A 115,343-nucleotide genomic window follows, 5' to 3' on the forward strand; every position below is an offset into this window, starting at 1 on the left:
GAATGACTCCATAATTAAGGGGCTGAACCGCAAAACTTCATTCAATAAATATAACTATACACTTGAAGCATTATTAGAGACGCACATTCATTTAGAGCAACTTTTTATCGGTTTTAACCAACTTTAGCATTGTTTGCTTTAGTGCTTTGGAATCCCGAGCCCAGAGAATGGTGTTTCTAGGTGATTTTATTGAGGAGTGAGTGTGTATTTGTTTTAAATATACCCTGAACTTTTCCTTCAGTTTATTTTGACAAAAACCCCCGCAGCGCTTACCATTCAATATAGAAAGAAAGGAGAGGGTAGCCTTGAATTGGCTCGGATCATTGCAGCAATTGGGCAGAGCCATAATGCTTCCTACCATGGTACTGCCGGCGGCAGCCATTTTGCTTAGTTTGGGCAGCTTACCTTGGTCTGCATGGGGACTTTCTTCGGTATCCGAAGTGGCTACATACGCTGGGCAGGGAATCTTTTATTTTATGCCTTATTTATTCGCTGTGGGTGTAGCATGGGGATTATCCAATCAAGCTGGAACGGCGGGTCTTGCCGCATTGGCTGGAATGTTCACTTACGACCGGATTGTTACCCATATGGGAGACGGGCTTGTACAACCTGCAACACTTATCGGAATTTTGCTGGGTATAGTTGCCGGTATCGCTCAAAACCGGTTCAAAAATATCAAGCTTCCAGAGGCGATACAGTTCTTTGGAGGGTCGCGTTTTGTTTTGCTGTTCATGGGATTGTTTTCGGCTGGCTTTGCATGGGTGATGTTAGGGATCTCTCCACTGCTGCAAAGAGGAGTGGATGATCTTTTTCAAGGAATTTTGCAGACAGGCGGATTTGGCGTTTTTATTTATGGAGTGCTATATAGAGTACTAACAGCCTTCGGTCTTCACCATATTCTCAACAATGTGTTTTGGTTTCAGTTTGGAAACTTTACAACTCCTGATGGTAGCACTGTCGTTCAGGGGGATTTGCCACGTTTTTTTGCAGGCGATCCTACGGCGGGCATTTTTATGGCGGGTTTGTTTCCGATAATGATGTTCGCACTGCCAGCCATTGCTTTTGCAATTATTCAGGAAGCGCGCGAGGACTTGAAGCCTAAAATTAAAAAGACTTTCATGCGAGCGGCTTTGGTTTGTTTTCTGACCGGGGTTTCAGAGCAGATTGAATTCGCGTTTTTGTTTGCTTCTCCGTATTTATTCGCGATACATACTGTAATGTCTGGTCTTGCTATGGTACTGACCTATATGCTGGGAATTCATCACGGGTTCTCTTATTCGGCAGGAGCGATTGACTTCTTTTTGAATATGCATCTGTCGCAGAGGGCTTGGCTTTTGATTCCGATCGGTATTGGTTATGGAATTGTATATTATAATTTATTCCGCTGGGCGATTCGCCGTTTTCAGATCCCGACACCAGGGCGTGAAGAAGGTTCCGAACTTGGTGATTGGGCAGGCAATATCCCATATCAGGCACCACTGATCTTGGAGGCGCTTGGTGGCAAGGAGAATATCGTACAAGTACAATCCTGTATCACTCGTTTGAGGCTAACCGTCCATAATGATCGATATATAGATACGGGGGCGCTAAAAGGTCTTGGCTCTGCTGGGATTATCAAGCTCGGTGGCGGGAATGTTCAGGTAGTATTTGGTACGTATTCAGAGCTTATCCGCGAGGAGATTAATAAGCTAATGCTTCGTGATTTGCCGCAGGTGTTGTTCAGTTCTCCGATGCAGGGTAGAATGATGCCCATTGAGGAAGTACCGGATCACATCTTTGCAGCGAAGCTAGTGGGTGATGGAGTTGCATTTTTGCCGGAAAAAGGGGAGCTTACATCACCTGTATTCGGGAAAGTTATGCACGTCTACCCTACAATGCATGCCGTTGGTATTGCTACACCGGAAGGGCTGGAGGTACTTATGCATATAGGGATCGACACTTCGCAGCTTAAAGGGCCATTTGAGGCGGTTGTAAAAGAAGGCGACAGTGTGGAACCAGGTCAATTGCTTGTTAAATTCGACCTCGCTTATTTGCGTGAGCATGCAGCTTCACTGGCTACACCAATGGTGATTACGAATCCTGATCGAGTAAAATCATGGAGCTATGCTCCATTTAAAAATGTTAAAAAGGGGCAATCTTCAGTAATGTCCGTAGTCTTACATGAAAGTAACGTTGGAGGGATAGAAGGATGATACAAGGCATAGGCGCAGCAGCAGGTGTAGCTATCGGGAAGGCCTTTGTCTTACCGAACTGGGAGTGGAGCTTACCAGACACACAAGTGAACCCAGTGGATCTAGCTAAGGAGTTTGAGCGTTTATACGAAGGTATCCGTACCTCTAAGGACGAGATTGAATTCATCAAAAAAGAATTCAGAGAAGTAGTCGGTCCAGAGGAATCCAGCATTTTTGATGCTCATCTGGCGATTTTGGATGATCCGGTGTTTATGAGTGAAATCCGGGGGATTATTGAACGCCAGTATAAGGCGGCGGAAGTAGCTGTTAAGGAAGCGATTGATCATTTTGTAGCGATGTTTGATCTGCTGGATGATGAATACATGAAGGAGCGGGCGGTTGATATCAAGGATGTCGGTAACCGTCTGTTAAAGCATCTTTTAGGTGCTCCTGAAGTCACGCTGCCATCGGATACACAGCCATATATTCTCGTCGCGAAGGAGTTGTCTCCTTCCCAGTTAGCTCACTTGAACCCAACTTATGTTCTAGGTATTGTTACTATGATGGGCGGTAAAACCTCACATTCCTCCATTATGGCTCGTGCGCTGGGCATTCCGCTCGTAGCAGGCTTGGAGAATAATTTGTCTAACCCAATTCAGACCGGAGACATGCTCGTGATAGACGGAGACACCGGATCAGTGCAAATTCATCCTGATGAGGTAACGATCAATGAATATGTTACACTTCGGAATAAGCAGCATAAAAAGAAAGAACAACTGGAATTGCTTGCTACAGTCGATGCCGTCACTAAAGATGGCGTTAACCTGCGATTGGCCGGTAATATCAGCTCCGTCAAAGAACTTAATTTAGCGCTCAAGTATGGAGCCGAGGGTGTAGGTCTATTCCGTACAGAGTTTCTTTATATGGATCGCAGCTCTTTTCCAACGGAGGATGAACAATTCGAAGTGTATAAACAGGTTGTCGAGAAGGTAGGCAGCAATATGGTTGTGATCCGTTCGCTGGATATAGGCGGGGACAAGCATCTGGATTACTTCCAGCTGCCAGAAGAGCAGAATCCGTTCCTTGGCTATCGTGCCATTCGAATCAGCTTGAATCGACAAGATATGTTCAAAACTCAGCTAACCGCCATTTTGCGGGCGAGTGCGTATGGGAATGTAAAGCTAATGTTCCCTATGATATCTTCCGTAGAAGAAGTACAAGCGGCAAAAGCTGTATTGGAAGAAGTGAAGGCTGAACTGGAGCTTCGGGGCATACCTTTTAATCGGAATATTCCAGTAGGTATTATGATTGAAGTTCCAGCTGCGGTTATGATTGCGGATTTACTGGCTGAGGAAGTAGATTTTTTCAGTATTGGTACGAACGATTTGGTGCAATATGTACTAGCCGTAGACCGTATGAATGAACAAATTGCGCATATGTATCATCCATATCATCCAGCGGTTCTGCGAATGATCCGTATGACTGTAGAAGCAGCGCGTAATGCAAAAATAGATATAAGTGTATGTGGTGAAATGGCAGCAGATGAACGTTCTTTGCCACTTTGGCTGGAGCTAGGGATTAGTGATCTTAGCATGTCGCCGCAGGCACTGCTTAAGGTTAAACACCGTACTCTGAATACACTGGCTATAGACGCTACAAGGGTTGCCAAAGCTTGCTTCCATCATCGTACAAGCTCGGAGACGGAAGAAATCCTAAGTGCTTATGCTCAAAAAAGCGGTATTACACTTGGAACGAGCGTGGAAACAAAGGAGAAAGCTTCTTCATAGGTTATCAAGCGCTACATCATCAAGTCCACACTCAAGGTTCGGCATTCTTGCCGGGCCTTTTTCTTTTGTACTAGATTGTTATAAAAAAACAAAACCGTTTGCGCTTCGGCGCAGTCTATACATAGAGCATGTTGTACAGGAATGATTTATGCGTGAAAGCAAGGGGGGAGGACAAAACAAGCATGGAACACATTATTAAAGACGAAATGGAAATAGTTGCTACGGAAGAAGATACATTCTACGAGCTGGTAGCTGAACAGAAAAAAAAGCTATACAGCATTGCTTACAGCTATTTGCGAAACGAAGCGGATTCTTTAGAAGTTTTGCAGGAGGCAACCTGCCGCGCATGGATTAAACGTAAAAGCTTAAAGGACTCCGAGAAGTTTGCTCCTTGGTTAACTCGTATTCTGATCAATTGCTGTAATGATGAGTTGAAGCGCAGAAATAGGAACGCTGTCACAGAAGTTGCTCGAAGTGATGTAGGGGTTATGGAGATGAAGAGTGACCGCAGGTTGGATATGGAACAAGCGCTGGATGGGGTTAAGCCGAAGTATCGGCAGGTGCTTATACTCAAATATTACAAGGATATGACTCTTTCAGAAATAGCAGAGGTACTCGATAAACCGGAGGGTACCGTGAAGACTTGGCTGAATAAGGGATTGAAACAGTTACGTGAAAGAATGAAACGGAAGGGGGAGCTATTTTATGGCTGAGTCTGAAGAACAGCTGCTGAACGATTATTTTCAGAAAATCAATATTGAGGCTGAGGAAATCCCGGAAGTTAAACTGGACATGGCGATCCGTAAGGGGATGTTACAAGGTAACCGTAAAAGGTGGTCTTTTAGAAAAAGATACGCTGTTGTTGCGTTGGCGGTCTTAACTATTGCCTTATTGATTATTGTCCCATGGGTACATCAGATGGCCAATCCTGTTCGTGCGCAGTTACCACCAAAAAGCTGGGGGAAGCTTGAGGTATTTAGACCCATTATCGCTAATAATCTGACTATAACATCAGCACTTGATGCGGGAATAATGAAGGAAGTAAATATTTCTTCAGCTGAGGTGGACGGAATAAAGTGGACGGTTAACGGAATTATGGCCGATCGAAGAGGAATTGCGGTTCTGTATACAATTGAAAACAATACAGATCGGAAAATGCAACTGTTTGGACTATCCTTGAAAAAGACTCCTGAAAGTAATATTTATCGCACAGGATACAGCGGGTTTAGCACTATTAACGCACAAGAGGTTGGATCTCCTGGGACAACTCGTATGTACGAGCAAATCGTATGGGATGAATATCAGGATGAGTTGGAAGACCCGTTGAATATTTCTCTAAGGTTGCTTCCCGCACCTGATGATCCAGCTTTATCAAGCGGTGAGCTTAAATCTTTAAACATTCAGATTCCAATGGATACCAACAAGGTTTATATTCAAGGAAAAAGAGTTGATCTAAAGGATAATCTGTCCATCGCCGGACAGCAAATTAACATGGAGAATATCTATATTGGACCTACGGGTATTTATATGCGGGAAAGATATGACCAAAAGAATACAATGAGGATATTTAATATGCTTTCACCTAAACTTGTCATCGGAAAAGGAGAGCAACAAGAGGAGTTAATGTGGGTAAGTGGATCGAATATTTATCATAATGATAATATGAGACCTGATGATCCGATTAAGTTTGAAATTGAAGGGATTTCTGCTCTAGATCTATCTAAGCTGGAGCTTGTGATTAATACCGAAACACAGCAGATTCTGAAGGTACCCGATAACAATCTGACGATTTCCAAACGAATGGAGAACGAAGAGCAGGGAATTTTGGTGTTAGATTACTTTATTCCTAAAGAAGAGGAGGACTCGCTTAATGATAGAGGTTTTGGATTGAGCGATTATTTTGAAGATAGCTCTGGAAGCGGGCATATGATGGAAACTATCAAAAATGATTACTCAGGGTATAGAGAGTTTAATGAAAGTAGTAAGGGAACTACAATAACCTATTTCTTCAATGTAGGTAAGGAGAAGTTACCCCAACCGTTGACTTTCTGGTTTAATTCTTATCCAAACGTAATCAAGGAGAAAGCGTCCATACGAATGAAGTAAGTAACTCGGATGTCGAGCGAATTAAATCTAAAGCCCTGTTCTTCACGTTTAGTGAGAAACAGGGCTTGTTTAATTGTTAGAGTATAAATCTTCCGTATTTTATTCCCCAGCTAACGCATCGCAAAAAGCTTTACCATAAGGCGGCAGATCTGGCGGGCGGCGAGCAGAAATAATATGTCCATCCGTAACCACAGCTTCATCCTTCCATATCGCTCCGGCATTCTCCATGTCATCACGGATGCCAGGTGTAGAGGTGACGGTTACACCTTCGAGAATTTTAGCAGAAATTAATACCCAACCTGCGTGGCAGATTTGCCCAATAGGTTTCTTAGCTGCATTGAAATCCTGCACAAGCTTTAGTACGGCACTGTATCTGCGGATTTTATCAGGGGCCCAGCCGCCAGGAACTAAAATCCCGTCATAATCTGCGGCATTAAGATCGTCCCAGGAGTACTCTGCTTTTGCAGGCACACCATATTTGCCGATATATGTTTTATCTTTTTCCAAACCTGCCAAGTGAACCTCAGCGCCTTCTTCTCTTACTCGGTACACGGGATACCAGAGCTCCAAATCTTCAAATTCATCGTCTACGAGTGCTATGACCTTTTTTCCAGCTAGTCTCATTTTGTAAAGCTCCTTTCGCATCACATGATCCTTCATATTCTATCAAATTTAAAATACGAAGTCATCTGGAGTGTTGTAAATTATAGATGAATTGCCAATTTAATCATTATATGCAATTAAGGAGGGTTTTAATCGAGAGAGGTCGAATATAGAAATTGAAAAGTCATACTTTGTACTTAATTCATTTCTTGCAAGAGGTGTAGAAGATGTATACAGATAACTTAATGGAGAAGTTGTGCAGCTGTGGTGGCCTCATGAACTTACATATGCATTCATTGATTTTTAATACGAAGGTGAAGATTACAAATGTCCCTGTCTATACTTGTCCGAAATGTACTAGTTATGAGCCCTTGTCGTTAATTAAAGCAGATCTAGGAAAGCTAGTGAAAGAACTGAATGCGGATTTGCCAAGACAAGATTTTTCGTTTACTCAAAGAAATGAATTAGCTAGTGTCCTAAAAGAATCTTTGACAGAGGTTATTGTCGGCGGATTTCAAGAATTAGAGTTGGCTATCCGAGAGACAATTCAGGCTAGAGTGGATATGTTACTTGATCTATACCGACTAGCTGAGGGGCTCGAAGACCAGAATTGGATGGAAGAAACTAGTCGAAGGCTGTCTCAATTAACGTTGCAAACGACTAAAAACGCAAATTATTAAAACATTCTGTGAAAATAATGAAAAACTTTCACGGAATGTTGGATTTTTCACTCACTTTTTGTTACGATAGATAGAAGTTACATTATTGTGCTCGTGAATAGGGAGACCTACACTAGTCAAAAATTGTAATTAGGGGTTACGTCTTCATCCTTGAAAGAAATTTTGAAAGGAAAATGAAGCGTTATCATTGCACAATTGTACAAAGTGTCGTATCATATTTTTAATTAGTCGAACGATAAAATTTATCGCAATGGAGAGAGTAATTTGACGGTAACCATTTACGATGTAGCTCGAGAAGCAGGCGTATCTATGGCTACGGTATCACGGGTTGTGAACAATAACCCTAACGTGAAACCGCAGACCCGGAAGAAAGTTTTTGAAGCGATTGAGCGTTTGGGATATCGTCCCAATGCCGTGGCGAGAGGACTTGCCAGTAAGAAAACGACAACCGTTGGGGTTGTCATCCCTGATATTTCAAACTCGATTTTTGCAGAAATTGCACGCGGGATTGAAGATATCGCGAATATGTATCATTACAATATTATATTGTGTAACGCGGATAAGCGTAAAGAAAAGGAAATCCGTGTCATCAATACCCTTTTGGAGAAACAGGTCGATGGTCTGCTCTTCATGGGTGGTACGGTAACTGATGAACATATTCAAGCTTTCCAGACTTCTGCAGTTCCGATTGTCCTATGTGCTACACGGGATGAGAAGGGGACTTATCCTTCCGTTGACATCGATCATGAAACCGCTGCTTTTGATGCAGTGAATACATTGATCCGTCACGGTCACCGTGAAATCGCAATGATCAGTGGTACACTGCAGGATCCTGCGAATGGATATGCGCGTTTCCATGGTTATAAGAAAGCCCTTGAACAGGCTGGAATCGAATACCAAGAGGATTTAGTTCGTATCGGTAACTACCGCTATGAATCTGGTGTCGAAGCCATGAAGTATTTCCTTGGACTCAAGAAGAAGCCAACCGCTATTTTTGCCGCAACCGACGAGATGGCTATTGGTGCAATTCACAGTATTCAAGATGAAGGTCTGAAAGTACCGGATGACTTCTCCATTATTAGTGTGGACAACATCCGTATGGCTTCGATGGTTCGTCCATTGTTGACGACAGTAGCCCAGCCTATGTATGACCTAGGTGCGGTAGCAATGAGACTTTTGACGAAACTCATGAAGAAAGAGACGGTTGAGAATCCGCGGGTTATCCTGCCTCATGAAACGATTCTCCGCCTGTCTGTTAATCATCTGAATAAGTAATTTAAGAACTAAACAGTATTTCCGTAAAAAGCTCCTTTTGGAGCTTTTTATGTTTTTTACAGAGTAAATCAGCGGAGGAGGCGTTATCTTTGCCTGAAATAATCGGATTAATTGGTGCGATGGATGAAGAGATTAAGCTATTACTAGAAAGGATGGAAAATCAGGAGACGAAGGTCAAGGCAGGCATTCATTATTACATAGGAAATATATTTGGAAAGTCTATAGTGCTGTGTAAATCTGGGGTAGGTAAAGTGAATGCGGCAGTTACGACACAAATTCTAATTGATTCTTTTGGTGTGACTCATGTGTTGTTTACTGGGGTTGCTGGTGCTGTGCACCCTGAGTTGAATATTGGAGATATTGTTATATCATCTACTTGTGTTCAGCATGATATGGATGCTACAGCACTTGGCTTTTCAAAAGGTGAAATCCCTTATCAGGATCATTCTGTCTTTCAGGCAGACTCTTCATTGGTACGCCTTGCTGAGAGGGCGTGTAACGAGCTAGGCCAAAAGTACTTGATCGGCAAAGTACTTTCAGGTGATCAATTCATTTCTAATGCGGAGATTGTAGCCAAATTAAGAGAGGAATTGGACGGAGCGTGCGTGGAGATGGAAGGGGCGGCGGTTGCACAAGTGTGTGTGATGAACGCCACTCCCTTTGTTATAATTCGTTCGATGTCTGATAAGTCTGACGGGTCAGCAAATGTGAGTTTTAAGGAGTTCACGGTGGAAGCCTCGGGGCGCTCACATTCTATATTAGAATATATGCTGCAGCATCTTTAATACTCGTTTAGTACATGAAGCGCTGTCTAAAGCGTACTCTGTCGAAAGTCTCCTGTGAGGACATAGGTACCTCTTGTCCAATACGAACCATTAGGCAGTTTGCTGGATGTGAACAGATTTCGGGATCATCTGTAGCATACCAAACCATATTTACAGTTTTCATTAGCCGCTCCATCATTTGACGATAAGCCCACACATCAAGTCCACTTCCTTTTAAATCCCAGTGCCAATAATACTCTGTTGTAAAGACGATACAATTCTCTAATTGCTCTTGCTCAAAAGCAGTGGAAATCAGCAGCCGGCCTAGTCCGGCTCCCCTATAATCATTACTCACCTCAATAGCTCCAAGCTCAATTAGATCCATCATTCCACCCTGTGACCAAAGCTCCATTTCATCCGGATAATGAAAGGTTACATAGCCTATTATAGTGCCATCCTCTACAGCTGTAATTATTCGTCCTTCTGGCAGGCTGGCAATCTCTATGAGAGCTTCATGCTGTTCAATCGGCTTGCGGAAGGCATCAAGATCATGATGCATGTGGAGGGCTTTGAGGTCCTCTGGAGATCGGGGGCCACTTATTGTTAGTGTCCTGCCTTTATATGAAAGCGTATGGGAAACAGGGATTTTACGATGTTCCATAGCCGTGCTCCTTCCGGATGATAAAATATGGAATGTAAACGTTTGCTATGTTATACTAATTCAGACATAAAAAATTCACATTCAGTGCATTGACATCATTATCTAAGAAAAGAGTCTTACCCTTAAAGCTTAAATCAAACGAGTGAGGGAGGCAAGAGTGATGGGTCAAGTCCATAGCGAAATTTTGCCTGGCCGTGTGCAGAGCTCCAATATGTCTGATTACACCCAGGCAGTAGCCAATTTTAAGTGGGAGGATGTTGAACGTAACTTCTCATGGTATGACACTGGAAAGGTTAATATGGCACATGAAGCAGTGGATCGCCACGTTCAAGAAGGACGGGGAGCGGCAACGGCCCTGCTCTACAGTGATGCGGTGCGGGATGAATCCTATACATTTGCCGATCTGCTGGAACGGTCGAATCGGTTCGGAAATGTATTGCGTAAATATGGTATCGGTAAGGGAGATCGGGTATTTATTTTTATGCCTCGTCAACCGGAACTATATTTTAGTTTACTAGGCATTCTGAAGATTGGGGCAATAGCGGGCCCTCTGTTCGAAGCCTTTATGGAGACAGCAGTTAAGGACCGGCTGGAAGATAGTGGTGCGGTTGCTTTGGTTACTACACCGGAGCTACTTCATCGTGTGAAGCGAGATGAGCTTCCGAATTTGCGTCATGTTTTTCTAGTAGGCGGCACCACTGATATCGAGCAAGGTAACTTAGGTTTTACTGAGGAGATGGATAACGCATCTTCTGAGCTCGAATTGGAATGGCTTGACCTGGACGATGGCCTTATCATGCATTATACATCTGGTTCTACAGGAAAACCTAAAGGCGTTTATCATGTGCAAAGAGCAATGATTCAACATTATTATACAGGTAGAGTGGTGCTGGATCTACGTCCGGATGATATTTACTGGTGTACAGCTGATCCGGGCTGGGTGACAGGAACATCTTACGGAATATTTTCACCCTGGTTAAATGGGGTAACGAATGTCGTGAGAGGGGGACGTTTTAGTCCTCAGGATTGGTATAAGACGATTGAACGAAATAAGGTTAGTGTTTGGTACAGTGCACCTACAGCATTTCGTATGTTGATGGGTGCAGGCGAGAGTTCCATTCAGGGAATTGATTTGAGCAGCCTGCGCCATGTCCTGTCTGTTGGTGAGCCATTAAATCCTGAAGTGGTGCGGTGGGGAGATAAATTCTACAATCAGCGCATTCATGATACTTGGTGGATGACCGAGACAGGAGCGCAACTGATCTGCAATTATCCTGGAATGGATATTAAACCAGGCTCTATGGGCCGTCCGTTGCCAGGCATTGAAGCAGCAATTTTAGATGATCGAGGCAATATTCTCCCACCATTTTCAATGGGGAATCTTGCAATACGGACGCCTTGGCCATCCATGATGAATTCGATCTGGAACAATAAGGCGAAGTATGAGGAGTATTTCCGCATTCCTGGTTGGTACATTTCTGGTGATTCTGCTTATATGGATGATGATGGATATTTCTGGTTTCAAGGACGGATTGACGACGTTATCAACTCTTCTGGTGAGCGTATAGGACCTTTTGAAGTGGAGAGTAAATTGGTAGAGCATCCAGCTGTGGCGGAAGCGGGTGTAATTGGTAAACCAGACCTGGTGCGTGGGGAAATTATTAAGGCTTTCATTTCACTGAGAGAAGGCTATACTCCTACAGCTGCTCTCAAAGAGGAGATCGCGGCATTTGTTAAAGCCGGACTATCAGCGCATGCTGCACCGAGAGAGATCGAATTTAAGGATAAACTTCCTAAGACACGATCAGGTAAAATCATGCGGCGCGTATTAAAGGCTTGGGAGCTTCATCTCCCAACTGGTGATCTATCAACGATAGAAGATTAGAATGGATCATAAAAAAACACCGTTCCCTTATGAATTAAAGGGAACGGTGTTTTGCTGTGTGAAGTTATTCTCTTGACTACCGGTTAATGGTTTCCAGTCGTATTGCCGGCTTTGCCACTATTACTGTTTCCGTTACTGCTACCTTCGCCAGATGGTGTTGAAGTAGGCGTAGGAAGAATGGTTCCTGGAATCTCAATATCCTCTCCTGGTGTACTCTCAGAGTCTGTAGGAGGCGTTGTCTCCGGTTGTTGATCCGGAGTTGGTGTTGCTTCCGGAGTCGGTGTAGTGCCTCCAGCAACGCTGCCAGAAGCTGTCTCATTACCTGCGACATCAACAGCACTGACATAGAATGTTGCATTGGCACTTGCAGGCGTTCCTGGCGAGAATACCTTGCTCTCGTCAGCCATAATTACAGCTTGCTTCTGGAATGACCCGCCGTTTAAAGAACGGTATAAGCGGTATCCGACGACATCTGGAGAGCCGCTTGGAGAGAAGCTGATCACAGCTTTTCCAGTGCTGTAAGAGACACTGACATTTCCAGGGGCAGTAGGAGCAGAGCCATCGTCCACACGTGGATCGACTTCAGTAGGGAAATCTGTTTTGGCATCCGCTGGCATATAATACTCCAGCGATTTATGCTCCTTCATTTTAGGGAAAGCTGCCAAGAGCTCCTTAACTAATTCCTGGATCGGTTTATCGCGTTTAACTACGATTTTTTCTTTTAGGAAATCCTCCGGTGTACCTTCGAGCGGGATATAATTGACGCCATTGTAAGTAATATATTTGGCTTTGGATATCCCGTCGTCGCTCTCTTTAGGTACATATTTCACATTGAAAAGATCCGTTGTGAATTTGTCAGTTAGGGCCGTTGGCAGTTTACCGCTGTATGCGGAAACTGTCTTTTTGATAATTCCCTCAGGTTGTGCGAATTTGTCTGTAACGAACAAGTCTGGCTGCTTATCAATAACAGCATTCAGGACTTTAGCCCATAAGGTCTGTGCTTGTCGTTTCTGTGTATCTCCTGTAAGGGTATTAATTTGTTCCTTATAACCAACCCACATGCCAAGTGTGACATCAGGGGTGTAGCCCATGAACCAGACATCTCCGTAGTTCTGAGTGGAGCCAGTCTTACCTACAATCGGAACGTCTTTAAAGTGTTTATAATCTCTTCTTACTGTACTTGCAGTACCTTCTGTAATTACTGTACGCAGCATATCGGTCATTAGATAAGCAGTCTGCTCAGAGAATACTTGTTCAGGATTAACCTTGTGCTGATAAACGATCTTGCCTTCCGAATCCACAATCTTCTCAATCATATAAGCATCATTAAATGCTCCCTGATTGCCAATGGCGGAATAGGCATTGGTTAATTCTTCAACGGATGTACCGTATCGAAGACCACCTATAACCCCAGTCTGCGCTCTGTAATCATCTTCAGTGAGTGTAGTGATCCCTAGCTTTTTAGTAAAGGCCCAAGCATCCTCTATTCCGACCTTTTCGTTAAATAGTTTAAGTGCCGGTAGGTTGAGGGATTTATTAAGTGCATAGCGAGCCGTAACTAAACCCTGATAGCGATTGTTTGCATTTTTAGGAATATGGAAGCCTTTCCCGCCATCCTTCAAAATGATTGGAGCATCATCTAAGATCCCGGCAGGTTGAATCAGTCCTGCATCTAAGGCAGGTAAGTATGCTGAAATCGGCTTCATTGTTGAGCCAGGTTGCCGGACCATTTGGGTTGCATAGTTCATTTGCTCGATATTAAAATCGCGGCCCTCAATCATACCGAGAATGGCTCCGGTCTTGTTGTCGATCAATATACCAGCCGTCTGTTCAATACCTTTTGTTTTGCTGTCCTTGGTGAAATTACTGCTATCTTCGGAAATACTGTGCATTGCACTGTATACTTTCTTATCAATCGTGGTATAGACTCGGTAACCGCCAGTCATTAACTGTTGTCTTGCTTCCTCAAGAAGTATGGCATTATCACTAGAGCTAGTGGTATCGGTTGTACTGTTTTTCTCTTCATTTAGTGACAAAATAATCTCAGCTGCTTTACGCTCCGTCTCCATCATCAGGTATGGATATGTAGCATAGGCTTTCTTAGTGTGAGGAGCGAGAGAGCTTTTAATATCGAATTTGAGTGCTTCATCATATTGGGAGGTTGTGATCTTGTTCTCCTCCAGCATACGACGAAGTACAAGCTGTTGACGATCCATAGCTCTGTTGAACGCCTTTGCGTTAAATTCTCCAACGCCATTGAATGCTGAATAAGCGGAAGGGAGCTGTGGAAGGCCGGCCAAATACGCCGCTTGGGCAATATTCAGCTTGTCTAGATCATCCAGACCGAATATACCTTTGGATGCAGCTTTAATCCCAAATACGTTATAGCCATTCGAGCCATTACCGAACGGAACCTTGTTCAGATAAGCCGTTAAAATCTCTTGCTTGGTCAAGAAGCGCTCTAGTCTAAGTGAAAGTAGAATTTCTTTTGCTTTGCGATCTTCTGTTCGATCCAGATTGAGAAATACACGTCTTGCGAGCTGTTGAGTAAGAGTACTGCCTCCGGTCTGAACAGATTCATTTAATATCTTTTGTTTGACGGCACGTAAGGTGCCTTTGAAATCCACGCCATTATGCTCATTGAAATTATTGTCCTCTATAGCGAGAACTGCATCAATAATAATCTGGGGGATATCGTTGTATTGAATGAGCCTTCGATCTTCTTCTGTACGAAGCTGGCCGATCGGTGCGCCATCACGGAAGTATGCGAATCCGGTAATTGCATTTTGTCCGACTTGCTGTTGAATCATTTCCTCGGAGCGAACAGGTTCATCTTTCACCATGGAAGTGACATATCCTGCTGCTGCACCACCGACGAACAGAATGCCTATTATGCCAAGAATAAACATCCACTTAACTACAGAGCCGAACCTGCTAAGCCCAGATCTGCGGGGTGAAGGCTTCTTTACGTTTTTTTTCTTGTTCTCTTGAACCATCGACGATAATTCCTCCTTTTAACGGAATTATTATAGCACAAATTGGCGATTTTGAATGCAGTCTGAGTGTTCATTACCTATTAGAATAACAAAAAGCCTCCGGATAAATCCGGAGGCTTTGGCCATACTCGCTATAAGCGAGATATTAACGGTTGTAGAACTCGACGATTTGTTTCTCATCGATATCCTGGGAAAGCTCGGAACGTTCTGGCAAACGAATGTATTTACCTTCGAAAGATCCTTCAGCATATTCCAGGTAAGCTGGAAGGTGGGAACGGTTAGCAAGAGCTTCTTTGATGGAAGCCATGCTTTGGCTTCTTTCGCGAAGACCGATAACGTCGCCCAAGCTTACACGGTAAGAAGCGATGTCGACTTTTTTGCCGTTAACAGTTACGTGTCCGTGGGATACCAACTGACGTGCACCTGCACGGGAGTTAGCAAATCCAAGACGGTAAACTAGGTTGTCCAAGCGGCTTTCAAGCAAGAACATGAAGTTTTCGCCTGCAAGACCTGGAAGCTTTTGTGCTTTAGTGAAGAGAGTTTTAAATTGCTTCTCTCCCAAACCATACATGTGACGCAGTTTTTGTTTTTCCAAAAGCTGCATTCCGTAGTTACTTACTTTTCTGCGTTGGTTAGCTCCGTGTTGTCCTGGTGGAAAAGGGCGTTTCAAGTCTTTTCCTGTACCGCTTAGGGAAATGCCCAGACGGCGGCTGAGTTTGAATTTAGGTCCGGTGTAACGTGCCATGTTATAGTAGACTCCTTTATAATTGAAATTTCAGGGTAGGGCCTATTTGCGCCGCATTTCGTATCCGTGATTAGCATTAATGGCTTCCACACTGCCAGGGAAGTTCAGCCGCTGCCCTGGCAGTAACGAAATGCGTGAGGGTGACACAACGTTACGCCCAAGTAAGACTTGTTACAGTCTTGTTCAACAATAAATATTATATGAATACAGTATACAAAGTCAAGCGCTTATTAAAAGAGTTTTTGTCAATCTTTGTCGATAGTTCTTTGGTCCTAAAAAAAAGTCCCGGAAATGATGAAAATATAATGCAATGCACAAAGAAAGGGAGTAAAATATAGTTAATTAGTTGTTACTAGTGAAGATAGTTTTCTTAATCAAGATGCAAAGGGGATCTTCGTTATGTCAGAGCAGAAAGCATACGTCCATAAAGACAGCCGTATGCTGTTACAGGACAACATACACGCTAGTAGAGATTCCGAAGATCCCACCGCCTGGCTTAGGGAAACGGAAATAGTAACGCATGACTTCCCTTATCTAGCAAATCTGATTGCAGACAGTTTCAATGAATGGTTTGGTGGGCTCGATGTCCTCCCATTCTCCAGATCTTGGGAATGGTGTGTACTGAATTTTGAAGGTAAATATTTAAATAATAATTTGGGTCAACAAGAACTATGGAGGCAGCACTGGGAACAGGCAGCGGCTTCCAGCTTGATTTCAGGATCAATCTCTGCCATTCCGTTAACCGTAGAAGGTAAGGATCTGAGTTTTTTTACTATACCGCTATTCACTCGCGTCGATAATGAAATTTTTGCATTTTTGGGCTGTTCTATGCCAACGCAACAATATGAAATGGGTGGAAGAGATACTGCAGAAGCTATGTCGCTGCATTACCGCACCTGTTTTTATCATAAGTTTGAACATATATTTGTAGCTGATCTTGCAAGTACCCATATTCATGCAGAACGTGAAAGCAATCGTCGTTCATTGTTATTTCAGATTGTCCAGCGGATGCATGACAATATTGATGTTGATGCTGTACTTTCGGAAGTCATTGATAGCATCTCTGCGATGTACCCTGGAGCCAGACTCGACCTGTATATGTCACAAGATCATCGCAGCACTAATCCGCAGGTCAAACCCTTACCTTTCCACATGTCCAGTGATGATGTCTGTGCCAGGGCGTTCAAGGATGGACGTGTTGCACTGAACACTAGTGATGAAGATCACCGAAATGTAGAAATAGGGCTTCCGTTAGGTGGTAAGCAGGGGGTTTATGGGGTATTCCATATGGTGATGGATAATCCAATCTTCCCTGACGTTGATTTAAGGTTTCTTACAATGGTAGCCGATACGGCTGGAACTGCTTTTGAGAATGCCAAGCTTTATGAGCGCTCCAATCAGCTGATCCGTGAGCTTCGCATGAGTAACGAACTTACCCAGCGTTTGAATCAAAGCTTGCGATTAGGCGATATTTTTCAATTTGCGTTTGAAGAGCTACTTGAAATGTTTGGTGCAGATTACTGTTGCATCTTACATATGAATGAGGAAAAGGGTGGCCTAGAAGTTATTGCCTGCAACCATCCCTCATTGCAGAATGAAGTATTAGAAGTAGGGGCAGGTTTAGGTGGAAAGGTATATTCCACAGGTGAATCACTGATTATGTCTGACTACATAGATAATCCTAAGACAACTTCCCGACTAATGAATGCTACCGGTTCACAGTCGCTGATTGCTACACCTCTTAGTGTGGGGGGAGAAGTGCGAGGTGCGATTATGCTGGCACATCGAGATTCACATTATTTTTCCTATGACAACTACAGGCTGTTGCAGGCGATGGCGGGACATATAGGACTAGCAGTAGGTAACGCCAGGCTACATGCTGAAGTCAGACGTCTTGCGAACAGAGATAGCCTAACAGGTCTCTATGCTCGTCATTATTTGGACGAAGAGATAAAAGAAAGACAGTCTACGGACTTCTGCGGCTGTTTAATTGTTGTGGATATTGATCAGTTCAAAATCGTGAATGATACCTATGGTCATCAAAAAGGCGATAAGATTCTAAAAGAGGTTAGTGAAATTGTGAAATCTTCCATCCGTCAAGGGGACATTGCCGCGAGATGGGGTGGGGAGGAGCTCTCCGTTTATTTACCGTTGATGGGAATGCAGCAGGCGGGTTATGTAGCTGAGCGTATACGTAAACGCGTTATGGAAGAAACTGAACCTAGTGTAACGGTATCCTGCGGAATAGCGGAATGGAGCTGGATGGACGATCGAGTAAGTGTTGAGTCATTATTTTATCGAGCGGATATGGCGCTGTATAAAGCTAAGAATAACGGTCGGAACCAAGTTGTTTTTGATACCAAAGAAAATGATAGCAATATTAAGAACTCGTGAGGTAAGTCTCAGGGGTTCTTTTTTATATGCGCATTTATTATGGCTCTAATTGCGGTATAAGGCTTGCAGGAAGGGAGAACCCTATACGCGTGGGTTGTACTTAAGTAAAATACTCCGAGAAAGGCCTGAGGTCCGTGAGAAAGCTATTATTACTTAAGGGAGGACTCCTCCCTATAGTTCTGACACTGTATTGCCTGTTATGTAGCGGCTGTAGCGTCATAAGAGACAAACCTGCGAAGGAAGATTTAAGTTTGGCGTTGGCAGGGATGGCTGGAAGTGATGAGGTTGTTTTTGAAGGGGCGAATATGCTGACACGAGGGGGAACAACGGTTCCTGAATCCTTATTGTTCTACGGAGGCACAGTGCAGGATCATAAAAAAGTAAAGCTGTACACCCTTCTTCCAGATAAATCCACGATCCAAAAAACAGCTGCTGGTGGCGTTAAAGACTTAAAGAGTAACGCATATGCTATGAAACCTTATTACAGTCAGTTAGAGAAAAAAGAGGGCAGATGGGAACTTCAGACCACTGAAAATTCCTCGGAGGAGGGAAATCCATTACCTGCGCTAAATCCGTTAAAGCAACTTGAGGAACTTGAGTCCATGGAGAAGAGTGTAACCGAAGAGGCAGGAGCTGGCAGAGGGACAAGTGTGCTGCGAATCGAATTGACGCCTTCAGAAGCTAGGAAGCAGCTGTCTGCTGAATTGGAGAAAGAAATGCAGAACCTTCGTCCTAAAGTTCCTGAATCCGCAGAGAACAACGCAGAGGCTGATCAGGCAGTGACGGAAGCTTTGGAGAAGCTGTGGCAGAAGAAAAATAATGAGCTACAGCAAAAGCTGAAACAGGCTAATGTAGAAACGGTCTACCACCTAACGGTTGATAAGAAGCATAATCTTCCCAGAAGGCTTACCTTGAATCGAAAAGTAAGCTATTCCGGTGAAATGATGAATAAATCTGAAAATGAAACTTATGTATCTAAAGTGGATTTCACAGGTTACCGTTAATCTTTACATTGTTTAGCAGGTCTTGCGCTCCATAAAGGGCGTGCTACAATAGAACAGCATGCTTATTTTTCAGACAGAGGAAGGAAGAGTACACAATGAAAGATCCCAGAATTCAAAAGCTGGCGGCAAATCTTGTAGGTTATTCCGTAGATGTTCAGCCAGGTGAGAACGTGCTTGTAGAAATGATTGGCAATGAAAGGGATTTAATCAAAGCTGTTGTTGAGGAAATCGGTAAAGCTGGCGGTCATGCTTTTGTACAGTTGACAGATCGTACCGTCCTACGCAGCATGCTTAAATATGCAACACGTGAGAGTCTTCAGACATGGGCTGACATTGACTTGAACCGGATGAAGCAAATGGATTGCTATATCGGCATCCGTGCAGGTGAGAATGTAAATGACCTGTCCGATGTTCCAGAAGAAAATATGAAATTGTATAATTCTTTGTATTCCCATCCAGTGCATAGTGAACAACGCGTGAAGCATACAAAGTGGGTAGTATTACGTTATCCCAATGCGAGTATGGCTCAGCTTGCAAATATTAGTACAGAAGCATTTGAGGACTTTTATTTCGAAGTGTGTAATTTGGATTACGCCAAAATGGACAAGGCTCAGGATGCATTGGCTGATCTCATGCGCAGAACAGATAAGGTACATATTTCAGGTCCTGGAACAGATCTTAAGTTCTCCATCAAAGGAATCGGTGCAGAGAAATGCTCTGGACAAAAGAATATTCCGGATGGCGAGGTTTACAGCGCTCCTGTTCGTGATTCTGTAAATGGAATGATCAGTTATAATGCACCGTCCGTTTATAACGGAGTAACTTTTGAAAATATCAAATTCAAATTCGAGAATGGTAAAATTGTTGAAGCAACAAGCAATGACTCCGCTCGCTTGAATGAAATCCTGAATTCAGATGACGGCGCACGTCACATTGGAGAATTTGCCATAGGCTTTAACCCTTATATTTTGCACCCAATGAATGACATTCTGTTTGATGAGAAAATTGCAGGCAGCCTGCACTTTACACCAGGACAAGCATATGATGTTACAGATAACGGAAACCGGTCCTCCATTCACTGGGATCTTGTATTAATCCAACGTCCAGACTATGGCGGCGGGGAGATTTATTTTGACGATGTATTAATCCGTAAAGATGGAATCTTCGTGTTACCAGAACTGGAAGGTCTGAATCCTGAAAACTTGAAATAAGCTGTAAAAGTAAGAAAACACCTTGCACAAGTAAGCGGATTCAAGGTATCATAAGAAATGGTTACAAATGACTTATGTTTCATAATCAAGTTGCGGAGGGATTTCTATGTCCAGTAACAATGCGGCAATCGTTGATATTGCTCAAACGGCAGGCCAGTTCAACTCTTCAATCGTTCTTCAAGCGGACAACAAGTACATTGATGTTAAGAGTATCCTTGGTTTGTTCACGACTTTGGTATCAAGCCAAAGCTACGAGCTTCATGTTCACGGAACAGATGCAGAAGAAGCTAAGAAGGCAATGAGTGAAGTTTTTGCTAAACACGGTTTGAACTTTACAGTTGTAGCTGAGTAATAGTTGTATGTAAAGACGTCCTACCGATTTACGGTGGGGCGTTTTTTCTAGAAATAGATGAGGAACTAATGCTATCCCTTATAAACAACATAGCTGCTTCTTTCAAATAAATGGTTAGTATAAACAGAATTGTTGTATTGATATCCGATTTCGACTAATATTAAGTAAAATAGTAAAAGCAGCTTAACTTTTGGACATGGGGGGGAAGAGGCATGACTTCGTCGGAATTACAGGAACAGTTTAATCTTAAAGCGATCAATCTTCTACAAGAAGATGCCGATAAAATTCAGCAACTTATTGAAGTGCAGATGGAAAATCTGGCAACACGCTACTGCCCTCTCTATGAGGAAGTGCTCGATACCCAAATGTACGGTTTCTCAAGAGAGGTCGATTTTGCGGTTAGAGCAGGTTTGGTGCCAGAGATTACCGGTAAAATGGTGCTGAGTAAGCTGGAGCGGAATTTAGCAGTACTCTATGAGGCATTGAATAACAAAGCAAAAGAAGAATAAGTTTTGATTTATAGTATTCATAGAAACGCACATGAGGACAGATCGTCACTCATGTGCGTTTTTTTTTGAGAATTATAGAATGAATGGGGAGTTATTTAAACTAGATAAAAGGAGACTCCGAGAATTAGATAAACCGTTAATAGCAAGAGACCCTCATACCAGTTGGTCGAACCATCCTGAGTGATTGATTTGGCAATAAAGACGGCCACGCCAATGGCGACAATTTCGATCGTTGTAAACACAATGTCCATAGTGTCTCCCATAAAATAACTGGCGAAGATAAGTACAGGCGCTACAAATAGTGCAATTTGAAGACTACTCCCGACGGCGATTTCTACTGCTGCACCGATTTTATTCTTCATAGCCAGCATAATGGCTGCACTATGTTCTGCGGCATTACCGATGATTGCCACGAGGAAGGCGCCTACAAACAGTTCACTAAATCCAAAGCGCTCAGTTAGTGTCTCAAGCGTCCCTACCAGCCACTCACTCACAAAGGCTACCATTACGGTAGCAAGAAGCAGATAAAGGATGGATCGGTTTCTGGACCACTTAGGCGCATGCTCATGAGCCATTTCTTCCTTACCGTCTTCTGTAACGTCCTCTAGATGTTTCTTGTGCGTAATCATAGAGAAGATTAACCAGGCCATGTAGGAGGCGATGAGCAGCCCGGCAACGATTAAACTGAGCACGTCTGTATCTTTTTCAGTAATGGAATGGGTATTGAAGAACATAGCCGGTACAAATAAAGCGATCACCGCTACGATCATAAGGGAACCGTTCATACCAGCGAGGGTTACGTTAAAGTTCTGCACTTTGAACTTCATCCCACCAGCGAAAATACTTAAACCTAGGACAAGCAGCAGATTGCCAATAATGGAACCGGTAAGACTGGCTTTCACCATGTCGAACAGTCCTTCCTTCACTAGGAAAAAGGCAATGATTAGTTCTGCGGCATTACCGAAGGTAGCGTTTAGGAAGCCGCCTAACCGCTGTCCAGCATAATGTGCTACACTTTCTGTGGCGCGGCCCAGAAATCCAGCCACGAACACAACGGCTACTGCAGAGAGAACGAACTGAAGCGTGTGGTCCCAATCTGCATAATGGCCTATGGCACTAAGGATAAAGGTGATTGCCAGCAAAGCTGGTGAAATCCATTTTTTCAATGTAAAGTACACTCCAATCTATGTATTCAGGATCAATTCATAATCAATATACCCAAATTATTCCTAAGTGTAAACGAGAAAGCGAGAAACTGATTTGCTTTTTAGCCTGTTTAGGAATTACAATAATTGATAATGAGTTTAGGGGGGATATGGCATGGCAGAACAACTTCAATTGGAAATGGGAAATATTCGAATTTCAAATGACGTCGTCTCGAAAATTGCCGGATTGGCTGCCTTGGAGACTCCAGGAATTGCAGCCATGTCAGGTGGCCTATCAGAAGGCTGGGCGAAGCGTCTAAGTGGTAAGAACGTTCAAAAGGGCGTTACCGTTGAAGTGGGGCAGCTAGAAGCAGCTGTGGATCTGCGTATTATAGTTCTCTATGAAACACCGATACATGAAGTGTGCCGGATGCTTCAGCAGAACGTACGCGAGGCTGTGGAGAGCATGACGGGACTTCATATTGTTGAGGTGAATGTCAAAGTTGAAGGCGTAGCCTTTAAGAACGATGAAATTGCTTAATGCTAAAGAGCTTGTACATAAAAAAGCAGTCCAAGAAATTTAACTTGGACTGCTTTTTTATATATGCCGTCATATCCGGATTTATGAATCTTACCGGGAACGAACTTGTCTAACTGTAGTTACAGATTTCGTGACTTCCTCTTTAGCCGGAAGATTGGTTTCTCTTGAAATGCTCAGCATTATTCCCATGGACAGCATACTCACAAGAAGTGAAGAGCCGCCATAGCTGATAAATGGCAAAGTTACACCGGTAAGCGGAATGGTCTTCGTTACACCACCAATATTGACAAAGGCTTGAATAGCAATAAGCCCCATAATACCAATGCCAACAAGCGTGCCAAAGGGATCCTTACACCTTAGTGCGATTAGAATACCTCGCCAGATAAAATACAGGTATATCATCAGAAATAATGCCGTTCCTATAAATCCAAATTCCTCACCAATCACAGGAAAAATAAAGTCCGTATACGGGTATTTAAGATAATCCAGCTTTTGAATGCTTTTGCCAAAGCCAGAGCCACTGACTCCACCTTGTCCGAGAGCGGTCAAAGACTGAATAATATTATACCCTTCACCTTCAGGATCCTGATAGGGGTCTATGAAAGCTTGAATTCGACCTTTTTTATAGTCTTGATTAGCGACTACTTTTTCGGAGGCAGGGGCAAGAGAATCAATCGCCGCTTTAGCCCCCATAACTATTCCTACACCTAACACCAAGAGAGCGATAGAACCTAGGATATGCTTCATACTGGCACCGCCTGCATAAATGACAAGTCCGCTGGTAGCCACGAGAATAAGGCAAGACCCCAAATCTGGCTGCATCATAATAAGCCCGGCAACTATACCTACGATAACCATTACAGGGATATATCCAGTACGGAAATCTCTAAACCTTTCACCTTTTTTGGTAATCAGTGCGGAGAGATACAGGATAATCGATATTTTGGCGAGCTCGGTAGGTTGGATTCCTAGCTTTCCGATACTTAACCAGCTTTTGGCGCCATTGATTCTTTCGGAGAAGGCTACAAATAGCAGAAGGATCACGGTGATGATAAAGATAGGTACATACCACTTCTTGAATTTACTGTAGTGAATGTTCATGGCTGTAAACATAACAACGATTCCAAGTACGATCCAGATCATTTGGCGTTTCATGAAATATAGAGGGTCATTACTGAACTTCGAGCTTGCTAAAGTCAAACTGGAGCTAGCACTGAAGACCATGACTAGACCGAAACCCACAAGTAGTAGTGTTAAGATAAGTAGTTGGAAATCGGGTGTTCCTCTTTTGGGCAGGCTGACATTTTGTTTCGTCTTTCCCTTTCTGTTACTCAAGCCTCCAACAGCTGCTTTAATTCGAGAATCCGAGTAGCAGCAGTGTCCAATACTGGTTTAGGTACCGGGGAGTCATAATCGAGGCCATGGGGGAATGTTGCTTTCCCTAAGTATACGGCTTCAATTGCAAGTACGGCATCAGCTTTCTCCAGCTTCCCCTCGACAGCGCGAGTGTTGATGCGTAGAAAGTATTCGCCGCCATCCTGTGGGTCTTCAATTTTGCAGTCGTAAGTGGCACGATAGTATTCCCATTGCCAGCGAATGAAGCCAGCCTTTGTCGCACTCTCGTCCAGATAGAGAAGATCACTCTTCAATCCTACGAGGCCCGTGTTCTCAAAAATCATAGCACGCACATCCCCCTTATGAAGTATAATGATGAATTCATGATCCGTTTGCTGATGTTCTACCTCATGATAGTATGTTTCTAAACGTTGTGCAAGAGTAGCCACCTCCTAACGATACCCAGTTTTTTGCGTTTCTGCTACAATAAAATAATTATAGCCGTGTACGGCTGGAACAAAGTGTCCAGGACTGCTGTCGCATGCTGTTGATGCGGGTTTATGAAGAAGGGGATGGAGAACGTATGAAGAGCTTAGCGGTTGATTCTCTCATGCCGGAGATCGTGGAATGGAGACGCCATTTACACCGTCATCCGGAGTTGTCTTTTCATGAAAAGGAAACGTCAGCATTTATAGCAGACAAGTTAGCAGAATTCGGCATTGAAGTTAGGAGAAGCACGTCTGGGTATGGTGTAACAGGTATATTGCGGGGACGTCAGCCGGGGAAAACGGTAGTCCTTCGCGCGGATATGGATGCACTACCTATTAAAGAGGAGAATAAGAATGACTACGTTTCGCAAAATGAAGGGGTTATGCATGCCTGTGGGCATGATGGACACACTTCAATACTGCTGGGTGTAGCCTCATACTATAGCAGCCGCCTTGAAGAGTTAGAAGGGGAGCTGCGTTTTCTTTTTCAGCCAGCGGAGGAGGTATGCCCGGGTGGTGCACAGGGGTTGATTGCCGAGGGTATGCTGGAAGGCGCGGATGCGGTGTATGGTTTGCATTTGTGGACTCCGCTTCCAATGGGGACTGTGGGCAGTGCGCCAGGACCTCTTATGGCATCTGCTGATGAATTTTTCATTGATATTATCGGCCGGGGCGGACATGGTGGTATGCCGAATCGTACGGTAGACAGTATTGTGGCCGGGGCGGCGCTTGTGACTCAGCTTCAGAGCATCGTAAGCCGCTCTGTGAACCCGCTGGAGCCCGCTGTTCTTAGTGTAGGAACCATTCAAGGGGGATTCGCCCAGAATGTCATTGCTGAGCATTGTCGCATTACTGGAACCGTACGGGCGTTCGACGAGGAGACCCGTTATCTGATCCGCAGCAGAATCGAAGAAATGACAGTTTCAATAGCTGGCGCATACGGTGCAGAAGCTAAGATAGACTATGTTATGGGATATCCGCCACTCGTAAATCACGAGGGGGAATACCAGCGTTTTTCCGAGGTGGCACCAGGAGCACTAGGAGAAGCTGTTCAAGTGATTCGGATGGAAAAGCTGATGCCAGCTGAGGATTTTGCCTACTATGTAAAAGAAATTCCTGGCTGTTTTATGTTCGTAGGGGCTGGGAATCCGGATAAAAATGCAGCTTACCCGCATCATCATAGCAAATTTGATTTTGACGAGGATGCTATGTTGCATGGGATGAAATTATTGATCGCTATGGCGAATTCCTGTTTGCAAGAGAAGACAATCGTATAATTTCGTTTCATAGAGGAGAACCTATTCCATAACATGGAGATTATGTTTAGGAGGGTTCGTTCTTGAAGACAGTGAAAGAGGTTATGACGAAGGAGCCTGTAACAGTCACACTAATGGATAATGTATATGAAGTCGCTGTTAAAATGAGAGATCATGACACTGGATTTATACCGGTCATTGATAATGAAGACGATAAGACATTACTCGGTGTAATTACAGATCGTGATCTAGTAATTAGAGGTTACGCGGCTAAACACCCTGGATCAACAGCTGTGGAAAAGGTAATGAGTAGAGAAATTCAGTCCGTCTCTGAGAATACATCTGTAGATGAGGCTGCAGAACGGATGTCGAGCTGGCAAATTCGCAGATTGGCTGTGACTAGTGGCCAGAAGCTGATGGGTGTAGTATCCATCGGTGATTTGGCTGTGCGCAACATTTTTGCGGACGAGGCTGGCGAAGCACTTCATGATATTTCGCAGCAGCATTTACATTAAATAGTTTAATAGGGAAGCTCATGACCGTTATGCGGGGATGAGCTTTTTCCTGTTCATATATCAGAAAATATAGATTTCGCACAATACATTATCCTTATATTTCTCGCATAAACGCTTTCCGTCCTTTTGGGGCGTCGAATGCGCTTTTGCTTGTATGAATGTAAGCAGATTACATAGCGCAAGCTTGAATAAAACGAATGATTGGGGAGGGAACGTTATGAATGAAACAGGGGCTTGCATTGTGCGAAGGGATCGGACGATTTTACTGGAATGTGCACATCCTGGTTTTGAGAAGGCAAGAAAAGAACTAGGGACCTTTGCAGAGCTCGTAAAGAGTCCCCCGGCTTATCACACCTATAGAATCACTCCATTATCATTATGGAATGCAGCAGCGCTTAATTATACAGCTGAAACGATTATTTCAAGTCTGCATCAACTCGCGCGCTGGGGTGTTCCTGCCGGGCTGGAGGATGAGATCGCAGCTCTTCTCTCTAGGTATGGGATGCTTACCCTTCACGGTCAGGAGACTACGAATGAGATCATTACGCTTAAGGCTGAGACAGCTGAAATTCTGAATGGATTAGTTAATGAATCAGGTCTAAAGGCGTTAGGTTTGCAGAGAATAAATTCACTAGAAAGCTCATGCCGTGCGGAGAACAGAGGGCTTTTAAAGCAAGAACTGATAAGACTAGGCTATCCTGTACTGGATTATGCTGGTTATCATGTCGGACAAGCTCTAAGTTTGGCCTGGAAGGATTCTAAAGATCACGTAAAGGATGGAGCAAAAGGTGAAGCTTTTGGACTGCGTGAATATCAGCAGGAGGCTGTTCAGATGTTTCAAGGCATTGAAGGGCAGGGGGGCAGCGGGGTAGTTGTGTTGCCTTGTGGAGCAGGTAAGACGGTAGTGGGATTGGCCGTTCTTGAAAGTCTACAATGCGAAACACTGATCTTAACTTCAAATACAACTTCGGTAAGACAATGGGTAGACGAGCTGCTTGAGCGAACCGATTTGGATGATGAGTCTATTGGTGAATACTCCGGTGAAAAAAGAGAAGTGCGGCCTGTTACTATAGCTACCTATCAGATATTAACGCACCGTCAATCCAAAGGCGGTCCTTTTCTCCATATGAAGCTGTTCAATGAACGCAACTGGGGTTTGATTATTTATGACGAAGTTCATCTGCTTCCAGCTCCAGTCTTCCGGGCTACAGCAGATATTCAGGCAACTAGAAGACTAGGTCTCACTGCAACTCTGGTTAGAGAAGACGGGAAGGAAGGGGACGTATTCTCATTGATCGGGCCCAAGCGTTATGACATGCCTTGGAAGGAGCTGGAGCAGCAGGGCTGGATTGCAGAGGTAGAATGTGTCGAGATGATCGTACCGATGAGCTCTGAGCTGAGACAGAAGTATTTGTATGCTGAAGCGAAAGAGAAATTTCGTATGGCCTCATGCAATCCTGCAAAAGCTGAGGTTATAGTCGAGCTTCTAAAAGCTCATCAGGGATCATCGGTTCTGGTTATTGGACAGTATCTCGACCAATTAATTGAACTGGCAGAGAAGATCGGTGCACCTTTGATTACGGGTAAAACGAAGCAGCGGGAAAGAGATGAGTTGTATGCAGCTTTTAACGAGGGAATAATACAGGTGCTTGTTGTCTCTAAAGTAGCGAATTTTGCGGTGAATTTGCCAGACGCGACGATTGCTATTGAGGTTTCAGGAGCTTTTGGATCCAGGCAGGAGGAGGCCCAGCGTTTGGGACGAATCTTGCGTCCGAAGGCGGGTGAGAACAAGGCGTACTTCTATTCGCTGGTATCTGAAGATAGCCGGGAGCAGGATTTCGCTATGCGCCGCCGGATGTTTTTGACAGAACAGGGGTATGAATATGTCGTTAAAATGGTGCCGAACGGAAAGGGGCTAACGATCCATTGAACCAGCTATCAGCGGAAGCCGTAGAGGTCTTAAAGCGATTATGTGCTGCTCACGCGTCCCAGCCGTTTGACGAGGGAAAAGAAGAGCGTTTGCGTCCTGCGTCGCTCTGCCGGGCAGAGCAAAAGCTTGCAATGAATGAACTGCGGCGCGCCGGACTGTTAACTGCGAGGCATAAAATATTGGGGGAGAAGCTGTATCAGATTCCTGTTGAACAACTATCAGCTCTAGAGCAAGAATTCTTCCCATACCAACCTAAGTTTATTGAGGGTTATTCAGTGAATCTATCCATGGAGGCGGGTGCTGGACTGGCAGTAGATCTGTTTCGGGCTTTGCTGTTCACCGCTCGTGAAGGCTTACCTTTAACCGCTAAGGGAATTATTCATAAAAAGAATTTAAATCGTTTAGCGTCTCAGCTTTCTTTTCAGGAAAAGCATTTAGCGGGGCTCTCTATGGGCGCTCCATCGAATGAAATGGATGCTCTGTCAGCGGCTCTTGTAGTAGATATTATGTTGTGTCTTGGGCTTATTACCAGACTGAAAACCGGCTATAGACTTGACAAGGATATGCTGAGACGTTGGTTGCAACTTCCTGAGACAAGAATGACTGACATCCTGTATGGGATTGGTATTCATCGTTTTGGAAGCATTGGGCCTGCCGATCAGCATTTTCGCTATTTAATATCCAGCAATGCTTTTATATCAGAGAAATGGACAGCGTTGCCTGAGCTTCTGGACTGGATGGCAGAAATGAATTTAACTGGAACAGTTACCCGAAAAGAGCTGGAACAATCAAGCTTGAACTGGCTTCGTTGTCTAACAGGCTTTGGATGGTGTGAACTGGGGAGCACGCCTGAGGGTATCCAGTGTTTTCGCTGGACTGCTTCAAAACCGAAGCTGTTGTACAGTAGCGAGTCCTTCCCTGATTCTGTGTCAGAGCATTCGAATGACCAGTTTATTGTGCAGCCCGATTTTGAAGTCCTGATTCCACCTGATGTTCTCTATACTGTGCGCTGGGTTTTAGCTGAATGCGCTGAACTTCTGCAAACAGATACGATGTGGAGCTTCCGGCTGACTCGTGAGATGCTAGTGCATGCATCAGAACGAGGGATGCCTCCAGAAGAAGCGATAGCTTGGATTAAAGAACATGCACTGGGTGGTCTGCCATCTGTGGTGGAGCTGTCTTTAGCGCAATGGGGAAAGAGCATTGGCCGAACATCACTCTCTGAAGTGATTCTGTTGACTTGCCAGACGGAGGAGGACGGAGCGGCTATTGCCGCCCATCCGCGACTGCAAGGTAGCCTTAAACGTATTGGACCGCTTCATTTCCTTGTAGCTCCGGAATCTGTGGAGCAGATGCGTAAGGAGCTGTTCTTAGCAGGATTGGCCCCTTCCAGGATGATTGGAGAACGTGAGGAAGAGGTGGACACTGATTGGTCTTCATTTCATCAAGCAACCGAAACCGAGCCAGAGCTGTATTCACTTCCAGTACTAAATGTTGAACTTAGGCTACTCGACAGAGGGAATCCCTTTTTAAACCTACCTGTAATTTCTCCTGAGCAGGAGGAAGATATCTTATTAGGTGGAGAAAATGTGCCACAGATCTGGAGCAAGGAATGGCGCCATTATCATAGCTCAACCGCTCAGAAAGTAATGGAGCAAGGGCTGAAATGGGGAATTAAGGTGCGGTTTTCCTTAAAGGACCAAATGTTAGATTTCATTCCCTCCAGAATAAAAGGTAATCCTTGGAAAGTGGAAGGGTACCTGCTGTATAACGATGGTGAAACGGTTGAGGAAATAGAGCTGACTCCTGAAGATTGGAAGGAAATGAAGTTAGTAATTCCCAAAAGACGAAGAAATTCCTCTTCTGCTGAAGCGAGTGATTATGGTATGATAGAAAAGTCTACTGAATTCGGTAGAACATTAACGTAGAAAAGAGCTGAGTTCATGAGCGTAGCGGAATTAAATACGGTCGATATGACTGAAGTGCTGACATACGCCTATGAATTAGGCGATATGATTAATCAATCCGCTGAAGTGTCGGATTACTTATACTGGAAAGGACGGGTTGATTCGAACCCGGAAATTCAGGCCATGGTCAAACAACTTCAAGCCAAGAAGGAGCTGTTTGAAGAAACACAGCGATTCGGACATTTTCATCCGAATTATCATTCAGCGAAGGATGAGGTTTCGGCAGTAGAAGCGGAATTGGAGAAGTTTGAAGAGGTTGCTCGTTTTAAGCTGGCAGAGATGACTCTTGATGACATTCTGCATTCTATGTCGGAAGCGATTGCTTTTTCAGTATCGGATAGCATTAAAGTACCAAGCAATGATCCTTCCCCTAAAGGTGGATGCGGTAGCGGGGGAAAATGCTCCTGCGGATAAGCTTCCCTTAGGATTTAGAGAGAGAAAGGCGGTTTAGCTTATGTTTGCGGAACGGACAGGATACATCATTTGGGTAAGTGACGTTAAAGCGGCACGTAACCTTGAAAAATACGGAACATTACATTATGTTTCTCGGAAAATGCATTATGCAGTGATGTATGTAAATGCAGAACGTGCCGAGGAAGTTATGAAGAATGTCCGCAGACTCTCCTACGTTCGTAAGATCGAAAGATCCTATCGTAACGAAATTAAGACAGAGTATACTAGTAATGGGCCGGACAAGTCCCGTAATTACGGTATGTAATTCTTGGAGATGAACAGGTGCTTAAGTAGCACCTGTTTTTTTATGCTCTGATCTGGAGCGAACACGGTTTCTACCGTGGTATGGAACTTGTACAACTTTCAGCAATGAGGTAAGATGACAACATTAAGTACATACAAAGACCCTTATGGTGGAGTGTGATGATGATGCGCAACAAAGGGACGGATTGGCCCAGCTCTTACGAGCCCTTCCACATCATGCTGAACGACTACAGGGTCGCTGACATCGTTATAACAAATCATGCGAAGAGTCGTTATTTGGACCGGATCAGTAAAGGTGTAAGCAATGACGAAGAGGTCGCCGCATGGATGTGGCAATGCCTGATGCAGAATCGGCTCAAGCCCTTTTCAGACAGTGATTTTAACGCGTATTTAATTGACGATGACTCTGTAGTAATCGCTGAGTTCACGGAATTGATAGGTGAAAAAGATATTTCAGGTCAGCCATTATATTCTATGATCATCGTTTCGTTTCTTGGGAGAATCTCTGCGACACCTCAGTTGAGAGATTTAAAAACTTACTTTTCGCTGCTGCGCAATTCCCGCCGCACTAAGCTAACGAAGAAGAAGCGTAAACGCAAATAGTGTATAAAGAACAGACAGGAGGCATGCGGCGTTGGCTGCATGTCCTTTTTGAAAATAAGCTTTTATAAGCTTCATATCGTACTGAATCCTTAAGATTCTTTTATAGATAGCGCAAGGAGTTGCAGAGCATGAACTTTCATCAATTACATATTTTTTATACTGTCTTAGAGCGAGGGAGCTTCTCGGCAGCGGCACAGACATTACATATGACTCAACCGGCAGTGACCATGCAAGTACAGGCGCTGGAGGATTATTTTGGAACCAAACTCTTCAATCGTTCTACCAAAAAAATCGTGCTCTCCGAAGCTGGTCATACGTTAATGCCATACGCGCTGCGCAGTATTCAATTGATGCGTGAGACAGATCAAGCGATGTCGGCGTTTACGCATATGTTGGAAGGGCGCTTGCAGCTTGGGGCAAGCCTTACCATTGGGGAGTATATGCTCCCACGGCTCTTAGGTCCTTTTGGAAAGCAATATCCGAACATTTCAATCATGATGAAAGTTATGAATACCTCGCAGATTATGGAGGAAATCCTAAAACATCAGTTGAATTTTGGTTTAATTGAAGCGTCGGTAACACATCCTGATATGGTGATTGAGCCGGTGATGGGGGATGAATTGAAGTTGATTGTGCCCCATGATCATCCGCTTGCAGAGCAGCAAGAGGTCACTTTGGAGGATGTGCTTCAGCATCCCTTCGTCCTGCGTGAGCAGGGCTCGGGAACGCGGCGTGTGATGGAAGAACAGCTGTTCTCGAAGGGGCTTGATCCGGGATCAATGAAAATAGTGATGGAGCTTGGTAGTACGGGGGCTGTGAAGTCGGCAGTGGAGGCGGGTCTTGGGGTTACTATTATCTCGACTTCTTCTGTTAAACATGAGGTTGCGCTTGGACTACTGAAAATCGTGAATATCTCGGATGCCTCATTTAAAAGACAATTCTACGCCATTCATCTAAAATCGACACTGCTGCCAATTTCTGCGGTGACGTTCTTGACTTTTCTGCGCGAGCATTCGAATGATAACTAAAGTTATATGACCAGAGGCAGGAAACTTAGAAACTAGCGGTAGAGGTGATAGGAATGGAGAATGAAACTAGAGTGGATGAACTGAAGGGCGACAGAATGGAGAATATTGACGCCTCACGATGTGATCTTCACACGCATACTCAAGCCTCTGATGGCATGCAGCCACCGGAGGAAAATGTACGTCTCGCTAAAGAGAAGGGACTAATCGCAGTTGCCATTACGGATCATGATACTGTGGCTGGTGTGAAGGAAGCTCTCGAAGCAGGAGAGAAGTACGGAATCACTGTTGTACCGGGTGTAGAGATCAGCACTCGTGCTGGAGGAAAAGATATTCACGTCCTTGGATACTACATAGATCCAGCAAATGAGTTGTTTCTTTCCCGTTTGGAAGGGCTAAGAGAAACCCGGGCACTAAGGAATGAGGCGATCATCTCTAAATTACGTGGACTTGGGATTGAAATTACGCTTGAGGCAGTTGTCGCTGGGATTGGACGGGAACTGAAGCCTGATGAGAGTATTGGTCGACCACATATTGCTGATGAGCTTGTTCGTCTTGGAGCAGCTACGGATATGAGAGATGCGTTCAATAAGTATTTAGCCGAAGGTGCAGCAGCTTACGTGTCGCCTCCACGAATTACGCCCGAGGAAGCCTGTGATTGGATTATAGAGGCGGGTGGGTCTCCAGTATTGGCACATCCAGGCTTATACGGTGAGGATCAGCTGGTACGAGAAATTGTGGAGCGGGGGACTTTTAAAGGGATTGAGGTCTATCATTCGGATCACGAACCCGCTGATTCAGAGCGTTACCTAACAATGGCTGAACAGTATGACCTGATTATAACTGGTGGTTCGGATTTTCACGGTGCCCGCCAAGGGGTTGTTTTTCACGGAGATATCGGTAGTGTTACGGTATCTGTTGAAGTGTTGGAGCAGTTGAAGAAGGTTGCTGGCATGTTACGTTAAAACTAAGTTCATTCAGTTGCACATAATACACTGAAAAAAGAAAACCGGTTGTCATCCATACCAGGACGACAACCGGTTCTTTTTTTTGTTTAGCTTCTCAAAGTATTGGGAAGTCGCTTAATTCGATCCTCATCCGGTGTGACAAACAACGTCTTCTGATGATCATAGATCACAAATCCGGGTTTGGAGCCACTTGGTTTACGGACATGGCGGATCAGCGTGCAGTCTACAGGTACACTGCTTGACTGCTTCGCCTGGCTGAAATAAGCCGCAATCTGGGCTGCTTCTTCCAGGGTGGCATCCCCAAACTCTTCACTTCGGATGACCACATGAGAGCCAGGGATATCCTTGGTATGCAGCCAAGTGTCATTGGGTGAAGCCAGTCGGTTGGTGACGTATTCGTTCTGTAAATTGTTTTTTCCGACATAAATGTCGATGCCTTCAGACGAGGTGAAGACTTGCAATGTGGGTCTGGTTGCTTTTTTCTTCTTCTTTCCTTTTTTGCTTCTGTCGCGTAAATATCCTTGACTTACAAGCTCGTCGCGGATCTCCTCAATATCATTCAATGAGGCATGAGCAAGCTGCTGAAGTAAACTTTCCATGTAGGTGATTTCCTCATGGGTCTTAATCAACTGCTCATTAATGACTAGAAGGCTGTTCTTATATTTGTTGTACTTTTTAAAATAACGTTGTGCGTTATCCGATGGGCTTAATAAAGGATCGAGTGGAATGACCAGTTCAGCCTGATTTTCGTCATAATAATTGACCAATGAGGCTTCTTTATCTCCTTTGGACACGACATGTAATGACGCGAACAGCAGCTCACCCCAAATGCGATAGCGATCTGCGTCCTGCGCTTCGCCTAGATCCTTCTGCAGATTGGCAAGCTTCTTAACATTTTTACTTCTTTCGTTGCTCAGGAATCGGATTAAATCACTGACCCGTTGTTTCACCGTATCACGTTCGGCTTTATCCCCGTAATAGTCCTCCATGCACTCACTGATCGAGTTGTATGTCTTCGCATTTTCACCCAATAGAGTTAAAGGAATCGCGGAGAATATCATTTTTCCTTTCGCATTCGCACCTGAAACTGGAGAGAATTCGCAACGATGTACGGGTCCCATAACAGATTGGAAGCTGTCCCATAATTTTGTTGGAAATTCTGCTGTAGATCCCTGTGTACCGCCTGCCGCCAGGTCATTTCTGAGGCGCAGAGCAATCTCTCCGGCAACAAGTGGGCTCATTCCGCTGAAGGCGTGCACCATCCAGCCTACAGGGTCAGCCGATGGGGAGGGACCGCCTGAGCCGTCTGGTTTTTGCTCAACTTCTTCTTTTGTAATCAGATTAGCCAGTTCGCCTTCTATGATTTCTTCCGGTTCGCTCTCCTTCGCATCATCTTCCAGTAAAGCGGCTTCTTCAGCAGCCGAGATTAAATTGAGAAATTGCTCTTTGTCAATTTCCAGAGGGTTCAGCTTATGCTGCTGGGGAGGCTCTGTGTAAGCGACGCCGGGCATTACAATCCGGTAGCTGCTGATCGATGGAGTAACATGATGAATGCCGTCTATGATCGTACTAGTGCTAAGATCTGTAAGGATGATATTACTGTGACGTCCCATGAGCTCTATGATGATCTTTTTGGCGGAGACGTCTCCGAGCTCATCTCTAGTCTTAACGTTTATGTGAATAATTCGTTCCATGCCTACCTGAGTGATACTCTCGATAGCCCCACCTTCACAATGCTTACGCATGAGCATGCAGAACATAGGGGCTTCTGATGGGTTTATGCTGCTTCTTTCTGTAAGATGCAGACGCGGATATGTCGGATTAGCAGAGAGCAATAGCTTGCCACCGCCGCCTGCACCCCGCAGGTTGAAGATAAGATCGTGATTATTCGGTTGATATATTTTGCCTATGCGCGCACCGATGAATGATTGCAGTTCGTGCACGATAGCTCGGGTAACAATGCCGTCTAATGCCATGATAAAGTTCTCCTGTCGACGTGAAATGAATTTCTGGAAATATAAGAAAGTATAAGTTTCATACATTACTTTATCCCTTATATTTCTCGCTTAAACCCTTACCGTCCTTATAAGAACGACGAGGTCGTTAAAGCTTACCTCTCTATGATGCCATACTTTGGGACATTCGTGCAAAAGGGGAATTGGTTAAGCGGTGATATTATTGGACGACCTTGAATACACTTGGTCATGAACAGGTGGAAAAGCTGTGCGCCGCCGGAAGTCAAGAAACGACCGGGAGGGAAAGAAAAGTCATGGAACAAAACAGTTGGCACCGGCTCGGTGCAGAAGAGCTGCAGAAAATGTTCAATGTCCATCCGAGGACGGGCCTCAGTGGAGAGGATGCCGCGGAGCGACGGAAGCAAAATGGGTTTAACGAGCTGTCCGAAGGAAAGACGGTATCCCCGTTTACCCTGCTGTTGAACCAGTTTAAGGATTTCATGGTGCTTGTGCTCATGGGTGCGACGCTCGTGTCCGGCTTGCTTGGCGAATATTTGGATGCCATCACGATCATCGCAATTATCCTTCTCAACGGAGCCCTTGGGTTTGTCCAGGAGTTTCGCGCCGAACGTTCGCTAAGAGCTTTAAAACAGCTCTCCGCACCTTCTGCCAAAGTGCTGCGCGGGGGGAATAGCGAGGTAATTCCAGCCAAGATGTTAGTCCCTGGTGATATTGTCTTGCTGGAGAGCGGTGATCGAATTCCTGCGGACATACGATGGCTGGATTGCAGTTCTTTATATGTGGAGGAATCCGCGCTTACTGGGGAATCATTGCCTGTCTCGAAGCATTCGGATATGATCCACGCAGAAGAGATTCCGCTTGGCGATCAAAAGAATCTCGGGTTCATGGGCACAATGGTAACCAGGGGGACTGGTAAAGCTATCGTGGTTCGAACGGGCATGAACACAGAGATGGGTAAGATTGCAGATCTGATCCAAAATACGGAATCTCAGGAGACCCCGCTTCAGCATCGGCTCGAACAGTTAGGGAAAATTTTGATCTATGTATCACTAGGTTTAACGATTGTGGTTGTAGCCGCCGGTATTTTACATGGACAGCCTGCCACAGCTATGTTCTTGGCTGGGGTAAGCTTGGCAGTCGCTGCGATTCCCGAAGGGCTTCCAGCCATTGTAACTATTGCACTTGCACTGGGCGTTCAAAGGATGATAAAACGTAAGGCCATCGTTCGTAAATTGCCTTCGGTCGAAACCTTGGGCTGTGCATCCGTAATCTGTTCGGACAAGACGGGAACATTGACTCAGAACAAAATGACGGTGACCCGATTGTGGACGGGTGGACGTGGGCTTGATGTAACAGGTGAAGGTTATGCTCCGAACGGACAGGTTCTGGAGAAAGGGAAGCCTGTAGATCTCAAAAATGATCAAAGTTTACGACGGATGCTACAGGTTGGTGCTTTGTGCAGTAATGCGGAGATTATCGAGACCTTTCCTGCTGAAGTAAGGGGTAAGCGTAAAGGAAAGGATAAGGATATTGTCGTTGATAAGTCATCTGACAGCTCGTCCATCTGGGAACTCAAGGGAGATCCAACCGAAGGAGCGCTTGTGGCACTTTCAGGGAAGATGGGTTTAACCGCACAGACGTTAGCCGTCACTTACTCCCGGGAGAAGGAATTTCCTTTTGATTCCGAGCGGAAGTTAATGTCAGTGATTATTGGTCATCCCGGAGGACGAATGGTATGTACGAAAGGCGCGCCTGATGTACTGCTTAATCGCTGTTCTTATATGCTCTGGGAGGGCGGTGTGGTGCCTTTAACGCCAACTTTACGGCAGAAGGTGCTTGAAGCGAATGAGCAAATGGCCTCGGGCGCGCTTCGTGTACTAGGTATGGCTTATCGTGATATGCGCCCAAGTGAACATGTAAATAGTGAAAAAGATGCAGAAAGCCAACTCGTCTTTATCGGATTGGCTGGAATGATTGATCCACCGCGGCGTGAAGTTCGTGATGCCATTAGCATCACACGCCGAGCAGGGATTAAGACTGTAATGATTACCGGGGACCACGGAACAACTGCAGAGGCCATTGCGCATCAATTAGGAATTTTACAACGTGGGGGCACGGTACTGACAGGGGCTCAACTGACTCGGATGGATGATGATGAGCTGGATAAAGTATCGGATAATGTGTTTGTATTCGCCCGCGTATCTCCTGAGCATAAGCTTCGTATCGTGAAGTCTTTGCAGCGCCGGGGTCATGTTGTGGCTATGACCGGAGACGGTGTCAATGATGCGCCAGCGATTAAAGCAGCAGATATAGGTATTTCTATGGGGATCACCGGTACAGATGTGACCAAGGAAGCATCTTCACTTGTTCTAGGGGATGATAACTTTTCAACCATTGTTGCCGCTATTGAAGAAGGTAGAAACATCTATGAGAACATTCGTAAGTTCATTCGTTACCTGCTCGCATCGAATGTAGGAGAGATCTTGACCATGTTCTTTGCGATGATGCTCGGTCTGCCTCTGCCGTTAGTGCCTATTCAAATTTTATGGGTCAATCTGGTGACAGACGGACTTCCAGCGATGGCGCTTGGTGTTGACCAGCCCGAGAAGGATTTGATGGAGCATAAACCGCGTGGTGCGAAGGAAAATATTTTTGCCCGCCGTTTAGGCTGGAAGATCATAAGCCGTGGTTTTTTAATCGGTTTATGTACGTTAGGTGCATTTTGGCTAACCTTACGGGTGGCACCAGAGAATCCAGCGCAGCTGATTCGAGCACAGTCCGTAGCTTTTGCGACACTCGTTATGGCTCAGTTGATTCACGTCTTTGATTGCCGCAGTTCCCGTTCGGTGTTCCATCGAAATCCGTTCCAGAATAAGTACCTGGTTCTTGCAGTATTGTCATCCGTAATTCTGATGCTGGCTGTGATGTACGTACCCTTTCTCCAGCCTGTCTTCAAAACGGTGCCGCTTAATTTCCGCGAATGGTGTCTAGTATTTGTGACAGCGGGGATCCCGACCTTCTTGATGGGTGCCGGAAGTGTTTGGGGTGGTAAACGTAACAAAGGACGTAGCGGCAGTAATTCGATGATAAAAAGTACAAAAATTTCAGCATAAAGTCAATACTAATGCTCCATTCCTAAAGGTATACTTGTTGCAGTTAACAGCTCGTATACGTGCGCTGGGCTATATTACACAGATCATTTAGCCTAAGCGAATGCTAACATAACATAACCTTTAGGAGTGGACGTTTAATGGAATTCACAAAAATGCACGGCCTTGGTAATGACTTCATCGTAGTTTTTGGTGAGCAAGAGCTTCCGAGCAATGCAGCGGAACTTGCTATAACACTATGCAATCGGTTCTTCGGAATTGGTGCGGACGGACTTGTCTACATCCTGCCGTCTGAACGTGGCGATTTTATGATGCGCATTATGAACTCTGATGGTTCGGAAGCGGAGCAGTGCGGAAACGCCATTCGATGTGTCTCCAAATATGTCTACGAGCATGGCTTGGTGAACTCCGAGCAGATTGTTATAGAAACGATTGGTGCCGGAGAACAAAAGGTTACCTTGAATGTGAAAGACGGTGTAGTTGAAACAGTAACGGTGGATATGGGTGAACCTGTATTGTCCGGACTTCAAATTCCGGTAGCGATTGATGCAGAACCAGTGCTCTCAGAGCCGATTGAATCAGACGGAACCGTATTTAAGTTTACTGCAGTGTCTATGGGTAATCCTCATTGCGTTATATATGTCGAGGATGCCGTAGCCTTTGATCTTGCGACATGGGGGCCGAAACTAGAAGTGCATCCATTGTTTCCAAGAAAGGTTAACGTTGAGTTCGCGACGGTTCTGAATCGAGGCCGAGTAGATATGCGGGTATGGGAACGTGGAGCTGGACCAACCTTAGCCTGTGGGACTGGAGCCTGCGCAACTCTAGTGTCTTCTGTGCTGAACGGTCTGACAGACCGAGCGGCTTGGATTAGTCTAAAGGGTGGTGATCTCTACATTGAATGGAATGAAGAGGATAACCATGTGTATATGACGGGACCGGCTGAAGTTGTATTCACAGGCAGTGTGGCTCTTTAAAGATTTCTATTTTCGAATCATATCATTGGAATAAACGGCAGTCTAAGAGATCGTTCTTGGATTGCCGTTTTTTGTTTTGTATAAATGAAAACACTGGAGCTGGAACTGGAATTGGAATAATGGAAGACATAACCGAGAATAATACTTCCAAGCTTGAGAACAAAAGGGAGGGATCTTGTTGAACATCAAAGGATTAAATAGAAGATATAAATCCGGTAAAAGCAAACAAGATTCTCCGCCATCGCTGGGTAGATTATCGATCATTCTCACACAAACGTTAGAACAAATAATAAACGAGCTAGGAGATAGTCCCGATCTAAAAATACGCCATTTAAAAGTGGGGGAAGATTCTTCTGTATCGGTAGCGGCTCTTTACCTCAGTGGTCTAGTGCAGACAGACGCTGTTGATGAATTCATCGTGGGTTCATTAGTCGGGGTAACGAGCGAAATGATAAATGAAAAAGTCCCTGCGTCTGGAAGTTTAATAGAGTTTATTTTGAATCGCACTTTGGAAATTGGTGATGCGGTGATACAAGAGGACTGGAAAGAGGTTCTGCTTGCAATTCTTTCGGGAGAAACAGTGATTTTAATTGACGGGTATGCCAGTGCCATTGTGTGTGGTACCCAAGGTGGCGAAACACGTTCAGTCACTGAACCGTCCTCTCAGCTTGTTGTCCGTGGCCCGAAAGACAGTTTTGTAGAATCCCTAGCCACGAATATTTCCTTAATCCGGCGGAGATTAAAGACCCCTAATTTAAGACTGGAGTATATGAAAATTGGTGAGGTATCTCATACATATGTGGGTATGCTGTTCATTAAAGGCATCGTTGATGAAAAGCTGGTCAATGAGGTTAGAGAACGGCTGAATGAAATCCAAATCGATGCGATCTTGGAATCTGGGTATATTGAAGAATTGATACAGGATAAAACCTTTACTCCATTTCCGACCATTAATAACAGTGAGCGCCCAGATGTCGCTGCTTCTAATCTGTTAGAGGGTAGAGTAGTGCTGGTTATAGACGGAACCCCTTTTATTTTGATTTTGCCGGCGGTATTCACACAATTCTTTCAGTCTTCATCGGATTATGCTGAAAGGTTTGATATTTCTATATTAATGCTGTTCATCCGGTATATCAGCTTTATTATTCTAATTCTTGGACCTTCCATTTATATAGCACTGACCACGTTCCACTATGAGATGATCCCGACAACCTTACTGATTAATTTATTGTCGCAGCGGGAGAATGTCCCCTTTCCTGCCTTCGTGGAGGCAATAGTGATGGAAGGTGCGTTCGAAATCATTAGAGAGGCTGGGGTGCGGATGCCTCGCGCAGTGGGGCAAACCGTTTCTGTTGTAGGTGCTCTGATTCTAGGTCAGGCTGTCGTAGAGGCCGGAATTATCACACCGGTTATGGTTATTGTGGTAGCGCTGACCGGTATCGCAAGTTTTGCTATACCTTCGTATAACATGGCGATTGCGGGCAGGCTTATTCGTTTTGCTTTTTTAATATTTGCCGGGATGTTTGGATTTTATGGAATTACACTGGGTCTTATTATACTCGTTGCGCATATGAACAGCTTGCGTTCATTTGGTATTCCTTATTTGTCACCTATAGTGCCTTTATCTGTGAAGCGGCAAAAAGATACCTTTTTAAGATTACCTATGTGGACACACAGTGTGGATCAATCATCAACTCAAGGTAAGCGCAGAAATTCGCCGGAAGGTGAGAAGTTAAACGCAAGTCATCCAGAGAATCTTGCTCCAGTCATCGAAGATAAGGCTGATGATACAGGGAGGCAAAAGAAAGGAGCTCTTGATGAAGGATAAACAATCAGTGTATATAAGAATCGGGTTAACCTTAGTGATGTTCCTTATGCTTACTGGCTGCTGGGACAGCGTTGAACTAAACAGAAGAGCGATTGTTTCGGGTGTGGCGATTGATAGGGGGGCAACGGAAGCAGATAAATATGTCTTATCGTTCCAAATTATTGTTGCAGACGAAATTTCAGGTGAGAACGCTAGGGGGACTTCTCCTGTTGCTATATATAAAGGGACTGGTCGCACTATGTTTGAAGCCTTAGCTGATGCTTCGCGGCAAACCGCGCGATTTTTGTCATTAGGGCATATTCGAGTAATAGTGATTTCAGAGAAATTTGCCCGGGAGGGGATTAAGGATATTATGGATGTGCTGGAAAGAGAAAGTGAGACTCGTCTGACGAGCCTTCTCTTTATTTCCAAGGGGCAACCGGCAAGTGACAGTATGACAACTATGACCGTGTTCGGAAGGATCCCAGCTAACGATCTGGTGGAAAAGCTGGAAACTACCTCTAAACAGTTTGGATACAATTATCGAATGGAGGTGGATGATGTAGTCCGTGGGATTCAGATGCCAAGCGGGGGACCGATGATTAATGGCGTTGAAGTCATAGGAGATGTCGAGCAGAGAGACTCGAACGATAATTTAAAAGCGATAAAACCGAAAGCTACTTTGAGGGTGACAGGAATCGCAGTTTTTAAAGAGGACAAGCTGGTGGGTTGGCTTCAAGGAGAAGAAGCGATCGGCACCTCGCTTTTAAAAAATAAAATTACACAAATGCCTGCATTCGTATCTATCGGAGAGAATAAGTATTTGTCTTTTAATATTTATCTTTCTCAGGCTCGTATCGTTGTTGATGCTAAGGATACTGAAAATCCAGTCTTTACGATAAAAATTACACAGCAAGCAGGGTTAAAAGAATCGCCCAATCCTTTGGAGTTGACGAAGCCTGATGTGGTAAATAATCTTACGGAGCTTCTGGAAAAAAACATTCGTGATCAAGTATGGAAAGCAATAGCCAAGTCCCGAGCATTAAAGAGTGACTATATAGGTTTCGGGGAAATAGTAGAACGTGAAAATCCGCAAGGATGGAAAAAAGTCAAAGATCATTGGGAGAAGATATTTGCTACATGCGAGATTAAAGTGGAAGAGGATGTTGTGATCAGACATACCGACATGCGTAGCGATTCTTTTCAGATCAATAAGTAATAATGAAGCTAAAAGGAGGGGCGTATATGCATAGTGGCAGTATAAAAATTGGTTTGCTCCAATTCTTCACCTTAACATTATTGTTCGAAATGGGGACAGCGTTAGTGGTGAATCTGGGAATGGAAGCGGGGAAAGATGCATGGATTTCAATATTGATTGGAAATGTAATAGGTCTTGTAGTTTTTGCTGGATATGCCTATTTATATAGAAAGTTCCCGAAGCTGCCGCTAACTGCGTATACCCGAAAACTAGTTGGAAAATATTTAGGTTCGGTGATCTCGGTGCTTTACATTATTCTGTTTATCAATTTGGCGGGTCGTGATTTAAGGGACGGAAGCTCTATGCTGGTAATGGCTACTATGCATCATACGCCGTTATTTATCGTCTCTTCCCTGATGATATTATCCAGTGCATATGTGCTTCATAAAGGTGTAGAAGTCCTCTCCAGAACCTCTTTGGTTTTTGCAGCTCTGGTGATTTTGATCGGTATCTTTTGCTCGATGATGCTGATGTTTTCAGGGTCTATTCATTTACAACAGCTGCAGCCCGTTTTTGAGAATGGTGTTAAGCCTGTATTAACTTCTGTAGTCAAACAGAGTTATATGTTTCCATTTGGTGAAATGATCTGTTTTACTATGCTTATGCCTTATTTGAACCATACGAAAAAAGGACCTTGGGTGATTGCCGCGGCAATTTTCGTTTCTGGGTTACTTCTCAGCCTTACTATGGTTTTGAATATATCGGTACTGGGGTCAGATATTATTAAACGTTCACCACTGCCGCTGATGCCGACGATCAGCAAAATCTCCATATCAGATTTCATCCAACGCGTTGACATTCTAGTTGTCATGGTATTAATTATAGGTGTGTTTTTCAAAATGTCTGTTTTTTTCGCGGCAGCGCTTATAGGCATATCGGAGTTATTTAAGATTCCTTATCGGAGAATGATCTATCCGACAGCTTTAATTATTTTGTTTAGTTCTATGCTGAATGCTCGCAGTTTTATTGAACATCTTAATGAGGGGGGGAGATTATTATACACGGTTTATCCTTTGTTCATGGTGTTGATACCGGTTATACTTGTGATTATTGCCGCTATAAAAAGTCACTTTTCAGCTTCACGACCGGGTTGACTTCCTCGAATCCAAGAAATGATGTCAGGAACAAGCAGACAGAGTAATAAGAAGACGGCTGTTGTCTTTTCAGATGCAGTATACAGTAAGTAATTTAGAATATATCCAATGTTCCCAAAGCCATAACCGAACATCCAGTCCGCCAAATAAAGATAAAGCAAAGAGAGCGTGGTCAGAAATACTAAGATCAGATATTTTTGCAGTAACACTTTCCTGTTTTTTTTCTTCATCTGATTCATCCCTTCTTTTTTACGTAAATAACAGATTTATTATTAGTATGTAGTATTTAATCCGTGACCATGCAATGCGCATAAATGTTGTTCTTTTCTTTTATAGTGAAAGCTTATCATCCCTACCGATTTATGATACATTAGTATGAAACTATTGTGTCAGGGGAGGATCTTGCAGTGAAGCCGGATTTACGTTCCGCATGGGGAAACAACGTATTGGTCGGAGACGGAGCGATGGGTACCTATTTATATCAGAAAGGCTTCCCTGTCGGCATTTCCTACGAAGAATTAAATTTGACTTCTCCAGGGGTTATTGAAGATGTCCATCGCAGCTATATCGATGCAGGGGCAGTGCTTCTAGAAAGTAACACGTTCTCTGCGAATTTTGACAGGCTGTCCAAATATGGTTTGGAGTCCAAGGTTAAAGAAATTAATCGCGCCGGCGTAAGCATCGCTCGTAAAGCTGCTGGAGATACTGGATATGTAGTAGGTGCTGTAGGCTCTATTCGCGCCGGTAAGCGTGCAAATCTCTCATCCACAGAGTTGAAGAAGTATTTTACACAGCAGATTACAGCATTGTTAGAAGAAGAAGTAGACGGCATTATGCTAGAAACCTTCTACGATGTCGAGGAATTGCATCTCGCACTAAGAACAGTACGTAAACATAGCACTCTCCCAGTCATCTGCCAATTTGCTGTGGATGAATCGGCACGGACATTAGATGGACTGACGTTGCCAGACGCTTTTCGCATTTTAGAAGCTGACGGAGCGGATGTCATCGGATTTAACTGTAATACGGGTCCAAATGGAATTAAGAGAGCGCTAAAAGCTGTGCAGGGTAATCTGGTTTTACCTACCTCGGTCTATCCGAATGCGGGTGTTGCGGACTATGTAGACGGAGAATACCGGTATGGGGCTTCACCTGAATATTTTGGACAGATGGCAGTGACTTTTGCAGACATGGGTTGCAGAATTATCGGAGGCTGCTGTGGTACTACTCCGGAGCATATTGCTGAAATTTCCTCTGCATTGAAAGGTTATGTACCTCAGCCACTTCCAGAACCGACACTTCCGACTGTGGAGCGTGTATCTTTGCAGGAGCATTTTGGCGAAGATGAGGGAAGAAATGGTCGTGAGCCGAATCTGGTTGATCTAGTAAAGGAACGTCATACGGTTATCGTTGAGCTTGATCCACCTCGTGATTTGGATATTGCTAAGTTCATGAAGGGTGCAGAAGCGTTGAGAAGAGCAGGCGCGGATGCGCTTACGCTCGCCGATAACTCTCTAGCTGTTACACGGATGAGCAATATGGCCTTGGGCCATTTGGTGTACGCAAAAACGGGACTTCGTCCGCTGGTACATATTGCTTGTCGGGACCGAAATTTGATCGGTACGCAATCGCATTTGATGGGTTTTGATGCGCTTGGGATTGATCATGTACTGGCGGTGACTGGAGACCCAGCAAAATTCGGGGATCTTCCTGGCTCAAGCTCGGTTTACGATTTAACCTCTTTTGAGATTATTCGGATGATTAAGCAGTTGAATGATGGCATCTCCTTCTCTGGTAAACCTTTGAAGCAGAAAGCAAACTTTGTAATTGGTGCTGCCTTTAACCCGAATGTCAAACATTTAGATAAGGCAGTACAGCGGCTAGAGAAGAAAATTGCCTCTGGTGCAGATTATATTATGACTCAGCCTGTCTATGATCAGGAACTGATCGTGAAGATCGCTGAAGCCACAGCACATCTGGAAATCCCCGTGTTTATTGGTGTGATGCCACTGGCTAGTGGACGTAATGCAGAGTTCCTTCATAATGAGGTTCCAGGCATCCAGCTTACGGATGAAGTTCGGAACCGCATGAAGGGACTTGAAGGGGAAGCAGGAAGAGCTGAAGGGGTTGCCATCGCTAAGGAGCTGCTAGATGTTGCTACAGCCCATTTCAATGGGATCTATTTGATGACACCGTTCATGTTCTATGATATGAGCGCACAGCTGATGGAGTATGTATGGGAGAAATCAGGACGTAAATTGTCCCCCTTGTTTCGCTAGTAATAATCAATTACAATAGTGTAATGGATGTGATTCCGTTGTCATTTAGCATGACCGGATACGGTCAATCGTCCCTGCAATTCGGCGGCTACAAGATTATGTTCGAAGTGAAATCGGTGAATCACCGGTACTGCGAAGTTGTACTGCGGATGCCCCGGGATTGGACGGGTTATGAGGATGTGCTGAGAAGAAAGGTTCAGCAGCACGTCAAACGGGGAAGGATAGATGTTACCATCAATAGAGAGCACGATGAGTCGTCTTCCGGACCGGTTCTGAATCGCTCTGCTGTCATGTCTTATCTTAAGGCGGCAGATCAGCTTAAGAACGAGTATGGTTTGTCCGGTGAGTTGACTCTACGTGATATACTTTCTATACCCGGTATTATGGAAAGCAAAGATGAGGCTGCGGGTGCCGTGTCCGCGGCCTTAGAAGACTACTCTGAAATGTTGGAGACGGGACTTGAGCAGAGTTTGCAGTCTCTGCTGGAGATGCGCGCCCGTGAAGGCAGTTTTCTAGCCGCAGATCTTGAACAGCGCCTCAATCATCTCGAGACCATGCATGCTGAAATGGTTGAACTTGCACCTGTTGTAATCATTGAATATCGTGACAAGCTTCGTCATCGATTAAATGAGTTAAATGATGGGACGTTCGCTTTTGATGAGCATAAATTCGGGATGGAAATCGCTATTTTTGCTGATCGCTGTAATATTGATGAAGAATTGACCCGGTTGTATAGTCATTTCGAACAATGCAGAACCCTCCTGAAGGGGAAAGGACCGGTAGGTCGCAAGCTGGATTTTCTCATTCAGGAGATGAACCGGGAGACGAATACAATCGGATCGAAATGTAATCATCTAACTCTCGTGGGTCTTGTGCTAGACATGAAAGCGGAGCTGGAGAAGATTCGTGAACAAGCGGCAAACATAGAGTAACCGGGAACAGGTAATAGCATAGAACTTTATGGGGGGAACTACCGGAACATGGCAATCAAACTTATTAACATTGGCTTTGGGAATATTGTGTCCGCCAACCGCATTATTTCCATCGTCAGTCCGGAATCTGCACCAATCAAACGTATTATCCAGGAGGCTCGAGATCGGCATATGCTGATCGACGCCACCTATGGCCGACGGACTCGTGCCGTAATCATTACAGATAGTGATCATGTCATTCTGTCGGCTGTACAGCCGGAGACTGTGGCACATCGCTTATCCAGTAAAGATGACGACAACGACGAATAACAACTAAATGGAGTGTATTATGTCAAAAGGATTGCTCATCATATTATCCGGACCTTCCGGCGTGGGTAAAGGTACTGTATGTACTGCACTACGACCGAAGATGCCCGGGCTTGTCTACTCAGTTTCTGCTACTACCCGCAGTCCGCGTGCGGGTGAAGAAGACGGTGTGAATTATTTTTTCAAAAGTAAAGAGCAGTTTGCGGCAATGATAGAAGCTGACCAACTGCTTGAATATGCGGAGTACGTAGGTAATTTTTACGGTACTCCACGTGATTTTGTAGAGAGAACTCTCAATAGCGGCAAAGATATTATTCTCGAAATTGAGGTTCAGGGAGCTCTCAAAGTCAAAGAAAAATTCCCTGAAGGTATTTTTGTGTTCCTTCTTCCACCTTCTATGGATGAGTTGAAGGATCGCATACGCGGACGGGGTACGGAACATCCAGATGTAATCGATCACCGCATGACTGTAGCGGAGGATGAGATTAATCTAATGCAGCATTACGACTATGCTGTTGTGAATGATGAGATTGATCTGGCCTGTAAGAGAATAGAAAGCATTATTATCGCCGAACATTGTAAAGTTAGGTAATGTATGCTGAAGGCCAAATTGTATTACCAGTAAACTATGAAGAGGTGTCCCTGTGCTATATCCATCCATTGATGAAATGATGACCAAGGTTGACAGTAAGTATTCACTCGTTGTAGCGGCAGCACGTCGTGCTAGACAATTGCGTGAAGGTGGCAAGACAGATATGAAGAACCCTAAATCGCATAAATTTGTCGGTGTTGCTCTTGAAGAAATTTACGAAGATCGCATTACTCTTACCCGCGGTGAAGAGTAGTCTCAAGCCTATTTAAATAAGACCCTTTGTAGAAACGGATACCGCCTATTTGTAATTAGGCGATGCCGTTTCTTCTTGGGTTATGGAGCATTTATGGGTCTTTAATGAATGATGATAGCCCAAGACCGGGCTGTTTCTGACAACCGGAAGGTTGTTATTTTTTTCTCAAAATATAAAATATAAGTAGTAAAGAAATAGATCATTCGTTGTAAGAGTAGGGAACAGGGGGGAGATCATGTTGAAGAGCTTGAAGGGGAAGACTATTTTACTTGGGATTACAGGAGGAATTGCTGCTTACAAAGCAGCGGCCCTGACCAGTAAGCTTGTCCAAAAAGGAGCTGAAGTTCATGTCATTATGACAGCTTCGGCAAAGCAGTTCATTACAGAATTAACTCTACAGTCACTGTCGAAGCAACGAGTATACAGCGATACATTCCAGGAACGGGATCCATCCTCTATCTCACATATTGATTTGGCTGATTCAGCCGATCTTGTAATAGTAGCACCTGCAACTGCGAATATTATTGCTAAAATGGCGCATGGCATTGCGGATGATATGTTATCCACTACGTTACTCGCTACTACTGCACCTATAATGGTGGCACCGGCTATGAATGTCCATATGTATCAGCATCCCGCTGTACTAAGCAATTTGGATACCCTTGCTAAACGAGGAATTCAGTTTATTGAGCCAGGGGAAGGTTTGCTGGCATGTGGTTACGTGGGTAAAGGTCGTTTAGAAGAGCCGGAGACGATTGTAAGTCATGTTGAGGAGTTTTTTTCGCTGCAAGAAAGTGTGAAGTCTAAACCGCTTAAGGGTAAAAAGATCGTCATCACAGCAGGAGGTACAGTAGAACGGATTGATCCGGTACGCTATATCTCCAATGATTCCTCCGGTAAAATGGGTTTTGCTTTGGCGCGTGCTGCACGTGCTATGGGGGCTGAGGTTACTTTAATTGCTGCTCGAACAGATGAAGAACCTCCTCAAGACCCGGATCTTTCCGTTATTCGTGTTCAATCCGCACAAGAGATGTATGATGCGGTTACTGCGCTGTGGGACAACTGCGACATTATGATCAAGGCGGCGGCTGTATCAGATTATCGACCTAAGCATAGTGAAACTTCCAAAATTAAAAAAAATGGAGATACGCTAACTCTTGAGCTTATAAAAACAACGGATATCTTGGAAACGTTAGGTAAGAGTAAGGATAAGCAGTTCTTGATCGGCTTTGCTGCGGAGACAGGAAATACAGAATTTTATGCAAAGGACAAGCTGGTCCGTAAAAACTGCGATCTCATTGTTGCGAACAATGTAGCGGCTGCAGGAGCCGGATTCGGATCGGATACGAATATTGTATCGATATACGATGTAGATGGATTGGTGCTCGAATTGCCACAATTGTCCAAAGATGAGGTTGCTCGTCGTTTGCTGACACTCGTGGCAGAGCGAATTACTGGAGCTTCATTATAATGGATATTGCCAAGGTCATTGTGGATGTGCCTGTACGCAGCACTGACCGGCCATTTGATTATAGTATTCCTGAATCACTAAAGTTATGGATTGAAGTGGGCAGCCGGGTAGCGGTCCCGTTCGGACACCGCACAGTGCAAGGTTTTGTCGTTTCACTGGAGTCAGGAGAAACACTAGTGAATCCGGGTCTTAAGCCTATTCAAGAAGTGCTGGATTTGCTTCCGCCTTTATCTCCTGAATTAGTTGAGCTAGCAGACTGGATGAGTAAAAGATATGCATGCAGACGAATATCAGCCCTGCAGGCGATGCTGCCTACCGCTCTAAAGGGGAAGGCAGAACGACTGATCTCGCTGGGAGATGTGGAGGAAGAGACAGCCTTTCCGGATGATGAATTATTCCCTATGTTTGCCGATACAGGGAATGAGGAACGACTAATTACTGAATTTATTGGACGTAATGGCGAAGTATCCATGAAGCAGCTTACCCGTGCATTTCCAGAGGCTGCGGAGACGGTGAAGTTCATGCTAAGGCGTGGAGTGCTTGTAGAGAGCCAATCGATCAAAGATAAGATGGGCAAGAAGAAACTGAAAGCGGTAGATCTTGCAATAGGAATTACGGCTGCTCGTGAAGCGTTGAACAAATTCCCGAAAAAATCGGCGCGACAGAAGGAAGTACTAAGCTTTCTGATCGAAAGGGAAGCCACACTCCCCATGGCGCTTAAGGAAGTCTTATCAGCGCTTCAAGTCACGGCAAGTACCGTGAAGGGGTTAGAGGAAAAAGGCTTTATCGAAATCAGTGAAATTGAAGTCTATCGCGACCCTTATCAAGGACGTGATTTTAAGCCTACTACGCCTCTGCCACTTACAGCAGAGCAAGAGGTTGTATACAATCGTATTTCACGAACGCTAGAAGAACAGATGCATGAAGTATTTCTGTTACATGGCGTTACAGGGAGCGGTAAAACTGAGATCTATTTGCAATGCATCAAACGTTGTATGGATCAGGGGAGACAGGCCGTCGTTCTCGTCCCGGAAATCGCATTAACACCACAGATGGTGGAGCGTTTTAAAGGGCGGTTCGGGAGTGGTGTGGCGGTAATGCATAGCCGATTATCTGTCGGTGAGCGTTATGATGAGTGGCGGAAAATCCGTGAAGGAAAAGCTACGGTTGCCGTTGGCGCCCGGTCGGCGGTGTTTGCACCGTTCTCTAATCTAGGTTTGATTATTATGGATGAGGAGCATGAGACCTCCTATAAGCAGGAAGAAAATCCGAAATATCATGCTCGTGACGCTGCGATTCGCAGAGCCGAACAGTGTGGGGCAGCCGTGATTTTAGGCTCCGCCACGCCTTCGTTAGAAAGCTATCATGCTGCTAGAGCGCAGAGTGATATTCATTTTTCACCAGTACTTCTTGAGATGCCTACGCGCGCGCTTGGCAACGAGCTGCCCAAGGTAAATGTTGTGGATATGCGGGAAGAGCTCAAAGAAGGGAACCGCTCCATGTTCAGTCGGAAGCTTCATTCTGCATTGGCTGAAAGGCTGGAACGTGGAGAACAGACAGTGTTATTGCTTAACCGTAGAGGTTTCTCAACGTTTGTCATGTGCCGGAGTTGTGGTTATGTAGCAGGCTGCCCAGAGTGTGATATTTCGTTGACGTACCACAGCCGTAGTGACAATTTGCGTTGTCATTATTGTGGTCATGCAGAGCCAGCACCGAAACTTTGTCCAGAGTGTGGAAGTGAGCATATCCGCTTCTTCGGAACGGGGACGCAGCGAGTGGAAGAAGAGCTTGGTAAGTTGTTCCCGGGAATACGGGTGATTCGTATGGATGTGGATACTACGACTGAAAAGGGTTCGCATGAGAAGCTGCTGAATCAATTCAGAGACAAAAAAGCGGATGTTCTGCTGGGTACTCAGATGGTAGCGAAGGGGTTGGATTTTCCTGACGTAACTCTAGTAGGTGTAATTACAGCAGACTCCGCGTTGAACTTGCCCGATTTTCGAGCAGCGGAGAAGACATTCCAATTGCTTACACAAGTTGCGGGAAGAGCGGGTCGGCATCAGCTTCCGGGTGAGGTAGTTGTTCAGTCTTATACACCGGAGCATTATTCTATTATTCATGCTAGCGGGCATGACTATCTCTCTTTTGTAAGGGAAGAGTTGAAGCATCGCAGAGGGCTACATTATCCGCCTTATTGCAGACTAATACTCGTTACATTATCTCATGAGCAGTTACCGCTACTCCTCCGGATGGCAGAGAATTACGCTATGAATCTGCAGGGGAAGGCTAGAAATCTAAGATGGTATGGGAGTCTAGATAAGCTAACTACGGATGTACTAGATCTGTTAGGTCCTGTAGCTTCTCCAATCCCTCGCTTAAAGGGTAGATATAGATTCCAATGTATGATAAAATGGCGCGGCGCCATCGATGTGATAGGGCTTGTTCGGCAAGTGGCTGAGGAGTTGGAGGATTCTGTACGGGATACAGGGCTCCAGATCAGCATTGATGTTGATCCGCAAATGTTGATGTAAATCGTTATCATGTTACAATGTAAAAAAAGAGCTAGATCAATAAACTCTAAATATAGAGATGTACAGAACGGGAAGGTGTTTGTAATGGCGATTCGTATGATCGTTAAGGAACCGGATGAAGTGTTGCACAAAATAGCAAAAGAAGTAACTGTAGTTACACCTAATGTGAAGAAATTGTTAGATGATATGGCTGATACGATGTATGACGCTGAAGGTGTAGGGCTGGCGGCTCCGCAAGTTGGTATTTTGAAGCGCCTAATTGTGGTGGATGCAGATGAAGAGCACGGGCTGATCAAAATGATTAATCCGGAAATCATCGGTACAGAAGGCGAACAGCTTGGACCTGAAGGATGTCTTAGTATTCCTGGATTGAATGGTGATGTACGCCGTGCAGAGACAGTTACCGTACGTGGTCTTAACCGTGAGGGAAAAGAAATTACCATTACCGGCAGTGGTTTACTTGCTCGGGCTTTTCAACATGAGATTGACCATCTGAACGGAGTATTGTTTACGGATATCGCAGAAAAAGTATATGAGATGACAGCTGAACTGAGCGAGACTGAGGAGTGAGAATATGAAGATTGTATTCATGGGAACCCCAGCCTTTGCGGTGCCAAGCTTGCAAATGCTGATGGATGAAGGCTATGAAGTTGTAGCCGTCGTCACCCAACCAGATCGACCGCAAGGACGTAAAAAGATATTGGCTCCTTCACCAGTTAAGGAAGCCGCATTATCTCTCGGTTTACCTGTGCTCCAGCCTGAACGGATGCGCAAGCCTGAGGCTGTCGCAGAGCTAGCTGCATATGAGCCTGATCTAATTGTGACCGCTGCATATGGTCAGATTTTGCCAAAAGCTGTATTGGATTTGCCGCGTAATGGTTGTGTGAATGTTCATGGTTCACTGCTTCCTAAATACCGGGGTGGCGCACCGATTCAACGCAGCATCATTAACGGTGAGAAAGTTACCGGTGTTACCTTGATGTATATGGCTGAAGGACTTGACACTGGAGATATGATCTCGCGCGTCGAGGTGGCTATCGAGGATGAGGATACTTCCGGCACGATGTTCGAGAAGCTTAGTCTTGCTGGACGTGATCTCTTGAAGTCTGAAATGCCGCGATTAGTAAACGGCCTTGTTCACGCGACTCCGCAAGACGACAGTCAAGCGACCTTTGCTCCTAACCTGAATCGTGAGGATGAGCGTTTGGATTGGAACGCTGGCTCACGTGATAACTATAATCGAATTCGTGGATTAGTACCTTTTTCCGGTGCGTTTACGCTTTGGAATGGAGAGACCTTCAAAGTATGGGCTTCAAAAATTCCTGCTGAGCAGAAATCAACGGATACTGTGCCAGGAACGGTACTTTCGGTCTCTGAGCAGGGTGTCGAGGTTAAGACTGGAGACGGAAGTCTGCTGCTAACTACGGTTCAACCTGCTGGTAAAAAAGCGATGAGCGCTGCGGACTTTAGCCGTGGCGGTGTCATGAAACCAGGGACGGTGCTAGGTTGAGCGCGGGTGGTAATAAGGACGGCACGGGAAATAAAGGTAAAGCTGTTACAGCTTCTGCCCGCGATATCGCACTCGATATCCTGGTTAAGGTCGAACAGCAAGGGGCTTACAGTAACTTATTGCTGAACAGCAGTCTGCAGAAGTCTGCACTCAGCAGGGAAGATGCTGGATTAGTTACAGAGCTTGTCTATGGTACCATCTCTCGGATGAATACACTTGATTATGTGCTCGAGGAATTTGTTAGCAAAGGGACCGCTAAATTGCAGCCCTGGGTGCGTAACTTACTGCGTCTAAGTTTATATCAAATTATGTACCTGGATCGCATACCCTCTCATGCAGCTGTAAACGAGGCTGTTAATATAGCTAAGAAAAAGGGCCATCAAGGAATTTCGGGTATGGTTAATGGCGTGCTTCGTAGTGTGCTGCGCGCTGGAGATCTGCCGGTAATACCTGATGGATTGAGTCCTGCGAAGCGGATATCTATTCAGTATTCCCATCCTATATGGTTAGTGAAGCGCTGGATTACCGAGTATGGTGTTGACGCTGCGGAAGCTATTTGCGCTGCTAACAATGAGCCACCCGCTGTCAGTGTACGCGTAAATACTACGATGATCAGCCGTGAAGCGCTGTTGAGTCAGATGATTGAACAAGGTCTGCAAGCTTCTGCTTCTGATGTAAGTCCTTATGGTATTGTTGTAAAAGGCGGCGGGAATCTTGCTCTTTCATCCTGGTATCGGGATGGATATTTATCTATTCAGGATGAGAGCTCCATGCTTGTAGCTGAAGCTGTTGCACCTGAGCCTGGAATGAGAGTGCTTGATTGCTGCGCCGCGCCAGGGGGCAAAACGGCCCATATAGGCGAGCTGATGAAAGATGAAGGATCTGTTCTCGCTAACGATTTGCATCCGCATAAAGCTAAGCTTATCTCGGATCAAGCTGCACGGTTAGGTCTCGAAAGCGTAGTAACAGGCAGTGCAGATGCACTGGAGCTGGAGCATACACTTGAGCATTATTCCTTCGACAGAATTCTATTGGATGCGCCTTGCTCTGGGCTTGGCGTCATCCGCCGTAAGCCAGATCTCAAATGGCGTAAGCAGCCTGAGGATGTTGTCAGTGTAGCGTCACTGCAGGGTCAATTACTGCAATCAGTCTCTAAACTGTTGAAACCAGGTGGTGTTCTGGTTTATAGTACCTGTACGACTGAACAAGCGGAAAATAGTGAAGTAGTAGCTTCCTTTTTGAAACAAAATCCTGAGTTTACTTCTATAACATTTGCTTCCCCGTTGTGGGACAGATTGGAAGGTACTGCGCTGGCTGAAGGTGAGGGAATTCAGATATTACCGCACCATTATGGCAGTGACGGGTTCTATATCTCCAAGCTTCAAAGAGTCTTGTAATATAGCAGATCTACTGACAATTGTTGTATCTTCCGCCCGCCGGGCTAACGTACGGCGGGCTATTTCTTTTACCGTCTCTGAAATTTGTGTTAAAATAGGAAGAATGAGAAATAATACGCATATCCTTATGAAAGAACAGGTGCTAATAATAATGAAACCTTTAATATATGATTTTTCTTTAGAAGAGTTACAGCAGTGGGCGAAAGATAACGGTGAGCCTGCTTTTCGTGGTGGACAGATTTTTGATTGGTTGTATGTAAAACGTGTAAGTGACTTCGAATCCATGAGCAATTTGTCTAAAGGACTTCGTCAGAAGCTGAACGAGCAATTCTCCATTGCAGCACTTACTGAGATTACTAAAATGGAATCCAAAGATGGAACAGTAAAATTTCTGTTTGGATTGCATGATGATCATGCGATCGAGACAGTTATCATGAAACATAATTATGGAAATAGCGTTTGTGTAACTACTCAAGTAGGCTGCCGAATCGGCTGTACTTTCTGCGCCTCCACGCTTGGTGGATTAAAACGTGATTTGACCGCAGGTGAAATTGTAGCTCAGGTTGTACGCTCTCAACAGATCTTGGATGAGCGGGGTGAACGTGTCAGCAGTATTGTCATCATGGGTACTGGTGAGCCGTTTGAGAACTATGATGCAACTATGAGATTCTTACGTCTTATGATTCATGAGAAAGGTCTAAATATCGGACAACGGCATATTACTGTTTCCACTAGCGGGATTGTGCCGAGCATTTATAAATTTGCAGAAGAAGATACACAAATAAATTTAGCGATTTCGATTCATGCACCTAACGACAAACTGCGTTCGAAGCTAATGCCAGTTAACCGCCGCTTTCCGTTTGATGATGTGATTGAATCTTTACGTTATTATCAAGCTAAGACGGGTCGACGGGTCAGCTTTGAGTATGCACTCATCGGCGGGGTGAATGATCAGCCGGAGCATGCTGAGGAATTAGCAGGCGTGCTTAAGAACATGCTGTGCCACGTCAATTTAATTCCAGTAAACCACGTGCCAGAGCGGAAATATGTACGTACTTCACGCAATGATATCTTTGAGTTTCAACGTATTTTGGCTGACAACGGCGTGAATGTTACCATTCGCCGTGAGCAAGGCCATGATATCGCGGCCGCATGCGGACAGCTGCGTGCCAAACATATGGAGTTGGGGTGAGGATATTTGATCAGAACAGTTCATGCCAGCGATATTGGCCGAGTGCGCTCTGTCAATGAGGATTCGGTCTGGATCGGCGCGACGCGCCACGGTTATACACTCGGCATAATTGCCGATGGGATGGGTGGACATCAGGCTGGTGAAACCGCGAGCAGGCTTGCTTTGGAGACGATGAGGAATACCCTGGACGGGCTCCTGCCTGAGCTTCAGGACGAAGCACTGCGTGATGCGTTATCAGCTGCTATTTTGGAAGCTAACAGCACTGTCTTCAAGGAGGCTTCCAGCGACGATAAGTACCACAATATGGGTACTACAGTCGTTGCTGCCCTGATGAATGGTTCAAACGGATATATTGGCCATATCGGAGACAGCAGAGCCTATTTAATAAAGGACAGTGCAGCAGTTCAATTAACCGAAGATCACACGCTAGTCAATGAGCTGTTCAAGAACGGTCAGATCAGTGTGGAGGAATTAGATAATCATCCTAGACGGAATGTGCTGACGAGAGCACTTGGAACAGATGCTGAGGTGCTGGTTGATTTAGCCCCTGTTACCCTGCTACCTGGGGAACTTTTGCTTCTGTGCAGTGATGGTTTAAGTAATTTTGTTAACAATGAGCATTTGGGCAAGGTAGCGGGAATACATGAGATACCGTTAGAGGAAAGAGCGGACCGCTTACTTCAGTTGGCACTGCTTGCTGGCGGCGGCGATAATATTAGCGTCGCTTTGTTAGAACATCATGGAGAGGCCGCTGTGCCCGAAACAAAGGAGTGGGATTGATGATCGGTCACGAACTGGGCGGCCGTTACCAAGTCATCGAACGGATCGGCGGAGGTGGAATGGCGCTCGTCTATAGAGCACATGACATTCTTTTAAACCGAAACGTCGCCATAAAAGTATTGCGTAATCAATTTGTTCATGACGAGGAATTTATCCGCCGTTTTAGGCGTGAGGCGCAATCAGCTGCATCTTTGTCTCATCCGAATGTGGTTAGTATTTACGATGTAGGGCAAGAAGACGAAATTCATTATATTGTTATGGAATATATTGAAGGCAAGAATCTTAATGAAATTATAAAAGAACGAGCGCCATTACAGGTTGACGAGTCCGTAAGGATCGCTTCACAAATCTGTGATGCACTTGATCACGCTCATCAGAATCAAATTATTCATCGGGATATTAAACCACATAATATATTGATCGGGCGCAATGGCCGGGTGAAGGTGACGGATTTCGGTATTGCTCGTGCGGTAACATCTACTACCATTACTCAGACAGGCTCTGTAGTAGGTTCCGTTCATTATTTCTCACCAGAGCATGCTAAAGGTGTCTCAACAGGAGAGAAATCCGACCTGTATTCATTAGGGATTGTACTCTATCAAATGCTTACCGGAAGTCTTCCATTCTTAGGGGAGAGTCCGATTAGCGTAGCTCTAAAACATCTGCAAGAAGAGTTTGAAGAACCAAGGCTCTTGAACCCACTTATTCCGCAAAGCGTTGAGAATGTAATTCTAAGATCGATGCGTAAAAATCCGGAAGAGCGCTATCAGTCTGCAAAGCAAATGCTGCAGGATTTAGAAACCTGCTTGCTGCCTGAGCGGCGTAGTGAAGCAAAAGTTCTTTTTAACGATGAGGAAGACGAGGATCGAACGCGGGTAATACCAGCGATTAAACCGATCCAAAGAAGTAATGGCAATCGTAATCATCGCCACGACCGGATGGATACTGATGAAGACGACGATGACGATCCGGTACCTGTGAAAAAAGGTAAAAAACAATGGACTAAGCCTGCGATATGGATTGGTCTAACTTTAGTGTTATTGCTGGCCATGGCCAGTCTCGTGTGGTACGTTAAATCCCAATTAGTTGTTCCGGAGGTATCGGTGCCATACGTGGTCGGTAAACAGCTGGAACAAGCCAAGACTGAACTAGAGGATTTGGGACTTGAGGTTGCTGATCCTATACTGTATGACTACAGTCCGAATTTCGAAGAGAATGTGGTTATGAAGCAAAGTAGGGAAAAGGACGCCAAAGTGAAAAAGGGAGCCTCCCTAATTCTAACTGTGAATACGGCAAAACCATTAACTAAGATGCCAGATGTTACAAATTTAAGCTTTGATGAAGCAGTTAAAGCGCTGATGGCAAAGGGTGTACCCCAGAATCAAATTAAGAATGATCCTCTCTTCGATGAAAATACGGCGGTGGGTAAGGTTATAAAATCAGATCCGGCCTTTGAAAGCGAGTTTGATCCTGAGACGGTTTCAGTCACCCTCTACGTTAGCAAAGGGGAAGAAAGTGTCACGATGCCAGACCTCATCGGTAAGACGGAGAGTGAAGCTAAGGCGCTTTTGGAACAATACAAGCTGGTGCTAGGAGATGTAAAGGAAGAATCCAGCTTCACAGTTGATGAAGGTAAGGTAACGAAAACTTGGGCTTTTGAGAAAGGTACCTCTGTTCCACCTGGAACAGCGATTACGATTTACTTAAGTACAGGTTATCCACCTGAAGCCCTGAATTATACCTTTAATGTACCAGTAGCTCCTGCACAGGATGGAAAGAAGAGCAAGATTCGAATTGAGTTCGTTGATGCGCGCAATAATGGTGAGAAACAAGATTGGGGAACGCGTACCATTGGAAAGAGCCAAGTGCTGTCCGTTAATCTAGTGCTTGCTCCGAATAAAGATGGCTCTGTTATTGTTACCCGAGATGGTGTGCTGTTAGACACTTATGTGATCCCATATATTGATGCGAAGAATGGAACGGTGCAAGAACCTGAACCACCGACGGTTCCGACTCCGCAGCCGACTCAGACACCGACAGATCCTACACCTACTGCTGAACCGACCATTGAACCTGAGATTCTGCCTCCAAGTTCAGACAACGATGGGTCTACTAATACTGGATCAGTCAATCAGACGGGATTCCTTACTAACAATTCGGTGAATAATGAATCGAGCAATAGTGGTAACAACAAGAACAGTAATAAAAATGATGACAAGCATAATAATAAAAACAAAGACAAATCTAAAGATAAAAGCGATAACTAATCAGGGTAGAAGTACATGAATAGTTGTGGCAGCGAAGTGACCCGGGGGATTTTCAAACTTGGGTCATTTTCGCAAAATCAGGAGAGGAAGGCTCACTATGTATGCCTGAAGGAATAATAGTAAAGGCGTTAAGCGGATATTATTACGTAAAACCGCTTCGTGAAGGATTAATTGCAACAGAGGAAGATTCAGTTCAATGCAGAGGCCGAGGCATACTTAAGAAAAAGGGGATCGCTCCTCTTGTAGGAGACCGTGTGATGTATATGCTGACTGAGCATGGTGAAGGGATGGTGGATGAGCTTCTCCCTAGAGAATCTGAGTTAATTCGTCCACCTGTAGCGAATGTAAGCCTTGCCGTTCTACTATTTTCTGTGCGGGAACCTGATATGAACCTGAATCTATTGGACAAGTTCCTGGTTCATATTGAACACTCGGGACTGGAACCCTTAATAGTTCTGACCAAACAGGATTTGGCTAATGATAACGGTGAAGCCACTAAGTATGTTAAAGAGCTCTATGAAGATATTGGTTATGAAGTGATGGTTACAAGCTCAATTACAGGAGCTGGCAGTGATGAACTAAGAGAGCGGCTTACGGGTGGCATCAGTGTATTTGCCGGACAATCTGGGGTAGGAAAGTCGACCTTATTGAATCGTATTGTGCCAGGACTTAAACTGGAGACAGGTGAGATCAGCTTACGTCTGGGCCGTGGTCGTCATACTACTCGCCATGTAGAATTGATGGATATTGGCGGGGGCGGATTTGTAGCGGATACCCCTGGTTTTAGTCAGCTTGATTTTCTTGAGCTTGGGGTTGAAGAGCTCTCTACTTGTTTCCGTGAATTTGCAAACTATGCTGGGGATTGTAAATTCCGTGGTTGTAGTCATCAGCATGAACCAGGCTGCCGAGTTATCGAGGCATGGAAGGCCGGAACTATTGCTGATAGCCGGTATGAACATTACAAATTATTTTTTAATGAAATGAAAGATAAAAAGCGGAGGTACTAAGTTATGATACGAATAGCACCATCTATATTGTCTGCCGATTTCGCGAGTTTAGGTTCAGAAGTTGCAGAAGCTGAGGTCAGTGGTGGAGATTGGATCCATGTGGATGTAATGGACGGGCATTTTGTGCCGAATATAACGCTTGGTCCACCAATCGTAAAAGCAGTCTGGTTACATACCAAACTTCCACTAGACGTTCACTTAATGATTGAGTCTCCAGAACGTTATATTTCTGATTTTGCTGCTGCAGGTGCTAGTGTGATTACTGTTCACGCTGAGGCTTGCGTTCATTTACACCGTGTGGTGCATCAGATCAAGGAATTGGGTCTTAAGGCAGGAGTAGCTATTAATCCGGGCACTCCGGCATCAGCGGTGCGTGAGGTGCTTGAGGATGTGGATATGGTTCTCGTGATGACTGTTAATCCTGGCTTTGGAGGTCAAGCATTCATTCCTAACACTTTGCGTAAAATTACTCAAATTAGAGAATGGGCGAATGAAGTTAATCCCGATTTACTTATTGAAGTCGATGGTGGTGTTTCGGAAGCCACAGCGCCATTGGTTGTTAGTGCAGGGGCAGATGTTTTGGTTGCAGGAAATGCAGTTTTTGGCCGGAGTGACCGTGCTGCAGCGATCCTTGAAATTCGAGAAGCAGCGGAAGCGGCACTTCGTTAAAAAAATAGGCTATTACGACTAAAGGTATAGGCCAAGTCCTTGACGCATAAATATGGTTACATGAGCAGAAATCTCATGTAGCCTTTTTTGTTTTGGCAGGGAGGACTGCAGTACGTTACCGTTAGAACAAGAAGAAAGTCTCCTGCGTACGGCATGAATTGATGGGAGGGTAAACCATGAAATTTTACACGTTTAAGCTGCCAAGGTTTTTGGGAGGTTTTGTTAAAGCGATTTTGAACACATTTCAGAAGAGTTGATCTTGGGCTTGGAACAGAAAAGAAAACATGAAAAAAAGCACCTTACAAATGTAAAGGGTGCTTTTTGCTTCATATGAGTGATCGCTCGGTCTTTAAAATTGCAAAAGACTAAACGCGTTCAACTTTACCGGCTTTCAAAGCACGGGTGCTGACGTACACGCGTTTTGGTTTACCGTTCACGAGGATACGGACCTTCTGAACGTTAACTCCCCAAGTACGACGGTTGCGGTTATTGGCGTGAGACACGTTGTTACCGCTGCTCGGTTTCTTGCCTGTTACTGCACATTTGCGGGACATAGATTACACCTCCTTATTCCTAACACCTGCATAAAACAATACTTATCTATAATATCACAGCAAATTTTGCTACGTCAACCGATTCAAAAACATTTATTTCTTTTAATACTTATAGTACAATGTAAATTAGTGCATTATGTCCTGTTAATCATAGAATGATTAGGCATGAAGTTAGGAAGGGGAATTCTCAATTGAGTAAGCGTTCTATAAACGGAACAGATTTTACCGCTATGGTATTGGCTGGAGCGGATAAGCTGCAACAGCATGCAGAACACGTCAATTCCCTAAATGTTTTTCCGGTTCCAGACGGAGATACCGGAACTAACATGAATTTGACGATGACCGCAGGTGCGAATGAATTGAAGAAAAATAATACAATGTCTGTCGGTCAATGTGCAGGTGTACTCTCTAAGGGCTTGTTAATGGGCGCACGGGGGAACTCCGGTGTTATTTTATCTCAATTGTTCAGAGGATTTAGCAGATCTGCAGCTCAGCATGATGAGCTAAACACACAGCAATTTGCTGCTGCACTGCAAAGCGGAGTGGACGCAGCCTATAAAGCAGTTGTGAAGCCTGTAGAAGGAACTATTCTTACAGTGGCTAAAGAGGCTGCGAGACATGCTGTCTACTATGCTCGCCGAACTACAGATGTTACAGAGCTCATGACAGAGGTATTGGCCAAAGCAAAGGAAGCCTTAGCCTATACACCGGAACAATTGCCTGTCTTGAAGCAAGTCGGTGTCGTAGATTCTGGAGGTCAAGGGTTGGTCTATATTTATGAAGGGTTTCACCAGCATCTGACGAGCGGAAGCTCCGGTGTGTCTGAAACTGTAAAAGGACAACCTCAGGCACCAGTCGTGCCAACACCAGTACCAGTGTTAAAGAAACCTGAAAGCGAACTGTCTTCTGTACAGTCTTCTGCACAATCACAGCTTTCTACAGAAGACATAGAATTTCTATATGATATGGAGTTCTTCATTAATCGCCAGTTAGGCGGTAACGTGAGAACGGATTTTGATGAGGAAGCCTTTAGGAAAGCGTTGTCAGTAAATGGAGATTCCATTATTGTAATTTCGGATGATGAAACCATTAAAGTACATGTGCATTCCAAGGCTCCAGGTGAAGTTTTGAATCTGGCACTCCTCTATGGGGAAATTACGCAGATTCATATTCTCAATATGCGTGAGCAACACCGTGACTTGCTAACAGCAGGGATGGATATTGCACCTATGCCAGATGTTTTCGCTGATATGCCGGATGAACAGAGCCGGGTACAATCAGCTCCAGCCGAACCACCAGCAGATGATTTGGCACCTTACGGATTCATCGCAGTATCATCAGGGGCTGGGATTGCAGATATATTCAAAAGTCTCGGTGTGGATGTTGTCCTAGCTGGAGGTCAGACTATGAACCCTAGTACAGAGGATTTCGTGAACGCGATTTCTTCTATATCTGCGAAGCATGTATACATTCTGCCGAATAACTCCAATATTGTTCTTGCCGCTCAGCAAGCTAAAGATCTCTTGGAGGGCGAACGTGAGATTACGGTTATTCCAAGTAAAAGCATTCCTCAAGGAATCGCTGCAGCCTTTGCGTTCCAAGAAGAGGATTCCGTGGAAATTAATTCTGGGAACATGCTAGAAGCAATCTCACAGGTCAAGTCAGGACAAGTAACAAATGCTGTCCGTGATACAAGCTTTGATGATCTGGAGATTAAATCCGGGCAATTTATCGGAATTTCAAATTCCAAAATTGTCGCTGCCGCAGATGATCTGTTAGCTGCAAGTCAGGCCCTGCTGTCCAACATGCTTGAGAATGGCGATGAAATCGTTACGATCCTTATTGGAGCAGAAACTGATTCTGAGGTCACAGATTCCTTAAGAGATTGGCTGGAAGAGACTTACCCGAATGTGGAAGTAGAGATTCATGAGGGTGGCCAACCCCTTTATTATTATCTTTTCTCCGTAGAGCCATAGATAGATGCTGAGGGTTCTATAACAGTTCAGAAGCAACTTGCTAATTACGTAGTTGGCAAAATTATAGTATGGGGGAGATAATCCATGAATCGTACCATTATCGTCACCGACAGCACATCTGATATCCCGCCAGCAATGGCGGAAACGTATGGCATTGAGGTCGTCCCTTTGACCTTGATGTTCGGCGAAGAGGCTTTCCGGGACAATCTGGATATGACGCCGGAGCAGTTCTATGAGCGACTTCCCCGCTCGTCACAGTTGCCGACTACTTCTCAACCTTCACCGGTTGAATACATGAATGTGTATCGAGATATTCTGGAACGTTCCCCGGGAAGTCCTATCCTTTCGTTTCATATTTCTTCTGGACTAAGCGGTACGTATCAATCAGCACTATTGGCTAAATCGATGTTGGAGGAAGAGGGAGAAGGGATCACTGTAGTAGATTCTCTCTCCGCTTCTTACGGTTTTGGATTTATGGTGGTGGAAGCCGCCAGGTTGGCTGCTGAAGATAAGAGTCCCGAAGCGATTCTTGAAGCTGTAGAAAGTCTGCGCCAATCTCGTAAGCTTTACTTCTTGGTAGATACACTTGAATATTTACAAAAAGGCGGGAGAATCGGAAAGGCCTCGGCCATTCTGGGAACGCTTCTTAATATTAAGCCGATCCTTTCTATTGATGCAGAAGGAATAATATATGCGGTCGAGAAAGTTAGAGGCCGTAAGAAGGCTATTGCCCGTATGATTGAATTATTTAAGAAGGATATTCAAGGTGTAGACAAAATCAATGTGGCCGTGGGTCATACGGCTGAACCGTCTTCTGGTGAAGAGTTCCTGAAAGAGCTGTCAGGACATTTTACACTGGAAGAGAAAGTGCTGACGAACGTCGGCCCTGTCGTGGGCAGTCATGTCGGAAACGGTACATTAGCTGTATTCATTTGGCCTGCAAAATGAGGGATCAATATGACACTGTCATTAAATCAAATTGAAGTAAAAAACATAACTGGCGTGAGTGCTCAAAAGCAAAGCGAGCTTCACGCCTTTGGCGTCTTTACAGTAAAGGATTTGTTAGAATATTATCCGTTTCGTTATGAGGATTATCGCCCGCGCTCGTTGAGTGAAACCAAACATGGGGATAAAGTGACTACAGAGGCTAAAGTGATCGGTATCCCTGTGCTGCAGCGTTTTGGAGGTAAATCACGACTTAGTTGCAAAATGGTTGCGGAGCCATGGATGTTCACAGCTACATGGTTTAATCGTCATTATGTGCGTGAGCAGCTTACTGTGGGAAGAGAAATTGTACTCACAGGTAAATGGGATCAGAAGCGAAATCAAATTACAGTGACGGATTTTGAATTTCCCGATCGTGGGGAAGGGAAGACAGGGACACTACAGCCAGTCTATTCCGTCGGTGGAAAGATCACGCAGTCGTGGATCAGGAAAAGTATTAATCAGGCGCTTCAACAGTATGGAGATCTAATTCCCGAGATATTGCCAAATTCTATTATGCGCCAATATGATTTTATGCCCCGCAAACGGGCGATTGCTACCATTCATAGGCCAGAGGATACGCGTGAAGGGCAGCAGGGACGCCGCAGGATGGTGTATGAGGAGTTGTTTCTGTTCCAACTGAAGATGCAGGCATTCCGGGTGCTCAATCGCGGTAGGATGGATGGTGTAGTTCATACTGTGGATAACGCAACCGTTCGTCAGTTTGTTCGCAGCTTGCCTTTTGAGCTTACAGATGCTCAGAAACGAGTGGAGCTGGAGATCTTACATGATCTGCGATCGTCCTATTGTATGAATCGGCTGCTTCAAGGTGATGTCGGTTCCGGCAAAACTGTACTAGCTGCCGTCGCGCTTTTTGCTACCGTGCGATCTGGTTTTCAGGGTGCGCTTATGGTGCCCACTGAGATTTTAGCAGAGCAGCATATGCGTTCACTTACGAAGATGTTTGAGCCGTTTGGAATTACGGTTGGTCTGTTAACAGGGAGTGTAACTGGACGGAAACGTAAAGAATTGTTAGCTTCACTACAAATGGGGATGCTCGATATTGTGGTAGGGACGCATGCGTTGATTCAGGAGGATGTATTTTTCCGTGATCTGGGTCTTGTTGTTACGGACGAGCAGCATCGGTTTGGTGTCAACCAACGAGGTGTATTGCGGCGTAAAGGATACAATCCGGATGTACTTACAATGACTGCAACGCCTATTCCACGAACACTCGCGATCTCTGTTTTTGGAGACATGGATGTATCCACGCTGTCGGAAAGACCGAAAGGTCGAGTACCTATAACCAGTTATTGGGTCAAGCATGATCTCATGGATCGTGTCCTGAATCTCATTAAGCGTGAAATAGAGCTGGGACGTCAGGCTTATCTGATTTGTCCGCTCATTGAAGAATCGGAGAAATTGGATGTGCAGAATGCTATAGATTTACATATTCAGATGAGCCAAGCTTTTCCTAACTATAAAGTTGGGCTTTTGCACGGGAAAATGTCTCCTGCTGAAAAAGATGAAGTGATGCGAGCATTCTATAACAATGAATTGCAACTCCTAGTGTCCACAACGGTTGTAGAGGTGGGTGTAGACGTTCCTAATGCCACCTTAATGATTATTATGGATGCAGACAGGTTCGGACTATCTCAGCTACACCAGCTGCGTGGGCGGGTTGGTAGAGGGGAGCATGCTTCTTATTGTGTATTGGTGGCTGATCCAAAATCTGAAATCGGGCGTGAACGAATGACTGCCATGACCGACACAGACGATGGATTTGAAATTTCACGGAGAGATTTGGAGCTGCGTGGTCCAGGTGACTTTTTTGGAACTAAGCAGAGTGGGTTACCGGAGTTCCGCTTGGCGGATATGACCGCTGATTTTGAAGTGCTGGAGCAGGCGCGTGATGATGTGGCAGAGCTGCTCAAGGATGAGAAGTTCTGGACATCTCCTGAATATGCACCTCTTCGGCATTATTTACAAGGCGAGCAAATTTTCCAAGGGGAATTAATTGACTAAGTAGGCACATCCAGCACCTAAGCCTCATATACTGTGAAAGATTGGATATGACGGGAGGTGCTACACTTGGGTTATCAACAATTCGGAATTAGCCCTCAGCTCGTGGAACGCATCAAGCTGAAGATGAAAAACGCGACTGTCAAAGATCGTATTAAAAATATGATTAACGGCGTCTCGAAACAAGAATTACAGGACACTGCGGTTGTTCGCAGGCTGGTACGGAATGCGTCAGGTGTACTGAACGAGAAATTGACCTCGACGCAGGAAGACCAAATTGTGAAATTTATTATCGCTCAGAAAATTGATCCGAACAACACCTTCCACTTGATCCGTTTATGGGGAATGTTCCGTTAGGAAAGTGTGCTAGCTCAAAAAAATAGAAGCTGTCTCCAAAGTAGTGAATGCTACTTGGGACAGCTTCTATTTTTGATTTATGCAAATCTGCAGGAATTCTTGCCTCAGAAGAAGCTTACGAGCGATAATTGAGGATATTCCTGTACTTTTGCAGAAATTCTCTGTTCTAGTGAAAGAAATGGGTAAATAAGAGGGGTCATCACTTGATTGTCAGTTATGATGGCAGGTTACTCAATCTTTGATCACTGGCAGCTGATTTGAGCACAATTTGGCTGTTGGGATCACAATCAAGGACGATGGTCCGCAGTTGATGTTCCTCCATTTTGTTGATGAGACAAAACAATGTGCTAAGCTCTCCGTTTTGCCCTGAGCCTTCAGCAAGGCCGACTTCTCGATGTAGTGAGTTTTCGAGCGCTTCCTGGACATCCTTACAACGATTGCTGGTAATCCATGCAGCGCGTGAATCGGACAAGCCTCGGAGTGAGAATCTCACACCTTCGAAGGCCAATAAGTAAGCAATAATGGAGTACATGGCTTGCTCCCAGCCAAATAGTGTGCCTGCTATAAGCAAAATAGCACAGTTCAGAATCATGATGACGACTTCGGTTGACTTTGGCGGTCCACCACTCAGAAGTGAATATCCTTGATCACTTGCATGTTTGTTTACACCACCGAATCGGACAGATATACCGATACCAAGTCCTAAACAGATCCCACCTGTCATAGCAGCAGGTAAAGGATCACTAATCACTGCAGGAAAACGGTGTAGAGCAAGAGAAGCGATGGTCAAGCAAGTCAATCCTAGAACGGTATACAGAGCAAAGCGAAGATTCACTTGCTTTCGAGACATGAATATAAAAGGCAGATTGAATAGGAAAAGAAACAATCCCAGCCGCATTTCAGTGGTATGAGCGAATAATGCCGATAAACCTGTGATTCCACCAACTACAAGCCCATGTGGTATGAGAAATAACTCTAATCCTACTGCGGCAAGTAGTGCTCCTGCAATAACGGTTAGAACTCGGAATACTGAATTTTTACGTAGTTGTTTATGTTGTGTTGTCTTAGTCTGCAATGTTTTTCCTCCTTTAGCAGGGGAAACAACTTTATTCATTTTCGTTACCTACATTTAGGTGTCTTATAATCATTTCACTTTCTTCGAATATTTATCAATGGAAGTTCTAAATGCCTTTCAGCTAACATTCATTTAAGGCAGAGATGAACTTCGCATGGCGTATTGATATTAGAAAGTGAGAAGTGAATTTTAGCAGGTACAGCCGCAGTCGAAGCAAAAATTTATAGATCACAGGACGGAATACTAAAGAAAGTGCAGGGAGTATTGCAGCTACTGCAATAGATTTAGTTCCCCACTGTTCAGTTATTTTGATGGCTCCTATTTGAGGAGTTATTTGGGGTGCCGTCCTTACGGGAGGTATAAACTTTCGCTCGTAGCGTTCAATTTCGGTTGTCGTTGATTCTTGCTCCGTAGTGAGTAATCCTCCAGACCAAACCGGCGGAAAAGAAAACATCATTCCTAGAATTAGGACGATACGAAGAAACCAATGTAGTGACAAACGCGCTATATATTGCACCGAAATAACACCTCCCAACCGTATGTAGTATAAAAAGCATACCATACCTTTTCATTTGATTCCAAATGGTTTTGTGAAAAAAATTCATTTGAAAACGATGAAAACATGAAACCGAACGGGAATAATGACGTATTTCGTAGAAAAGAAGACTTTTATTATCTTCTATCAGTCAGGAGGAATAAATTTGAGCGAATGGCAGGATTTTAACGGTTTTGATGAACAAAGCTTTTTCGGGAATTTCATTCATGAGATGCCCCTATTTTTTAAATTATTTGCTTTGTTAATTCTAGGTATTTTCGTTTTTATAATTTATAAATCAGTGAGAAGCTGGATGTCCAACAACGCAAGTCCCTTGATAAAAGCTAGCTCTAAAGCTGTGACGAAAAGGACTGAGGTATGGGGTGGATCGGGTGAATCGAGCGCACATACTAGCTATTATGTGACATTTGAGTTTGAGGATGGTGGACGTTTGGAACTGCAGGTTAGAGATCAGGATTACGGTCTGATTGTAGAAGGGGATCGAGGAGAACTCCTTTATCAAGGGACTAGATTCAAGAGCTTTGATCGAGTCAAGGAGACTGAACGGCTTAATTTCTAAAATTGTACATAACGTTCTAGAATCACTATGCCTTTTTTGGGTAAGACTCATATGAGAGGTTTTACCATAATCTCAATCCCGGAAGGAGGCTATTGTCTTGAACTCAAAGGATCCAAAATCGCAGGGGCAGGTACCTTTTCATACACTAAGTGAGGAAGAAGTGCTCAAAAGGCTGGAAACAAGGAAAGATGGTTTGTCTTCCGGTGAAGCCGCTAAACTTCTGGAGCAGTATGGGAAGAACGTACTTCAAGAAGCAAAAACCAAATCTCTGCTAGGGAAATTTATTGAACAATTTAAAAATGTAATGATCTTTATTTTGCTAGTAGCGGCAGTATTGTCTGGGGTTTTGGGAGAATGGACAGATACAGTCATTATTTTGTTGGTAGTCATCCTGAATGCGGTACTTGGCGTTATTCAGGAAAATAAGGCAGAGCAGGCGCTAGATGCCCTGAAAAGTATGTCTTCTCCACATGCCAGGGTGCGACGTGGAGGTCAGGTCTCTGAAATTAAAAGTGAAGACCTTGTACCTGGGGATATCGTATTGCTGGAAGCTGGAAATGTAGTTCCGGCGGATATTCGACTATTAGAAGCTGCTTCATTGAAAACGGAAGAAGCCGCATTAACCGGAGAATCATTGCCTTCAGAAAAGAAGGTAGGTGTGCTTGAGGGAACAGATATTGTTATCGGCGATCGCACCAATATGGCTTATATGAGCAGCAATGTAACTTACGGTAGAGCGGTTGGTGTAGTCACAGCTACAGGAATGCAGACTGAAGTCGGCAGGATTGCTGGGTTTATCTCGGAGGAAGAGAATGATGTAACACCGCTGCAAAAGAAACTGGATGAACTAGGAAAATATTTCACCTTTATTATTCTTGGTGTCTGTGTAGTCATTTTTGCCGTCGGTATATTTGAGGGTAGAGAGCTGCTGGATATGCTTCTCACCTCGATCTCACTTGCAGTTGCAGCGATTCCTGAAGGGCTGCCAGCCATTGTTACGATTATCTTGGCACTCGGTGTGCAGCGGATGGCTAAACGAAAAGCGATTATTCGCAAACTCCCCGCTGTAGAGACACTCGGAAGCACCGAAATTATTTGCTCTGACAAGACAGGTACTTTGACTCTAAACAAGATGACTGTCGAAAAAGTGCATGTCAATGGAACTACGAAAGAAGCTGCTGAAGGTCTTGAAGGGACACCGGGTGGTGAACTATTGCTTCAGGCTATGACGCTTTGTAATGATTCCAGCATTGACGATGGGAATTCCTCTGAAGAACCTGGAGGGAATGAAGGAGCTAAGGACCCACAAACTAAGAGTGGTAAAGCGATTATCGGGGATCCTACGGAAACAGCGTTAGTGGACTACGCGCTCAGTATAGGTACTGACAAAAGGGATTTAGAAAAGAAATTCCCACGTAAAAATGAACTGCCATTTGACTCGGACCGCAAGCTGATGACGACGATTCATGAAGTTGAGAACGGACGTTATCGTGTGTTAACGAAAGGTGCACCAGATGTGCTTTTGTCCAAATGCAGCCATATCTACGTGGATGGAGAGATTGTTCCTTTTAAGGATGAACATTCACGACATATCATGGAATGTAATACAATGCTTGCGAATGATGCACTGCGAGTGTTGGCATTTGCTTTCAGAGATGAACAGCAGCTACCGACTAACCTTTCACCGGAAGCTACGGAGAAAGAACTTGTATTTATCGGTTTAGTTGGTATGATTGATCCTCCAAGAGAGGAAGTAAGAGATGCGGTAGCTATCTGTCGTAAAGCGGGGATTAGACCTGTAATGATTACAGGAGATCATCGAGATACTGCAGCGGCCATTGCTAAAAGATTAGGTATTATCGAAGATGAGACGGGCGTATTGACCGGCAGTGAGCTGGATAAATTCAGTGAAGAGGAATTTACTGAGAAAGTCACTAATTATTCGGTTTATGCACGTGTATCTCCTGAACATAAAGTTCGGATCGTTAAGGCATGGAGGAAAAAAGGGAAAATTGTTGCCATGACGGGTGACGGTGTAAATGATGCTCCTGCGCTTAAATCATCAGATATCGGCGTCGGGATGGGAATCACAGGAACGGATGTAGCCAAGGGCGTCTCAGACATGGTGCTAGCAGATGATAACTTTACGACCATAGTTGTTGCTGTTGAGGAAGGGCGGAAGGTTTACAGCAATATCCGTAAAGCAATCCAGTTCCTACTCTCGGCCAATCTTGGGGAAGTGCTCACGCTATTCATTGCAACCATGATCGGCTGGCGTATCCTCGAGCCAATTCATATTCTATGGATTAATCTTGTTACCGATACCCTACCGGCACTAGCTCTTGGGCTTGAGAAGGCGGGGGATGATTTGATGTCCAAGAAACCACGCAAAGCCAGTAGCAGTATCTTTGCTGGTGGCGTGGGAATCGGGATCATTTACCAGGGTATATTAGAGGCTGCTCTTACGCTGTTTGTATACCAGTGGGCACATACCCATTACAATGAGGGAATTGCGGTTACGATGGCATTCGCCACATTAGGATTACTGCAAATTTCTCATGCGTTTAACGTCAGATCCAATACGAAATCGTTGTTCCAGATTGGCTGGTTCAGCAATCGGTATATGCTGTGGGCATCACTGATTTCAACACTTATGCTGGTGCTGGTGATCATCATCCCAGGACTGAATGATTGGTTTGGTGTCTCACATTTAAGCGGGTTACAGTGGGGAATTGTAATTGCTGCAGCACTGGCGATTATAGTGATTGTAGAGTTTGTAAAGCTGTTTGTACGTTTAAGTGGCAAGGGCAAGAACTGGGATTAAGAATACCGCTTTATGCTGCAACAAAGAAGCCTGAACCCTTCCAAAGCGGAGGATTCAGGCTTTCTTTAGAGGTGCCTTTAGTCAGTGAATGTGGTTACAGAATGCGCTGCATATGCAGGATTACGTTGCTCCAATACCCTGAGTCGAGTTCACTGATCTGAACGCCGGGATCACCCCAGGTGTGAATGAACTTGCCGTCCCCAATGTAAATACCAACATGCCCTGGTATAGCATCACTTTCAAACCGACCTGGGACAGTGAAGAATATAAGATCGCCGACATCTAGTGCATTGCGTTGTACGCGAGAACCTATATTATCTTGATCCTTGGCAAGACGCGGTAAGTTTACACCGAATTGTTTGAATACATGCCTTGTAAAAGAAGAACAATCAAATTTCTTAGTCTCTTCATAAGGCCCGGTACCGAATTCATAAGGTACGCCTAAGAATTTTTTGGCATAAGTAACTAATTCCTTCTTGTCTGCTTCAGAAATACTTTGAATGCGAAATGGTTTAGCTTCATTTAGTGATTTAGCAGATGGCGTTTTTATAATAGCCTCATGGTCGGTCGGTGTGGCTATGTTGATTTCACCAGACTGAGGATTCCAACCCACTTCTGTTTGAAGAAATTTGGATAGAGCTAGCGGTGTGATATAGATTTGACCTTCTTGTCGTCTAGGTGCCTGCGGTAGTGTGATTTTCTCACCTAGGGAGAAGACTTGAGTAGAGCCAGGGCGCAGCATATACATAACATCACTGTAGCCAATTTTGGTGTATCCACCATGAGTAGTATCATCTTTCATTCGATAGCCGAGTGAAGTGATCGCAGGTTTGAGTGGAATCCAGTACTTTCCTTGAGCATCGGTGATGGCGGACTTTTCATAATAACTTGAGGCTTGCATGCCATCGGGAGTTACGGCGTTTACCTTGGGTTTTTGTGATTGTGAAGAGTAACCGCATGCGGTACTTGATAAAACGGCAGCGAGCAATACAGTAGCAGTGGATAGTAATTTTTTGTGTTTATTAGGCATATGACACGCTCCATGTTCAAACTGTAGTTTAAGTTTGTGCAGGGGGCTTTTTTTTATGTAATGAGGACCAAGGCAATCACTGTAAGACATAACCAAGTCCTTCCTATATTGGTGAGTTATGCGCTATAAAATTTGTAATCTATGGAAGTAGGATAAGTGATTGACGGATAAACAACCTCCATATAATATAGGTTTAATAGATTTCCATCATTATTGTGAGGTACGTGTAAGCTTATGCTTTAATGCTTTTATCGATAAAAGTGATAATGCTGAGTCGCTCACTTTGATGCACGCGTTAATAATCTAATGAAATGGGGTACTTTAATGAAAAAGAAAAACATTTTAATGGGTTTAAGCTTATGCTTCATGTTAGTAGCTGCTGGCTGTGGCAACAATAACGCCGCTGTAAACTCAGGCAACGCAACAAACACTGGTAATGCGCCAACGAATGCTGGAACTGCTGATTCCAAAACGTACAAAATCGCAATTTCGCAATACGTAGAACATCCATCACTTGATGCTACACGCGAAGGTATTCTTGCTGCTTTAAAGGATGCGGGGCTTGTTGAAGGAGAAAACCTGAAGGTTGACCTTGAGAATGCTCAAGCTGACCCAGCGAATAACTTGACCATTGCTCAGAAGATTGCTGGAGACACCAACGATTTGGTAGTAGCTATTGCGACACCTTCTGCTCAATCTGTTGTTCAAGCACTTAGTAAGTCAAGTAAGGATACTCCGATTCTGTTCGCAGCTGTGACTGATCCAATCGATGCAAAGATCGTTACTGATCTAGAGCATCCTGGGGGAAATGTTTCTGGTGTATCTGACACGAATCCTGAAGCTATCAATCGATTAATGCAATTTATTGCTACTCAATTTCCTAATGTGAAGAAGCTGGGCATTGTTATCAATGAAGGTGAACCGAATGCTGTAATTATGGCGGATATTGCTAAGAAAGAGCTGGATAAACATGGAATTGAGCTTGTGAAAGCAGCCATCACGAATACTTCTGAAGTGAAGCAAGCTGCTGAATCACTTGCTGGTCGTGTAGATGCATTCTATATTACTTTGGATAACACAGTTGTGAGTGCTGTGGATACGATCATTCAAACGGCTAATGATAAGAAAATTCCGTTCTTCTCCAGTGACCGGGATACCGTTGAAAAAGGCGCATTTGCAACCGTTGGGTTCAAATATTTCGATCATGGATACCAAGTTGGACAAATGGCAGTGGACATTCTGAAGAATGGTAAAAAGCCAGCAGATATGAAAGTAACGATGCAAGAAAAGCTCGATCTTATCCTTAACCTTAAAGCCGCTGCCGCACAAGGGATAGAAGTGACGGATGCGATGAAAAAAGAAGTTGCCGATCAAGCTAACAATATTATTCAATAAGACATTATATAGGGGCGATTCCATGAGGGCGCCCCTTGACGCTTGAAGGGAGAAGACTTCTATGTATGATTCAATGCTCGGGGCTGTGGAGATGGGGTTGCTCTATGCATTTATGGCTTTAGGGGTGTATATTACTTTTCGCATTTTGGATTTTCCTGATTTGACTGTAGATGGAAGCTTTACTACTGGCGGTGCAATTGCTGCCGTTATGATTACCAATGGTTATGCTCCCTGGTTAGCCACGCTTGCTGCTATTGCAGGTGGGATGCTGGCAGGAATGTGTACGGGTCTATTACATACGAAGGGCAAGATTAATGGATTGTTATCCGGTATTCTAATGATGATCGCACTTTATTCCATCAATCTGAGAATTTTTGGCGGCAAGCCTAACTGGTCACTAATGGGTGATACCACGTTGTTCTCGTCCATCAATCCACTTCTTGTTCTTCCTTTTGTTGTTTTATTTGTGAAAATTATAATGGATTTATTCTTACGTACAGATCTTGGGCTTGCTTTAAGGGCTACCGGAGATAATGCAAGAATGATCCGTAGTCTGGGTGTAAACACAGATAATACGACCATTCTCGGCGTCAGCTTATCCAACGGAATGGTGGCACTTTCAGGTGCATTGATCACTCAGTATTCTACTTTTGCGGATTCCTCCATGGGTATAGGGATGATTGTTATCGGCTTAGCTTCGGTAATCATTGGTGAAGCCATTTTCGGTGCTGGAAATGTATTCCGTGCGACGTTGGCAGTTGTTCTGGGATCTATTGTTTACCGAATCGTAGTTGCACTAGCCTTGTATGTACCATGGTTGAGACCTTCGGATCTTAAGCTGATTACGGCAATTATCGTTATTTTCGCACTTATATTCCCCTCGATTCAGCGTTTCTTGAAGCAGAAGAATATGGCGCGTAAACGTTCGCTTGAATTAGCTGAACAAGCGCTTAGCAGCAAGAGAGGAGGCACCATCGATGCTTAAACTGGATAACGTATCTAAGCTGTTTAATCCTGGGACACCGGATGAGAAGATCGCGCTACTTGGCATTGATTTGGAGCTTCTTCCCGGTGACTTTGTCACCATTATTGGAAGTAACGGTGCTGGTAAGTCGACACTAATGAACATTATTTCTGGTGTGATGAAGCCGGATCTTGGTTCAGCGAGTATTGAAGGGAATTCGATTAGCCATTTAGCAGAATATCAGCGCAGTCGCTGGATCGGACGGGTTTTTCAGGACCCGATGGCAGGTACGGCTCCACGGATGACGATTGAAGAAAATTTAGCGATGGCTTTTAAAAGAGGGAAGAGTAGAGGATTATCGTTTGGTGTAAATGCAGCGAGACGGACGATGTTTCGTGAGGAGTTAAGCCGTCTTGGGATCGGACTTGAGAATCGTCTGCGAGCTAAGGTAGGATTATTATCTGGTGGGGAGAGACAAGCGCTGAGTTTGCTAATGGCAACCTTTACCCAGCCGCAAATCTTGTTATTAGACGAACATACAGCGGCACTTGATCCTTCACGAGCGGAGCTGATTACTAAACTGACAGAGTCTATCGTCCGTGAGATGAAGCTGACTACGCTTATGGTTACCCATAACATGGAACAGGCTATACGTCTTGGCAATCGTCTTATCATGATGGATAAGGGCCGTATTATCCTAGATATTGATGAAACAAGGAAAAAGGATCTTACGGTAGAACGCCTGCTTGGAGAATTTGAGACCATCAGTGGTCATAAACTGGCGGATGATCGAATGATGCTTGGTTAGTCTTCTATAGGAGTGTCTTAGGCTCAGGATAAGGGCTTAAAGTGAATTCTGACTCTGGATTTCACTTTAAGTCCTTTTTGTTGTAAGTTTTCCCAAATGATTCAATATCATTTATGATAGGTTATAGTGACGATAAATATTAAATACCATAATAAGGCTTTAGAGTGAATTGGAGGATGCTTATGTTTTGGAAGAATGTTAGCGCTTACAGGAGTTCGGGTATTTTTAATAAAATGATATTGATCATTTCATTTTTGCTGCTGCTGTCCTTTCTGTTCTCTTTAACCGTCCTGCAGTATGTTTATCGAATTTATGACAAGCAAATCTATGAAAAGGCATCTGAAGTGCTGGGGATGTCATCTATCAGTATAGAGAGTACTTTAAGAGAGCTGGAACAACTTTCTTTTACAGTGGTCTCTGATGAGCAAATTCAGGAATGTCTTCGCCAGTTGCAGGATGATCCTCAACCGTATGAGCGGCAGGTCCTACATAATAAAATCATAAACAGGTTGGTTGCCTTTGCAGGAGCAGAGAAATACGTCTATTCCATGATGTTGTTAGATACGAATGGCGGTGCCATGACTGCGGGGAATCGGGAAGGTGTATCACAGGATCTTCAGGATCAATTAAAGCCTCTGGCTAAGGAAGCTAGCGGTAGTATTGTGTGGTATCCCCAAGGTAATAAGAATTCACTCCTGGCTGTTCGGCAGATTAAATCTTACACCGGATCAACCTTTACGCTGGACGATTTAGGGACGTTAGTCATTCGAATTCGGATTGATCGTATTATTGCAGATAGCACTAGTAACACTTCGGATGGCGATCAGTTGATTGTTGCAGATGCGACTTCAGGGCTAGCGGTTTATCCCCAAACTCCGATGTTGCTGCCAAATGAGCTTAAAGCGGAAACGGAACGTTCCGAACTTTATCGTACGGCTAAGTATGAAGAAGGAACATACTTTATAACGAAGACTAAATCATCTTATATGGAATGGATGTATATCAATGCGACCCCTTTCAATGAGATGTTCAAACATATTACTTTTGTAAAAAAATTGGTTGTCATCATATTCGCGCTCATCTTACTCATTGGATTGCTCTTAGGCTATCGATTAGCCCGAAGTATTGTACGCCCGATTTCAAAGCTGACCAAAAACATGAAACAAATTGAAAAGGGAGATCTGGATAATCTGGAGGAACAGTCGCTTGGTGTCGTTTCGCAGACTGCGCAGGACGAGGTAAGTCAGCTTAACAGAACCTTTAAAATGATGATCCGCAGAATCAGAGAGCTTATCGATGAGAATTATGCGAAGCAGCTCATTATTAGAGAGACCGAGCTTAAAGCACTTCAGGCACAGATCAATCCGCATTTTTTGTACAATACACTTGAGTCGATCAATTGGTTAGCGAAGATGAACAAACAAGCTAAAATCTCAGAAATGGTAGAAGCTCTCGGCTACTTGTTTCGGAGTTCGATCGGTCTTAAAGACCCTTTGATTACGATTGAAAAAGAGCTCACCATTGTACGTAATTATGTCATTATCCAGAAGACACGATTTGACGATAGACTGGATTTCCGCATGGAGTTTCCTGAACATTTGCATGACGCTTTAATCCCGAAGCTGACGCTTCAGCCGTTGATCGAGAATGCGATCCGATATGCTTTGGAGCCTAATATTGAGCCTTGCACGATTTCTATAACCGTGAGTGAGGAAGAACAGGGCCTTGATATTCGTGTTAGTGATAACGGGCCGGGGATGAGTGCCGAGTTCATCAAAGATTTACAGCAGGGAAGAGTTAAGACACGTGGCGAAGGCATTGGGTTAGCGAACATCGCAGAGCGTATTCAAATCGTATTTGGTCCAGCATGGGGTACAGTGATTGAAAGTGACCCCGGTCAAGGAACGACAATACATGTACGTATACCTTATTTAAAAGGAGTGCAAGAGAATGCTTAAGTTACTGCTGGTTGACGATGAACGGTTGATACTAGAAGGCATATCTCAGGTAGTGGACTGGGCTCAGGCAGGAACGGAACTTGTGGGTACTGCGCGAAACGGGATAGAAGCCTTGGAGAAAATAGAGGAGCTTCGCCCTGAAATCGTGATTACTGATATTTCCATGCCCGGATTGGATGGACTAGGCTTGGTGCAGAAATGCAGTGAACGGTTTCCTGAGGTGAAGTTCGTTATGTTGACGGGGTATAAGGATTTTGACTACGCCTGTATCGCTATGCAGCATGGAGTGAAGCATTATCTGCTTAAGCCTTGCAACGAGAATCAAATTCATGATGCGTCAGTTGAACTGGTAGCAGAGCTGAATGAACTAAAAGGCCGGACGGAATTTGTAATTGATATGAAGCAGCGTTTTACTAAAGTTCTGCCGCATGTGAAGGAACAATTTTTGAAGGAATGGATCTCTAACAAGACATACGGGAGTCAAGATTTAGAGTATTATCAGGAGCTGCTTGGCATCGAATTAAATGACAAAGTGGTGCGTATGATCTTGTTCAGGTTAGAAGGTTCTTATGAATATGAGCAACTATTTGCTTTGCAAAATATTGCACAGGATATGCTACAAGAAACGTTGCTTAGTACAAGGATAGGCGGATTTATTCTGACACTAATGGAAGTCGAAGGAGAGACTGCGCTGAATAGTACACTGCTTGAGCGAATTTCTGATGTAAGGAAAATGTTCTACAAATTTTATAAAGTGGATGTAACCATTGCGATTAGTGACGCGGACTTCATGATACATTCACGGAGATTGTATCGTCAGACCCTGCAATGTCTTAACCACTGTTTTTATATGGAAGAGGGAGGTCTAATCACAGGGAGTGATATTCCTAGTGATGAACTAAGCGGAAGAAATGACATTGAACTAGATGAAGAGCAACTCTGTCTGCTGATTAAGGCGGGCGAACAAAGTGCAGTAGAATTTGAATTAGAACGGTTATTTAATCTGCTAGCTGAACAGCGTGTGGATATTAATGTAACGCGTTCTTATGTTTTGCAATTGTATTCTGCGATGATACGTCTAGCCGTCCCTGATGAAAGAAATAACTTTACTTCAAGTATGGTGGAACTGGCTGAGATCAGGACTTTAAGTGGTCTTAAAACCTATGTAAAAGATGCTGCTGCTCGGTTGACAGCGATGTATGATCGTCATTTTCGGAGTCGCCAATCGTTAATCGTAGATAAAATGTTCAAGATTATTGCTGACGATTATAAAAATGCAGAACTGTCACTTAGCTCAGTAGCTGCTGAAATGTTATATATGAATCCTGATTATCTTGGGAAGATATTTAAGAAAATTACAGGGGAGAAGTTCTCTAACTACGTTACCAACTACCGGATTACTAAAGCATCGGAACATATTATGCATAGTGGTGATGTAAGAGTATTTGAACTCGCTGAAATGTTCGGCTTCGGTGGGAATGCACAGTATTTTAGTCAAGTGTTCAAAAAAGTAACTGGGCAGACACCCACAGATTTCATGAAACCCCCTCAAGCGAACTGATTATTGAACAAACAAGACGGTTTTTTGTATTCAACAATTACTGAATATTTGAGAAGATTTAAACATGAAAGCGCTACCTGAAGGGATCAGAGCCTTTACACTATTATAGGAAAAGGGGACATGAATTTGAAAAAGAGATTCGCTTTATTAGCCGTACCATTGTTGCTGTCATCCATGTTAGCCGGTTGTGGTGGAGGGAACAACAATAACAGTGCTGCCGCTACGGATTCTGCTACAAATGCTCCTTCGGAAACGAAGCCTGCAGCTACGACCTCAGCAGAACCGGTAACCCTGCGTATTGCTTGGTGGGGTGGAGATACGCGACATTCTTATACACAACAAGTAATTGATATGTATGAAGCTAAATATCCGAATGTAACGATTGAGCCTGAATATGCTTCATTCGATGATTACTGGAAGAAGCTTGCCCCTCAAGCAGCGGCGAATCGACTTCCTGATATCGTTCAAATGGATATTTCTTATATTAATCAATATGGATCTAACGGACAGCTCGAAGATTTGAAGCCTTATTTAAACGATCAGATACAAGTCGGTGATGTGAATGAGAACGTACTTAGTACTGGGGTGATTCATGAGAAGCAATTCGGAATTCCACTAGGCGTTAACGTACTTGGTTTTCAATATGACCCAGAATTGCTAAAGAAGGCAGGGGTGGATTCCATTCCTGAGAACTGGACTTGGGATCAGTACAAAGAACTTGCTGCGAAAGCTAAATCGGCTGGACTGTATATCGACGGTTCTATGGCAGCTGACGTATTCTTCAACTATTATCTGCGTACAAAAGGGCTGGCACTTTATAACAATGATGGTTCAGCACTTGGATATGAGGATGATGCCTTGTTCGCTGACTTTTTCGGAATGCTGTCTGGTTTAATTAAAGATGGAGCGGTTCCATCCCAAGACAAACTGAGCCAAAACAAAGGCGTTATCGAAGAGTCTGATATTGTTAAAGGAACAGGTATCGGCGTATGGCAATGGTCGAACCAATATGTTGCTTTGCAAATCGCTGTAAATCGTCCTATGGCACTGGCACAAATGCCGGGCCCAGATATGGAAAAAGGACTCTACATGCAGCCAAGTATGTATTGGTCGGTTACTTCTAACTCAAAAGTGAAGGAAGAAGCAGCGAAGTTCGTTGATTTCTGGATTAATGATCCCGAAGCCAACAACCTAATCAAAGGCGAACGTGGTGTGCCAATTTCAAGCAAAATCAAAGAATCTGTAGCCTCACAATTAACGGATTCCGGTAAGCAAGTATTTAAATTCGTAGCTGACATGGAGCCAACTACTTCTCCAATGAGTCCGCCAGTTGGATCGCCAGAGGTAGTAGCACTCCTTACAGACCTTGCTGAACAAATGAACTTCGGCAAAATTGACCCAGCCGCCGCCGCCGCACAGTTCCGAAAAGAAGCGAACGCTATTCTCTCCAGCCGGTAATAGAAGGTAACAGATAACTATACTGCGTCTAACATGGGAAACGGCATGCCATTTGGTTAGGCGGCAGTCCGTTTCCCTTATTATTCACATAAAAAGGAGTTGGAGACCCTTGGCATCCACGAATCCCCTTCCTTCGAATCCGCTGGCTTTTAAGAAAAAGAAGCTAAAAGGCCGGAGTTTACGAAGCAACCTTACAGGATATGCCTTTATCAGTCCATTCGTCATTGGTTTCCTTTGCTTCACATTGATCCCGATGATCATTTCTCTTTATCTTTCTTTTACCAAATACAATTTGTTCGCTCCCCCTAAATGGATCGGATTTGATAATTACATCAAAATGTTCTCGAATGACCCGAAATATTTACATTCACTAAAGGTGACCCTGCTTTACGTATTTATTGGTGTGCCTTTACGTCTCACCTTTGCATTATTTGTAGCTATGATTCTAAATACAAAATCGCGCATGATCGGAGCCTATCGTACAACTTATTATTTACCTTCTATTATAGGTGGCAGTGTGGCGGTATCCATCATGTGGCGTAATATTTTTAGTGATACTGGAATTATTAATGGCATGCTCGGTTTTTTCGGCCTGGGTCCAGTAAGTTGGTTTGGTAATCCGAGCGCTGCGCTTATAATGTTGATCACCTTATCCGTGTGGCAGTTTGGTTCATCCATGTTGATCTTTCTGGCGGGTCTAAAAAATATTCCTGGTGAAATGTACGAGGCAGCTAGTGTAGATGGAGCAGGCTTTTTCAGAAAGTTCTTTAAGATTACAATGCCCCTCCTAAGCTCAGTTATTCTGTTCAATCTAGTCATGCAGACGATCAGTGCATTTATGACCTTTGTTCCAGCTTATATTATCTCTAAAGGTGAAGGCGGGCCAATGGACGGTACGATGTTGTATTCTCTATATCTATTCCGTCAGGCCTTTATGTTTAATAATATGGGTTATGCTTCAGCTATGGCGTGGGTGATGTTATTGCTAGTCGGCATCATGACCGGAATTTTGTTCAAGACATCCAAATCGTGGGTCTTCTACGAATCGGAAGGAGGAAAATAATCCATGGCGAAAATGAAACTGAAATGGCCGCTGTATCACATTCTTATCGGTGGCCTCGCTATCATTATGCTGTATCCGATTTTGTGGATGATCATGAGCTCTTTTAAAGAGAGCCGGCTTGTATTTGTTACCGCCCAGCAGCTTCTTCCCGATCCATGGGTGTGGGGGAATTATGCGAAAGGCTGGGAAGGGATTGCCGGATATTCCTTTGGTGTCTTCATAAAGAATTCATTAATTATCGTCGTTGTAGCAACGCTTGGGGCAGTGATCTCTTCTTCACTAGTGGCCTTCGGATTTGCACGCAATAAGTTTGTAGGGCATGGTTTATGGTTCGGCATCATGATGATGACGCTTATGCTTCCTTCAGATGTAGTACTAGTCCCGCAATATATTATCTATGCCAAATTGGAATGGCTCGATAGTATCAAGCCGATCGTGATTCCACAGTTCTTCGGTGTTCCGTTCTTTATTTTCCTAATGCTGCAGTTTATTCGGACGATACCTGTTGAACTTGACGAAGCGGCTACGATTGATGGGTGCGGGAAATTTGGTCTGTACTTCAGAATCATTCTCCCACTCATCCGTCCATCTATGGCTACTGCAGCGATCTTTTCCTTCTATTGGCGCTGGGAAGATCTGCTTGGGCCAGTGTTGTACCTGAACTCTCCATCTAAATATACAGTTTCTATGGGGCTGAAAATGTTCCTCGATAGTGAGTCCGTGTCCAACTGGGGGCCCATGTTCGCCATGTCCGTTCTTAGCTTGGCACCCGTCATGATTATTTTCTTTCTCTTTCAAAAGCAGATTGTGGAAGGAATCAGCACCAGTGGTTTGAAAGGATAAAATATCTAATGAAGAAAGGTGCGGCTGAATTTGGATAGCTATCATTTTGACTTTGGGATTAAAGATACAGCGCCCGGCTACACCAAAATTCGGCCGGACTCACGATACTCTCCGGAAACGCGATTTGGTTTTACTTCAGACTCGACAGTATTCGGGCGTTCCAGGGGAGGATCAGAGACATTAAGAAGTGATTTCTGCATTCCGCAGAAGGCAGTCTTCCTGTTAGATATTCCTGATGGGATTTACCGGATTTCTTTGGTACTTGGTGACTCCTTAGCAGATACGAGTACAGTAATTCGAGCAGGCGCTGGGAAGTACGTTTTAGACATATTGAATGTTCCGGCAGGTCAGTACGTACGTGAATCATTTGCGATGCGAATCATGGATGGTCAGCTAAAGCTCTCCTTCTCAGGTATTGCGCCTCGAATAAATGCTCTCGACATTGAGCCTGACAACGAAGCGCTCGTCTTATATTTGGCTGGTGATTCTACGGTGACCGATCAAGGAGAAGCTGGTTATCCCTATGCTGGCTGGGGCCAGTTGCTGCCTCGCAGCTTCAAAGCAGGTCTTGTAGTGGACAATCGAGCCATTTCTGGTCGAAGCTCCAAGAGCTTTATTGAGGAAGGGCATTTGGACAATATTTCTACTGCGCTTCGGCCAAAAGATTATATTTTCATACAGTTTGGACATAACGATTCGAAAGGGGATGAAGGTAGACATACCGAACCTTTCACTACATATAAAGAATATTTGCTACAGATGATTACAGTCGCTAGGGAAGCGGGAGCCTATCCGGTACTTGTAACTCCTGTACATCGCCGAAGATTTGATCATCTAGAAGCTATAGTAGACAGCCATGGTGATTATTTAACGGCAATGAAGGAGCTGGCCGAGAATGAGCAAATCCCACTGATCGATTTGGCGGAGAAGAGTCGTAAGCTATTTGAAGCATACGGTGTGGAAGGAACGAAGGATCTGTTCATGTGGAGTTATCCTGGAGAATATATCTTGCATCCAGTCGGTGTACAGGACAATACACATTTTCAGATTTTAGGAGCGCGTCTGCTTGCTGATTTAATCGTAGAAGGTATCCGTGAGGCCGGATTAAATGATCTTATTATTCATCTTCGACAAGGCGAATAAGGATAAGTAAAGATCTACCGATTCAACTTCTGTATGCGAGGTTAAGGTTAAGGAAAGAACTTAACTGGAAAGGCTTGCATGACAAGAAGGAGGATACTTAAACATGGCAGATAAGAAGCTGGAAGGTAAGGTAGCGATTGTAACAGGAGGTGGTTCCGGCATTGGACGAGCAACTGTGCTTGAGTTTGCCCGTAACGGGGCCAAAGTTGTGTTGCTGGATAGAACTGTTGAGAACGCAGAAAAGGTTAGAAAACAAGTGGAGAAAGAAGGCGGAGAAGCACTTGTAATTGAATGCGATGTTGCTGAACCCCCGCAAGTGGAAGCTGCTATAAACAAGGCGGCCGCAAAATGGGGGCGTCTTGATGTTGTTTTTGCTAATGCAGGGATTAATGGAGCCATGACCCCCATTGAAACGATGGATATTGAGTCTTGGGACCAGACGATTCACATCAATCTTCGTGGAACCTTCGCGACGGTTAAATATGCGATACCGCATCTAAAAGAAAGCGGCGGCAGCATCCTGATTAACAGCTCCATTAACGGAAATCGTGTATTTTCTAACATCGGTTTTTCTGCTTACAGTACGACAAAGGCAGGTCAGGTTGCTTTTATGAAAATGGCAGCATTAGAACTGGCTCAATTTCAAATTCGCGTAAATGCGATCTGTCCTGGAGCTATTAAGACCAATATAGATGACAACACTTTTCCATCCGAGGATCTGAAAGAGGTAAAGATCCCTGTTGAATTTCCGGAAGGGGATCAACCGCTAGAAGAAGGTCCCGGGCGTCCTGATCAAGTTGCGAAGCTGGCACTTTTTCTGGCCTCCGAGGATTCCGATCATATTACAGGAACTGAGATTTATTGTGACGGTGCTGAATCGTTGCTTCATGGTTAAATATTCGTAAATAATCACTTCCTTTAAAACGGATTCTATCCTCTTTGTTATGCGGGATCTAATTGATCTAGAGCGCATATACATTGAGGATAGGAGTGCCGTTTTTTGCTGTAAAATAAAGCTAATCTTTATCTCTGTTTTCCGTTATAATGGAGTATCTTGGAGAAAGGAGAATGAATGATGGATTTTCATATTGAATCATTAATTAAGCTGCTAGTGGCCATGCTGTTCGGGCTGTTCATCGGGATTGACCGACAGATCAAGCAGAAACCGCTGGGGATTCGGACCAGTATGGTCATAAGCATTGCCTCGTGTCTTGTAACCGTAGTGTCCATTCATGCCTTTGATAAGTTTGCGGGTCCAGAGCATCCGAATATGGATCCGATGCGCCTCGCTGCTCAAATTGTCAGTGGAATAGGATTCTTGGGCGCCGGGGTTATATTGCGTAGAGGTGGAGATGCGATATCAGGTTTGACCTCAGCAGCACTCATCTGGACAGCTTCTGGAATTGGGATAGCTGTGGGTGCAGGATTCTATATTGAAGCTGCGTATGCAGTTATTCTTTTGATGTTTGCGGTGAATTTGGTTCCTCATTTAATTCGTTCGATTGGCCCTGAGGTGCTTAACAAGCATGAAGTTTCGGTGAGAATCATCATGGAAGCTAATTTTGTACTTACTGAAGTGATCCAAAAAATCGAGCGGCCTCAGGTTAGTACCCAACGAAGTACTAGAAGCCCCTCCCGAGCGATCCGCAGAATGAAAATTAAGGATTTGGAAGATGGAAGGCAAATGATCGATATGGTGATTTCAGCACCGGATAAAGATTACGCAACAGAAATCTATTATGATGTGAAGAAAATTGATCATGTCATGAGCGTTGAAGTGGAACAGCTGTAAAAAAGGGCATGTCACGTCATGACCAGATGTGGTAATCTATCAAGTAGAGACAATTATCAGACACTGGAAGGGAGAACATATTATTATGTCTATCACAGCCTATGAAGGACAATATGAAGGAGAAGCAGCCATCTGGTTAAAAGCTGGCCGTTATGAGGCAGCTATACTACCGGGTATCGGTGGCAACTTGATCTGTTTCCGTGATACCGAAAACGGTTACCGTTTCTTGCATGAACCGGGAGCTGAGGAAATGGAAGCCTTCAAGGCAAGTCCAGGCATCCATGGAATTCCTGTATTATTTCCTCCGAATCGTTATGAGGATGGCAAATTCCCATGGAATGGTCAAACTTATCAATTCCCAGTAAATGAAGTCGCTACGGGCAACCATTTGCATGGTTTTTTACATACGGCAGCTTGGGAAGTGGAAGAGTTCGGTAGCGGTAAGACAGAAAGCTTCGTAACCGTATTCATTAAAGTGGATGAGAATCATCCTTCTTATCAATACTTGCCACATAAATATACGATGAAACTACGTTACACCCTTGGTGAAGGTGGCTTATCTCAACAGGTGCAAGTGCATAATGATGGTGATGATGTGATGCCTTGCTTGTTGGCATTCCATACCGCGATTAATGCACCATTCGCACCGGAAAGTTCTCCACAAGATTACCGTGTAAAAGCAACTATCGGCGAGCGTTGGGAACTGGATGACCGCATGCTGCCAACAGGTAAATTCCAAGCGCTGGAGCCAGGAGAAGTTCAGCTTCGTGATGAAGGTGTGAGTCCATATTTTGCATCAATGGATAATCACTACACCGCTGTACCTCAAAACGGACGCAATCGGATGGAGCTTACTGACAGTAAAGCTGGAATAACCTTGGTATACGATGTAGGGACTTCGTACAAACAATGGATGATCTGGAACAATGGTGCTACAGAACAGTTCTTCTGTCCTGAACCGCAAATTAACTTGGTTAACGCACCAATGGTGGATCTACCGGCTGATGAGATTGGCTTGTTCAGCCTCAAACCAGGCGAATATTGGGAAGAAAGCAGTCGTCTGTACGTGAAATAGTGTTCATTTGAATAATAATATGTGATCAAAGAAAGGGCTGTCTTGTTCGTAGATTTCTACGAATAGACAGCCCTTTAACGTTTTATTAGGAGCAGAACTTTAATTTTTACTAACTATTTCTTTATTAATCTGTTCAATAATCTCATGGATACTCTTTGAACCAAGATCCCCCTCACCACGTTTTCTTACAGATACACTGCCAGAGTTTTTCTCATTCTCACCGAGAACGAGCATATAGGGTGCTTTTTCCAGCTGAGCTTCACGAATTTTGTATCCTAGCTTCTCATTTCGGATATCAACCTCTACACGAATGCCAGCTTGTTCTAAGGATTGTTTCACCTGAAATGCATAAGCAACGTAGTTCTCAGAGACGGGCAATAACTTCGCTTGAACGGGTGCTAGCCATAGCGGGAATGCGCCGGCATAATGCTCCGTAATAATCCCCATAAATCGATCAATTGACCCATAAACGGCGCGATGGATTACGACCGGGCGATGCTTAAGGTTATCTTCCCCGATATAAGTTAGATCGAATTTCTCTGGCATTTGCCAATCTAGTTGGATGGTTCCACATTGCCAGCTTCGTTTTAGCGCATCTAAGATATGGAAATCAATTTTTGGTCCGTAGAACGCGCCATCACCTTCATTCACACGATACTCGATCCCGAGATTGTCTAATACACTTTGTAAAGATTGTTCAGCTAGATCCCATAGTTCTTTTGATCCCATATAATCTGCCGGGCGAGTAGATAATTCAATCTTATACTCAAAGCCAAACACTTGATAAATATGGTCAATCAGTGAGATTACCCGGCTTATTTCATCCTCAATCTGCTCTGGTAATACGAAGAGATGGGCATCATCCTGACAGAAAGTACGAACACGCATCATCCCGTTAAGTGCCCCAGAGAATTCATGGCGATGTACTTGACCAAATTCGGCAATACGGATAGGCAACTCTCGGTAAGAATGTAGATTATTTTTATAGATCATCATATGACCTGGGCAGTTCATCGGCTTGAGTGCAAATTTTGTTTCGTCTACATTGGTGAAATACATATTGTCTTTATAGTGATCCCAGTGCCCGGATTGCTCCCAAAGCCGATTATTCATCATCAGCGGTGTACGAACTTCATCGTAATCTCTCTGTCTTTGTAGTTCACGTGCGAAATTCTCAAGCTCTGTACGGATAGTCATTCCCTTTGGAAGATAGAAGGGCATGCCTGGAGCTTCTTCAGAGAACATGAACAATTCCAGTTCCTTGCCAAGCTTACGGTGATCACGCTTCTTTGCTTCTTCAAGAAAGAGTAGGTGCTCTTCAAGTTGAGCTTTCTTAGGAAAAGCAGTTCCGTAGATACGTTGCAGCATTTTATTATTGGAATCTCCACGCCAGTAGGCACCTGCTACATTCAACAGCTTAAAGGCCTTGACCAATCCAGTTGAGGGAAGATGCGGGCCTCGACAGAGATCCGAGAATTCACCTTGTTCATAAATAGATAATACTGTGTCTTCAGGTAGATCACGGATAAGCTCCAGCTTTAAGGGCTCATTCATCGCTTCAAAAAGCTTGATTGCTTCAGCGCGGGGAACGACACGGCGGACAATCGGGTGATTCTCTTGAATAATTCTCGCCATCTCTTGTTCGATTGCTACAAGATCATCCGTGGATAGAGGTGTTTCAATATCAATGTCATAATAAAAGCCATCTTCGATTACTGGACCTATGCCAAGCTGGACACCCTTATCTCCATATATACGCTTTATGGCCTGCGCCATGATATGTGCTGTACTGTGTCTATAAATTTCCAGCCCTTCTTTGCTATCCAACGTAACAATTTCGAGCTGGCAATCATGATCGATCGTTTGGTTTAGGTCAACGGATCTTCCATCGATTATTCCAGCTACAGCACTTTTTTTCAGACTGGTACTTATGACACCTGCTGCTTCTTTAATCGTCGTTCCTTGTAGTACCTCTCTAATTGTTCCGTTTTGCAGTGTTACCTTGATCTCCATGATTGTTAGCCTCCAGTTCTCAAAAATTGTTAGTGGTGAACGCAAAAAAACGCATCTCTCCCAGAAAGGGACGAGTGCGTTCAGCTCGTGGTTCCACCCTAATTCGACCTATCACAAGGATAGGACCTCATTGGTATCCTTTAACGTGGATAAGTCGGTGCCACATACTACCGTAAAATTTAGATCTACGGATTCAGCGCCACAGCTACAAAGGGGTAACTCCACAATCGTTTACTGGAGAAGCTTTCAGCCTAGACCTCTCTCTCTGGACAGTTCGTATAGGAAATCTTGTCTTTGATCATTGCCATATGATGTTGCTCGTTCATAGTACTCAATTGCACCCCATAAAGTCAAGAGGCGAGAAACCAGAAATTCAGATCTCTTTTATTGCGGTCATCATTTGTGTATTAGCGAAGGAGATGAAGTAGGCTTTGGCGAATGTATGATATCAACCTATTTTATGGAGGTTTGATATGCAGATTCTCGCTATGCTGACGATGCTAATCGATCATATTGGCTATATCTTTTTTCCAGAGGATATCGCTTGGAGATATGTAGGAAGAATAGCCTTTCCAATCTACTGTTACGGGCTTGTGCAGGGGCATATCCATACATCATCCAGACCGAAATATTTATTCCGACTGCTTATAATCGCTATTATTGCTCAGATCCCATACAATTTAGCGATTAATCCTGGTGGATGGAATGTGGTGTTTACGCTTTTATTATCTGGAATTGTATTAGTTGTTTTAGATAAACTTCCTACTCTATGGCTTGGTATACCTGTTGTCATTGCAGCTATCGCGTTAATGGATTACTTCCCGATAGATTATAATGCGTACGGCCTGCTGCTAGTATTGATATTCCGTTATACGAGGTCATACTGGCTTGTTATGGCACATCTGGCATTAAACTTGTTTTACATGTTCTATAACTATTGGGTGGTCCAAATGCTTAGTATTTTACCGACATTGTTGATTGCTTTGATACCTGCACTTTGGGGATATTTAGAGCGTCACCGGGTGAAACGCTGGGTTTGGTGGTCTTTTTATCCTGCGCATTTACTGATTTTGGCAGTATTAAAAGGCTTGATTTACAATGAATGGGTTTCTATCGAATGGCGAAGTTTGTTGAATTTATAGTATTTTTACAATAACTCATCCTTTGATTTACAAATGTTACCTTTGCTGAGATAATGGATTGATTTTAAAAAAATTCTTAAAAAGGAGACTTGCTATGAGGAAAATGATAGCTAGAACAAAATGGTTTATTCCTTTTGTCGCGCTGCTGCTTGTTCTGGCCGGATGTCAATCGGTTGGAGGTTTCGATGTTAATAAGGCATTGATCGGGGATGTCGATGTTAAATCATCAGAATCCAGCATGACGTTTTCTATGAACGCTGAGCCTGCAGAAGGACTGAGCGCAGAAGATAAGGAAATGGTAGATCTCATAAATTCTTTTTCCCTGAGTATTAGCCATGCAAAGTTGCAAGAGAATGGTAATGTATCTGCCGATGGAACGATCGGCTATAAACAATTGAATATTCCATTCTCATTGTTTATGGACAAACAAACTTTAGTCTTTACGGTTGAAGGAGCAAAACAACCATTTTACTTCCCGGTTCAAGGCTATGATGAGGTCTTAGCTGAAGTTGGATTGGATCTGACTAAAGCTGAAGATCTTAGTAAGCTGCTAACGAAGTTTGTGGTGAAGAATCTTCCTAATCCAAGTGCAATTAGCGTAACACCAGTTAGTGAGGCTGTTTATGGCCAGCAGGTGAATATGACGAAGTTACATACCGAAGTGACGGGTGATGAGCTTCCGGCATTATTAAAAGGATTCCTGAAATCGATCTCTAAAGATACGGAAGGTTTTACAGAATTAGTTGGTGGTCTATATGACTATCTGTATCCAGTAATCAAAGCTATGGACGAAAAAGGCTCCGGTGATTATGAAATTCCAGGTATTGGAGTCATTCCTCTGGGTGATAAAGAAGCTGTTGTAACCGTACTGCATGATGCAGCAAAATTGGCTGTGGATGCTTTACTACTGGTTTATGACAATCAACTAGACAGTCTTTACAAATCAACCCCTGAGCTTAAGACGGTCCTGAGTAAGGATACGAAGCTTGCTGTCGATATTTTTGTAGACAGTGGACTACATGTTCGTAAACAGAATGTTGATCTGAAAGTGGCGCTTCCAGGTACAGAAGATATGCCATTAAAAAGCTTCTCTCTTAAGGCTTCCAGTCAGATTTGGAACATTGGTGGGGCTGTAACGGCAGATCCAATCAGTACAGAAGGAGCTCTTGATGTTTCTTCCGGTGACCTGACTCCTGGAGAGACTTTGAACAATTTTGATCCGAATTCTAACGTTTATCGTATTTTGAAAGACGATCTTGGTATCACCAAGAGAACGATTGTCATCGAACCAGACGACGAATATTATTATCCGATCGTTGACAATAATACGACGTACATTCCTCTTCGGTATTTTGCAGAAGATTTAGATGCTACTGTGGAATGGGATACAGTCAATCGTGCTATTATCGTAACTGATGGTGTGTACGGTGATAAACTGGTATTCAAAATCGGTTCTTCCGAAGCAGTGATTAACGGTGACAAAGTGAAGCTTGCAGAGCCTGTATTTGTTGACGAATATGGTGATGCCTATGTATCGCTACGTCTGCTAGCTGAAGCACTTCATGCTACTGTGTATGTAGATGAAGATGGTTGGATTACTATTACACGTAAATAGTTAGTTCGATCCTCATTGGCTAATTAACAGAAACAAACCCAGCTTCTAACTTCGCAGAAATGCGGGTGAAGCTGGGCTTTTATATGAAATAGGGCAGCTTTTTATTGCTTCGTTAAAACCACCTCTAGGTCGACATTACTTAACGATTTTTCTTCAGCCATACTTTGGACATACCCTCCTAAGAAACCGTCCTGATGTTCCTCCCAAAGCTTGTAGCCCGGCAACGCTTTAATATCCTTCGCAAAGGTACCTGCAGTTCCGGCAAAGTATTGTACAATCAGCTTGGACATTACCTTCGCCATGGATTCTTTTTCAGACTCCGTTAAAGGACTTTCCTTAAGACTATCCATAGCTTTGTCATAGGAGTTAGTAGCAAAGGTTTCTTCGGCATATGCCTTGAAGTTTAAGAGATTGTGATCTGTAATCTGGTTAGCTTCAGCCCAACCTTCTACGTTCAAAGAAGCTGTTTTATAATTTACGGTTCGCGAGACGGGATCGAAGGTCATGGCTCCATATTGATGCGGATTGACGGCCATCGCACTCGTAGCGATATCATAGATTGGCAATTGTTCAGAGGATGCTGTATCTTGATTCGCGTCTGCTGGATCTACTTGAATGTCCTGCATATGAATATGTCCTGAGAGAACTAGATTAAGTCCATTCTTCCGTAAGGATTTTATAGCTTCCTGGCTGTTATTAAGCTTGAAGCCTGAAACGGACATAGAAGTGTGACTTAATAAATTATGATGCATCACCGTGATCACAGAAGCGTGCTCTTTGGCTGCGAGCTTAACGGATTCATCCATCCATGAAAGCGTAGAGGAAGCAATACGCCCATCAGTCTGAGGGAAACCGTATTTTTTATTATTAAGGTATTGGCTACTGTCTATCATGAGAATCCATAAGTTGGGGGCAGCCTTGACGATATAGCTTAGTGATTCCTTATCACGTGATGCAGCTTCTTTGTAGCCGAAATCCGCATACATTTTGACGAAATCCTTATCTGTAATTGAATCCGTAAGGAGCTGTTTATAGCCACTGAAGGATCTAGCCCAAGGATTAAATAAGTCGTGATTGCCTGGAATGACATAAATAGAGGTTCCTTGTTGTTCAATTCGTTTTAAATTTTCGGTTAACTTTTGATGGCTGCTGCGTTCTCCATTATTAGTTAAATCGCCACTGAGGATGATAAATGCAGGTTTTTTCTGTTCAGCATCATAGACCAAAGCTTCAGCCATTTCATCACTGTAGGGCAGCATTTTTCCATCGCCTCCAGTGACATAAGTTTGAAAAGCCTGTCCACCATCCTGAAGAGCCTTATCCAAAAAGTGAGTGTCTGTGGCGACCCAGAAAGAGAGAGGTTTTAGCTCAGCTTGATCAAGTTCCCCAGCGTTTAAATTAGACGATTTTGTGTCTTTACAGCCAGTAAGTGCCAAGCTAAGGAAAAAGAGTACTACACAAGAGAATATGACCATTTTTTTATGTGGAATAAGAACTTTACCTGTTAAAAAATTCATTTATATAACCTTCCTTCTGTACTTTTGCTGCACTATTGTAGCTTATTTTTAGCCGGAATGTATATCGGAAAAGTGAAGGGGAGATGTTACTAATCTAGGCTAATTGTATATCCGACAAAATAAGTTGTGAATAGATGTTGTGTTTTCGGAAAAAAGGTGATAAGATGTACAAAAGTAAGTTACTTAAATAAATGGAGGTAGTTATTTTATGTCTAACAATTTTCTTGAAGCAGTTAAAGGAAGACGTTCTATCTATGCCATCAGTAAAGAATCCACTGTAGCCGATGCTCAAATTATTGAAATCGTTGAGCAAGCGGTTTTGCATAGCCCAACTTCATTCAACTCCCAAAGCTCCAGAGCGGTTGTTCTTTTAGGTGAACAGCATGATAAATTATGGGATATCACTACAGAAACTTTGCGCAAAATTGTTCCAGCTGAACAATTTGAAGGAACAGCGCAAAAATTAGCATCTTTCAAAGAAGGATACGGTTCCGTATTGTTCTTTGAAGACCAAGCTGTAGTGAAGAATCTGCAAGAAAACTTCGCATTGTATGCTGAGAACTTCCCAGTTTGGTCTAACCAATCTTCAGGCATTCTGCAGTTCGTAGTATGGACTGCGCTTTCTGAAGCAGGTTTAGGCGCGTCGCTGCAGCACTATAATCCACTAATTGATGACGAAGTAAAAGAAGCTTGGGGTATCCCGCAAGACTGGAAACTGATTGCTCAATTGCCATTTGGCAAGACGGTAACTCCAGCAGGTGAGAAACAATTCCAACCGGTTGAAGATCGCGTTAAAGTCTTTAAATAAGCTTAAGTGAGTGTTTAAAACCTCCTAGACCAGGCTAATTAATTATATAGTCAGGTTAAGGAGGTTTTTTGTATGCCGTGGAACAAAGAAGATTATCCAGATTCACTCAAGAACTTCACTGCACCTATTCGTAATAAGGCGATTGATATTGCTAATGCATTGCTAGAAGATGGATATGAAGAGGGAAGAGCCATCTCTATTGCTACCGCACAAGCGAAAGAGTGGGGAGAGAATCGTGATAAGCAGGTCCGTAAAAAAGGACATTAATTAAAAGGTGCGAAAGTAGGCACAAAAAAAGCAGGACAGCGTTTATTAACGCTTGTCCTGCTTTTTACTATCTTTTTATTTAGCGGATTCAGTTTCTGCTTCTGCACTTGCAGATGGCTCAGGAGAAGCTGTTGCATCTTTTTTTGCATCCGTAAGTGAATTTGTGATTTTTGCTTTTGCAGTTGTATCTGTCAACCAAGTGTTGGAAAGAGTGGAAACCTTTTGAGAAACAAGGGTCTTTTTGATTTCATCTTTCTTTTCTTCCATAGTGTAGTTTTTAGCGTCTTTGTGGTCGGTTACTTTAATGATGTGATAACCGTAATCGGATTTTACAGCTCCACTTGTTTCCCCAACTTTAAGTTTAAAGGCTACATCGGAGAATTCAGCTACCATATCTCCACGTTTGAAGAAATCTAGATCTCCACCATTAGCCTTGGAACCAGTATCCGAAGATTTTTCTTTAGCTAGTTCAGCGAAATCTGCTCCATCTTTCAATTGCTTCAGAATTGCATCTGCTTCTTCTTTAGTCTCAACGAGAATGTGGGAAGCACGAACTTGTTCTTCTTCATTGAAAGTAGCTTTATTTGCTTCATAGTAGTCTTTGATTTCTTGATCCGTTACCGTTACTTGCGGCTCAAGAATCTTACGTAGTTTTACTTGCAATGGCATTTGCTTCTTCAAGTCATCAACAGTCATTGAGCTTTGTTGCAATGCAGCATTAAATGCAGCTTCTCCGCCGAATTGTGTTTTAAGGTCTTCTAATTCAGCATTGATGTCTTCATCAGTAACGGTTACGTTGGCTTTTTTAGCTTCTTGATCAACGAGTTCAGTAGTAATCATAGCTTGCAGCGTGCTTTCTCCGCCTGCTTCGATCAATTTATCATAAAGTTGTTCTTTAGTAATGTTAGTTCCGTTAACGCTTGCAACAGCTGTGTTGTCGCCGCCACTTTGGAATGGAGGCTTTATCAGTACAATGATGAGTGCCGCAGCCAGAACCACAGAGGCAATCATCCAGCCCTTGTTACCTTTAGGAGAAACTGGTGGAGCAGGTGGTGTCGTATTATTATTACTGCTGACTTTGTTCATTACTGGAATACCTTCCTCTTTTGTTGTATTCACAGGTTCTTCAGCAGCTACGACCTCCACTTCTTTTACTTCATTGGTATTCTCGGTAGTGTTCAATTCTTCTTCCGGAGTACCGTTGTTTTCTAAGTTCTCATTTCCATTCAGATCTTTTTTGTCCATTATTAGTAATGACTCCCTTCAATATAGGTGTTGCTTGTCTATTTACAACTTTAACAGAAATCCTGATCCTAAACCTTAAGAAAGTATAAAAAAAGATAGGATCTTTTTAAGTTTCTATTAATAAAAAGCAAAAAGCCGGAAATGGCATCGGTAACATGCCCTTCCGGCTTATGGGAATAAGATGTTTACTTCAGTCCTTTCAATAGATGACGAATACTTTCCTGTTTCCGTCTTGGGACCCGTACGTTTTTAGCGAATAGGCCTTTTTCTCCGAAATAAATGCAGTCGTCTTCGATAGAACTGATCTTGTTCAGATTGACATAACAGCCACCATACACATGATAGTAAGTAGAATTGGATAACAATCGTTTTAATTGCTCGGCAGTCATTCTCTTTTTTATGTTGTAGTTTCTGCCGTGAAAAATGACCAAATCATGGTCCCCGACCTTAAAGAACAGAATGTCTGTTTCCACCTCGAAGTCCTCGTATACATTTCTGGCTTCCAGCAGGATGCTACTCATTCATGTTCCCCCTTTGTACTTAATAAAAGACTAATGTTAGCGCTTTCATTATAGCACAATCCCTAATCATTGGAAAGCCTTATTTTTGAACTATTTGTCACACTTTTTACTTTATAGTTTGTCTTTAACGTTTAAAAATTGTAAATTATATAATAGCAATACTTTGGAGGAGGATGTAGAGATGAAAAAGCAGACTAAGTTATTGCTGTTTACGGGTTCCTATGCAAGTGCCACGGAAAGCGGTGTGCAGGTATTTGAATTCGATGGCGAAGCAGGAGGTACGTTAAAATTAATCGACTCGGTTCAGGGTCTAACTAACCCCACCTTTGTTAATGTAGATGCTTCAGCCCAACGTTTATATGCCATAGGAGAAAAGCCAAATGGTGAGGGTGGAAAAGAGGGAGAAGTCGTTACCTTTGCTATCGATGCTAAGCGTGGGAAATTGAGCGAATTGAACCGTATGACCTCAATGCCTGCCTCAGGCAATGGTCAAACGACTACATGCCATATTTCTAGAGATCTAAGCGATGAATACATTGTTGTATGTAGTTATCATGGTGGCAGTGTAGGCTTGATCACATTAGATGAAGAAAAAGTTGCAAATCAACTGGCAGATGTCGCGATTCATTCCGGTCATGGTCACCATCCTGAACGTCAGGATCGCCCGCATCCCCATTCGGCTATTTTCAGTCCGGACGGACAGTATCTTTTTGTTTCTGATCTTGGGCTTGATATTATTCGGTCCTATAGAATCAATAGGGACTTGAACAAACTAGAAGTTCACGGAGATACTGCGCTTCATCCAGGGGCGGGACCTCGTCATTTTACTTTTCATCCAGATGGAAAGTCTGCTTATGTTATAAACGAGGTGGATTCCACGATAACATCGTTTACATATGACAGTGCTACAGGGACGCTTCACACGGTAGATACAGTTTCAACTTTGCCTGAGGATTTTAAGGAAGAGAATACTTGCGCTGAAATTGCTACTTCAGTAGATGGAAAATATCTTTACGCTTCTAACCGTGGAGCGGATAACATCGCAGTGTTTGCAGTGGATAACGCTACTGCCAAGCTTACACTAATTGAATATGTCTCTACTCGTGGAGGGCATCCGCGACACTTCTCATTAACTCCGGATGGGGCTTACCTTATTGTTGCAAATCGTGACGGTAATAACCTGGTTGTGTTCTCAATTGAAGAGACCAGTGGCCGTCTCGTCTTTACTGGAAATACTGCCGAGGTATCCAAGCCGGTGTGTGTGAAGCCTGTGATTTTCCCTGTTTAAAAGAAACTCGTTTATGAAGAGTGAATAAGACAATTTAAGAAAATAATAAAGGGAACACCGGAGATGTAGACCGGTGTTCCCTTTATTATTGAAAATAGGATGAAGAAGTTTAATAAATGTGTGAACTATTTGAGTGAGACGGGCTTAAGAGGTACAATAGTGGATACTGCAGATTTGAAGAGCACATTCTGTCTGCCATCACCTTGCCCCTGTAAAGTGATTGTGAATGCATCATACGAGGTTACAACGCCTTGCATTTTTACACCATTTGTTGTAAAAATCGTCACGGGCACCTTTGTGGAAATAAACTGGTTCAACAAACGTTCCTGCAATTTTAGACTCTCCACTTTGGCAGCACTCCATCTTTTTGTATATTTATTTCTCTATAATTATAGCACGGGTTATAGCTTCTCTGGAAATGTGATCGACTGGCACAAAAATAGACACGGAGGTATTTATGCTTTATTATCAGAACTGGTCTAGAGGTTTTCGTTATTTTATAGGGTTTGCTGCTTGTTTCGTCGTTATTGCGATTCTAGTTCATATGAATAAGGTATCATCATTTGATAACTATATAATTCATTTTGTTCAATCCGCTGAATCACCTGGACTGACCACATTCGCCAAAGGACTATCTCTGATAGGTTCCTCCAAGGTAGCGATTGGCATATCTATCGGCACGATGGTACTGCTGTATTATCTGCTGAAACATCGGCTTGAGCTAATTCTGTTCCTATGGGTTGGACTAGGCTCACTGCTGTTGAATACACTTATGAAATTATGGTTTCAAAGGGAGCGTCCAAATTTCCATCGTATTGTCCAAGAGCTCGGTTATAGTTTCCCAAGTGGACATTCCATGGCAGCCTTCTCCCTGTATGGGGTAATTGCCTATTTACTGTGGCGTCATTTGCCGCGAAGAAGTGAAAGAATCCTGTTAATAATGTTTGCGGTATTTATGACTGTGGGCATTGGCTGGAGTCGTATTTACCTGGGAGTTCATTATCCTAGCGACGTAATTGGTGGTTTTGCTGCAAGTGGCGCGTGGCTGATGTTATCCATCAGTCTATTTGAAGCCTATAAAAAACGGATATCCTCATAAGAAATGAAGATACCCGTCTTTGTGGGGATATTTTAAAATATAAGAATATATATGTGTCACGCTAAACATTATCCTTATATTTCTCGCATAAACACTTACCGTCCTAAATAGGACGCCGAAGGCGTTTTTGCTTGAGGCTTCATCACATGATGTTCCGAAGATTTATGATCTTGGAAATGACCCATTTTGCTTATTTTTTTCTTCAGCATAGACGGAAGTCCAGCCTTTAGCTTTTGAGCTTCGTCTTTTGTTAGACGTCCCTCGCTGAGGGCTTGATCCAGCCGCTTACTTGCGGATTCGCTGAGCTTTTGAATATATTGATCTTCGGTCCAGCCTTTCTTCTCAAGAGCAAGCTCGGGGAGCGTTTTGCCTGTTTTAAGGCTATTGATTAGCTCCGTACGATCCATCTCAAGCAGCTTGGCTGTTTCGAAAATAATGAAATGTCCGCCGGCTCTGAATTTCCCGTCTTTCCCTGGTGGGGGTCTATGACCGTTTTCCGAAGGCCCAGAATCAGGTGCAGTGGAGGCTACATTCTCAGCTGACACGCTCCGAGTAGGAGCAAGTGCCGGAGACAGACTGAGGACAAGAACAGCTGTGATGGTCACTAATTTTTTGATGTTGTTATTCATTCACTCACCTCGTATGTTATGTGATAGGTACTTACCTGAATTAGTATTCCCTGAAAGCTGAAAGAATCATAAGCGAGAGCTTAAATAATCATAAAATTCATCAACTCTAGGCTTGGGTAATTAGAGGAATGAGGAATTCGTAGATGTCCATATTGCAGAGTGGGCCAATTTTTAGGGGGGATATTTTTGGCTTTTGGAGCTCGCATATTTAAAACAGGAATGGCAGTCACGCTTGCCTTGTATTTAGCCGAACTGCTACATTTTCCATCTTCTGTGGGCGCTGCGATTGCAGCAATTTTCGCTATGCAGCCATCTATTTATCGCTCTTGGCGTTATTTTCTTGATCAGCTGACAACGACTACAATGGGTGCGGTACTCGCTCTTCTGGGGGGAATGCTGTTATCCAATAGTCCAATTGCGGTTGGGTTGGTCTGCATTCTTGTCATTATGATCAGTATGAAAATTAACCGAGCGGATACTATTAGCCTGACACTCGTCACTGTTATAACAGTGATGGAGGCTTCTGGAGAGTGGCAGTTCGCGCTGAATCGTTTCTTATTAACATTGACAGGGATTGTTTCTGCCTTTCTAATCAATATTATAGTAGTTCCTCCGAAACCACGGAAACAGTACATCAAGCAAATCGAGAACGTCTTTGCCAGTCTTTCCTTGCTGCTTAGAACGGCTGTATCTCATGAGATGAAGGAAAGTGTGTTTCGTGATGAAAAACTTGCGCTAGAGTCATCTATTAAATCTTTAGCCGATAAATACGCTTTGTTTGAGGAGGAGCAGAAACAGCTAAAGAGGGCGAAGTACAGTCAGACTAGACAAATGGTTGTCTATAAGAACCTGTTATCTTCTTTGCAAAAAGGCTTCGATGTTCTTGAGGCTGTGGATCGGCATTATTTTCAAGCGGATCGAAGTGAAGAGACAGATGCATTGTTTGACAGTCATTTGGAGCAGCTAATCAAATATCATCAACTGATCTTGCTGAAATTTGAAGATAAACTAAAACCAAACACTAATGAATCGGAACCCTTGGGAGAAGAGAATGATGGATTTTTGAATTCAACGATCCTGAGGTATAATGCGGAGAAAATAGGTCAACTACGATTGTATGTTGTAGCCGCAGCTATTTATGATTACGGATATCAATTAGAACGGCTTGATAAAGTGGCAGATCAGATGAATCGTATAGCTACTGAGGAAAAAGAAACGGATCACGAAGCTTAAAACATAACCTTGTGATGTGCAACATATAAGCTTAAGGGTTATGTTCAGGGTGAAACTCCAAAGGGGATGAAATGTAGTGGAGAATCATGAAATTGAATGGAAAGAGGAACAGCAGCGGGTTGACGGAGTGACTAAGCTTTTGTCTGCCCATATCCGGCGATTATCTGAGGAGCTTGGACTCCATCGCAGTGATGTGGTGGATATGCGTAAAGATTTCTGGGAAGAGGTAACGGTAAACTTCAGTAGTCCAGATGATTTAGGGGAAACTTCAACAAGTCTGCGCCAACAATCCCAAATCTTGAATGAACGTGAACGCCATCATTTACAGTCGAGCAAGGCTTTAAAAAAATATAAAAAGCTGCTCGTTTCTCCTTACTTTGGGCGTATTGACTTTACAGAAGCACCAAATGGAGAAACGGAAAAGATTTATCTAGGGATTGGATCCTTGATGGAGGATGATGGCACCTTCTTGATCTATGACTGGCGTGCGCCTATTTCGAGCTTATATTATGATGGTGCTCCTGGCCCAGCAGCTTATGAAACACCCGGTGGACTTGTTTCCGGTACAATGAATCTTAAGCGTCAGTTTGTGATTTCTGATGGTGTCATTGAAGTTATGTTTGATACTGGGGTAACGATCGGTGACGAGCTTTTACAGCAAGTGCTTAGCCATAGTGCCGATGATCGAATGAAGAGTATTGTAGCTACCATCCAGAAAGAGCAAAATGCGATTATCCGCAACGACAAAAGCCGAATGCTGGTTGTTCAGGGTGCCGCAGGGAGCGGGAAAACCTCTGCAGCATTGCAGCGGGTAGCTTATCTTTTGTATAAATACCGTGAAGTTCTGCAAGCTGACCAGATGTTGTTGTTCTCACCGAACCCGCTGTTTAATAGCTATGTTTCAACCGTGCTTCCAGAGCTAGGTGAAGAAAATATGCAACAAACCACTTTTCAAATGTATCTTGAGCATCGTTTAGGACATGAATTCCAGCTGGAAGATGTCTTTAGTCAGACAGAAAACCTATTGAATGCCCCTGATGGTCCTGAAGTGGGTATACGCAGAGAAGGCATCGCTTATAAATCATCCGTACCTTTTCTCGATGTGATTCGTCGGTATGCTACGATGCTGGAACATGAGGGCATGCTGTTCAAGCCTTTAATGTTTCAAGGTAGAGCGGTAGTCAGTAAAGAAGAAATGGAACGTCATTTCTATGCCTATGATCCCACCATTAAGCTTGCGAACCGCGTAGACTTAATGACACGCTGGTTACTGAAGAAGATTGCTGATTTTAGTCATGAGGAAAGAAACGCTTCATGGGTTGAAGATCAAATTGAGCTATTGGACTCCAGTGATTACCATCGTGCATATCAGATGTTACGACGTAAGAAGAAAGCCACGCAGGATAGTTTTGATGATTTTGATACTGAAAAAGAAGTGTTATCCCGGTATGTAGTCAGCCAACGCTTAAAACCACTGCGCGGATGGACTAAACGAGGCCGTTTTGTGGATGTTAAGGGGTTGTACAGTGCGCTGTTTACGGATCGTGAGCTTATGGAACGTCTAAATGGTGTTAATTCTCTGCCGGAAATCTGGGATGAGATCTGTGAGCAAACACTAAAATCAATCGCAGTAAACGAGCTTGCCTACGAAGATGCTACACCATTCCTTTATTTGAAGGAGTTAAGCCAAGGCTTCCGTACCAATACGCTGATTCGTCATGTGATTGTGGATGAAGTACAAGACTACTCACCTTTCCAATTAGAATTCATGCGCCGTTTATTTCCAAGGGCAAAAATGACCGTATTGGGTGATCTGAATCAGGCGATCTATGCACAAGGTGAGGTGCTCGGTGATTTGTCTAGTTTGGTAAGCATTTATGGGGAAGAAAACACAGAAGTGATCTCGTTAACCCGAAGCTATCGCTCCACTTTTGAGATTGTAGAATTTACGCGTTCAATGATTCCTGGAGGGGAAAGAATTGTGCCGTTTAATCGAAGAGGAGAAGAGCCTCAGCTAAGTGTGGTGTCTAGTGAGGATGAGCTTCTGGATGCAGTTGAAATGGATATCCGGAATTTGCAATCCAAGGGGTACCATTACGTGGCTGTCATCTGTAAAACAGCAGAAGAAAGCGCAAGAGTTCATGATGAACTACATAGTAGGCTACCCGTAAGGCTCGTTACGAAAGAAACGCCGAATTTCCAGAAGGGAACATTGGTGTTACCTGCTTACTTAGCTAAAGGTGTGGAGTTTGATGCTGTCATCATCTATGATGGTTCAGCTGAACGATATGGCAGAGAAAGTGAGCGTAAACTGTTCTATACAGCTTGCACTCGAGCAATGCACTTGCTGCATATTTTTAGTCTAGGAGAACCAAACCGGTTTCTTCCATCTGTAAAAGCAAAGACCATGATAACAAATTCGCTGTAAAGCCCAATTTTCTGATCATAAGATCGTCCTTTCGCATTGGCGGAGGACGGTCTTTTTATATGTATGAATAAAGAGGGATGAACAAACCACAATATAGAGAGTCGTCGCAAACAATGACAAAGGTGGTCAGTTCATGAAGGAAAGAAAATGGGATCTGCTTGCACTGGCATCCATTCCACTAATTATGACCCTCGGTAACTCCATGCTGCTCCCTATTTTGCCGCAGATATCTAAAGAACTAGGCATTAGTTCTTTTCAGGTGAGTATGCTGATTACTGTTTATGGATTGATGGCTATCGTGATGATTCCTATTGCAGGGTACCTGTCTGACGCTTATGGACGAAAAAAGGTGATTCTTCCGAGTCTAATCATTGCTGCTATTGGTGGAGTCGTCTGCGTGGTGGCGGCTTGGTTTATGAAGGGCGTTAGCGCCTATTGGGTCATTCTGGCCGGACGTTTGTTACAAGGGATAGGTGCAGCTGGTGCTTTTCCTATTGTGCTGCCCTTCGTTGGTGATTTATTCAAGGAAGAAGAGGATGTAAGCAAAAGTCTGGGAATTATTGAAACCTCTAATACCTTTGGTAAAGTACTCAGTCCGATCCTTGGTGCTTATCTTGGAATATGGCTCTGGTTTGCACCTTTTATCGCTATTCCTGTTCTATGTCTAATTTCATTTGCTTTAGTTCTGTTTCTAGTTCGAAAGCCGGAAGCGAAGGAACAACCTGAGAAACAGGGGATAAGAGAATTTTTATCCGGAATTATGAGCATTTTGCGTGAAAAAGGACGATGGTTGTATGCTATTTTTGCCATAGGCGGTATCTGTATGTTTGTAACCTTTGGCGTTCAATTCTATTTATCGGAAATGCTGGAATCTAAATTTAATATGCATGGCGCAATGAAGGGATTTGTGCTGGCAATACCATTAGCCTTGTTATGTCTGTCTTCATATGGAACAGGAAAGATCATTGGTCAGAACAAAACGCTAATGAAATGGCTGGGCTTTGGAGGTATGGTATTACTAACTGCAGCAATGATCTTTGCGGGGTTCAATAAAGGTATTTACTTCTTAGTCGGGTTTATGGGCTTAGGTTGTGTCGGAATCGGGATTGTGCTTCCTTGTATGGATGCTTTAATCACGGAGGGAATTGAAAAAGAGAACAGCGGTACGATAACCGCTCTCTACAGCAGTATGAGGTTTATAGGGGTAGCCGCAGGACCGCCAGTGGTATCGCTGTTGTTAAGCAGTGGCCATTGGGTATTATTCGCATTGATGGCAACAGTCGGCGCAATTGGTGGTTTGCTGACCTTATTTGCAGTAACGCCAAGCAAGGGGAGCAAGGGAGAATCTGGCGTGAAAGAAAAGGAGCCGGACAATCCGCGCCTTTTGTCAAATCGTGTTCGTCAGACTTCTGCAAGGAATTTAGATGGAAAAAAGAGCTATCCTTAAGCTACGTTGCCGTAGCTTGCAGGATAGCCCTTTGATAAAAGAATGAAAGACAATCTTAAGCTTGTGGTACGGATTCCCAATCCTTCAGGAAGCGTTCGATACCGTTATCTGTCAGCGGATGCTTCCAGAGGGTAGGCAGGAGCGATCCTGGGATGGTAGCAATGTGAGCACCAGCAAGAGCGGCTTGCTCAACATGCGCAATGTTACGGATGGATGCTGCAATAATTTCGGAAGTCATACCGTAGTTAGTTAGGATGGTCTTCAGATCCTTGATCAGCTTCATTCCGTCAACACCGATATCATCCAGACGTCCTACGAAAGGAGAAATATAAGTTGCGCCTGCTTTTGCAGCCATCAAGCCTTGAGCCGCTGAGAAGACAAGCGTTACGTTAGTTTTGATACCTTTTTTTGTAAGCTCATAACAAGCTTCCAAGCCATCTTCAGTCATAGGGAGTTTAATGACAACGTTTGGAGCCCACTCAGCAATTTCATATGCTTCTTTAAGCATTTCTCCTGCTGTAAGTCCGATTACTTCTGCGCTTACTGGACCTGGAACGATGGCTACGATTTCTTTGATAACATCTTTAAACAATCTTCCTTCTTTAGCGATGAGTGACGGGTTAGTCGTTACGCCATCCACTAGTCCGAGGCGAGTAATACGTTTGATCTCTTCAATATTTCCGGTGTCCAAGAAAAACTTCATTTTAAGTTTCCTCCCTTGATTTCCATATGGATTGACAAACAATATTCATATTTTCATTATGAGACATGTCAAACGAAGTTTCAACTGTTATTTTGAATATTTCAAAATAACTTTATAGATTGAATATCGCTTACACTTGTTAAAGTGTTGATAATATAGGATTGGTCTATGCAGTTATCCATGATAATATATAATCGGTATTGTTATTATGGAGTATTGGGTGGGACGTGATGAAATGTACTCGATATTAGTTATTTTGCTTGTGCTCGTGTTGTCAGTTGCCGGATTCTTGGCCTACCAGAACAGCAAATTGGTATCTAATCAGAAAAAATTAGGAGCTTTATCACGCAATCCTTCACTAATGTATTCTATCTTTGACCAATCTTGCACTGCTAGTGTGGAAGATCCAGACGTAATTCCTTTAGTTCAATACACAGTTTTTGTGGAGTCCAGCGGGCAGGCCGTTGTGAATAAGCCTTTAGCAATCATTAATTTATGTAGAGTAAGTGCGGGTAGAGGCAATCTAGTTCTCGCTGATGTCGAACGTGGTCTGCTGGAGTACATTAAATTGACAGCCCCCTCAGATGCTTTCATTGAGCATAAAGCTTACTTACATAGGGCTGCTAACCACGCTGAAAAAGAGATGATCCTAAATTTAGAGGATGTAGTGAAATTGCAATATACATAAGACAGAATGAAGAATATTGATTTTTTCGGCTGCAAGAAGGATAATACGAAATTGGATACAAGAAAAGAGGAAATAGAGTGCCACCCGTAACGGAAGTGAAATTTGAAGTGGTTGATCCAGAGAACGCTGATTTAAGAGCGCTAATTACGTTTCTGGATGAGGAACTGAAGATGCGTTATCCGCATGAGATGATCTATGTTGTTGATTTCGAGGATCCCAAAGTAAAAGGAATGACTTTCGTAGTAGCATACTTAAACGGAACACCAGTGGGCTGTGGCGGGCTTCGTCCACTGGATTATATCGGAATAGAGATTGCAACGATGGAGTTGAAGCGCTTTTATGTAGATTCTAGTTATCGTAAAATGGGCTTAGCTACAAATATGCTGTTATTCCTTGAAGAACAAGCAATAGCGGCGGGGTTCAAGGAGATCAGCTTGGAGACAGGAATCAAGCAGCCAGAAGCGATTGCGCTTTACATTAAGCATGGCTACCAACCGATTGATTTATTTGGACCCTACATAGGTGATCCGGATAGTCTTTGTTACGGCAAAATACTATAGAACTTTATAATGGATAACATGGGGGTATTAAAATGAGTATCAACGTTAAACAACTAGCAGCTGAAAAAGCAGTGGAATATGTAGAAGATGGAATGAAGGTAGGTCTGGGTACGGGATCAACTGCCTACTGGGCAATCCGCAAGCTCGGTGAACGAGTCAGTGAAGGCTTGAAAATTACCGCAGTAGCTACTTCACGAGCTTCCGAAGAGCAAGCACGAGAGCTAGGGATTCCACTTGTTGCTTTTGGTGATATTGATAGTCTGGACCTAACCATTGACGGGGCGGACGAGCTAGACAGCAGTCTGCAACTAATTAAAGGCGGCGGCGGCGCTTTGCTTCGTGAGAAGATTGTAGCTAGTAATAGTACCCGAATGATTGTGATTGCCGATGAAGGTAAAGTTGTAAACACGCTGGGAAAATTTCCGTTGCCGGTGGAAATCGTTCCTTTCGCGTGGGAATGGACTGTGGCAGAGCTTGCCAAACTGGGTTGCCAACCTGAATTGCGTCGCAGCGGAGAAGAGTTGTACAAGACGGATAATGGCAATTACATTGCAGACTGCCGATTTGAAGCGATAGAAGCTGCACCAAAGCTTGCGCTGACCATCCAAAACATCCCGGGTGTTGTAGATCATGGCCTATTTATTGGAATTGCAGCGATGGCGATCGTAGGTAAACTTGATGGAAGTATCGAAATTATTGAAGCTCAGCCTAAGAATTGATTAACCGTAGACATAAAGAAACTTACCGTTCATGGCCGCTAAAAGGATTGACACGGGTAGTGCTAACTCTGTATAGTGCTACTGTTATCTATTGGATGTTTATCGGATTTGGACGTGAGGTACATACCGGAGGTCCTCTTCAGTATAATCTGGTTCCATTTCGCACGGTGTCACTTTATTTCAACTTGGATAACGGTTTATCACTTATCAATCGGCTAGTAAATTTGCTAGGAAATGTTGTAGTTTTTATTCCATTTGGTTTTCTTTCGCCATTAGTAAAGGTACGTCCGGTTTCTTGGCTTAGGATTTCGCTCTATGCTGTCCCTTGTATACTGCTTTTGGAGTGCTTGCAAATGCTGCTGCATGTGGGAAGCTTCGATATCGATGATTTACTTTTAAACATGCTGGGTGTGTGGACAGGCTACGGATTGTTTCGAGTGATTAGCTGTAGAAGGAACAAAGAAGGAGAAATGTGAAGAATGTTGATTGATCTTAAACCCCTCATTGGTACACCTGAGGTGAATGAGCTGCTGACTTATGCGGTCATAGATGATCCGAATGCTCTACAGCAGACTTCGTCTGAGTATAGCGAACAAGCCGCGCTAAATTTATATGGCTGGGAAGAGGAAGAATTACTGCTTGGTCTTGTAGGCTTTGAAGAAACAGAAGATGGTTCTTTGGATATTCGGCATATTGCTGTATTGCCAGAGAACAGAGGAAAAGGTTATGCACGGGGAATGATTCTGGAGCTGCTTACTACGCGTCAGCCGCGTTATCTGGTAGCTGAAACAGAGGATGAGATTGCTGCAGATTTCTACCGTAGTCTTGGGTTCATGGTGTACAGCCTCGGCGAAAATGCAGCAGGCATTGAAACGCTGAGATGTGTTTATGAAGTAGAAGAGATCGAGGATGAGGAATAAACAGTTGTTAGAAGACATACAATGGCAGGTCGAGATGAACTCTCGGCCTGTTTTTTTGTGGGATACATTTTAAATTATTCCTTAGAATTGTAAAGTTGACTTTTGAAATAAATAGGATTATAGTTTGACAATGAAACTGTTCTACAGTTGAACTATATTTGGAGGTAGGAAGCTTTGGAAGATGAAGTTCAGCATTGGATTAACCGTTATATGGATGCTTATATGATGGTGACTCGACAAGTAGCCGCAAGAATTAAAGATAGCATTGCTGCAGATACAACGAATGATCAGTATCAAATTCTGCGTCTGATTAATGCTCAGGAACAATGTACGTCTACATATCTGGCAGAAACTTTTTGCGTGGGTAAAAGCTCCATTACAGCAATAATCAACAGACTGGTGCAAGCGGGCATTATCGAGCGAACCCGTGATGAGAATGATCGTCGTCAGGTGTATTTATCGATGTCAGAGCATGGTAAAAAAGTATTTGAAGCAGCTGAGTCGCAAGTACATGAAGTAGTGGCCCCGTATTTGTTTCATTTTGAAAAGAAGGATATTGAGACGTTCATCATGATGTTTGAGAAACTGGCAAGTCTAATTCAGAATGATAATGGAGGGAAGAGCCAATGAAGACGATTCTAAAAGCAAGATGGGCGGTTATCGCAATCTGGCTCGCTGTAGCGGTGGTGCTAGTGATGACGGCCCCGTCTTTCTCTGATCTTGTCCGTGAGAAGGGGCAGGTTACCGTTCCAGAGGGATACCCTTCATCTAGAGCAGCAGAAATCATGAAGGAAGCGTCAAGCGACAAGGGAGGCGAATCGCTCCATCAAGTAGCCCTTGTGTTCAATAACCCGAAGGGAATCGGAGTGGAAGAAACAGAAAGTATTCAACAAGGCGTTGAGAAGCTGGCTGCGAATAAGGAATCTCTGCAGTTAGATTCCATCACCGATCCTTTTTCACAAAGTGAGCTTAAAGATACACTGATTGCCAAAGATGGCAAGACCATTATGGTGGCGTTGTCCGTAAAAGGTGAAGGAGAGGCTGTTACTGCGCTGCCAGATAAAGTGGATGAGATGCTCTCAGGTGTTAAAGCAGATCATTATTTGACGAGTGAAGGTCTGATTACAGAGGATATGATTGCTAGCTCAGAAGCAGGGCTAAAGAAGTCGGAGTATATTACAGTTGTCTTTATCCTACTTATTCTATTCGTCGTGTTTCGTTCGTTCGTAGCGCCTTTTGTACCGCTGCTGACAGTGGGTATCAGCTATATTGTATCCCAATCTGTCGTGGCTTTTTTGGTGGACCGTTATGATTTTCCTTTATCTACCTTTACTCAAATCTTTATGGTTGCAGTCATGTTCGGAATTGGTACGGATTACTGTATTTTGCTGATCAGTCGCTTTAAAGAAGAATTGATGACCGCAGAAGATACTAAAAGTGCAATCATTGCAACTTATCGAAAAGCTGGAGGAACGGTGTTCTATTCGGGCTTAGCAGTGTTTGTAGGTTTTGTAGCGATTGGGTTATCGAAATTTATTCTTTATCGTTCAGCAGTAGCTGTTGCAGTTGGTATTGCAGTTATGCTATTGGCACTTGTGACGATTGTTCCATTCTTTATGGCTGTTCTAGGCAAAAAGCTATTCTGGCCCTCCCGTGGCAAGTTGGAGCATAGTGAGAGCCGTATTTGGGGATGGGCAGGTTCTTTTTCTTTAAAAAGACCGTGGGCCGCTCTTCTAATTGTTGCAGTAATCGTAGCCCCTTTCTTAGTTACCTATAGCGGTAAGCTGTCCTTTAACAGCCTGGAGGAAATTGGTTCAGAATATGCTTCGGTAAAAGGTTTTAATATTATTTCAGAGAGCTTCGGACCAGGTGAATCGATGCCTGGCAAGATCGTAATCAAGAATGATGATCGTATGGACAATTCAGAATATCTGGGACTTGCGGAGAAAATTAGCCGCGAGCTGGAAAAAGTGGATAGTGTAAAATCTGTTCGGAGTATGTCCCGTCCAACAGGTGAGCTGATTAGTGATTTCTTGATTCCGAATCAGGTGGGTACTCTTTCTGCTGGACTGGACCAGAGTAATGAAGGACTGACCAAGATTCAAACCGGCTTGTCTGAAGCCAGTAAACAGCTTAGCGATAATGCTCCGAAACTTACAGAGGCTGTTGCAGGAAGTGCTAAGCTGACAGAGGGCACAGCTGATCTCAAAGATGGAATCGTTGCTTTAGGTGCTGGGCTCACCCAGATTGAGAGCGGGATTAAGAGTGGCTCAGCGGGTGCGGGAGAGATCAAAGCCGGTCTTCAGCAGGCAGCAACAAGTGCTAAACAATTAGCAGATGCAAATGCGAAGTTACTTGAGGGCTATAAAAAAATCGGTGGTGGCTTAACCCAGCTGGGTGAAGGACTCGGGCAGCTTCCGAAGCAGCTGCAAGGGGTAGCAGAGGCATTAAAAGGACTGGACGGTTCCTTTGCTGGCCTTGAGAGCAGTTATCCGGAAATGGTTCAGGATGTAAATTATTTGACGATCAAAGGTACAGTAGCACAAAGTGGTACGGGTGCAGCACAGCTAGCAGCCGGCCTTGGTCAGGTTTCAGAACAGCTTAAAGGTGCAGCTACTGGTTTAAATGAGGCGAATGCCGGTTATGCCAAAGCTGCAGCTGGGCAAACCGCGCTCGCACAAGGCTTAGCTAAGCTTGTAGCTGGAATCGGTCAGCTGCAAGCTGGACTCGATCAGGCGGCAGCAGGTCAAGGGCAGATCGTAGATAAGATTCCATCTATCACAAGTGGTCTTGACCAATTGCAAGGCGGACAGAAGCAGCTTGCAGATGGTTTTGGTGAATTGACAGGTCAGATTGGAGCCTTAACCACTGGACTAAGCGATAGTGCTGATGGATTGAAGCAAATTACAAGCGGTCTGGGCTCGGCACAAGAATACTTGAATCAGATTCAAGCGGCTAAGGATGAAGAACTGAGCGGATTCTTCGTACCAGCTGAGGCACTTAAAGCTGAAGGTATAAAGCAGGTATTTGATACGTACTTGTCTGATGACCGTAAGGTGATGACGTTGGACGTGGTATTCACAGAGAATCCATACAGCTCAGAGGCTATAGATAGTGTGGGTGATATTCAAAAAGCAGTAGATCGCGCAGTTAAAGGTACGAAGCTTGAAAATGCTGAAACAGCTATTAGCGGGGTTACAAGCAGTCAAAGCGATTTGCGGAACATTTCCAATGAAGACTATACGCGTACAGTAATCTTGATGCTGAGCGGTATTTTCATCATATTAGTGTTGCTGCTTCGTTCAATCGTAATGCCGATTTACCTTATCATTTCACTTTTGATCACTTACTTTTCAGCGTTGGGCGTTACAGAGGCTATTTTCGTTAATCTTCTGCACTATGAAGGGATTACCTGGACGACACCATTCTTTAGTTTTGTTATGCTGATTGCACTAGGTGTGGATTATAGCATTTTCTTAATGGCCCGGTTTAACGAAAATAAAACATGGGAGGTAAAAGAAGCGATTCTACACGCTATGCGCAATATGGGTACAGTAATCCTTTCAGCTGTAGTTATTCTGGGTGGTACCTTCGCTTCGATGTATCCTTCTGGAGTATTGTCGATGATGCAGATTGCTACAGTGGTGCTCGTAGGATTGGCCTTGTATGCTTTAATCTTCCTGCCGTTCTTTGTCCCTGTAATGGTACGGATCTTCGGCCGAGGAAATTGGTGGCCATTTTCGGTTAAACAGAGTGGAGAAGCTAACAAGCAGGATTTAAATATGTAAATGGGACTATACCCCATTTATGAATCAGAAGTCATAACAAGTTGTTTTTTTGCAGCCAGCCACCGATATATTTATCGGTGGCTGGCTGTTTATTTGAGTAGAATGAATCGTTTCGATGGGGCATTATTAGCAGGGAGAACTACTAATCCGTTCAATTGTCATGGGTCTTTTATCCATTGTCGTTTGGTTCTTTAGGTTATTGTTATTATGTTTTCTGAAAATTATAATAACATTGGATTCGTTTTCAATGTCTTCAAATTACAACTAGAAAGCGAGATGATGAATGATGAAAGTAAACATGAAGAACAGCAGTATCGCAAAGAAGGTCGCTCCATTTGTTATCACAGCGGGGGTTATTGCCGGAGTAGGACTTATCGATACCGATAAAGCGTTAGGACACGGTTATGTATCCGAACCAGCAAGTCGTGCGAAGCTTGGTGCAGCGAATAATGTGGGTTCTGTTCAATATGAGCCACAGAGTCTAGAGGCACCAAAGGGCTTCCCACTGGCGGGTCCTGCAGACGGGAAGATTGCATCTGCGGGTGGCATGTTCGGAGGAATTCTGGATCAGCAATCCAGTGATCGCTGGATTAAGCACGATATGGTTGGCGGAGTAAATGACATCACGTGGTATCTTACAGCACAACATAGAACAACAAAATGGCATTACTACATTACGAAAAAAGGTTGGAATCCTAATGCGCCAATTAAACGTTCCGATTTAGAGCTTATTGGAACTTTTGAGAATGGCGGTAAACAGCCAGAGCGTTCTGTGACACATAAAGTAAATGTCCCAACTGACCGCAGTGGATACCATGTTATTTTGGCGGTATGGGATATTGATGATACGGCGAATGCCTTCTACCAAGTCATTGATGTGAATCTAAAGAACGGTGAATCAGGACCTGGGGTTCAACCAGACACGGAGAAGCCGTCAACGGTAACAGGGTTACACACGATGAATGTAGAATCGGGCAGTGTAGAGCTTATGTGGAATGCTGCAACAGATAACTTAGGCGTAGATCATTACATGATTTATCGCGGGGATAGCGTCGGTATAGCGAAACGAATCGGAACATCCTCAACAACGAGCTTTAAAGACATTACTGTAGAACCAGGTAAAATTTATACATATTATATTGTTGCGGTGGATCGTGCAGGGAACACGTCAGGCGGAGGTAATATTATTGTTGTTAGCACACCAAACCCGGAAGTGGTTATACCTCCAGTGGAAACACCAGATACTGTGAAGCCTTCGATGGTTGAGGGGCTGCATACCATGTCAGTGAAGCACAATAGTGTTAATTTAATGTGGAATGCCGCCCAAGATAATGTAGGTGTTGATCATTATGTTGTGTATCGAGATGGTATTGAATTGACCCAAACTAAGGGAACTTCCTTTACGGATTTAACGGTGCAAGCTTCCACTACATACAATTATCATGTGAGAGCTGTAGACGCTGCTGGTAATATTTCAGACAAGAGCTCTTTGTATACAGTCACAACCCTTGTGAAACCCGTATTACCAGATGTAGCAGCTTGGAATGCCACCGGGTTGTACATTGTAGGAACAAAAGTTGAATACAAGGGTAACGTTTATGAAGCTCGAGTGACATTTAGAAGTTTCGGTGATACCAACTGGAATCCGGAGTCGGCATTATCGCTTTGGAAATTAGTGACGAACTAATAACATCGTTTTCCCTAATTTATTATAAAAAATGGAGATCATTTCTGATAATCAGAAGTGATCTCCATTTTTGGGTTAAGGAATGGTCAAGTTTATTTCATCTTGGCGAAAAAGCTGCGCAACGCCCAACCGCGCTCCTGCCGTTTTTTATATTTAGGGAGTGAACGATAAACAGCGGTGGATTCTTCGAAAGCTCGTTTTGCATCCTCTGATCTGCCAAGCGCTTTATACATCGAGCCAGCTAGATAATACGCCTCAGAAGAAGAAGACTGGATTTCTTGATACTGAGTAACGTAATGTAATGCTTTATCATGATTCGTATGGCGGAAGGTTTCCGCTAACCAAAGATACGGCTGTCCATATTGAGCCTTACGGTTGATCTCCAGACCGCGAAGCGTCTGTGCCTCGCCTTCCTCCAAAGCACCAAGTTTTAGATTCACATGTCCAAGTTCTACCCAATATTCGGCAGATTGTTCATAACGATCCTCGATTTGAAGTAGGAGATCCTTCGCTTCCCTGTATTTTTTACGTTCTGCCAAACTCCGCGCTAAATCAAATTTGGATGAAACATCATTTGGATTTAAAGAAATGGTTGTACGTAGCTTGGAAATTTGACGCATTCTTTTGAAGGGCTTTGTAATGCTGGGGAAGATACCCACATATCGCCGATCCAAGAAATACAAGATAAGAAGCAGGATAATAATAGCCAGAAAAGGGTTGCCCACTAATCTGAAGAGCAGTAAAACACCTATAAATTTAAGCATAACTTCCCTCCATAATCATTTGGTTCCGGTATTACGATTGAAAAGGTAGATCTAAGGCAGCTAATTATACCATAATTCAAAGCAATCTGAATCCCGGGGTTTAAAAATAATACAACTTTGAGCAGCTTAATAGCGTCTTGGTGTAAGATGAATAATAATTACAATAATATCATAAGAAGGGAAAATCAAGACGAACTTATTAACAAGGAAACTACGGATGATTAGTTTAGCTGTTTGTTCTACTTTTATAGCTGTAATGATCCTCCCGCAAGCGAAAAGTGAGGTTCCAACAAAAAGATAACTTTCATTTAACACTTATTTTAATATTCTAAGGTACAATTAGTGAATTAATCTCAATTGAACCATAATAACCAGTCTGGAGTGATAGGTATGGCTTTTACAATATGTGTGTTCGCCGGATCGAATCCAGGTCTTAACTCAGAATATACGGAAATGGCTAGAGAATTGGGTTATCATATAGCTGCACAAGGGTGTAGGCTGGTTTATGGAGGCTCAAGAAATGGCCTTATGGGACAGGTAGCCGACGGAGTGTTATCCAATGGCGGAGAAGTCGTTGGGATCATGCCAGTGGATCTTTTTAAAGATGAAATCAGGCATTCTGGGTTAACGAATCTGATTGAGGTCTCTAGTATGCATGAACGTAAGGCCATTATGAGCGGTATGGCTGATGCGTTTATTGCCCTGCCGGGAGGTCTTGGAACCTTTGATGAGTTATTTGAAATCCTATGCTGGATGCAGATCGGGATTCATCAGAAACCGATAGGGCTGCTGAATATAAGAGGCTATTTTAATCCACTGCTAGCCATGATCAGTCATAGTGTAAGTGAAGGGTTCGCTCCTAAACATGCAATGAAAATGTTAGATATGAACGCTGATCCCGAATATTTGCTTGAACTGATGAGAGGTCAAGTTGATCATAGTAATAAAGGTCTTGGGAACGCTAGATTTCCTTCACAGCGCTAGATTTAAGCTTCCACGGCTCTAAGGAGCGATTGAACGCTTTACACAGTAAGGACGCAAACACTTCACGGTGTTTACGTCCTTATTTTTTAAATAAATCATTCATTAATAGGGGGTAGGTTCATGATTCAAAAATTAGGCTTTGCGGCTGACGAGCGCTTGTTAATTATTAATGCAGACGATTTTGGAATCACTAAAGGAACTAATGAAGCTATTGTTGATTTATTTGAAAAAAAAGCTATA

The 115,343-nt window shown here is 43.8% G+C and carries 101 protein-coding genes and 1 pseudogene (1 of these 102 running past the window's edge); 81 read left to right on the forward strand and 21 right to left on the reverse strand.

The features are described from left to right. The first annotated feature begins 305 nt into the window (after window positions 1–305). The 4 genes from CA598_RS04730 to CA598_RS04745 all read left to right on the forward strand — a co-directional run bounded on the left by CA598_RS04730 (window position 306) and on the right by CA598_RS04745 (window position 6,064). Window positions 306–2,192 carry a glucose PTS transporter subunit IIA gene (locus CA598_RS04730; protein ID WP_094875623.1) on the forward strand — a complete coding sequence of 629 codons (1,887 nt, stop codon included), beginning with the start codon at window positions 306–308 and terminating at the stop codon, window positions 2,190–2,192. After that, window positions 2,189–3,958 (forward strand): phosphoenolpyruvate--protein phosphotransferase, encoded by a 1,770-nt coding sequence (gene ptsP, locus CA598_RS04735; RefSeq protein ID WP_094875624.1) that lies wholly within the window; start codon window positions 2,189–2,191, stop codon window positions 3,956–3,958. Before CA598_RS04730 ends, ptsP begins: the two co-directional genes overlap by 4 nt. A 182-nt stretch (window positions 3,959–4,140) precedes the next feature. Then, window positions 4,141–4,671, forward strand: coding sequence for a sigma-70 family RNA polymerase sigma factor (locus CA598_RS04740; protein WP_094875626.1), 531 nt, complete (start codon window positions 4,141–4,143; stop codon window positions 4,669–4,671). After that, a complete protein-coding gene (locus tag CA598_RS04745) occupies window positions 4,664–6,064 on the forward strand; it encodes a DUF4179 domain-containing protein (protein WP_094875627.1) in 1,401 nt (466 codons plus the stop codon). The genes CA598_RS04740 and CA598_RS04745 overlap by 8 nt, the downstream gene beginning before the upstream one ends. Window positions 6,065–6,163: 99 nt before the next feature. Here the strand turns inward: CA598_RS04745 and CA598_RS04750 are convergent, their stop codons facing one another. After that, window positions 6,164–6,688, reverse strand: coding sequence for a type 1 glutamine amidotransferase domain-containing protein (locus CA598_RS04750; protein WP_042126813.1), 525 nt, complete (start codon window positions 6,686–6,688; stop codon window positions 6,164–6,166). Window positions 6,689–6,894: 206 nt separating this feature from the next. On the opposite strand from CA598_RS04750, the gene CA598_RS04755 reads away from it, so the two are divergent. The 3 genes from CA598_RS04755 (at window position 6,895) to CA598_RS04765 (ending at window position 9,407) form a co-directional block, all read left to right on the forward strand. Then, complete coding sequence (locus CA598_RS04755; protein WP_094875629.1) at window positions 6,895–7,347, forward strand: hypothetical protein; 453 nt, start codon at window positions 6,895–6,897, stop codon at window positions 7,345–7,347. 264 nt (window positions 7,348–7,611) lie between these two features. Beyond that, window positions 7,612–8,622 (forward strand): catabolite control protein A, encoded by a 1,011-nt coding sequence (gene ccpA, locus CA598_RS04760; RefSeq protein ID WP_036686140.1) that lies wholly within the window; start codon window positions 7,612–7,614, stop codon window positions 8,620–8,622. Between the two features lie 89 nt (window positions 8,623–8,711). Beyond that, window positions 8,712–9,407: a 5'-methylthioadenosine/adenosylhomocysteine nucleosidase gene (locus tag CA598_RS04765; protein ID WP_094875630.1), complete on the forward strand. Its 696-nt coding sequence runs from the start codon at window positions 8,712–8,714 to the stop codon at window positions 9,405–9,407. A gap of 7 nt (window positions 9,408–9,414) precedes the next feature. Here the strand turns inward: CA598_RS04765 and CA598_RS04770 are convergent, their stop codons facing one another. After that, entirely contained in the window at window positions 9,415–10,047 is a 633-nt protein-coding gene (locus CA598_RS04770; RefSeq protein WP_094875632.1) for a GNAT family N-acetyltransferase, read from the reverse strand. A gap of 160 nt (window positions 10,048–10,207) precedes the next feature. On the opposite strand from CA598_RS04770, the gene acsA reads away from it, so the two are divergent. Then, window positions 10,208–11,932, forward strand: coding sequence for an acetate--CoA ligase (gene acsA / locus CA598_RS04775; RefSeq protein ID WP_094875633.1), 1,725 nt, complete (start codon window positions 10,208–10,210; stop codon window positions 11,930–11,932). A gap of 83 nt (window positions 11,933–12,015) precedes the next feature. Here acsA and CA598_RS04780 read toward each other — a convergent pair whose 3' ends face one another. Together CA598_RS04780 and rpsD are read right to left on the reverse strand one after the other, a co-directional pair. Further along, window positions 12,016–14,928 (reverse strand): transglycosylase domain-containing protein, encoded by a 2,913-nt coding sequence (locus CA598_RS04780; protein WP_094868517.1) that lies wholly within the window; start codon window positions 14,926–14,928, stop codon window positions 12,016–12,018. A 145-nt stretch (window positions 14,929–15,073) separates the two neighbouring features. Continuing rightward, window positions 15,074–15,673 carry a 30S ribosomal protein S4 gene (gene rpsD / locus CA598_RS04785; protein ID WP_042126823.1) on the reverse strand — a complete coding sequence of 200 codons (600 nt, stop codon included), beginning with the start codon at window positions 15,671–15,673 and terminating at the stop codon, window positions 15,074–15,076. A 399-nt stretch (window positions 15,674–16,072) separates the two neighbouring features. On the opposite strand from rpsD, the gene CA598_RS04790 reads away from it, so the two are divergent. The 5 genes from CA598_RS04790 to CA598_RS04810 all read left to right on the forward strand — a co-directional run bounded on the left by CA598_RS04790 (window position 16,073) and on the right by CA598_RS04810 (window position 21,143). Next, on the forward strand, window positions 16,073–18,067 hold the full coding sequence (locus CA598_RS04790; RefSeq protein WP_094868518.1) for a sensor domain-containing diguanylate cyclase: 1,995 nt from the start codon (window positions 16,073–16,075) through the stop codon (window positions 18,065–18,067). Between the two features lie 251 nt (window positions 18,068–18,318). After that, window positions 18,319–19,071, forward strand: a complete 753-nt coding sequence (locus CA598_RS04795) for a hypothetical protein (RefSeq protein ID WP_094868519.1) — start codon at window positions 18,319–18,321, stop codon at window positions 19,069–19,071. 95 nt (window positions 19,072–19,166) lie between these two features. Then, entirely contained in the window at window positions 19,167–20,282 is a 1,116-nt protein-coding gene (locus tag CA598_RS04800; RefSeq protein ID WP_094868520.1) for an aminopeptidase, read from the forward strand. Window positions 20,283–20,388: 106 nt separating this feature from the next. Beyond that, complete coding sequence (locus CA598_RS04805) at window positions 20,389–20,634, forward strand: HPr family phosphocarrier protein (RefSeq protein ID WP_042126831.1); 246 nt, start codon at window positions 20,389–20,391, stop codon at window positions 20,632–20,634. 212 nt (window positions 20,635–20,846) lie between these two features. Then, a complete protein-coding gene (locus CA598_RS04810) occupies window positions 20,847–21,143 on the forward strand; it encodes an Fpa/YlaN family protein (RefSeq protein ID WP_042126833.1) in 297 nt (98 codons plus the stop codon). A gap of 95 nt (window positions 21,144–21,238) precedes the next feature. On the opposite strand, the gene cax is transcribed toward CA598_RS04810, so the two are convergent. Next, a complete protein-coding gene (gene cax, locus CA598_RS04815) occupies window positions 21,239–22,309 on the reverse strand; it encodes a calcium/proton exchanger (protein WP_094868521.1) in 1,071 nt (356 codons plus the stop codon). Window positions 22,310–22,463: 154 nt separating this feature from the next. Here cax and CA598_RS04820 point away from each other — a divergent pair, with 154 nt between their 5' ends. After that, window positions 22,464–22,829 carry an Asp23/Gls24 family envelope stress response protein gene (locus CA598_RS04820; protein WP_042126837.1) on the forward strand — a complete coding sequence of 122 codons (366 nt, stop codon included), beginning with the start codon at window positions 22,464–22,466 and terminating at the stop codon, window positions 22,827–22,829. 90 nt (window positions 22,830–22,919) lie between these two features. Here CA598_RS04820 and ftsW read toward each other — a convergent pair whose 3' ends face one another. Both ftsW and CA598_RS04830 read right to left on the reverse strand, forming a co-directional pair. Then, a complete protein-coding gene (gene ftsW, locus CA598_RS04825) occupies window positions 22,920–24,164 on the reverse strand; it encodes a putative lipid II flippase FtsW (protein WP_094868522.1) in 1,245 nt (414 codons plus the stop codon). Beyond that, window positions 24,161–24,508, reverse strand: a complete 348-nt coding sequence (locus tag CA598_RS04830; protein ID WP_094868523.1) for a YugN family protein — start codon at window positions 24,506–24,508, stop codon at window positions 24,161–24,163. The genes ftsW and CA598_RS04830 overlap by 4 nt, the downstream gene beginning before the upstream one ends. Window positions 24,509–24,705: 197 nt before the next feature. Between CA598_RS04830 and CA598_RS04835 the strand changes: the two genes are divergently transcribed. The 9 genes from CA598_RS04835 (at window position 24,706) to CA598_RS04875 (ending at window position 33,630) form a co-directional block, all read left to right on the forward strand. Further along, window positions 24,706–25,929 carry a M20 family metallopeptidase gene (locus CA598_RS04835; RefSeq protein WP_094875634.1) on the forward strand — a complete coding sequence of 408 codons (1,224 nt, stop codon included), beginning with the start codon at window positions 24,706–24,708 and terminating at the stop codon, window positions 25,927–25,929. 62 nt (window positions 25,930–25,991) lie between these two features. After that, window positions 25,992–26,423, forward strand: coding sequence for a CBS domain-containing protein (locus tag CA598_RS04840; RefSeq protein WP_094868525.1), 432 nt, complete (start codon window positions 25,992–25,994; stop codon window positions 26,421–26,423). A 217-nt stretch (window positions 26,424–26,640) separates the two neighbouring features. Beyond that, entirely contained in the window at window positions 26,641–28,353 is a 1,713-nt protein-coding gene (locus CA598_RS04845; RefSeq protein WP_094875635.1) for a DNA repair helicase XPB, read from the forward strand. Continuing rightward, window positions 28,350–30,281 carry a helicase-associated domain-containing protein gene (locus CA598_RS04850; RefSeq protein WP_094875637.1) on the forward strand — a complete coding sequence of 644 codons (1,932 nt, stop codon included), beginning with the start codon at window positions 28,350–28,352 and terminating at the stop codon, window positions 30,279–30,281. Before CA598_RS04845 ends, CA598_RS04850 begins: the two co-directional genes overlap by 4 nt. A gap of 15 nt (window positions 30,282–30,296) precedes the next feature. Continuing rightward, on the forward strand, window positions 30,297–30,734 hold the full coding sequence (locus CA598_RS04855) for a YlbF/YmcA family competence regulator (protein ID WP_094868528.1): 438 nt from the start codon (window positions 30,297–30,299) through the stop codon (window positions 30,732–30,734). A gap of 40 nt (window positions 30,735–30,774) precedes the next feature. After that, entirely contained in the window at window positions 30,775–31,038 is a 264-nt protein-coding gene (locus CA598_RS04860; protein ID WP_042126853.1) for a YlbG family protein, read from the forward strand. Between the two features lie 164 nt (window positions 31,039–31,202). After that, the gene (locus tag CA598_RS04865; protein WP_094868656.1) at window positions 31,203–31,640 is read left to right on the forward strand and encodes a hypothetical protein; all 438 of its coding nucleotides are present in this window, start codon (window positions 31,203–31,205) and stop codon (window positions 31,638–31,640) included. 128 nt (window positions 31,641–31,768) lie between these two features. Then, window positions 31,769–32,668 carry a selenium metabolism-associated LysR family transcriptional regulator gene (locus CA598_RS04870; protein ID WP_094875638.1) on the forward strand — a complete coding sequence of 300 codons (900 nt, stop codon included), beginning with the start codon at window positions 31,769–31,771 and terminating at the stop codon, window positions 32,666–32,668. 53 nt (window positions 32,669–32,721) lie between these two features. Then, window positions 32,722–33,630, forward strand: coding sequence for a PHP domain-containing protein (locus tag CA598_RS04875; protein ID WP_373455808.1), 909 nt, complete (start codon window positions 32,722–32,724; stop codon window positions 33,628–33,630). Between the two features lie 89 nt (window positions 33,631–33,719). Here the strand turns inward: CA598_RS04875 and CA598_RS04880 are convergent, their stop codons facing one another. Then, entirely contained in the window at window positions 33,720–35,609 is a 1,890-nt protein-coding gene (locus tag CA598_RS04880; protein ID WP_094875640.1) for an Rqc2 family fibronectin-binding protein, read from the reverse strand. Between the two features lie 293 nt (window positions 35,610–35,902). On the opposite strand from CA598_RS04880, the gene CA598_RS04885 reads away from it, so the two are divergent. From CA598_RS04885 to CA598_RS04905, 5 genes are all read left to right on the forward strand, one after another. After that, window positions 35,903–38,722 (forward strand): calcium-translocating P-type ATPase, SERCA-type, encoded by a 2,820-nt coding sequence (locus CA598_RS04885; RefSeq protein ID WP_094875641.1) that lies wholly within the window; start codon window positions 35,903–35,905, stop codon window positions 38,720–38,722. 137 nt (window positions 38,723–38,859) lie between these two features. Then, window positions 38,860–39,696, forward strand: a complete 837-nt coding sequence (gene dapF / locus CA598_RS04890) for a diaminopimelate epimerase (protein ID WP_094868532.1) — start codon at window positions 38,860–38,862, stop codon at window positions 39,694–39,696. A 178-nt stretch (window positions 39,697–39,874) separates the two neighbouring features. Then, window positions 39,875–41,524 (forward strand): spore germination protein, encoded by a 1,650-nt coding sequence (locus tag CA598_RS04895; protein WP_256990358.1) that lies wholly within the window; start codon window positions 39,875–39,877, stop codon window positions 41,522–41,524. Further along, complete coding sequence (locus tag CA598_RS04900) at window positions 41,514–42,722, forward strand: Ger(x)C family spore germination protein (RefSeq protein ID WP_179283586.1); 1,209 nt, start codon at window positions 41,514–41,516, stop codon at window positions 42,720–42,722. The genes CA598_RS04895 and CA598_RS04900 overlap by 11 nt, the downstream gene beginning before the upstream one ends. Window positions 42,723–42,748: 26 nt before the next feature. Then, the gene (locus tag CA598_RS04905; RefSeq protein ID WP_094868535.1) at window positions 42,749–43,855 is read left to right on the forward strand and encodes a GerAB/ArcD/ProY family transporter; all 1,107 of its coding nucleotides are present in this window, start codon (window positions 42,749–42,751) and stop codon (window positions 43,853–43,855) included. Here CA598_RS04905 and CA598_RS04910 read toward each other — a convergent pair. Further along, window positions 43,828–44,085: a hypothetical protein gene (locus CA598_RS04910; RefSeq protein ID WP_094875646.1), complete on the reverse strand. Its 258-nt coding sequence runs from the start codon at window positions 44,083–44,085 to the stop codon at window positions 43,828–43,830. The two genes, CA598_RS04905 and CA598_RS04910, sit on opposite strands and share 28 nt — an antisense overlap. 177 nt (window positions 44,086–44,262) lie before the next feature. Here CA598_RS04910 and CA598_RS04915 point away from each other — a divergent pair, with 177 nt between their 5' ends. From CA598_RS04915 to spoVM, 16 genes are all read left to right on the forward strand, one after another. Further along, on the forward strand, window positions 44,263–46,134 hold the full coding sequence (locus tag CA598_RS04915) for a bifunctional homocysteine S-methyltransferase/methylenetetrahydrofolate reductase (protein ID WP_094875648.1): 1,872 nt from the start codon (window positions 44,263–44,265) through the stop codon (window positions 46,132–46,134). Window positions 46,135–46,172: 38 nt separating this feature from the next. After that, entirely contained in the window at window positions 46,173–47,066 is an 894-nt protein-coding gene (locus CA598_RS04920; RefSeq protein WP_094868538.1) for a YicC/YloC family endoribonuclease, read from the forward strand. Window positions 47,067–47,114: 48 nt separating this feature from the next. Next, complete coding sequence (gene remA, locus CA598_RS04925; protein WP_006209218.1) at window positions 47,115–47,375, forward strand: extracellular matrix/biofilm regulator RemA; 261 nt, start codon at window positions 47,115–47,117, stop codon at window positions 47,373–47,375. Between the two features lie 19 nt (window positions 47,376–47,394). After that, on the forward strand, window positions 47,395–47,964 hold the full coding sequence (gmk, locus tag CA598_RS04930) for a guanylate kinase (RefSeq protein ID WP_094868539.1): 570 nt from the start codon (window positions 47,395–47,397) through the stop codon (window positions 47,962–47,964). A gap of 52 nt (window positions 47,965–48,016) precedes the next feature. Further along, window positions 48,017–48,217 carry a DNA-directed RNA polymerase subunit omega gene (gene rpoZ / locus CA598_RS04935; protein ID WP_094875649.1) on the forward strand — a complete coding sequence of 67 codons (201 nt, stop codon included), beginning with the start codon at window positions 48,017–48,019 and terminating at the stop codon, window positions 48,215–48,217. A gap of 235 nt (window positions 48,218–48,452) precedes the next feature. Continuing rightward, window positions 48,453–49,688 (forward strand): bifunctional phosphopantothenoylcysteine decarboxylase/phosphopantothenate--cysteine ligase CoaBC, encoded by a 1,236-nt coding sequence (gene coaBC / locus CA598_RS04940; RefSeq protein WP_094875650.1) that lies wholly within the window; start codon window positions 48,453–48,455, stop codon window positions 49,686–49,688. Continuing rightward, a complete protein-coding gene (gene priA / locus CA598_RS04945; protein ID WP_094875652.1) occupies window positions 49,688–52,219 on the forward strand; it encodes a primosomal protein N' in 2,532 nt (843 codons plus the stop codon). Before coaBC ends, priA begins: the two co-directional genes overlap by 1 nt. An 84-nt stretch (window positions 52,220–52,303) precedes the next feature. Next, on the forward strand, window positions 52,304–52,789 hold the full coding sequence (gene def, locus CA598_RS04950) for a peptide deformylase (protein WP_094868543.1): 486 nt from the start codon (window positions 52,304–52,306) through the stop codon (window positions 52,787–52,789). Between the two features lie 4 nt (window positions 52,790–52,793). Next, window positions 52,794–53,729, forward strand: coding sequence for a methionyl-tRNA formyltransferase (fmt, locus tag CA598_RS04955; protein ID WP_094868544.1), 936 nt, complete (start codon window positions 52,794–52,796; stop codon window positions 53,727–53,729). Continuing rightward, entirely contained in the window at window positions 53,726–55,126 is a 1,401-nt protein-coding gene (rsmB, locus tag CA598_RS04960; RefSeq protein WP_094875653.1) for a 16S rRNA (cytosine(967)-C(5))-methyltransferase RsmB, read from the forward strand. The genes fmt and rsmB overlap by 4 nt, the downstream gene beginning before the upstream one ends. A 151-nt stretch (window positions 55,127–55,277) precedes the next feature. Next, entirely contained in the window at window positions 55,278–56,318 is a 1,041-nt protein-coding gene (gene rlmN / locus CA598_RS04965) for a dual-specificity RNA methyltransferase RlmN (protein WP_042187390.1), read from the forward strand. A gap of 6 nt (window positions 56,319–56,324) precedes the next feature. Next, window positions 56,325–57,098, forward strand: a complete 774-nt coding sequence (locus CA598_RS04970) for a Stp1/IreP family PP2C-type Ser/Thr phosphatase (RefSeq protein WP_094868546.1) — start codon at window positions 56,325–56,327, stop codon at window positions 57,096–57,098. After that, window positions 57,098–59,365 carry a Stk1 family PASTA domain-containing Ser/Thr kinase gene (gene pknB / locus CA598_RS04975; protein WP_094875655.1) on the forward strand — a complete coding sequence of 756 codons (2,268 nt, stop codon included), beginning with the start codon at window positions 57,098–57,100 and terminating at the stop codon, window positions 59,363–59,365. Before CA598_RS04970 ends, pknB begins: the two co-directional genes overlap by 1 nt. A 101-nt stretch (window positions 59,366–59,466) precedes the next feature. Continuing rightward, window positions 59,467–60,372 (forward strand): ribosome small subunit-dependent GTPase A, encoded by a 906-nt coding sequence (gene rsgA, locus CA598_RS04980; protein WP_094868548.1) that lies wholly within the window; start codon window positions 59,467–59,469, stop codon window positions 60,370–60,372. A gap of 3 nt (window positions 60,373–60,375) precedes the next feature. Then, window positions 60,376–61,041: a ribulose-phosphate 3-epimerase gene (gene rpe, locus CA598_RS04985; protein WP_094875656.1), complete on the forward strand. Its 666-nt coding sequence runs from the start codon at window positions 60,376–60,378 to the stop codon at window positions 61,039–61,041. Window positions 61,042–61,217: 176 nt separating this feature from the next. Then, the gene (gene spoVM / locus CA598_RS04990; RefSeq protein WP_020431362.1) at window positions 61,218–61,298 is read left to right on the forward strand and encodes a stage V sporulation protein SpoVM; all 81 of its coding nucleotides are present in this window, start codon (window positions 61,218–61,220) and stop codon (window positions 61,296–61,298) included. 108 nt (window positions 61,299–61,406) lie between these two features. Here spoVM and rpmB read toward each other — a convergent pair whose 3' ends face one another. Further along, window positions 61,407–61,595, reverse strand: coding sequence for a 50S ribosomal protein L28 (gene rpmB, locus CA598_RS04995; protein WP_042187400.1), 189 nt, complete (start codon window positions 61,593–61,595; stop codon window positions 61,407–61,409). Between the two features lie 191 nt (window positions 61,596–61,786). Here rpmB and CA598_RS05000 point away from each other — a divergent pair, with 191 nt between their 5' ends. The 4 genes from CA598_RS05000 to CA598_RS05015 all read left to right on the forward strand — a co-directional run bounded on the left by CA598_RS05000 (window position 61,787) and on the right by CA598_RS05015 (window position 66,934). Further along, complete coding sequence (locus CA598_RS05000; RefSeq protein ID WP_094868550.1) at window positions 61,787–63,571, forward strand: DAK2 domain-containing protein; 1,785 nt, start codon at window positions 61,787–61,789, stop codon at window positions 63,569–63,571. 84 nt (window positions 63,572–63,655) lie between these two features. After that, the gene (locus tag CA598_RS05005; RefSeq protein WP_094868551.1) at window positions 63,656–64,519 is read left to right on the forward strand and encodes a DegV family protein; all 864 of its coding nucleotides are present in this window, start codon (window positions 63,656–63,658) and stop codon (window positions 64,517–64,519) included. A 9-nt stretch (window positions 64,520–64,528) separates the two neighbouring features. Then, entirely contained in the window at window positions 64,529–66,580 is a 2,052-nt protein-coding gene (gene recG / locus CA598_RS05010; protein ID WP_094875658.1) for an ATP-dependent DNA helicase RecG, read from the forward strand. 66 nt (window positions 66,581–66,646) lie between these two features. Further along, on the forward strand, window positions 66,647–66,934 hold the full coding sequence (locus CA598_RS05015; RefSeq protein ID WP_042187408.1) for a stage VI sporulation protein F: 288 nt from the start codon (window positions 66,647–66,649) through the stop codon (window positions 66,932–66,934). A 214-nt stretch (window positions 66,935–67,148) separates the two neighbouring features. On the opposite strand, the gene CA598_RS05020 is transcribed toward CA598_RS05015, so the two are convergent. Together CA598_RS05020 and CA598_RS05025 are read right to left on the reverse strand one after the other, a co-directional pair. Then, a complete protein-coding gene (locus tag CA598_RS05020) occupies window positions 67,149–68,009 on the reverse strand; it encodes a YitT family protein (protein WP_179283587.1) in 861 nt (286 codons plus the stop codon). Window positions 68,010–68,130: 121 nt separating this feature from the next. Continuing rightward, a complete protein-coding gene (locus CA598_RS05025) occupies window positions 68,131–68,526 on the reverse strand; it encodes a hypothetical protein (protein ID WP_094868553.1) in 396 nt (131 codons plus the stop codon). A 184-nt stretch (window positions 68,527–68,710) separates the two neighbouring features. Between CA598_RS05025 and CA598_RS05030 the strand changes: the two genes are divergently transcribed. Continuing rightward, window positions 68,711–69,124, forward strand: coding sequence for a DUF2500 domain-containing protein (locus tag CA598_RS05030; RefSeq protein WP_256989677.1), 414 nt, complete (start codon window positions 68,711–68,713; stop codon window positions 69,122–69,124). 97 nt (window positions 69,125–69,221) lie between these two features. Next, window positions 69,222–71,948 (forward strand): calcium-translocating P-type ATPase, SERCA-type, encoded by a 2,727-nt coding sequence (locus CA598_RS05035; protein WP_094875661.1) that lies wholly within the window; start codon window positions 69,222–69,224, stop codon window positions 71,946–71,948. Window positions 71,949–72,042: 94 nt separating this feature from the next. On the opposite strand, the gene CA598_RS05040 is transcribed toward CA598_RS05035, so the two are convergent. Next, the gene (locus CA598_RS05040) at window positions 72,043–72,978 is read right to left on the reverse strand and encodes a C40 family peptidase (protein ID WP_094875662.1); all 936 of its coding nucleotides are present in this window, start codon (window positions 72,976–72,978) and stop codon (window positions 72,043–72,045) included. Window positions 72,979–73,302: 324 nt separating this feature from the next. Between CA598_RS05040 and CA598_RS05045 the strand changes: the two genes are divergently transcribed. The 12 genes from CA598_RS05045 to CA598_RS05100 all read left to right on the forward strand — a co-directional run bounded on the left by CA598_RS05045 (window position 73,303) and on the right by CA598_RS05100 (window position 87,038). Beyond that, window positions 73,303–74,373, forward strand: a complete 1,071-nt coding sequence (locus CA598_RS05045) for an ABC transporter substrate-binding protein (RefSeq protein ID WP_094868556.1) — start codon at window positions 73,303–73,305, stop codon at window positions 74,371–74,373. Between the two features lie 61 nt (window positions 74,374–74,434). Beyond that, a complete protein-coding gene (locus CA598_RS05050; protein ID WP_094875664.1) occupies window positions 74,435–75,358 on the forward strand; it encodes an ABC transporter permease in 924 nt (307 codons plus the stop codon). Continuing rightward, window positions 75,351–76,145: an ABC transporter ATP-binding protein gene (locus CA598_RS05055; RefSeq protein ID WP_042187421.1), complete on the forward strand. Its 795-nt coding sequence runs from the start codon at window positions 75,351–75,353 to the stop codon at window positions 76,143–76,145. Before CA598_RS05050 ends, CA598_RS05055 begins: the two co-directional genes overlap by 8 nt. Window positions 76,146–76,327: 182 nt before the next feature. Then, window positions 76,328–78,103, forward strand: a complete 1,776-nt coding sequence (locus tag CA598_RS05060) for a sensor histidine kinase (RefSeq protein WP_094875665.1) — start codon at window positions 76,328–76,330, stop codon at window positions 78,101–78,103. Continuing rightward, entirely contained in the window at window positions 78,096–79,664 is a 1,569-nt protein-coding gene (locus tag CA598_RS05065) for a response regulator transcription factor (RefSeq protein WP_094875667.1), read from the forward strand. Before CA598_RS05060 ends, CA598_RS05065 begins: the two co-directional genes overlap by 8 nt. Window positions 79,665–79,784: 120 nt before the next feature. Next, entirely contained in the window at window positions 79,785–81,122 is a 1,338-nt protein-coding gene (locus CA598_RS05070; protein ID WP_094875668.1) for an extracellular solute-binding protein, read from the forward strand. 142 nt (window positions 81,123–81,264) lie between these two features. Then, on the forward strand, window positions 81,265–82,185 hold the full coding sequence (locus CA598_RS05075) for a carbohydrate ABC transporter permease (RefSeq protein ID WP_094868659.1): 921 nt from the start codon (window positions 81,265–81,267) through the stop codon (window positions 82,183–82,185). A gap of 3 nt (window positions 82,186–82,188) precedes the next feature. Continuing rightward, the gene (locus tag CA598_RS05080; protein ID WP_094868562.1) at window positions 82,189–83,028 is read left to right on the forward strand and encodes a carbohydrate ABC transporter permease; all 840 of its coding nucleotides are present in this window, start codon (window positions 82,189–82,191) and stop codon (window positions 83,026–83,028) included. 30 nt (window positions 83,029–83,058) lie between these two features. After that, window positions 83,059–84,171 (forward strand): rhamnogalacturonan acetylesterase, encoded by a 1,113-nt coding sequence (locus tag CA598_RS05085; RefSeq protein WP_094875670.1) that lies wholly within the window; start codon window positions 83,059–83,061, stop codon window positions 84,169–84,171. A gap of 103 nt (window positions 84,172–84,274) precedes the next feature. Further along, window positions 84,275–85,066 carry an SDR family oxidoreductase gene (locus tag CA598_RS05090; RefSeq protein ID WP_042187431.1) on the forward strand — a complete coding sequence of 264 codons (792 nt, stop codon included), beginning with the start codon at window positions 84,275–84,277 and terminating at the stop codon, window positions 85,064–85,066. Window positions 85,067–85,246: 180 nt separating this feature from the next. Further along, the gene (locus tag CA598_RS05095; protein ID WP_042126933.1) at window positions 85,247–85,963 is read left to right on the forward strand and encodes an MgtC/SapB family protein; all 717 of its coding nucleotides are present in this window, start codon (window positions 85,247–85,249) and stop codon (window positions 85,961–85,963) included. An 85-nt stretch (window positions 85,964–86,048) separates the two neighbouring features. Then, the gene (locus CA598_RS05100; protein ID WP_094868565.1) at window positions 86,049–87,038 is read left to right on the forward strand and encodes an aldose 1-epimerase; all 990 of its coding nucleotides are present in this window, start codon (window positions 86,049–86,051) and stop codon (window positions 87,036–87,038) included. Window positions 87,039–87,137: 99 nt separating this feature from the next. On the opposite strand, the gene thrS is transcribed toward CA598_RS05100, so the two are convergent. Next, a complete protein-coding gene (gene thrS / locus CA598_RS05105) occupies window positions 87,138–89,051 on the reverse strand; it encodes a threonine--tRNA ligase (protein WP_094875672.1) in 1,914 nt (637 codons plus the stop codon). Window positions 89,052–89,524: 473 nt separating this feature from the next. Here thrS and CA598_RS05110 point away from each other — a divergent pair, with 473 nt between their 5' ends. After that, window positions 89,525–90,193: a TraX family protein gene (locus tag CA598_RS05110; RefSeq protein ID WP_094875674.1), complete on the forward strand. Its 669-nt coding sequence runs from the start codon at window positions 89,525–89,527 to the stop codon at window positions 90,191–90,193. A 94-nt stretch (window positions 90,194–90,287) separates the two neighbouring features. Beyond that, window positions 90,288–91,808 carry a copper amine oxidase N-terminal domain-containing protein gene (locus CA598_RS05115; protein WP_094875676.1) on the forward strand — a complete coding sequence of 507 codons (1,521 nt, stop codon included), beginning with the start codon at window positions 90,288–90,290 and terminating at the stop codon, window positions 91,806–91,808. A 101-nt stretch (window positions 91,809–91,909) separates the two neighbouring features. On the opposite strand, the gene CA598_RS05120 is transcribed toward CA598_RS05115, so the two are convergent. Further along, the gene (locus tag CA598_RS05120) at window positions 91,910–93,325 is read right to left on the reverse strand and encodes a metallophosphoesterase (protein ID WP_094875677.1); all 1,416 of its coding nucleotides are present in this window, start codon (window positions 93,323–93,325) and stop codon (window positions 91,910–91,912) included. A 208-nt stretch (window positions 93,326–93,533) separates the two neighbouring features. Here CA598_RS05120 and CA598_RS05125 point away from each other — a divergent pair, with 208 nt between their 5' ends. After that, window positions 93,534–94,133 (forward strand): nitroreductase family protein, encoded by a 600-nt coding sequence (locus CA598_RS05125; RefSeq protein WP_094875679.1) that lies wholly within the window; start codon window positions 93,534–93,536, stop codon window positions 94,131–94,133. Window positions 94,134–94,205: 72 nt separating this feature from the next. Continuing rightward, window positions 94,206–94,367, forward strand: a pseudogene (locus CA598_RS05130) (DUF2188 domain-containing protein); the annotation flags it as partial. A gap of 108 nt (window positions 94,368–94,475) precedes the next feature. On the opposite strand, the gene CA598_RS05135 reads toward CA598_RS05130, so the two are convergent. Beyond that, window positions 94,476–95,645, reverse strand: coding sequence for a peptidylprolyl isomerase (locus CA598_RS05135; RefSeq protein WP_094875681.1), 1,170 nt, complete (start codon window positions 95,643–95,645; stop codon window positions 94,476–94,478). A 185-nt stretch (window positions 95,646–95,830) separates the two neighbouring features. Continuing rightward, the gene (locus tag CA598_RS05140; protein ID WP_042126947.1) at window positions 95,831–96,166 is read right to left on the reverse strand and encodes a hypothetical protein; all 336 of its coding nucleotides are present in this window, start codon (window positions 96,164–96,166) and stop codon (window positions 95,831–95,833) included. A gap of 181 nt (window positions 96,167–96,347) precedes the next feature. Here CA598_RS05140 and CA598_RS05145 point away from each other — a divergent pair, with 181 nt between their 5' ends. Beyond that, a complete protein-coding gene (locus CA598_RS05145; protein ID WP_094875683.1) occupies window positions 96,348–97,454 on the forward strand; it encodes a lactonase family protein in 1,107 nt (368 codons plus the stop codon). A gap of 125 nt (window positions 97,455–97,579) precedes the next feature. Here CA598_RS05145 and hfq read toward each other — a convergent pair whose 3' ends face one another. Then, window positions 97,580–97,801, reverse strand: a complete 222-nt coding sequence (gene hfq, locus CA598_RS05150) for an RNA chaperone Hfq (RefSeq protein WP_042126951.1) — start codon at window positions 97,799–97,801, stop codon at window positions 97,580–97,582. A 110-nt stretch (window positions 97,802–97,911) separates the two neighbouring features. Here hfq and CA598_RS05155 point away from each other — a divergent pair, with 110 nt between their 5' ends. After that, complete coding sequence (locus CA598_RS05155) at window positions 97,912–98,553, forward strand: phosphatase PAP2 family protein (protein WP_094875685.1); 642 nt, start codon at window positions 97,912–97,914, stop codon at window positions 98,551–98,553. Between the two features lie 95 nt (window positions 98,554–98,648). Here the strand turns inward: CA598_RS05155 and CA598_RS05160 are convergent, their stop codons facing one another. Further along, window positions 98,649–99,182 (reverse strand): hypothetical protein, encoded by a 534-nt coding sequence (locus CA598_RS05160; RefSeq protein WP_094875687.1) that lies wholly within the window; start codon window positions 99,180–99,182, stop codon window positions 98,649–98,651. Between the two features lie 186 nt (window positions 99,183–99,368). On the opposite strand from CA598_RS05160, the gene CA598_RS05165 reads away from it, so the two are divergent. The 3 genes from CA598_RS05165 to bcbE all read left to right on the forward strand — a co-directional run bounded on the left by CA598_RS05165 (window position 99,369) and on the right by bcbE (window position 104,290). Continuing rightward, on the forward strand, window positions 99,369–100,415 hold the full coding sequence (locus CA598_RS05165; protein ID WP_094868575.1) for an FUSC family protein: 1,047 nt from the start codon (window positions 99,369–99,371) through the stop codon (window positions 100,413–100,415). A 76-nt stretch (window positions 100,416–100,491) separates the two neighbouring features. Next, complete coding sequence (gene helD, locus CA598_RS05170; RefSeq protein WP_094875689.1) at window positions 100,492–102,843, forward strand: RNA polymerase recycling motor HelD; 2,352 nt, start codon at window positions 100,492–100,494, stop codon at window positions 102,841–102,843. A gap of 133 nt (window positions 102,844–102,976) precedes the next feature. Beyond that, entirely contained in the window at window positions 102,977–104,290 is a 1,314-nt protein-coding gene (gene bcbE / locus CA598_RS05175) for a bacillibactin exporter BcbE (RefSeq protein ID WP_094875690.1), read from the forward strand. A 55-nt stretch (window positions 104,291–104,345) separates the two neighbouring features. On the opposite strand, the gene fsa is transcribed toward bcbE, so the two are convergent. Then, entirely contained in the window at window positions 104,346–104,993 is a 648-nt protein-coding gene (gene fsa / locus CA598_RS05180; RefSeq protein WP_094875692.1) for a fructose-6-phosphate aldolase, read from the reverse strand. A gap of 235 nt (window positions 104,994–105,228) precedes the next feature. Between fsa and CA598_RS05185 the strand changes: the two genes are divergently transcribed. The 8 genes from CA598_RS05185 to CA598_RS05220 all read left to right on the forward strand — a co-directional run bounded on the left by CA598_RS05185 (window position 105,229) and on the right by CA598_RS05220 (window position 113,355). Further along, entirely contained in the window at window positions 105,229–105,681 is a 453-nt protein-coding gene (locus CA598_RS05185) for a hypothetical protein (protein ID WP_143812388.1), read from the forward strand. 77 nt (window positions 105,682–105,758) lie between these two features. Further along, a complete protein-coding gene (locus CA598_RS05190; protein WP_256990359.1) occupies window positions 105,759–106,241 on the forward strand; it encodes a GNAT family N-acetyltransferase in 483 nt (160 codons plus the stop codon). Between the two features lie 38 nt (window positions 106,242–106,279). Continuing rightward, window positions 106,280–106,960, forward strand: coding sequence for a ribose-5-phosphate isomerase RpiA (gene rpiA / locus CA598_RS05195; protein ID WP_143812389.1), 681 nt, complete (start codon window positions 106,280–106,282; stop codon window positions 106,958–106,960). Then, on the forward strand, window positions 106,957–107,436 hold the full coding sequence (locus CA598_RS05200; RefSeq protein ID WP_094875697.1) for a VanZ family protein: 480 nt from the start codon (window positions 106,957–106,959) through the stop codon (window positions 107,434–107,436). Before rpiA ends, CA598_RS05200 begins: the two co-directional genes overlap by 4 nt. A 3-nt stretch (window positions 107,437–107,439) precedes the next feature. Then, entirely contained in the window at window positions 107,440–107,880 is a 441-nt protein-coding gene (locus CA598_RS05205) for a GNAT family N-acetyltransferase (RefSeq protein ID WP_094875698.1), read from the forward strand. 174 nt (window positions 107,881–108,054) lie between these two features. Continuing rightward, a complete protein-coding gene (locus CA598_RS05210) occupies window positions 108,055–108,510 on the forward strand; it encodes a MarR family winged helix-turn-helix transcriptional regulator (RefSeq protein WP_094875700.1) in 456 nt (151 codons plus the stop codon). Next, the gene (locus CA598_RS05215; protein WP_094875702.1) at window positions 108,507–111,668 is read left to right on the forward strand and encodes an MMPL family transporter; all 3,162 of its coding nucleotides are present in this window, start codon (window positions 108,507–108,509) and stop codon (window positions 111,666–111,668) included. The genes CA598_RS05210 and CA598_RS05215 overlap by 4 nt, the downstream gene beginning before the upstream one ends. A 286-nt stretch (window positions 111,669–111,954) precedes the next feature. Then, window positions 111,955–113,355 carry a lytic polysaccharide monooxygenase gene (locus CA598_RS05220; protein WP_094875716.1) on the forward strand — a complete coding sequence of 467 codons (1,401 nt, stop codon included), beginning with the start codon at window positions 111,955–111,957 and terminating at the stop codon, window positions 113,353–113,355. A gap of 92 nt (window positions 113,356–113,447) precedes the next feature. Here CA598_RS05220 and CA598_RS05225 read toward each other — a convergent pair whose 3' ends face one another. Next, window positions 113,448–114,119, reverse strand: a complete 672-nt coding sequence (locus CA598_RS05225; RefSeq protein WP_094868584.1) for a tetratricopeptide repeat protein — start codon at window positions 114,117–114,119, stop codon at window positions 113,448–113,450. A 390-nt stretch (window positions 114,120–114,509) separates the two neighbouring features. Here CA598_RS05225 and CA598_RS05230 point away from each other — a divergent pair, with 390 nt between their 5' ends. Further along, window positions 114,510–115,103, forward strand: coding sequence for an LOG family protein (locus tag CA598_RS05230; protein ID WP_094868585.1), 594 nt, complete (start codon window positions 114,510–114,512; stop codon window positions 115,101–115,103). A 120-nt stretch (window positions 115,104–115,223) separates the two neighbouring features. Further along, window positions 115,224–115,343, forward strand: partial view of a polysaccharide deacetylase family protein gene (locus tag CA598_RS05235; RefSeq protein WP_094875704.1) — the beginning only. It continues 774 nt past the right edge of the window; the window shows 120 of its 894 coding nt (coding positions 1–120); its start codon is at window positions 115,224–115,226; the stop codon falls past the right edge of the window.

Source organism: Paenibacillus sp. VTT E-133291 (assembly GCF_002264395.1).
GTDB lineage: Bacteria > Bacillota > Bacilli > Paenibacillales > Paenibacillaceae > Paenibacillus_AQ > Paenibacillus_AQ nitricinens.

Bases quoted from the DNA above. Each gene is read 5' to 3' on its own strand.
- ptsP (WP_094875624.1), top strand. From the start codon at position 2,189: ATGATACAAGGCATAGGCGCAGCAGCAGGTGTAGCTATCGGGAAGGCC.
- CA598_RS04740 (WP_094875626.1), top strand. From the start codon at position 4,141: ATGGAACACATTATTAAAGACGAAATGGAAATAGTTGCTACGGAAGAA.
- CA598_RS04745 (WP_094875627.1), top strand. From the start codon at position 4,664: ATGGCTGAGTCTGAAGAACAGCTGCTGAACGATTATTTTCAGAAAATC.
- CA598_RS04750 (WP_042126813.1), bottom strand. From the start codon at position 6,688: ATGAGACTAGCTGGAAAAAAGGTCATAGCACTCGTAGACGATGAATTT.
- CA598_RS04755 (WP_094875629.1), top strand. From the start codon at position 6,895: ATGTATACAGATAACTTAATGGAGAAGTTGTGCAGCTGTGGTGGCCTC.
- CA598_RS04770 (WP_094875632.1), bottom strand. From the start codon at position 10,047: ATGGAACATCGTAAAATCCCTGTTTCCCATACGCTTTCATATAAAGGC.
- acsA (WP_094875633.1), top strand. From the start codon at position 10,208: ATGGGTCAAGTCCATAGCGAAATTTTGCCTGGCCGTGTGCAGAGCTCC.
- CA598_RS04780 (WP_094868517.1), bottom strand. From the start codon at position 14,928: ATGGTTCAAGAGAACAAGAAAAAAAACGTAAAGAAGCCTTCACCCCGC.
- rpsD (WP_042126823.1), bottom strand. From the start codon at position 15,673: ATGGCACGTTACACCGGACCTAAATTCAAACTCAGCCGCCGTCTGGGC.
- CA598_RS04790 (WP_094868518.1), top strand. From the start codon at position 16,073: ATGTCAGAGCAGAAAGCATACGTCCATAAAGACAGCCGTATGCTGTTA.
- CA598_RS04800 (WP_094868520.1), top strand. From the start codon at position 19,167: ATGAAAGATCCCAGAATTCAAAAGCTGGCGGCAAATCTTGTAGGTTAT.
- CA598_RS04805 (WP_042126831.1), top strand. From the start codon at position 20,389: ATGTCCAGTAACAATGCGGCAATCGTTGATATTGCTCAAACGGCAGGC.
- CA598_RS04810 (WP_042126833.1), top strand. From the start codon at position 20,847: ATGACTTCGTCGGAATTACAGGAACAGTTTAATCTTAAAGCGATCAAT.
- CA598_RS04820 (WP_042126837.1), top strand. From the start codon at position 22,464: ATGGCAGAACAACTTCAATTGGAAATGGGAAATATTCGAATTTCAAAT.
- CA598_RS04830 (WP_094868523.1), bottom strand. From the start codon at position 24,508: ATGATTTTTGAGAACACGGGCCTCGTAGGATTGAAGAGTGATCTTCTC.
- CA598_RS04835 (WP_094875634.1), top strand. From the start codon at position 24,706: ATGCTGTTGATGCGGGTTTATGAAGAAGGGGATGGAGAACGTATGAAG.
- CA598_RS04845 (WP_094875635.1), top strand. From the start codon at position 26,641: ATGAATGAAACAGGGGCTTGCATTGTGCGAAGGGATCGGACGATTTTA.
- CA598_RS04855 (WP_094868528.1), top strand. From the start codon at position 30,297: ATGAGCGTAGCGGAATTAAATACGGTCGATATGACTGAAGTGCTGACA.
- CA598_RS04860 (WP_042126853.1), top strand. From the start codon at position 30,775: ATGTTTGCGGAACGGACAGGATACATCATTTGGGTAAGTGACGTTAAA.
- CA598_RS04865 (WP_094868656.1), top strand. From the start codon at position 31,203: ATGCGCAACAAAGGGACGGATTGGCCCAGCTCTTACGAGCCCTTCCAC.
- CA598_RS04870 (WP_094875638.1), top strand. From the start codon at position 31,769: ATGAACTTTCATCAATTACATATTTTTTATACTGTCTTAGAGCGAGGG.
- CA598_RS04875 (WP_373455808.1), top strand. From the start codon at position 32,722: ATGGAGAATGAAACTAGAGTGGATGAACTGAAGGGCGACAGAATGGAG.
- CA598_RS04880 (WP_094875640.1), bottom strand. From the start codon at position 35,609: ATGGCATTAGACGGCATTGTTACCCGAGCTATCGTGCACGAACTGCAA.
- CA598_RS04885 (WP_094875641.1), top strand. From the start codon at position 35,903: ATGGAACAAAACAGTTGGCACCGGCTCGGTGCAGAAGAGCTGCAGAAA.
- dapF (WP_094868532.1), top strand. From the start codon at position 38,860: ATGGAATTCACAAAAATGCACGGCCTTGGTAATGACTTCATCGTAGTT.
- CA598_RS04900 (WP_179283586.1), top strand. From the start codon at position 41,514: ATGAAGGATAAACAATCAGTGTATATAAGAATCGGGTTAACCTTAGTG.
- CA598_RS04905 (WP_094868535.1), top strand. From the start codon at position 42,749: ATGCATAGTGGCAGTATAAAAATTGGTTTGCTCCAATTCTTCACCTTA.
- CA598_RS04910 (WP_094875646.1), bottom strand. From the start codon at position 44,085: ATGAAGAAAAAAAACAGGAAAGTGTTACTGCAAAAATATCTGATCTTA.
- remA (WP_006209218.1), top strand. From the start codon at position 47,115: ATGGCAATCAAACTTATTAACATTGGCTTTGGGAATATTGTGTCCGCC.
- gmk (WP_094868539.1), top strand. From the start codon at position 47,395: ATGTCAAAAGGATTGCTCATCATATTATCCGGACCTTCCGGCGTGGGT.
- coaBC (WP_094875650.1), top strand. From the start codon at position 48,453: ATGTTGAAGAGCTTGAAGGGGAAGACTATTTTACTTGGGATTACAGGA.
- priA (WP_094875652.1), top strand. From the start codon at position 49,688: ATGGATATTGCCAAGGTCATTGTGGATGTGCCTGTACGCAGCACTGAC.
- def (WP_094868543.1), top strand. From the start codon at position 52,304: ATGGCGATTCGTATGATCGTTAAGGAACCGGATGAAGTGTTGCACAAA.
- fmt (WP_094868544.1), top strand. From the start codon at position 52,794: ATGAAGATTGTATTCATGGGAACCCCAGCCTTTGCGGTGCCAAGCTTG.
- rlmN (WP_042187390.1), top strand. From the start codon at position 55,278: ATGAAACCTTTAATATATGATTTTTCTTTAGAAGAGTTACAGCAGTGG.
- pknB (WP_094875655.1), top strand. From the start codon at position 57,098: ATGATCGGTCACGAACTGGGCGGCCGTTACCAAGTCATCGAACGGATC.
- rsgA (WP_094868548.1), top strand. From the start codon at position 59,467: ATGCCTGAAGGAATAATAGTAAAGGCGTTAAGCGGATATTATTACGTA.
- rpe (WP_094875656.1), top strand. From the start codon at position 60,376: ATGATACGAATAGCACCATCTATATTGTCTGCCGATTTCGCGAGTTTA.
- spoVM (WP_020431362.1), top strand. From the start codon at position 61,218: ATGAAATTTTACACGTTTAAGCTGCCAAGGTTTTTGGGAGGTTTTGTT.
- rpmB (WP_042187400.1), bottom strand. From the start codon at position 61,595: ATGTCCCGCAAATGTGCAGTAACAGGCAAGAAACCGAGCAGCGGTAAC.
- CA598_RS05005 (WP_094868551.1), top strand. From the start codon at position 63,656: ATGAATCGTACCATTATCGTCACCGACAGCACATCTGATATCCCGCCA.
- recG (WP_094875658.1), top strand. From the start codon at position 64,529: ATGACACTGTCATTAAATCAAATTGAAGTAAAAAACATAACTGGCGTG.
- CA598_RS05040 (WP_094875662.1), bottom strand. From the start codon at position 72,978: ATGCCTAATAAACACAAAAAATTACTATCCACTGCTACTGTATTGCTC.
- CA598_RS05045 (WP_094868556.1), top strand. From the start codon at position 73,303: ATGAAAAAGAAAAACATTTTAATGGGTTTAAGCTTATGCTTCATGTTA.
- CA598_RS05050 (WP_094875664.1), top strand. From the start codon at position 74,435: ATGTATGATTCAATGCTCGGGGCTGTGGAGATGGGGTTGCTCTATGCA.
- CA598_RS05055 (WP_042187421.1), top strand. From the start codon at position 75,351: ATGCTTAAACTGGATAACGTATCTAAGCTGTTTAATCCTGGGACACCG.
- CA598_RS05060 (WP_094875665.1), top strand. From the start codon at position 76,328: ATGTTTTGGAAGAATGTTAGCGCTTACAGGAGTTCGGGTATTTTTAAT.
- CA598_RS05065 (WP_094875667.1), top strand. From the start codon at position 78,096: ATGCTTAAGTTACTGCTGGTTGACGATGAACGGTTGATACTAGAAGGC.
- CA598_RS05070 (WP_094875668.1), top strand. From the start codon at position 79,785: ATGAATTTGAAAAAGAGATTCGCTTTATTAGCCGTACCATTGTTGCTG.
- CA598_RS05080 (WP_094868562.1), top strand. From the start codon at position 82,189: ATGGCGAAAATGAAACTGAAATGGCCGCTGTATCACATTCTTATCGGT.
- CA598_RS05090 (WP_042187431.1), top strand. From the start codon at position 84,275: ATGGCAGATAAGAAGCTGGAAGGTAAGGTAGCGATTGTAACAGGAGGT.
- CA598_RS05095 (WP_042126933.1), top strand. From the start codon at position 85,247: ATGGATTTTCATATTGAATCATTAATTAAGCTGCTAGTGGCCATGCTG.
- CA598_RS05100 (WP_094868565.1), top strand. From the start codon at position 86,049: ATGTCTATCACAGCCTATGAAGGACAATATGAAGGAGAAGCAGCCATC.
- thrS (WP_094875672.1), bottom strand. From the start codon at position 89,051: ATGGAGATCAAGGTAACACTGCAAAACGGAACAATTAGAGAGGTACTA.
- CA598_RS05110 (WP_094875674.1), top strand. From the start codon at position 89,525: ATGCAGATTCTCGCTATGCTGACGATGCTAATCGATCATATTGGCTAT.
- CA598_RS05115 (WP_094875676.1), top strand. From the start codon at position 90,288: ATGAGGAAAATGATAGCTAGAACAAAATGGTTTATTCCTTTTGTCGCG.
- CA598_RS05120 (WP_094875677.1), bottom strand. From the start codon at position 93,325: ATGAATTTTTTAACAGGTAAAGTTCTTATTCCACATAAAAAAATGGTC.
- CA598_RS05125 (WP_094875679.1), top strand. From the start codon at position 93,534: ATGTCTAACAATTTTCTTGAAGCAGTTAAAGGAAGACGTTCTATCTAT.
- CA598_RS05135 (WP_094875681.1), bottom strand. From the start codon at position 95,645: ATGGACAAAAAAGATCTGAATGGAAATGAGAACTTAGAAAACAACGGT.
- CA598_RS05140 (WP_042126947.1), bottom strand. From the start codon at position 96,166: ATGAGTAGCATCCTGCTGGAAGCCAGAAATGTATACGAGGACTTCGAG.
- CA598_RS05145 (WP_094875683.1), top strand. From the start codon at position 96,348: ATGAAAAAGCAGACTAAGTTATTGCTGTTTACGGGTTCCTATGCAAGT.
- CA598_RS05155 (WP_094875685.1), top strand. From the start codon at position 97,912: ATGCTTTATTATCAGAACTGGTCTAGAGGTTTTCGTTATTTTATAGGG.
- CA598_RS05160 (WP_094875687.1), bottom strand. From the start codon at position 99,182: ATGAATAACAACATCAAAAAATTAGTGACCATCACAGCTGTTCTTGTC.
- bcbE (WP_094875690.1), top strand. From the start codon at position 102,977: ATGAAGGAAAGAAAATGGGATCTGCTTGCACTGGCATCCATTCCACTA.
- fsa (WP_094875692.1), bottom strand. From the start codon at position 104,993: ATGAAGTTTTTCTTGGACACCGGAAATATTGAAGAGATCAAACGTATT.
- CA598_RS05185 (WP_143812388.1), top strand. From the start codon at position 105,229: ATGTACTCGATATTAGTTATTTTGCTTGTGCTCGTGTTGTCAGTTGCC.
- CA598_RS05205 (WP_094875698.1), top strand. From the start codon at position 107,440: ATGTTGATTGATCTTAAACCCCTCATTGGTACACCTGAGGTGAATGAG.
- CA598_RS05215 (WP_094875702.1), top strand. From the start codon at position 108,507: ATGAAGACGATTCTAAAAGCAAGATGGGCGGTTATCGCAATCTGGCTC.
- CA598_RS05220 (WP_094875716.1), top strand. From the start codon at position 111,955: ATGAAAGTAAACATGAAGAACAGCAGTATCGCAAAGAAGGTCGCTCCA.
- CA598_RS05225 (WP_094868584.1), bottom strand. From the start codon at position 114,119: ATGCTTAAATTTATAGGTGTTTTACTGCTCTTCAGATTAGTGGGCAAC.
- CA598_RS05230 (WP_094868585.1), top strand. From the start codon at position 114,510: ATGGCTTTTACAATATGTGTGTTCGCCGGATCGAATCCAGGTCTTAAC.